Source organism: Streptomyces sp. NPDC015171 (assembly GCF_043079545.1).
In the GTDB taxonomy this organism is placed as follows: Bacteria; Actinomycetota; Actinomycetes; order Streptomycetales; family Streptomycetaceae; genus Streptomyces.
Genome location: NZ_JBIBUO010000005.1, coordinates 216996 through 328530, shown reverse-complemented (window position 1 = coordinate 328530; position 111535 = coordinate 216996). Strand labels below are relative to the sequence as shown.

Genomic DNA, 111535 nt, shown 5'->3' with positions numbered 1-111535 from the left:
GAGAGACGCCGCAGTTACCGGAGCCGGAGCAGCAGACGGCCGCTTCACTCCCGGGCCCGGACGTGGACAGCATCCTTGCGCTTGCCGCCCGCACCAGTCTCAACCCGAGCACTCTCGAAGCCTTCCGGTCCTCGATCGAGGACTACTGGCGGCGGGACGACCAGCACGGCGGGGAAGCCTTGAGGCCGGCCATCGTCGGACAGCTCCGCTATGTGGCCGGACTCCTGAAGGAGAACCGGCAGCCATCCATCCAGAACCACCTGTACGGGATCGCCGCCGAGCTGGCGCGTCTGACCGGCTGGACCTACTTCGACGCGCGCCAGTACAACCAGGCTCGCGCGTACTTCACGGAGGCCCTGAGGCTCGCGAAGGAGATCGATGACCGGCAGTTCATGGCCAACGTGCTTGCCTGCATGAGCTTGCAGGCGACCTACCAGGACAAGCCTGTTGACTCTCTGGCCCTCGTGAGCGGCGCCCAGGACCAGGCCCGCTCGTCACCGGGGACGACACCTCGCGTTCTCTCGATGCTGTCCATGCGCGAAGCCTTCGCTCATGCCACTCTCGGCGACCGGGACGCGACCCACAGGGCGATCGGCGAAGCCCATGACCACTTCGAGCAGATCGATACGAGCGACCCAGACCCGTCGTGGGTGACCTACTTCGATGAGCCGAAGCTCATCGTGGACACGGGCATTGCTCACGGCGCACTGGGCGAGGCTGCGACCGCTGAACCACTGATCGCAGACGCGCTGCGACATGAAGACCACACCAAGCAGCGAGGCCGGGCGTTCCACACCTTCTGGCTCGCTCGCACACAGTTGGACCAAGGGAAGCTCGACCAGGCGTGCCACACAGCCACACAGGCCCTGGTCCCCGCGTCGGCGGTTGCCTCAGAGCGGGTCAGCGGCCATCTGCGGGAGTTCTACGACCAGTTGGCCCCGCACAGGCAGGAGCCCGTAGCCCTGGCGTTCGAGGCGAGGCTACGGGAACTCCTCCCACCGGTCAGCGGATCCCTTCATCCATGAGCAGGTACAGCAGACCCACCAAAGAACCGCTGCTGACGACCTCACGGCGGTCGATCATGCCCCGCACCTCTGAGAGGGGAATCCACTCGATGCGGTCAGACTCGTTCTTCTCCGTGGGAGGCGCGGCGTAGGTCGCGCCGCTCACACGGAAGACGTGGTGCTGAGAGTCGGTGATCCCATTGGCCGGCTCGGCGTAGATCAGAGGCTTGATGGGGCCGGGCCGCCATCCCGTCTCTTCCAGCACTTCACGAGCCGCCGCTTCCTCCGGGGTCTCGCCCTCCTCCACCAGGCCCATGGGCAACTCCCAGGCCCAGGAGTTGGTGATGAAGCGGTGACGCCACATCATCAGAACTTCCCGGCGGTCGTTGACGACAGCCGCCACGGCCAGGTGCCGGAGGCGAACAACGTGGTACTCCCACCTGCGTCCGTCCGGCTGTTGGACGTCAACCAGACACAGGTTCACCCAGGGGTTCGTGTAGATCTGACGCTCACCGTGGGTCTTCCACTCCATACCTGCGGCCCCTCTCGCAATCGGTCTCCAGGATCTCAGACCGACGAAGCGACGAACACACGTTGGGGGTCTTTTCACGTCAGCCTGACGAGATGGCCTTACGGTACCGCGCCCGGCATCGGCACACGGGGCCGAGGCCACAGGCATGGGGCGATCGCATCAGAGACGTCAAGAGGCCCCGCCATCCAGAGCGGGGCCTCTTTGAGTGGGCTCAGTCACCCAGTTCGATACCCAAGCTGTCCGCCAGTTCGCGGAGATCTTCGGCGGGGATCGTAGGGGCTTTGGCTGCCTGTTCGGCCGCCCAGCGTTCCAAGATTTCATCCATGACGGCTCTGACCTGCACTTTCTCCAAGTGTCTTGACGCAAGTGCCTGACGCCGGACATCAGCCACTTGCGGAGCTTGGTGCCGTAGCCCTCGGCGGAGTCGCCCGCGCGCTCCATCGGCGTACCGGCCGACGCGTGCGCCGGGGCGCTCGCCTCGCCGCGCGCCGCCTTCCCCCGGACCTCCGCGATGAGTTCGGCGGGGCGGTTGATGCCGGCCTTCACGCCCACGTCGACGGTCGGCTTGCCCGCGAAGCGGTCCTTGTCGCGTACGGAGACGTCGTGCGCGAAGATCACGCCGTCCGCCGCCGCGATCACCGCCGGGTCCAGCCGGGTGAAGCCGGCCGAGCCCTGCGTCTCGACGACCAGTTCGACGCCCGCCTCGCGGCCGGCGTTCTCCAGGGACTCGGCGGCCATGTAGGTGTGGGCGATGCCGGTCGGGCAGGAGGTGACGGCGACGATACGGAAGGGGCGCTCGCCGGAGTCGGGGGCGCTCGCGCTCTCGGCGGGCGTGATCTCAGCAGGCGCGCTCTCGGCGGGCACGGTCTCGGGGCGTGCGCTCTCGGCGGTCGGGTCCGGTGTGCGTGCGGTGCTGCCCGCTGCGGCGCCGGCGGAGGCCGCCGCCGGCGCCGCAGCGGTGTCTTCGGTGGCGCCCGCCTCTGCCTGGGCGGCGCTCGCGACGGCGTCGGGCGCCTCCCCGTCCGACGGCGGCTCGTCCCCCCGGATCAGCGCCGCCGCCGTCGCCGCGTCGCTCACCGCCCGCAGCGCGGAGGTGAACTCGGCGTTCATCAGCTGACGGGCGAGTGAGGAGAGGATCGTCAGGTGGGCGTCGTCGGCGCCGGCGGGTGCCGCGATCAGGAAGATCAGGTCGGCGGGGCCGTCGGCGGCACCGAAGTCGATGCCCGCGGTGCTCCGGCCGAACGCGAGGGTCGGCTCGGTGACATGGGCGCTACGGCAGTGCGGGATGCCGACGCCGCCGTCGAGGCCGGTCGGCATCTGGGCCTCGCGGGCGGCCACGTCGGCGAGGAAGCCATCGAGGTCGGTCACCCGGCCCTGGGTCACCATGCGTTCGGCGAGGGCGCGGGCCGCCGCTTCCTTGGTGTCGGCGGACAGGTCGAGGTCGACCAGGTCCGCGGTGATCATGTCGCTCATCGCGGGCTCCTCTGCACGCGTATCGCCCGGGGGGAGGGGTGGGCGCAGGCGGGGACGGGGGTGTTGCGGGGGGCGGTGGTGATGCGGGTGCCGGCAGGGGCGGTCGTGCGTGCCATGGCGGCAGAGGCGGTCGTGCGTGCCGTGCCGGCAGAGGCGGTGGTGCGTGCCATGGCGGCAGAGGCGGTCGTGCGTGCCATGGCGGCAGAGGCGGTCGTGCGTGCCATGGCGGCAGAGGCGGTCGTGCGTGCCGTGGGGGCGGTCATGGTGCTGGTTCCGTCAGTTCGCGATCGAGCGGGATGTCGCTGGTGACGGTCACCGCCGTGGGGTTCAGGTCGGCGGGGGCCGGCATCTCGCTGCCGGGGAGTCCCACGGCGGCGGCGCCGTGGGCGACGGCGGAGGCGAGGGCCTCGGGGCCGGTGCCGCCGGCGATGAGGAAGCCGGCCAGGGAGGCGTCGCCGGCGCCGACGTTGCTGCGGACCGCGGACACGCGCGCGCTGCCGAACCAGGTGCCGGTCTCCGACACCAGGAGCTGCCCGTCGGCGCCCAGGCTGGCGAGCACGGCGCGTGCGCCCATCGCGCGCACCTCCTCGGCCGCCTTGAGCGCGTCACCCACGGTCGTCAGGGGGCGCGCGACGGCTTCCGCGAGCTCCTCGGCGTTCGGCTTCACCACATCGGGCCGTGCGCGCAGCGCCTCCAGGAGCGGTCGCCCCGAGGTATCCAGTGCGATGCGCGCGCCCCCGGCGTGCGCCTCGGTGACGACATCGGCGTACCAGGAGGGCGCGAGCCCCCGGGGCAGGCTCCCGCAGCAGGCGATCCAGTCGGCGGCGCGGGAGTGTTCGCGGACGGCGGCCAGGAGCAGGGCCTGTTCGGCGGCGGACAGTTCGGGGCCCGGCGCGTTGATCTTCGTGAGCACCCCGTCGGCCTCCGCGAGCGCGATGTTCGAACGGGTGGCGCCGGCGACCGGGACCGGCGCGACCTCGATGCCCTGCGCGTCGAGCAGCTCCGCGACGAGCGCCCCCGGCGCACCGCCCAGGGGCAGGACGGCGACCGTGTGCCGGCCGGCGGAGGCGACGGCGCGCGAGACGTTCACGCCCTTGCCCCCGGGATCCATGCGTTCGCCGGTGGCGCGGATGACCTCGCCGCGCTCCAGGGCGGGGACCTCGTAGGTGCGGTCGAGGGAGGGGTTGGGGGTGACGGTGAGGATCATGCGCGCACTACTTCCGTGCCGCCGCGCTCGATGGCGGCGGCGTCTTCCGGGTCCAGCCCGCTGTCGGTGATCAGCAGGTCCACATCGCTCAGGGCGCCGAACCGGGCGAAGTGCTCCTGGCCGTGCTTGGCGGAGTCGGCGAGGAGGACCACGCGGCGGGCGGCGGCGACCGCCGCCCGCTTGACCGCCGCCTCGGCGAGGTCGGGGGTGGTCAGCCCGTGCTCGGCGGAGAAGCCGTTGGCGGCGACGAACAGGACGTCGGCGCGGATCTCGCCGTACGCGCGGAGCGCCCAGGCGTCCACGGCGGCGCGCGTGCGGTGCCGTACGCGACCGCCGATCAGATGGAGCTGGATGCCCGGGTGGTCGGCGAGGCGGGCGGCGATCGGCAGGCTGTGCGTGACGACGGTGAGGGAGGACTCCAACGGGATCGCGGCGGCGAGGCGGGCCACCGTCGTGCCCGCGTCGAGGATCAGCGTGCCCTCGGCGGGCAGTTCGGCGAGGGCGGCCTTGGCGATGCGGTCCTTCTCGTCGGCGGCGGTGGACTCGCGCTCGGCGAGGTCCGGCTCGAAGTCCAGGCGGCCGGCCGGGATGGCACCGCCGTGCACCCGGCGCAGGAGGCCGGCGCGGTCGAGGGCCTTCAGATCGCGGCGGATCGTCTCGGCGGTGACCTGGAACTCCTCGGCCAGCGACAGCACGTCCACCCGGCCGCCGTCACGGGCGAGCCGGAGGATCTCCTGCTGCCGCTCCGGTGCGTACATGTCCGTTCGCCTCCGCGTGATGCCGTCGGGTCCGATGTCCGGATGTCCGATCACTTCCGACCGATGCCCGAACGTGTGGATTCAGCGGCAGGCTACGCCCGGATTTCCGGAAAGTAAACAGACTCGGGCTTGATGCGGGCAGGAACAGACACCCGGACGTCGGGGGGCCCGGACGTCGACGGGGCCCGGACGTCGACGGGCCCGGACGCCGGGCGGCCCGAACGCCAGCGGGCCCGGCACCGTTGCGATCCGGTGCCGGGCCCGCTGCGTCCTGCGTCCTACCTGGCCAGAGGTCCGGTCGTACCTGGTCAGGGCACCGGTCGTACCTGGTCAGTGGACGGGTCGTACCTGGTCAGGGAACCAGTACGGCTTCCTTCTCCAGTGCCGGCGCTTCGTCCGCCGCGCCCTCCACGTGCTGGGCCGGGCGCTTGGGCAGGGCGGACATCAGCAGGAAGATCGCGCCCATGATTCCGGCGACCCACCACAGCGCGTACTGGAAGGCGTGGACGAAGGCCGGGCCGACCTGGACCTGGGTCAGCCGTTCGCCGATCCGCCCGAAGAAGACCACGGACACCAGCCCGAGGCCGAGCGCGTTGCCCATCTGCTGCACGGTGTTGATCAGCCCGGACGCGGAACCGGCGTGCTCGCGCGGCACCTCCGAGAGCACCGCGTCGGTCAGCGGGGCGACGATCAGCCCCATGCCGAGACCCATCACGACCAGCGGCGCAGCCATCTGCCAGGAGGTGATGGCGAGGCCGTAGTGGCCGGCCTCCCACAGGTACAGGAGCACGCCAAGGCCCATCAGCAGCGCACCCGCCTGGAGCACCTTCCGGCCGAACCGCGGGACCAGCTGCTGCACCGAGAGCCCGGCGGCCACGGACACCGCGATCGAGAACGGCACCCCGGTCAGCCCGGCCCGCAGCGGGCTCCAGCCCAGGCCGATCTGCATGTACAGCGTCCAGACCAGGAAGAAGATGCCGAGGGCCACGCCGAAGACGGTCTGTACGGCGATGCCGGCGGCGAAGCTCTTCACGCGGAACAGCGACAGCTCGACCAGCGGGGAGCCGTCCCGGGCCGCCTTGCGCCGCTCGTACGCCACCAGCGCGGCGAAGACGCCGAGGGCGCCCACCATCGAGGCGTACCCCCACAGCGGCCAGCCCAGCTCGCGCCCGCGGGTGAGCGGGTAGAGCAGCATCAGCAGGCCGAGCGAGACCAGGGCCACGCCGACCAGGTCCAGCTTGAGCGCCTTGGGGGCCTTCGACTCGCTGATGAAGCGGCGGCCGAGTATCAGGGCCAGGATGCCGACGGGCAGGTTGATGAGGAAGATGGGCCGCCATTCGAGGCCGAACAGGTTCCACTCGGTCAGCAGGGCGCCGAGCAGCGGGCCGGAGACCGCGCCGAGGCCGACGATCGCGCCGAACAGACCGAAGACCTTGCCGCGTTCATGGGCCGGGAAGGTGGCGTGCACGATCGACAGCACCTGCGGAACCATCAGCGCGGCCATGCCGCCCTGGAGGACGCGGGAGGCGACCAGCATCTCGGGGTTCACGGCGAAGCCGCACAGGGCGGAGGCCAGGGTGAAGCCGCCGATGCCGATGAGGAACAGCCGCTTGCGCCCGTGGATGTCGCCGAGCCGGCCGCCGGTGATCAGGCCGACGGCGAAGGCGAGGGCGTAGCCGGCGGTGATCCACTGGATCTGGCTGACCGAGGCGTGTGCCGTGCGCTGGATGGACGGGATGGCGATGTTGACGATCGTCACGTCGACCAGGTCCATGAAGGCCGCGGTCATGATGATCGCCAGCGCCAGCCAGCGGGTCCGGTCGGACCTGTTGATCCTGTCGGCCCTGTCGGCCCTGTCGGTCCGGTGGGCCTTGTCGGTCCTGTCGTTCCTGTCGGCGCTGTCGGTCGTGTGTGCCTGGTCGCGCGGTTCTCCGCGGCCCTGCTCGGCGGTGCGGTCGATCGAGGTCATGGAGAGAAGATAGGACCGCATTAGGTCAGATCGTGTCCTAGATCTACGACATCCTCGTCTTATGACGACCGACACACCGGCACGGCTGCTGCAGCTCCTCTCCCTCCTCCAGACGCCCCGCGAGTGGCCCGGCGGTGAGCTCTCCGAGCGGCTCGGGGTGTCCCGGCGCACGGTGCGGCGGGACATCGACCGGCTGCGCGAGCTGGGCTATCCGGTCCAGGCGACGAAGGGCGCGGACGGCGGGTACCGGCTGGTCGCGGGCAAGGCGATGCCGCCGCTGGTGCTGGACGACGAGGAGGCGGTGGCGATCGCGGTGGGGCTGCGGGCCGGCGCCGGGCACGCCGTCGAGGGCGTGGACGAGGCGTCCGTACGGGCCCTGGCCAAGCTGGAGCAGGTGCTGCCGTCCCGGCTGCGCCACCGGGTGTCCACCCTGCAGGCCGCGACCACGCCGCTGACCAGCGGGGACGGCCCCAGCATCGCACCGGAGACGCTGACCGTGATGGCGTCCACGGTCGCGGGGCACGAGCGGCTGCGGTTCGCCTACAGCGACAAGGACGGCAGCGCGTCCCGCCGGCTGACCGAGCCGCACCGGCTGGTGTCGACCGGGCGGCGCTGGTACCTGGTGGCGTACGACCTCGACCGCGCGGACTGGCGTACGTTCCGGGTCGACCGGGTGAGCCGGCCGTTCGCGACCGGGGTCCGGTTCACGCCGCGGGAACTGCCGGCGGGCAACGCCGCCGAGTACCTGCGGCAGTCGATCAACCGGCGGCAGGAGACGTACGCGTTCGAGGTGCGGTTCGCGGCACCGGCGGACCAGGTGTCCGCGCGGATGCCGCGGGCGCTCGGGGCGCCCGAGGACGACGGCGCGGGCGGCTGCGTCCTGCGGGGCACCACCGGCGACCCCGTGGAGTGGCTGGCGGTGCGGCTCGCGATGGCGGGGTACGAGTTCGCGGTGCGCGGGCCGGGGCGACTCGTGGAGATGGTGCGGGAGTTGGGGGGACGGCTGAGCAGAGCGGCGGAGGCCGCCGGGGCGGAGGGGCAGGCGGGGCAAGCGGCTCCGGCGGGACCAGCCGGACCAGCGGGTCCGGCGGGTCCGGCGGGTCCGGCGGCTCCGGGGCACCCTGGGCGTCCGGGGGTGGAGGGAGCGGGGGCGCCGGAGGCGGTGTGACCGGCCGCACCACTCCGTCGACCTTCCGTCAGTCCCCTATCAGGCAGTACTCCGCCAGGCAGTACTCCGCCAGGCAGTGCTCCGCCAGGCAGTGCTCCGTCAGGCAATGCTCCGCCAGTCAGTGCTCCGCCAGTCAGAGCTCCGTCAGTCAGTTCTCCGTCCCCGGTCAGTCCCCCGTCACCCCTCCCCGCCCGGCCCCTCGCCCCACCCGAAGCCCCGCAGCGCACGCAGATTGCGCAGGGCGAGAGCCGCCGGGCATTCCGGGCCGGTGGGCGGGGTGGTCGTGGCGGCCCAGGACTCCACGGCGACGCGCACGGCGGCGCTCGCCACGGCCGCGGCGAAGCGGAGATCCGGGGTGAGCGCCACCGGATCCGGGGCCCCCTCCGGAACCCCCTGATCAGCCACGCTCTCCCCGCCAGGGAGAATCTCCCGTTCCGCAGGCCCCTCCCGGCCCTCCCGGCCCGCCCGACCCGCCCGGTCCGCGTCCACCCGGCCCGCTCGGCCCACCGGGTCCACCCGGCCCACCGAGCCCACCGGGTCCACCGGCCCCACCCGTCCCGCCAAGATCTCCCCGAGGGTCCCCTCCGATGCCTGGCACACCTCCGCCCAGACCTTGCGCAGGGCCGGGCTGGTGTCGGCGAGGCGGATCAGGGTGCGGAGCCATTCCCAGGACGCGGCCGAGACGCCGAGGCCGGGGGTGAGGGTGTGGTGGACGGCGTGTTCCAGTGCTTGCGGCAGGGACAGTCCGGCCGGCGCCGTACGGACCGCCTCGATCCAGCGCTGGGCGCCGGCCCCGTAGAGCGGGGCCACCGCCTCTTCCTTGGTGGCGAAGTAGCGGTAGAACGTGCGCGGCGCGATGCCGGCGGCCTGGGCGATGTCCTCGGCGCGGGTGGCCCGCAGGCCCCGCTGGACGAAGAGGGCCGCCGCCGCCCGGGCGATCTCCATCCGGGTCTCGGCCTTCCGGCGTTCGGTGAGGGAAACCGGTGCGGAGGCGGAAAACTGCTGGTGGGCGGCGCTGCGGGTGGTGCTCATCTCGGCAGGCTATGCCCGTGTGGCAGAATCTGCCATCCGGCGGTCCACCCCGGGGTTCAGGTACGGGGTGGGCCGCTGTTCCAGCTTCTCCGGCCGGAACCACAGGGAGAGGCCGGACTCCGGCGCCCGGGGGGGGATGGGCGCCGAAGCCCGGCTTCGGAAGGTCCCGGCGCCGGGGGGGGATTGCGTCGGGACGTGGCTCATGCGGGGGTGGGGCGGGGTCGGGTCGGCCGGGGCCGGCCGTCGGCCGGGAGAGGTGCGGTGTGGGGTGGGGAGTGCGGTCCTGGGGGCCCGCTCCTGGGCCCGGAAGGGTTGTTCCCTCGGGCCCAGGGGTTGAAGCGATGGGACCACGCCATGTTTGCGCCGTCTTTCGCCACCGGGCGTGCGCGCCGCGCAGTAACCCTACGAAACCCGGGGCGGCCAGCGGCCCCCGTACACCCCGTACACCCCGGACGTCACGGCGTCACGAAGGACCCCCGCCCGTTACGCCGCCGCGTCGAAGCCGGTCTGGCGGGCCAGCTTCTTCAGTTCGAGCAGCGCGTGCTTCTCGATCTGGCGGATGCGCTCGCGGGTCAGGCCGTGCTCCTTGCCGACCTCCGTCAGGGTGCGCTCGCGGCCGTCGTCGATGCCGTACCGCATCTTGATGATGGAGGCCGTGCGCTGGTCGAGGCGGCCGATCAGGTCGTCCAGTTCCTCGCTGCGCAGCAGGGTCAGGACGGACTGCTCGGGGGAGACCGCCGAGGTGTCCTCCAGCAGGTCGCCGAACTGGGTCTCGCCCTCGTCGTCCACCGCCATGTTCAGCGAGACCGGGTCGCGGGCCCAGTCGAGCACGTCCGTCACGCGCTCCGGCGTGGAACCCAGCTCCGCCGCGATCTCCGCCGGCTCCGGGTCGCGGCCGTGCTCGCGGTTGAACTCGCGCTGGACACGGCGGATGCGGCCCAGCTCCTCCACCAGGTGGACGGGGAGCCGGATCGTGCGGGACTGGTCGGCGATGGAACGGGTGATGGCCTGCCGGATCCACCAGGTGGCGTACGTCGAGAACTTGAAGCCCTTGCGGTAGTCGAACTTCTCCACGGCGCGCACCAGGCCCGCGTTGCCCTCCTGGATCAGGTCGAGGAGGGGCAGGCCCGCGCGGGGGTAGCGCCGGGCGACGGCGACGACCAGGCGGAGGTTGGAGCGGATGAAGACGTCCTTGGCCCGTTCGGCGGCGGCGACCAGCGCCTCCAGTTCCTCCCGGCTGGCGTCCGTCACGGACTCCTCCTCGCCGTCGAGGACCTGCTGCGCGAACACCCCCGCCTCGATGGTCTGGGACAGCTCGACCTCCTTGGCGGCATCGAGCAGCGGCGTGCGCGCGATCTCGTCGAGGTACATGCCGACCAGGTCGCGGTCTGCGATCTCGCCGCGATGAGCGCGAACACTGCTTGCCGAGTCGGCCGTCTGTCCCCCAGAGCCGAAAGCCTGGGAGGTGCCCCCATGGGCGGACTTACGACGGGCGACGGCACGGGTTGCCATGCGTGCTCCCTTGCGATGGTGGGCTGGCGGGTGGTCTGGCGAACGCCCGGCACTCACGGGACTGTTTCTTGGACTCTCCCTGAGTGCCCTGCATCCGAAGGAAACAACGACTGGAATCCGGACAGAATTCCCAACCCGCCCCTCGATTTTTCTGATCATGCAGTACCCTGTCGGCCGCGCAGGGAGGCGAGATGCCGCCGGAACATACCGAGGTGCAGGTCAGGCCGGGAGTCGAGAAAGACCTCGACGCTCTCACGGCGATCTACAACCACTATGTCCGTGAGACGGCCATCACATTCGACACCGTGATCTTCACTCCGGAGGAGCGCCGTCCCTGGCTGCTCTCCCACCCGGAAGACGGGCCGCACCGGCTGATGGTTGCCACGGAAACGGAATCACAGCAGATCCTGGGGTACGCCACGTCCAGTCCTTACCGGCCGAGACCCGCGTACGCGACCTCCGTGGAGGTCTCGGTGTACGTCGCCCCGGACGCCGGCTCGCGCGGCGTCGGCACGCTCCTCTACGACGCCCTCTTCACGGCACTGGCCGAGGAGGACGTGCACCGCGCCTACGCCGGGATCGCCCGGCCCAACGAGCCCTCCGAGCGGCTGCACGCCCGCTTCGGCTTCCGGCACGTCGGCACGTACCACGAGGTCGGCCGCAAGTTCGGCCGCTACTGGGACGTGGCCTGGTACGAGAAGAGCCTCGCCCCCCTCCGCTGACACCCGGGTACTCTCCGCTGACACCCGGGTACCCGGTCGGGCCCCGCCCTCACCTCAGCCGAACTGCACCGAGCGCTTCGCCATTCCCATCCAGAACCCGTCGATCACCGACTTCTGCGCGTCCAGCTCGCCGCCGGCCTCCGCCGCGCCCATGGTGACGAAGAGCGGGGCGAAGTGTTCGGTGCGCGGGTGGGCGTAGCGGCCGGCCGGGGCCTTGTCCAGGAAGTCGAGCAGGGCGTCCCAGTCGCGGGACTCCAGGGCCCGCCGGCCCCAGTCGTCGAACTCGGACGACCAGGCCGGCACACCGGGGCCGGTGTACCGCAGGGCGGCGAGGTTGTGGGTGAAGAAGCCGGAGCCGACGATCAGCACGCCCTCGTCGCGCAGGGGCGCGAGCTTGCGGCCGATGTCCATGAGGCGGACCGGGTCGAGGGTGGGCAGGGAGATCTGCAGGACGGGGATGTCGGCGGCCGGGAACATCTCGACGAGGGGGACGTAGGCGCCGTGGTCGAGGCCGCGGTCGGGAATGTCCTGGACGGGGATGCCGGGGGCGCGCAGCAGCTTGCGGACGGAGTCGGCCAGCTCGGGGGCGCCGGGGGCGGCGTACCGGACCCGGTAGTAGTGCTCGGGGAAGCCCCAGAAGTCGTAGACGAGGGGGACGGTCTCGACGGCGCCGAGGGCGAGCGGGGCCTCCTCCCAGTGGGCGGAGACCATGAGGATCGCCTTGGGGCGGGGCAGGCCGGCGGACCAGGCGGCGAGCTGGCCGGGCCAGACGGGGTCGTCGGCGAGCGGCGGGGCGCCATGGCTGAGGTACAGGGCGGGCATGCGCTCCTGGGCGGTGGCGGACATGACGGCTCCCTCGCTCCCTGCGCGGACGCATACGAGCGGACCGCACCGACATTTGCTTTAACTCTCAAGTTTTCACCGAACCCTACCCCTCACTTGTTCAAGTTTCAAGGAGCCGCCTCGTACAGTGGGGGCATGAACACGGCACCGGACTCCGCAGCACGGCACCGCTGGCTCACCGACGAGGAACAGCGCATCTGGCGTGCGTACCGGCACGCCACCACCCTGCTGGAGGACCACCTCGACCGGCAGCTGCAGCGCGACGCGGGCATGCCGCACATCTACTACGGCCTCCTGGTCGGCCTCGCCGAGGCGCCGAGGCGACGCCTGCGGATGACCGAGCTGGCGATGCAGGCGAAGATCACCCGCTCCCGGCTCTCGCACGCGATCGCCCGGCTGGAGGCGAACGGCTGGGTGCGCCGCGAGAACTGCCCCTCCGACAAGCGCGGCCAGTTCGCTGTGCTCACCGACGAGGGCCAGGAGGTGCTGCGGAGCACCGCGCCCGGCCATGTGACCGCCGTCCGGCAGGCGCTGTTCGAGCGGCTGAGCCCGGAGCAGCAGAAGGCCCTCGGCGAGATCATGGAGATCGTCGCCGAGGGCCTCCAGCCCGACGAAGCGGGTGCGGACCTGCCCTGGCTCCGCTAACTCACCGGGCACGGCTCCGGACGGGTCGCGGGTGCCGCCGTACGGCCGCTCAGTGAGCGATCACCGGCACCGGCATCTCGTCCTCGACGCCCTCGCCGGAGGCCACCACGGTGGTGTCCGGACGGCCGGCGTTGACGAAGGTGAAGGCGATCAGCGAGGCGAGGCCGAGGATGCCGACGGCGAACCAGATGGCCGCGCTGTAGCCGTGCACCATGGCCTGGAGCTGGACCAGCTGCTGCTGCGGCTTGGAGGCCGCACCGGCGATGTGGTCCTTCACGTACGACGTCGTCGCGGAGGCGGCGATCGTGTTCAGCAGGGCGGTGCCGATCGCGCCGCCCACCTGCTGCGAGGTGTTGACCATCGCGGAGGCGACACCGGCGTCCCGGGGCTCGACGCCCTGGGTGGCCAGGGACATGGCCGGCATGAACGCCGTACCCATGCCGAGGCCGAGCAGCACCATCGCGGGCAGCAGCAGGATGCCGTACGAGGAGTCGATCTCCAGCTGGGTCAGCAGCAGCATGCCGAGGCCGGCGACCAGGAAGCCGGGGCCCATCAGGAAGCGGGCCGGGATCCGGGTCATCAGCCGGGTGCCGATCTGGGTGGAGCCGGTGATCATGCCGACCACCATCGGCAGGAACGCGAAGCCGGTCTTGACCGGCGAGTAGCCCTTCACGACCTGCAGGTAGTAGGTGAGGAAGAGGAACAGGCCGAACATGCCGATGATCGCGAGGCCGAGGGAGAGGTAGATCCCGCCGCGGTTGCGGTCGGTGACCACGCGCAGCGGCAGCAGCGGCGCCTTCACCCGGCGCTCGACCAGCACGAACGCGAGCAGCAGCACGCCGGAGGCGATGAACATCGAGACGGTCACGGAGTCGCCCCAGCCGTCGGACTCGGCGCGGGTGAAGCCGTACACGAGCGCGACCAGGCCGAGGGTGGACAGGACCACGCCGGGGATGTCGAGCGGGGAGCGGTTGCGGCCGCCCTCCGGCTCACGGATGACGAACCAGGCGCCGAGCGCGGCGACGATGGCGAACGGGACGTTCACGAAGAAGGTCCAGCGCCAGTCCAGGTACTCGGTGAGGAAGCCGCCGAGGATCAGGCCGACGGCACCGCCGCCGCCGGCGATGGCGCCGTAGATGCCGAACGCCTTGGCGCGCTCCTTGGCGTCCGTGAACATCACGGCGAGCAGGGACAGCGCGGCCGGGGCGAGCAGGGCGCCGAAGACACCCTGGAGGGCGCGGGCGCCGAACATCATGGCGCCGGTGGTGGCGGCACCGCCGAGCGCGGAGGCGGCGGCGAAGCCGCCGAGGCCGAGGACGAAGGCGCGCTTGCGGCCCCACTTGTCGGCGATCCGGCCGCCGAAGAGCAGCAGACCGCCGAAGGCGAGGGCGTAGGCCGTGACGACCCACTGCCGGTTGCCGTCGGATATGCCGAGGTCGGTCTGGGCGGACGGCAGGGCGATGTTCACGATGGTGGCGTCGAGGACGACCATCAGCTGGGCGAGCGCGATGAAGACGAGCGCTTTCCAGCGGTTGGCGTCACCGCTCGGTGCGGCGGCGCCGCGAGCCTTGAGGGCTGTTTCGGACATGGAGATACCCACTTCGGGACTTCGGGACTTCGTGACGGAAGGACACGCCGGAGGACGTGATGAAAAACGATGAGAAAACGGAGTAAAGCGGAAAGGTGAAGCAAAGGAGGGGGCCGCACGAGCTGCCGTGGCGTCAGACGGTCGTACGGAGGTACGAACTGTCGTGCCGTCAGGCGGCCGTGCCGGCTGCCGTGCTGTCGGTGGACTGGGTGCGGAGGCGGAACGGATCGGTCAGGAGTCGCGCAGCTCCTTGAGGCTGACGGCCCGGCCCGGCAGGGCGGAGCGGGCGGGTGCCCGCAGTCCGTCGAGGAACAGTTGCAGATGGCGGTGGACGAAGCGGTCGCCGCGGAGGCAGTCCGTGCCGGCCGGGGGCCGGCTCAGCTGGGCCACGACGATCAGCAGATCGCCGACATCGACGTCCGGCCGGAGCTGCCCGGCCGCCTTGGCCCGGCCCATGATCTCCTCGACGAGCTGCTCGACGCGCTCGCGGGAGGCCTCCAGGTCGGGGTGGTGCTGGTCGAACGTGCTGGACACCATGGGGCACAGCGCGCTGATCCGCTCATCGGCGGCGGCGTGCACGAAGTGCTCCAGGGCGGCGAAGGCGTCCCCGGTCTCCGCGAGGGCCAGCTCGGCCGCCTCGGCCGTGCGGTCCATCACGGAGCAGACGACCTCGCGGACGAGGGCGTCGCGGTCGGGGAAGTTGCGGTACACCGTGGCGTTGCCGACGCCGGCCCGGCGGGCGATCTCGTCGAGCGGCACGTCCGGGCCGTGCTCGACGAACATCTCCCGGGCGGCGGTGACGATCCGCTCCCGGTTGCGCAGGGCGTCGGCGCGCGGCCGGGTCGCCTTGCGCACGGCGGGGGCGGTCATGGTCGGCACGGTGCACTCCTTGAGGCTTGGGGGCCGGCGAGAGCCGGCGGGGCGAGGCGGGAGCCCGCGAGGGCCCCGGGGGTGGTGGGGCGGTCCGGGGGCTGGTGGGCGATCCGGGGGGTGGTGGCGGCGGGTGGTGGCGCGATCCGGGGACCGGGTCCCCGTTTCGCTCGGACACACGACTAAACGGGGAAGACGTCCCCGGTTATTTCCCGGCGGCCGAAAGAATCCCTGTGACCTGGACCACAATCACCGCCCGCCGGGATTCACCCCCGCGCCGCGCCCCATTCCCACCATCGGTCTCCTCCAGCGCGCGCCCCCCGCCCCCTCGCCACAGGGTGAGCGCAAGGGTGCAGCCGGAGACGGCGGCTGCCGTGGCGCGAAAGGTCCCCGCATGCAGCCGCAGCCGCCACCCCGCAGCCGCATACGCCGGCGCCGGGCCGCCGCCCTGTCCTTGGTGACCGCACTGACCTTCGCGGTCAGCACCTCGGCCGGGACCGGCCACCTGACGGCGCCCACCACCGCCGGACCCATCAATCTGGCCCGCTCCTCCGCGCTCGTACCCTGCTTGATCCATGGCGGCCTGGACGTGCAGATGACCGAGGGACTGCCCACCCCGCCCGGCTACTCCCGCTCCACCGGCACGGTCCACGCCCTGACCCTGATGGTCGACTTCTCCGACGCGCCCGGCGAGGGCAGCGCGATGGACCGCTTCCACGAGTTCTTCCCGCAGACCCAGGAGTGGTTCCGCACCGCGTCCTACGGCCGTCTCGACTACCGCCCCGAGACGCCCGTCACCACCTGGCTGCGCATGCCGAAGAGCTTCCGGGACTACGGCATAGAGCGCGGCGCCCCCTTCGATCCCGGCTACCGGGACCTGGCGCAGGACATCGTGGCCGCCGCCGACCCGAAGGTGGACTTCCACGACTACGACCTGCTCAACGTGCTCGTCACCCCGAACGCCGGCCCCTCCGCCCTGGACACCGTGCTGTCCGTGACGTTCGCCGGGAACGAGGACGCCCCGGTCGCCGACGGCGTCCGCATAGCCAACGCCTCCTTCGTCTACTCCCGCCAGGACGACGGCTCCGGCTCCTACGCCCGCACCGGCTACCGGGTGCTGCCGCACGAGAACGGCCACACCTTCGGCCTGCCCGACCTCTACACCCAGGAGGGCGGGGGCGCGGTCGGGCACTGGGACATCATGAGCGAGGACTGGGGCGCCGGAAACGATCTGCTCGGCTGGCACAAGTGGAAGCTGGGCTGGCTGGACGCCGGCCAGGTCGGCTGCGCGGCGGCGAAGGGCAGCGTCGACTACTCCCTGTCCCCGCTGTACAGACCGGACGGCGGGAAGCTGATCCTGATACCGGTCACCGCGCGCACCACCTACGCGCTCGAGGTCCGCGCACAGGGCGGCAACGACGAGGCGGTGTGCCGCCCGGGCCTCCTCGTCTACAAGGTCGACGCCACGGTCGACACCGGCCGCGGCCCGATCACCGTCTACGACAGCCACCGCGGCAGCGGCGGCTGCACCCACAGCCCCAACGTCCACGCGGAACTCTCCGACGCCCCGTTCACCCCCGGCGAGAGCTTCAACGATCCGCGACACGGCATCAAGGTGCAGGTGGTGAGCGCGGACGCGGACGAGAACTACCGGGTGCGGATAACTCGGGCTTGAGGGGGCGGGCGCCCCGACCAGGAGCCCGTGAGCCCGTGAGCCCGCGGGCCCCTGAGCCTGTGAGCAGGGGCGGGCCGGAGGCGGGCCGGAGTGACCGGTGCGAGCTGGAGCGAGCCGGAGGCGGGCCGGAGGCGGGCCGGAGTGACCGGTGCGAGGTGGAGCGACCGGTGCGAGCTGGGACGGCCCGGTGCGAGCTGGGACGGCCCGGAGCCCGGACGTGGGGCGCGGCCGGGATCCACCACCCCCCGGGGTCTACCGTAGGCCTGCCCCGACGCCGTACCGGAGAGACGATGCCCGCGACGCCCCCGACGACCGCTCCGGATGCCGCTGCCCGTGCGGGGGGCGAGGCCGGGGGCGAGGCCGTGGCGGGTACGCCGGCCGAGGCGGTGGTCGGCCCGCTGGTGCGCGGGGTCGATGTGCTGCGGCGGCTGGCCGGGGCGGGCGGCACGCTGAGCCCCGGCGCGCTGGAGCGGGCGACCGGCCTCGCCCGCGCCACGGTGGACCGGATCACGGGGACCCTGGCCCGCATGGACTACGTCCGCCTCGACGGCCGGGACGTCGTCCTCGCCCCGCGGGTGATGGAGCTGGGCAACGCCTACCTGGCCGCGCTGCGCCTGCCCGCCCTCCTCGACGCCCGCGCGGACGCCCTCGCCGACGAACTGGACGAGTCGGTGTCGCTCGCGGTCGCCGACCTCGACGGCATCCGCTTCGTCCACCAGGCCACCCGCCGCCGCGCGCTGTCCGTCAGCTTCCGCGTCGGCGATCTGCTGCCGGCCGAACGGACCGCGCCGGGCGCGCTGTTCGCGGCCGAGTGGACGGAGCCGGACTGGACCCGCTGGCGCACCCGCAGAACAGCAGACCCCCAGCACACGACTTTCCCCGCCATACACTCCCCCTCCCCCTCCTCCCCCGTCTCCTCTTTCAGGGCGCGGGCCGAGCGGGCCCGCCGGGACGGCTGGGCCCTGGACGACCAGCTGATCGAGCCGGGCCTGGTCGCGGTGTCCGTCCCGGTACGGGACCCCGGCACCGGCCGCGTGGCCTGCGCGGCGAGCGTGGTCAGCCACACCAGCCGCCACTCGGCGGCGGACCTGCGGACCAGCCTGCTGCCCCGCCTGCGTACGGCGGTGGAAGCGATGGAAGCCGACCTGCGCACCGCGCCCCCGCCCGAGGCCGGCCCCCCGCCGGCCGGACTCGCGACGTGGACGACGGCGTCCAAGCACGAACTGGGCCGGGACTTCGTGGAATCGCTGGCCCGCGGTCTGACCGTCCTGACGGCGTTCGGCGAGGGCCGCGCCGCGCTGTCCCTGACGGACGTGGCCCGGGCGACCGGCCTGTCCCGGGCCACCGCACGCCGGGCGCTGCTCACCCATGAACACCTGGGCCTGCTGGCCGCGCATGACGACCGCACCTTCACCCTCACCCCGCGCGTCCTGGACCTCGGCTTCCCGCCCCTGTCCCGCCTGTCGCTCCCCCGCCTGGCGGAGCCCCACCTGCGGGCCCTCGCGGACCAGGTGCGCGAGCCGACGGCACTGGCCGTACTGACGCCGGACGGCACGGAGATCCAGTACACGGCCGGCGCGGGGGCGAGCCGCGTCCTGACCGTGCACATCCCCGTGGGCACCCGGCTCCCGGCCACAGCGACCTCACTGGGCCGCGTCCTCCTGGCGGACACCGCCACCCGCCGCTCCCCCGACCTGGCGGAGATCCGTACCCGGGGCCACGCTTTGGTCGACGAGGAACTGGAGTCGGGCCTGCGCTCCATCGCCGTACCGGTACGGGACCGCTCGGGCCGGGCGGTCGCCGCGCTGAACGTCGCCACGCACGCGGCCCGCCGCACCCTGGACGACTGCGTCCGGGACCTCCTCCCCGCCCTCCGCGAAACGGCCGACCGCATCCAGCGGGACCTCCACACCGCGTCCCGCTTCACCGAGGTCGCCGCGTCCTGACCCCGGCACCCACCCCGCCCACGCCCTGATCCGGTACCCTGTGGACCGAGCGCCCACCAGGACGCCACCTCATGCCTTCGTAGCTCAGGGGATAGAGCACCGCTCTCCTAAAGCGGGTGTCGCAGGTTCGAATCCTGCCGGGGGCACAGAAGAAAGGGCCAGCTCAGGAGGGTTTCCCTCCCAGGCTGGCCCTTCGTCGTTCCAGGGGTCGTGCCACACGCAGGGCATCTGGCTCCTCCCCGCGCAGGGCCAGTGGTTCAGGGAGCGGGGCGCTCAGGGGAGACCATGACCGGGGATCTCTGTGACGCAGCTCGGTCGTCGATCCCGCCCATGGACTCCGCAGCGAGGACAGCATCCGCGTCAGGCGCCGGTGGCGTCGCCCTGGCCCGTGCGGAGTCGCTGTTGCAGAACTAATGGGCAGGGCGACGTTGTCCAGATGTCCCGCGCCGCTGGGCTGTGCGGAATCCATCTGACTTTCCTCAGCGACGGCGACGCCGGCATGTAGCCCCGGCAGGCTGGGGCGCCGGCCGGGGCACGAGAACGGTCAGTCCTTGGGCGGGACGATAAACACCCGCGTCGGCTTGGGCTTCGGCTCAGGGGACTCAGGTTGCTGCGTACGCTTCCACGCCGCCACCAGGTCCGCGTACCGCGGGTCGATCCATTCGGACATTCGGCCTCCCTTCACCGAGGGAGGCTAGACCACCTTGTCGGGCTTGGGCTCCGGCTTGGGCTTGCGCCTGACCTCGATCGGTCCGCTGTCGTCCGAGTGCTGGCACTTCGCCGCGACCGACACGAGCGTCTCGTCGGACGGCGGCCCCCACAACGGGAGGTCGGGAGCCCACCCCAGCCCGCTGATCCTTGCGCGAGCCCGGGTGACGATCTCCGGGTCGTAGTTCGCCGGGTCGTATCCCGGGTAATGGTGGACAAACGCGCCGCCGAGCCGCTCGCACAGTTCGGCGTACATCGCCGTGTGCAGGATCAGGGCGTGCCAGCCCTCGTCCACGATCCGGCTCGGCGCGAGGCCGAGCCCGGGATTCGCGGAGCAGGCAGCCACGAACTTGAGGCCCTCTTCCACGATCCGGCCGGCCAGTTCCTCCGACATGTCGGGGTTGGCATCCAGCACGGTCTGTCGGCAGCTCGCGAACTCGCTGTCGGTGATGAGCATGCGAGCCAGCGGCGGCTTCGAGTCCGGGCCGGGGTCGGGCATGGGTCCGGGAGGTACTGTCATAGCGATCTCCTTCGCTGGTTGCGGATGGGACAGGCGCCCGGGCCGGGTCTTTGCGGGAGTCGGTCCGGGCGTCGACTGGGGCGCGTGACGGGATCGCCGTCACGACGGAGTGGCGGGGCGGTGGTCCCTGTGGCCGACCGCTCGCCTTCGCCAAGCGGTCAACCGGCGCTGCGGTCGCGCGCCGGAGCCTGAGCCGCTCTCAGCTCCCGCCGAGCGTTTCGGAGTGCTCGCACAGCGCCTTGACCACGCGCGCCAGGCGGCGGGCGTAGGCGACCGCTTCGCTGTGGCCGGCCCTGGGGTTGGCGGCGAGCTTGCGGCGAGCCTCCCCGACACACGCGTGGGCACAGAACCGGGGGATGTCATCCTCCGGGCGTCGGTCCGCCGCAGCTTCGACTTCCGGGATCAACAACTCCAAGTGCCCGCGCAGGGTGCTGATGAGAGTGGGCACCTCGTCGGCAGCAGGGGGCAGGGCGTCTGGTCCGTCGTCCGGACCGAGCAACCGGAACGCGCTGGCCTTCATGCCGGCGGTATCGAGCGGCCGGCGGGCAACGTCTACGGCTGGTGTGCCGGGGGAAGTACGGTGCGCCATGTCGACTCCTTGCGGTCGGCCAGCCCCGGGGTCGTTCGCGCGACCGCCGGGGCGTTCTGTCACCGATCACATTCGCTTCGTCACTGACAGTTGCGCGACGGCATCTGGGCTGTCAGAGCGGCGACACACAGGGCGTCATTTAGGTGTCACTCTGTGCGCCGGAGGGCTACCGTGATCTCATGACGACGCCGAACAGCACCCTTCGTGCGGCGCGAATGGCGCTGCTCATGTCCCAAGACGAGTTCGCCCGCGCCCTGCGCGAGGCAGGCCAGCGAGCGGGCACCCCGAACGACGCCAGCAAACGCCTCATTCAACGCTGGGAGTCCGGACAGATCACCGCACCCCGGGCGGTCTATGCCCGCGCACTGGAGGCGGTGACCCGCATGCCCATCGGCAGCCTCGGCTTCCAGGCCACCACGTTCGCTCGCGTCCGCGAGGACGGGCACGGCGGCCACGACTTGGAAGGTTCACCCCTCGGCGTCTCCGCCGGGCCCGCAGCAGCCGTGCAGGCAGTGCCCGCGAGCAACTACTCCGGGGTGTGGCTCAGCACGTACGAGTTCGTGTCCAGTGGGCGCGGGGGCCAGGTCTTCACCGGCCGGCACTACGTCGTGTTGCTCCAGCACGGCAACGCCCTCACGGCGCGCAGCCTGCCCAACGCCAGCCTCAACGCCGACAGTCCACTGACCCTCGACCTCCAGGTGGACGGCAACACGGTGACCGGCACGTGGACCGAACAGACCGCGCGAGACGGCTACTACCAGGGTGCTCGCTACTTCGGCGCGCTCCAGATGCTGGCCGAGCCGACCGGCCGCCGGATGGCCGGGAAGTGGGTTGGTTTCGGGCGTGAGTTCGACGTGAACACCGGGCCGTGGGAGCTGCGCCTCGTGGACGCTTCTACGGACAAGGCGACGCTGGAGCGGTACAACCGGCCCCCTGAGGCGTAGCCATCAGCCGGCCCCGGTCTACAGGTTTCTAGCGTCTGCAGCTGAGGGCACACCCACGAACGGCGGTAGGAAGCCGATATGCAGGCCGAGAAGGGCCGCCAGATCGAACTCCTGCGTTAACGCTGCTGACCTGGGGTTTCTCCCTCAGGGAGGCGTTCTGTTCGGTCTCGGCCTCCTCGTCCGGGGCCGCTTTTGTGTGAGTGATGGGTGCCGCTCACCGGCCATAGTGGCGCCCCGCCGTTCGGGCAGGTCAGCCTGCACCGTCTCCGTGGGCTCGTCGGTCGGGTGTCGGCCGACGAGGAAAGGACGTGAGCAAGAGCAGCGTGACGGACGGAAGGCCGACAGTACGCTGAGTCCAGCGGGATCGGGCCCGCGGCACAGTGCCCGGGAGGCGCTCCATGACGGCCGAGATGATGGCCCCGGCGTAGATGCATGAGCAGATCACGGCTGAGGAGTACGAGTCCTGGTCCGAGGAACAGTGCGCCGGCATCGAGGTCGTGGACGGGATGGCCGTCGTGAGTCCGGCCGCGTCCAAGCGGCACAACCGGCTGGCCCGGATTCTGGCGAACGCCCTGGACGCCGCCGCAGGCCTGGAGTGGAATGCCGACACGGACTTCGACGTCCGACTTCAGGATGTCCCGCTCACCAACTGCCGCCCGGACGTCGTCGTGTACCGCGCAGACACGATCGACATCACCCCCACCCGCCCTGAGCACGTGCTGCTGGTCGCGGAGGTCGTGTCGCCAGGCTCGGAGACCACCGACCGAATCGTGAGGGTCGACCAGTACGCCAAAGCAGGCATCGGCCTCTACTGGCGGATCGAGCAGGCCGCGACAGGCGTTCCTCTCGTGTACACCTACGCTCTCGATCCCACGACGAAGACCTACCGGGAGGGAGACGTATTCACCGGCCTCCTCAAGGTAGCGGCCCCTTACCCGGTGGAGATCGACCTCGGCCGGCTCTGACCGCAAGGCTCGGCGGCGGCCCCTGAGACGGAGCCGGCGCCGGGAAGCCATGCGCCCGGCTCCCGGAAGGGCGCCGGGCGTCCTTCGTCATCGGGGTGTCTCGAGGCGGAGTACCAACGCGCGTAGGGCGCGGAGTTCGGCGTCCAGGGCCTGTGCGCCCTCGCGGGTCAGGGTGACCCAGGTGCGGGGGCGGCGGCCGGCGTAGCCCTTCTCCACCGTGATCAACCCGGACTCTTCGAGCACCTTCAGGTGCCGGGAGAGGTTGCCGTCGGTGACGGCCAGTTGCTTCTTCAGGAAACCGAATTCGACCCGGTCGGCTTCACGGGCGACGGTGAGGACGCCCAGCCGCACGCGCTGGTGGACGGTGTCGTCCAGCGCCTGGGTGGGATGCGGTTCCTCGTGGTCGTCCTGCGCAGCGGTCGAGTCTTCGACGCTCATGAGACGACCGTACCCGCGCCAGGGGCACCCGGCGTGCCCCGGCGGCGGACGGCTGTCCACTCGCACAGCCCGGCGAGGAGCAGGATCGCGGCGAGCAGCAGGGCCTTGGCCTGCGGTCCGTCGGTCCAGCCGGGGTGGGCGGGGTGCTGCCAGGGAAGCCATCCGCTGCCCCAGGAGGCTCCCAGGTACCCCGTGAGCAGCAGGGCGTGAGCGGTGCCGGCCGCCGCGGCGATCCAACTGCGTTCGGCGATGCCGAGGGCGAGGAGTCCGACGCCGGCCAGGGACCACGGGGAGGCGTAGCTGTTCTCCAGCAGGACGGCCTCCCACGGCTGGTCCCTGCCGAACAGCAGCGCCAGCAGGGCCGCCGTGATCACCGCGGTGGCCACGAGGGTCACGCGGACCCACATGGCACGCCGGGGGACGACGCCCCGGGCCTCGCCGCGCAGGCGGTACCAGCGGGCGAAGACGAACCAGGCGAGGGGCAGGAGCGCGAACCACACGCCCCATGCCGCGAAGCGCAGGACGGCCCCGTCGAACTCCCCCTTCAGGCAGGGGGTTCCCGGTTCGTGGACGACACACAGACCGGTCAGCTCGGCGTAGGCGAAGGCCGGATAGGACATGGTGTCGCGCCCGTGGGCTCCGAAGTTGAAGGCGTACCGGGCGACCGGCACGGCCGCCAGCGCAAGGAGGCCGAGGCCGAGGACGGGAGCCCATGCTCCGTTGGTCTGTGTGCGGGTTCTCGCCCGGAGGCCCTCCGTCGCGGCCAACAGGGCCGCCGCGGTCGCCCTCGGCTCCGATCCCGCGCTGCTCTGTGCGGATGTTCCCATCTGTCCCCCTGGTCGCCGGCGCTTGGCAGCGCTCTTGAGCGGACCGCCGGCCGGCCGCCCACCCCGGATTAACTTTGCATCACAAAGTACCTGGCAATCAAGAGTTGGCAGCGGAAGCAGAGGAGGCGGAGGAGATGGAGGAGGTGGAGGAGGTGGAGGGTGACGTAGGCGGGCGGGGGCTGCGTGTGGTCAGGCCGTGAGGCCCTCGATCGCCACGGGGAGGTGGCGGGGGCCGCGCAGTACCGCGTTCGCCCGGTACGGCGGCGGGCCCTCCAGCAGTCCGGAGAACCTGACCCGGCGGAACAGTTCGGGCACGGCCATATGCAGTTCTATACGGGCGAGCGGGGCGCCGAAGCAGTAGTGGATGCCGGTGTAGAAGCCCAGGTGCTCGTTGTCCTCGCGGTCGGGATCGAACCGGTCGGGGTCCTTGAACCGCTTGGGGTCACGGTTGGCCGCTGCCACCATGAGCCAGACCGGCGAACCCTTGGGGATCGTGGTGCCGGCCAGCTCGATGTCGGCCAGGGCGGTGGTCCACGGGACGAACTGGACCGGGGGCTCGTAGCGCAGCACTTCCTCGATGAGCGGGACGGCCAGGTCCGGATGTTTCTGGAAGCGCTGGAGGATGTCGGGGTGGCGCAGCAGCGTGAGGGTCGTGTTGGTGATCGCGTTGACGGTGGTCTCGTGGCCGGCGACCAGGAGCAGCACCGCCGTGGCCTCCAGGTCCTCCGGGGTCATCTCGGGGGCGAGCGCGCTGAGGAGTCCGGGGCCGGGGTGGCGGCGTTTCGTCTCGATCAGGTCGGACAGGTAGGCGCCCAGGTCCTGGCGTGCCTGCCGCCCCTTCTCCTGGCCGCCGTCGTCGCCGGGGCGGGGATCGAGCGACGAGGCCAGGGCGTCGGCCCAGACGTGGAAGCGGGGTTCGTCCTCGCGCGGCACGCCGAGGACCTTGCAGATGGCGGTGACGGGAAGGGGGTAGGAGAAGTCCTCGACGATGTCGACCTGGTCCTTGCCCTCGAAGGCGTCGAGCAGCTCGCTGACCACCGCGGCCAGTTCCCCGCGCAGGCCGTCGAGGAACCTGGGGCTGTGCGGGGGGCCGAACGGCCGGTTGATGGTGCTGCGCAGCCGGTCGTGCAGAGGCGGGTCGGTGAAGATGAAGCTCGGCGGCATGCCGGTCTCCGCCGCGGGCTGCCCGGGGCGGGCGAAGCCCGGCAGACGGTTGCTCGTGTCGTTGCTCAGCCGCGGGTCGTTGGCCAGGCTCCGCACCTCGTAGTAGGTGCTGACCAGGTACGTGCCGTCGTCCTCCCGCAGTACCGGTGTCTTGCGCAGTTCCGCGTAGAGCGGGTACGGGTCGGCGCGGTGGGCGTAGTCGGTGATCTGCGCGGAGATGGTGTCGGGCGTCATGGCCTCTCCTGGGGGCTCCGGGCGGCTCATGGCCGGTGATCAGGCGGGCGGGCGACGGAACGAAGGCCGCCCGCAGGACACCTGCCGCGCGGCGCCGGCATCGCGCCCGCCGCCGCCTTGCCTTGGTGTCGGCACCGCACTGGGTGCTCATCCCGGCACCGGTCGAGCGCGCGTCCCCGGCACCGGTCGAGATCGACGACAAGCCTCATGGGACCGAACCCGCTCCCTGCTCGGGACGCGCTCCCCCGGAGACGATCGGCCATCGGCCGGTATACCTCTCCCTCAGGATCGGCTCCCTCCCAGCCGCCCGCAAACCGGGCACCTGCCCATGGGGATCTGTTGATCTTCGCTGGTCAGGCAGGGTTTTGCTCGGATCGGGAGACGGGACGAGAGCAGCCCCGGGCGTCCTACTCCCCCCGGTGGGTCACACCACGCCGCCCCCAGTCGCCCCCGGTCGCTCCCGCCCCCGACCGGGCGAAGATCCTCAGTCGGTCGGCGCAACGGCGGGTCGCCCGGGGTGCCGTGCCCCGGTGCCGGTGATTGCGTGGCGGCTGGATCCGCCGGGGCGCGGCCCGGCGGGACCGGGCGGCGCAGTGAAGGAGTCGGTCATCGTGAGTTCCGCCGAGGACGCACCCCAGTACGTCATCCCCGCGCACCTGCTCAAGGGCCAGAAGGCGCTGGTCACCGGGGCGAATTCCGGAATCGGCCGGGCCACCGCGGTCGCGCTGGGCCGGGCCGGGGCCGACGTGGTCGTGAACTACGTCGCCGGTGGGGAGGAAGCCGAGAAGGTGGTCGAGGAGATCACCGCCTTCGGTGTGCGTGCGGCGGCCTACGAGGCCGACGTGTCCGACGAGGACCAGGTCGTCGGCATGATGAACCGCATGGTCGAGGAGTTCGGGACGATCGACGTCCTCGTCGCCAACGCCGGGATGCAGCGCGACGCCCCGTTCACCGAGATGACCCTGGCCCAGTGGCAGAAGGTGCTGGACGTCAATCTCACCGGGCAGTTCCTCTGCGCCCGGGAGGCGACCAAGGAGTTCCTGCGGCGCGGAGTCGTGCCCGAGGTGTCGCGGGCCGCCGGGAAGATCATCTGCATGAGTTCGGTGCACCAGATCATCCCGTGGGCGGGGCATGTGAACTACGCCGCGTCCAAGGGCGGCGTCCAGATGATGATGGAGACGCTGGCCCAGGAACTCGCGCCGAAGAAGATCCGCGTGAACGCGATCGCCCCGGGCGCCATCAAGACGCCCATCAACCGCGCCGCCTGGGACACGCCGGACGCGCAGAAGGACCTTCTGCGGCTGATTCCGTACGACCGCGTCGGCGACCCGGAGGACATCGCCAACGCGGCCGTCGGGCTCGCCTCCGACCTCATGGACTACGTCGTGGGCACCACGCTCTACGTGGACGGCGGGATGACGCTCTTCCCCGGCTTCGCCACCGGCGGCTGACCCGCGCCTTCGCCGCCGGCGACTGACCCGCGTCTTCGCCGCCGGCCGCTGACCCGCGCCTTCGCCAGCGGCGGCTGAACCGCGCCGCCCCCGGCGACTGACCCGCGTCTTCGCCGCCGGCGGCTGACCCGCGCCCTCGCCACCGGCGGCTGACCCGCGCCGCCCCCGGCGCCCTCCCGCCCCGCTAACGGCGGTCCAGTGCCGCGTTCAGGGTGATCGCCGCGTCGATGAGGGCGAGATGGGTGAACGCCTGCGGGAAATTGCCCAGTTGACGGCCCGTGGGGTCGATCTCCTCGGAGAACAGGCCGAGGTGGTTGGCGTAGCCCATCATCTTCTCGAACACCAGCCTGGCCTGGTCGACGCGTCCCGCGCGGGCCAGGGCGTCGACGTACATGAAGGTGCACAGCGAGAAGGTGCCCTCGGAGCCGCGCAGGCCGTCGGGGGACGCCTCCGGGTTGTAGCGGTAGACCAGGCTGTCGCTGACCAGTTCCTCCTCCATGGCGTCGAGGGTGCGGCCCCACATCGGATCCTTCGGGGTGACGAACCCGACCGTCGCCATCCGCAGCAGCGAGGAGTCGAGGACATCGCTGCCGTAGTGCTGGACGAAGGCCCGCCGGTCCTCGCGCCACCCCTTGGCCATCACCTGCTCGTAGATCTCGTCCCGTGCGGCGCTCCAGCGCGCGACCGCCGCCGGCCAGCCGTTCGCCTCGGCGAGCCGCAGCGCCCGGTCGAAGGCCACCCAGGACATCACGCGGCCGTACGTGAAGTCCTTGCGCCCGCCGCGCGTCTCCCACAGGCCCTCCTCCGCCTGGTTCCAGTGGCCGGCGAGCCAGTCCAGGTTGTCCAGCAGCGACCGCCAGCCCTGGTACCCCGTGTCGAAACCGTGCCGGTGCGCGAAGTAGATGCTGTCCAGCGCCTCGCCGTAGATGTCCAGCTGGAGCTGGGTCGCGGCGCCGTTGCCGATCCGTACCGGCGCGGAACCGGCGTAGCCCTCCCAGTGGTCGAGGACCAGTTCGTCCAGGTCGGAGGAGCCGTCGACCTTGTACATGATGTTCAGCGGGCCGGAGTCCCCGCCGCCGGCGCGCTCCCTGACCCGGTCGCCGAGCCAGTTGATGAACGCCCTGGCCTCGTCGGTGAAGCCCAGCCCCAGCAGGGCGTACACGGAGAAGGAGGCGTCCCGGATCCAGGTGAAGCGGTAGTCCCAGTTGCGCTCGCCGCCGAGCTGCTCCGGGAGCGCCGCCGTCGGGGCGGCGACCACCGCGCCGCTGGGGGCGTACGTCATGAGTTTGAGCGCCATCGCGGAACGCTCCACCGTCTCGCGCCAGCGCCCCGTGTACTGGGACCTGTTCAGCCAGGAGCGCCAGAACACGCTGGTCTCGTCGAAGAGCCGACGGTATTCGGCCAGCCGGATCTCCCTGGGCGGACCGTCGGCGGCCGACTCCAGGACCATCCCGCGCTCCTGCCCCGCCCGCAGGGTCAGGGTGATGCGCACATCGGCGTTCCGGTCCGTGAGGCCCTCCGCCAGGCGCTCGTCCTCCGGTTCCCGGACGGGGTGCACGGTCAGTCGCTCGCCGTCCGCGGCGCGGAACACCGCGCCGTGCGGGGTGATGTCCAGCTGGTGGGCCGTGCGTCCGTAGTCGAACCGCGGGGCGATCTCGACCTCGAACGTCATGCTGCCGCGCACGCAGCGGAGCATGCGGACCAGGCGGTGGCGCGGGGTGGCCGTCGTCCCGGTCACGGGCATGAAGTCGAGGACCTCGCCGGCGCCCGCCTCGGTCATGAACCGGGTGACCAGGATCGCGGTGTCCGGCAGGTACAACTGCTTGGTGGCGTACGTCTCGTGCCGCGGGCGGACCGTGCAGTGGCCGCCCTTGTCCTTGTCCAGGAGCGCGCCGAACACGCTGGGCGAGTCGAAGCGGGGGAGGCACAGCCAGTCGACGGTCCCGTCGGTGGTGACCAGCGCCGCGGTCTGCAGATCGCCCAGGAGGCCGTGGTTCTCGATCAGTGGGTAGTGGTCCATGGGGGCGCCTCTCTCGGTGTGTGATTCGCCCGGACGCACCCCCTGGATCAGCGTAAGCCGGGGATCCGGCTTCGGCCCGGTGTGCCGGTGCGGGCGCAGGGCACCGGGGGCAGGCCCTGTCCGGGGCGTACGGCCTGAGGGAGGGGCGGGTGCCGGAACGGGGCGGCGCGCGCGGCGCCTTGCCGGGATGCCGCCTTACCGGGATGCCACCTTGCCGGGATGCGGGTGATATGGGCGCGAGCTACGCTTTTGGCGACAAGGTCATCTGCTCGGGGCGGTTGCGCGGACGCCGGCCGCCCTGGTCGCTTCGGCCGATTCCTTCTGCCGAGACCCGACGAGCGCGGGCCCCTTCCCCCCACCCCGTCTCGTGCCGTGCGTGCCGCGCCGACACCGCGTCGACACCGCGCCGGGGGGCCCGCAGCCCGCAGTCCCCGTGGAGGTCGGGATGAGAGTTGTCGTTGATCTTTCCCGATGCGAAGGGTACGCACAGTGCGCGTTCCTCGCGCCGGACGCGTTCCGGATGCACGGCGAGGAAGCGCTGATGTACGACCCCGCTCCCGACGAGGCCCAACGGGACCGGGTGCTGCGTGCCGCGGCGGCCTGTCCGGTCCAGGCGATTCTGGTCGACCAGCTGGAGGGACGCACCGCCGGGCTGGAGACGTCGCCCTCATGACCAGCGCCGACACACTGCGCGCGTTCAAGCGCGAGGGCCGCATCGTGATCGTCGGGGCGTCACTCGCGGGACTGCGGGCCGCGGAGGCGCTGCGCGGCGAGGGCTTCACCGGATCCCTGACCATGATCGGTGACGAGCTGGGCGAGCCCTACGACCGGCCGCCCCTGTCCAAGCAGGTGCTGACCGGGTGGGTGCCGGCCGACGGCACGACCCTGCCGCGGCGCCGTGAGATCGACGCGGAGTGGCTGCTGGGCGTGCCCGCCAGCGGTCTCGACCTGGCGGCCAACCAGGTGCGTCTCGCCGACGGGCGCGAGGTGCCCTTCGACCGGGTACTGATCTCCACCGGGGTACGGGCCCGCCCGTGGTTCGTCGAGAGCGAGGCGGCCCTGGACGGCGTCTTCGTCGTGCGCACCCGCGAACACGCCGCGGGCCTGCAGCGTGCCCTCGCCGCCGGCCCCTCCCGCGTCCTCGTCATCGGCTCGGGATTCACCGGCTCCGAGATCGCCTCGATCTGCCGGGAGCGGGGCATCCCGGTGACCGTCGCCGAGGTGGCGCCGGCCCCGCTGGTCGGTGCGCTCGGCGCCATGATCGGTGATGTCGCGGCGGACCTCCAGCGCGCCCACGGCGTCGACCTGCGCTGCGGTGTCAAGGTCACCCGGCTGGAGGGCGACGAGCAGGGGCGGTTCCGCCGGGCCCACTTCGAGGACGGCAGCACGCTCGACGCCGATGTGGCGGTGGTGGCGTTGGGCGGCATCCGCAACACGGAGTGGCTGCGGGACTCGGGTCTCGCGGCGGGCGTGTGGGGAATCGCCTGCGACACGGGGTGCCGGGCCCTCGACCTCAACGGCCTGATCACCGACGACATCTTCGTCGCCGGGGACGTGGCACGCTGCCCGAACCCGATCTACGAGTACCGGCTCATCTCGCTGGAGCACTGGGCCAACGCCGTGGAGCAGGCCGAGGTCGCCGCGCACAACATGGTCAGCGGCCAGGCGGACCGCTGGCCGCACCTGTCCATCCCGGTGTTCTGGTCGATCCAGTTCGGCGTCAACATCAAGACGGTCGGCGTGCCGACCTTCGCCGACGAGGTGGTCGTCACCCAGGGTTCGGTGGCCGACCACCGCTTCGTCGCCACCTACGGCTACCGGGGCCGCGTCACCGCGGCGGTCAGCTTCAACAACGCCAAGTGGCTCGACCACTACCGGCGGCTGATCGAGACGGCCGCGCCCTTCCCGCCGCCCTGTCCCACGCCCGACGAGCCCGCCGACGCGAAACCGGTGCCCGTCGACTTCCCGGGCCCGGCCCTGCTCGCGCAGGGCGCCACGGTGGTCGTCACCGGTCACGACCCGGGTGCGCGGCGCGTCACGGCCGCGTGGCAGCACCGGTAGGAGGGAGCGCGAGATGACCACGACGGAGACACCCGACACGCTGCGGCGGATCCTCGACTACTCCTCCCGGGCCGACCCCTACCCGCTCTACGCCGAGCTGCGCGAGACACCGGTGGCCCTGCAGGAGGACGGCAGTTATGTCATCAGCACGTACCGCGAGCTGACCGACATCCTGCACAACCCGCACCTCAGTTCCGACGTCCGCAATCTGGCGCGTCCGATGCCCCAGCTGGAGGGACGGACCACGCCGGCGTTCATCAACCTGGACCCGCCCGAGCACGACAGGTTGCGGCGCATGGCGATGCGCCACTTCGGGCCCCCGCACACCCCGGGCCTGGTGTCCGGCATGGAACCCGACCTGAGGGCCGTCGTCAGCGGGCTGATCGACGCCTTCGCGGGCAAGGAACAGGTCGACGTCGTCGACGACTTCGCCTACCCGTTCCCCGTCACGGTGATCTGCCATCTGCTCGGCGTGCCGCGCGAGGACGAGCCGAGGTTCCACGTGTGGGTGAACGCCATCATCGACTCGATCGACTACAACCCCGCGACCGACCCGAAGGAGAAGCTGGACAACGGCACGCAGGCCACCAAGGACCTGCGCCAGTACCTCGGCGGGCTGGTCGAGGAGCGCCACGGCCGGCCGGGGGACGACCTGCTGTCGCGGATGGCCAACGACGACGGGCCCGACGGGCGGATGACCGACGAGGAGATCGTCAGCACCGCCAACCTGCTGCTGATCGCCGGCCACGAGACCACCGTCAACCTCATCACCAACGGCATGCTGACGCTGCTGCGCCACCCGCGGGTGCTGGAGCGGCTGCGGGACGAACCGGGCCTCGTCGTCGTCCCGCTGGTGGAGGAACTGCTGCGCTACGAGCCGCCCGTGCACATCATTCCGTGGCGGGCGGCGTACAGCGACATCACCGTCGCCGACACCGTCATCCCCAAGGGCTCGCAGATCATGCTCATGCTGGCCTCGGGCAGCCGCGATCCGCGCCGCTTCCACGACGCCGACCGCTTCGACCCGGACCGGCGCGACAACCAGCACCTCGGGTTCGGCAGCGGCATCCACCTGTGCTTCGGCGGCCCGATGGCCCGGCTGGAGACCCAGATCGCGCTGACCGAGCTGGTGCGCCGCCTCGACGGGCCCCGGCTGGTCGCCGACCCGCCGCCGTACCGGCGCAGCCCCGTGCTGCGCGGCCCGATCCATCTGCACGTCGAGCAGAGCGGCGGCCGGTGAGCGTCCCGGCCGCGCCGCTCCCGCGTTTCTTTACCTTTCCCTGATGCGTCCGCCGCATCCGGCGCCCCTCCCCCCGGTGTCCTCCCGGTTGTCCGGATCGCATCGGAGAGGGGAGTGCCATGGAAGGCACTGTCGTGACAGTGGTGGTCGTCGCCGTGCTTCTGCTGCTCGTGCTGAAGAGCGGGATGCGGGTCGTGAACCAGGTGGAGCGCGGGGTGGTGTTCCGGTGGGGGAAGGCGCTGCCGGCGCACCGGCAGCCGGGCGTCACCTTCCTGATCCCGTTCGCCGACCGGATGCGCAAGGTGAACGTGCAGATCGTCACCATGCCGGTGCCCACCCAGGAGGGCATCACCCGGGACAACGTGTCGGTGAAGGTCGACGCCGTCGTCTACTTCCGGGTGACCGATCCGGTGCGGGCCGCCATCGAGGTGCAGGACTACGTCTTCGCCGTCGGGCAGGTCGCCCAGTCCTCCCTGCGGTCCATCATCGGCAAGAGCGATCTGGACGATCTGCTCAGTGACCGGGAGCGGCTGCACGAGGGGCTCGCCCTGATGATCGACAGTCCGGCCGCCGGCTGGGGCGTCCACATCGACCGGGTCGAGATCAAGGACGTCCAGCTGCCCGAGTCGCTGAAGCGGTCCATGTCCCGGCAGGCCGAGGCCGAGCGGGAGCGGCGGGCCCGGGTCATCACGGCGGACGGCGAGTTCCAGGCCGCGCAGCAGCTCGCCAACGCGTCCCGGATCATGTCGGACACCCCCGAGGCGATGCAGCTGCGGCTGCTGCAGACCGTCGTCGAGGTGGCGGCGGAGAAGAACTCCACGCTGGTGATGCCCTTCCCGGTGGAGCTGCTGCGGTACTTCGACCGGACCGTGCAGAAGATCGACTCCGACCTCGGGCAGAAGTCCGGCCTCAGCGAGCGGCAGGTGCCGGCACAGCGGCCGGCGGAGAACGCCGAGCAGCCGTAGCCAGGGCGCCGGTCACGGCCAGGGAGGCCGCCGCCGTCATCGTCATCGCCCAGGCCGGCGGGACGAGTTGGGCGAGGGCCCCGGCGAGCGTCGCGCCCACGCCCTGGAGGGTGAGCATGCCCGCCGAGTGCAGGCCCAGGGCGTGGCCGGCCAGCTCGTCGGGGGTCAGGGCCATCAGCCGCTCCTGCTGGATCAGGCTCGCGCCGAAGCCCGTGGAGGCCAGCGCCACGCACACCGCCGCCACCGGCAGCGGCGGGCGCGTGCAGAAGAGCAGGAACGGCGCGGCCAGCAGGATCAGCAGCGGGGTGGCCATGCGGCGGCGTACGGAGGCGGGCAGCAGCCGGCCCACCGTGACGTCCCCGGCGAACATGCCGAGCGCCCCGCAGGCGAACAACAGCCCCGCGGCGCCGGGCGCGTACGGCACGTACAGCGACTCGCAGCCGACGACCAGGCCATTGGGTACCCACAGGCCCAGATAGGTCAGCCGGCGGGGGCGGGAGGACCACAGCAGGGCGTTGGTGCGCCAGGTCGCCGACGGGGAGGGGCGGCCGGCGGTCCGGGGCGGCCGGGGGGCCAGGCCGAGCCGCAGGGTCAGCGCGGCCGTCAGGTACAGGGCCGCGGCGACGAGCAGGCAGGTCCGCGGGGAGAGCGCGGTCAGCAGGGCGCCGCCGGTGGCGTAGCCGGTGATCTGCAGCAGACCGCTCATCATGTTGAACAGCGAACGGCCGGGCAGATAGCCGTCCTTGCCGAGGATCTCGTTGAGCAGGCCCCAGCGGACCCCGCCGCCGAGCGCGGCGACCAGGCCGAGCAGCAGGACGGCGGCGAAGACCGCGCCGGTCGGCAGGCCGGGCAGCGCCTGGAGCGCCGTACCGGCGGCGAAGGCCAGCGCCACGGCGGTCAGTGCGGTCCGCGGCGGCAGCCGGTCGGCGCCGGAGAGCAGGAAGGTCGCGCCCAGCACCTGGGCGAGCGAGGGGCCGAACATGCTCACCGCCGACAGCAGCGGGGAGCCGGTCGCCCGGTACACGAGCGTGCCGAGGGCGAGTCCGCCGAGGGTCTGCGCGGCGGTCTGGGCGGCCGTGCCGAGGAAGAGCGGGGTGAACTCCGGGGTGCGGGTCAGGGAGCGGTAGCTGGACATGGTCCGGAGTCTCGGGCGCCCCGCGCGGCCTCCGTTACTGTTTCGCCGACGCGCGAAAGGCCGTACCGGGCGGCGCCGTGTCGTACGAGGTGGGAGCGGCCGTACGGGGAGGGTCCATGGGGTGGTGGGAGCTGAACGCGGACACGCTCGCGCGCAGCCGGTTCGTGCTCTCCCCGCTCGCCGAGACCTTCGCCTGTCTGAAGCTGCTGCACGCGGGCGAGGGCGCGCACCCCGGTGAGCAGGAGTGGCTGCGCGCCCTGCTGCCGCGCTACCGGGCGCGGCTGGCGGCCGACCCGGTGACGGCCCGGGTGGTGCGGGCGGGGCTGGGCCGGGAGTGGATCGCCGACTTCCTGACGCCCACGCCCCGCGCCGGGGAGCCGTTCGCCGCCGAGGTGGCCCGGGTGCGGTCGGTCTCCCCCGCCGCCGCCCGCGCGCAGCTGCGCGTCTCCCTGGCCGGACCGCTCCCCGCCGACCTGGACCGGGACGACCTGCCCGAGCGGGCGGCCGTCCTGCTGGAGTGGGTGTGGGAGAGCGCCGTACGGCCGTCCTGGGAGCGGCGCCGGCGGGTGCTGGAGGCGGACGTGACGGCGCGGACGGCGCGGGTGAGTCAGGGCGGCTGGGCGAGCGTGCTGGACTCGCTGCGGCCGGGCGGGACGCGCTGGCTCGGGGAGAACCGCTTCCAGGTCAACCTGCACGAGTATCCGCCCCGCGAGATCTCCGGCGCCGAGCTGCTCTTCGTGCCGGTGACCCCGCAGCGGCAGGGCTGGGTGGCCTGGGAGGAGGGGGTGCGGTACGCCGTGGTGTACCCCTGCGCCGGAGTGCTGGCCGGGGACGGCCACGCGGTGCCGGCGGGCCTCGGCGCGCTGCTCGGGCCGGCCAGGGCCGGGGTGCTGGTCCTCCTCGGCTCCCCCCTGAGCACGAGCCAGCTGACCGCGGTGACCGGGCAGGGGCTCGGCTCGGTCGGCCGGCATCTGAAGGTGCTGCGGGAGGCGGGTCTCGTGGCGCGGCGGCGGGCGGGCCGGTCGGTGCTGTACGTGCGGACCCCGGCCGGCGATGTGCTGGTGGAGGCCGGGCACGGGGGCGTCACCCGGCGGAGTTAGCATCCGCCCATGACGACTACTGACCACAACGGTTCCCCGCTGGATGTCGAGATCGAGGCGCTCCAGGGCGGCTCCGCGCAGCTGACCCGGTTCGCGGGCCAGGCCGTGCTCATCGTGAACGTGGCCTCCAAGTGCGGTCTGACCCCGCAGTACGCGGGCCTGGAGAAGCTCCAGGAGCGCTACGCCGGGCAGGGCTTCACCGTGCTGGGCGTGCCCTGCAACCAGTTCCTCGGGCAGGAGCCCGGCAGCGCCGAGGAGATCGCGGAGTTCTGCTCGGCGACGTACGGCGTGTCCTTCCCGATGACCGAGAAGGTCGAGGTCAACGGGGACGGCCGGCACGCGCTGTACGAGCGTCTGGTCGGCTTCGCCGATGCCGAGGGGCACAGCGGGGACATCCGCTGGAACTTCGAGAAGTTCCTGGTCGGCCGGGACGGCCGGGTCGTGGCGCGGTTCTCGCCGCAGACCGAGCCGGAGTCGGCGCAGGTCGTCGCCGCGATCGAGAGCCAGCTCGGCTGAGCACGGTTTGACCTTGCCCCTGGGGCAGGCACGAGCGTCGTCCTCGCCGGGCGGGAGGAAACCGCCCGGTGACGGAGGATGACGCTGTGGACGAGGAACTGCTCAGCATCGGGGCGTTCGCCGCGCGGGCCCGGCTGTCGGCCAAGGCCCTGCGGCTGTACGACCGGCTCGGCCTGCTGGCCCCGGCCCGTGTCGACGAGGCCAGCGGCTACCGCTACTACCGGGCCGGCCAGGTCGAGCACGCCCGCCTGGTGGCCCTGCTGCGGCAGCTGGACATGCCGCTCGCCCGGATCGCCGAGGTGACCGGGGCCGAGGGCGCCGAGGCCGCCGAGCGGCTCGCCGCCTACTGGGCGGGCGTGGAGGCCCGGGTGGCCGGGCAGCGGACTCTCGCCGAGTACCTCCGTGGACGACTGTCGGGGAGGAGCTCCGAGATGTACGGGAAGTTCGTGATCGAGACCGTGGACGTGCCGGCGCGGGTGGTGATCACCGAGTCGCGGCACACGCTGGCGGGCGAGCTGCCGGCCTGGATCGGCGCGTCGCTGGGCCGCCTTGAGGCCGGCGCGCGGGAGTGCGGGGGCGTGACGGCCGCGCCGTACGTCGTCTACCACTCCGAGGTGTCGATGGAGAGCGACGGTCCCGCCGAGGCGTGCGTGCCGGTCGCGGACGAGGCGGCGGCGCGGGCCTGGGCCGAGCGGCAGGGGCGGGCCTGGGAGACGAAGGTGCGGGTGGAGCCGGCGACCCGGCTCGCCTACGCCCGGATCACCAAGGCGCAGGTGGCGCATCCGCAGATCCTGGCCGCGTTCGAGGCGGTGGAGCAGTGGCTGGCCGGGCGGGGGCTGGAGCCGGCGGGGCCCTGCCGGGAGATCTACTTCGCCGACTGGGAGGCCGCGGGCGCGCAGGACCCGGTGTGCGACGTCGCGTTCCCGGTGTCGCCCTCCACGAAGACGGAGACGGAGACGGGGACGGGCTCGGCAATGGGCTCGGGAACGGCGTGACCGCGTCCTGAACAGAAGAAGCCCCCTCGGCAAGGACGGCGACTGGTCGAGAGGGCTCTTCTGGTGGTGCCTGTGCAGTTGTGCGGGGGGTCAGGTGTCAGGGAGAACCCCTCACGCCTTGACCGAGGCCACGAAGGCGTTCCACGCGTCGGTGGGGAAGGACAGGATCGGGCCCTCCAGGGTCTTGGAGTCCCGGACGGCGAGTTCGGCGGCGGTGGGCGACTTGACCTCGACGCAGGCGCCGTTGCCCGCGGAATAGGAGGACTTCATCCACGTCTCCGAAGCGCCCTGAATCAGTGCCATGTCCACTCCTGTTGCGAGTTGCGTAGTGCGGTTCACGCCAACCATGTCGTCTGACTGGCGTGATCGACGCTACCGGGCAACTGCGTCTGGCGGAGCAGTCGTTCACTCGACCGGATGGCATATTCCAGGTGGGCCTTCCACGGAGGCGGACCGACGGTGTACGATCACGCGCCCTCCGTGGCCTCACTCAGTCCGCGTACGCTTTCGCCACCTCGGCGATGTACTGCCGGGACGCCTCCACGTTGAGCGACTGGGCCCGCAGGTGCTCGTACATCACGGCGTACTTCTGCACGTCCTGGGCCTTCTCCAGGTACAGGTCGCTGGTGACGCCCTCCAGGTAGACCACGCTGGAGTCGGCGGCGTCGGCGAACTCCAGGATCGCGTACTGCCCGTTGAGCCCCGGGTGGGCGCCCACCTCGAAGGGCAGCACCTGCACGGTGATGTGCGGCAGCTGGGACATCTCGATCAGGTGCTCCAGCTGCTCGCGCATCACCAGCCTGCTGCCCACGACCCGGCGCAGCGCCGCCTCGTCCAGCACGACCCAGAGCCGGAGCGGGTTGGTCTCGGCGGTGATACGTTCCTGTCGGCGCAGCCGCACCTGTACGCGCTTCTCGATCTCGGCCGTCGACGTCTCCGGCAACGCGCCCTGCACCAGGGCCTCCGCGTAGGCGTGGGTCTGCAGCAGGCCGGTCACCAGCTGGGGTTCGTACACGCGCAGCGACTCGGCGTCCGTCTCCAGTCCGATGTAGACGCTGTACGGGATGTCCCCGAAGGTGTGCCACCAGCCTTGCTGGCGCGAATCCCTGGCCATCTCCATCAGCGAGTCGACGATCCGCTGGTCCTCGACCTCGTACACCCCGCACAGATCCCGGACGTCGCGCTGGCTGATGCTTCTGCGGCCGTTCTCGAGTCTGGAGATCTTCGACTGCGACACGAGCAGCCGCTCGGCCACCTCTTCGGCCGTCATGCCCTTGAGCTCGCGGAGCCTGCGCAGCTCCTGGCCCAGCCGGCGCCGCCTGACGGTGGGATTGACATTGGACGCCACGGGACGCGCACCTCCGGCTTACTGCCTGTTACTTAACACTTTCCGTATCTGCTGTTGAGCAGACTGCCACCTAGTGCTTCCTACCGCTGGGAAACGAGGGATATGCGGCGGCCGCTGAACTCTTGTGCCCCTGGACGCAGTCGAGCGGGGCGGCGAGACCACAGGGGTCTCACCGCCCCGCTCGGACCAGCGGCTCCCGAACCGGGTCTGCGGTGACCGGGGTTGCGGCTCAGTGGGCCACGGCGCGTGCCATGGACCCGTGGCGCGGCTGCATCGGAACCCCGCGTGCGGGCTCCGTCGCGGGCCGGGTTCCGGGCGCGGCCGGGCGGCCGGCCGGGGCCGGACCGCGGCGCGGCTGTGCCGCCGCACCGTTCTGCACGTCCATGACGGCGTGGGCGACGAGCCCGCCCATGGGGTCGTGCCGGATCAGATCCCGCAGCCGGGAGCGGGACGATCGCCCCTCGTTACCCGGATACAGGTGCTTGCCGAGCCCGACGGCGTGCGCCAGGGCGGCGAGCGCCGCGGTCCGCGGGTCCGGTGGTACGCCGGTGCGGATCGCGGAGTCCAGCCGGGATCGGATCTCCCGGCTGATGGCGGTGTCCGTCGCCTGGTAACGCGTCGTCGGCAGCACCCCGCACATCTGGCCCGCCACGGCGGCGACCATGCCGCACCGCTCCAGATGCGAGAGATAGGTCTGCCTGAGCCCCAGCCGGGGCCCGCCGATCCAATGGACGGCACGCACGGGAGCGCCACGCCTTCGCAGCAACTCCAACGCGCAGTCCAGAGTCGGATCTCCTGTCGGCCGTGGCACCACCACGGCGATACGATCCCCGTCTGGGGCTATCCGTCCGGCCAGCGCCAGCTCCACTAGCTGTGCTCCGGCCAGACCGAGGTCGAGCGACTGCGGCTGCGCAGTGGTACCCGTGGCCGGGTCCAGTGCCAGCAGCAGAAGCTCCTCCGGAATCGTTCTGCGGCTCCTGCCCATCCATGCCTCCCCGCGTGGATGAATGACAGGGTGACCCCTCTCACATTGGTCTGTCGAGGGCGCGTGACCGGTTCGTGAGGGAACCGGTAGGTATGTCGTTCTCGTCTACCGCAGGGGCCAAGCCCTCACACAGGACACTGGTACATGGTTCGGACAGGGCGCACACCTGGGCGTGCGACGCATGGAGGAGGCATCGGTGGCGGGCGAGTCCCCCGACAAGTCGAAGCAGCGTGAGTCGTCGGCGGAACCGACGTCGGGGAGCGCGGGTTCGGTTCCCGAGGCGCGCGATCCGCGTCTCGCGGTGTCCCGCGAAAAGGATTCCTCGGGCGGCGCGGACACGGCGACGAAGATCCTGAAGCTACGGCCCGGGGCCGCGGGCGAGCCGGAGGAGCCGGCCGGCTCCGCCGACGGCGACGACCAGGACGCCGCCCTGCGCGCGGCGGTCTCGTCCTGGGTCCGCGCACCGCGAACCGACGCGACTGCAAAGGATTCTGAGGCTGCCGAGCCCATAGACACGGAGGGGACCGACGCGGACGCCGGGGCCGGGGCCGGCAGGAAGGCGGAGCCCGGCTCCGAATCCGAGCCCGAGCCCGGGTCTGAGACCCCGTCCGCCGAGGCCCCGGAGCCGAAGACGTCCTCGGACGAGCCGAAGGACGAGGGCGCGAAGCCGGAGTCGGACGCGGACGCGGACACGAGCCCGGACGCTGACGCGAAGGCGCCCGCCACCGACACCGCCGCGGCCAAGAAGTCCGTCGCGGCGAAGGCCCCGACGAGCACGGACGCGAAGGCTACGGCGCCCGGTGCTGCCGCGAAGCCCGCGAAGCCCGCGACGGGCCGTCCTGACGCCAAGGCCGCGAAGCCCGCGGCGGACGACGGTGACGCGAAGGCCGCGAAGCCCGTGGCGGACCGTCCCGACGCCAAGGCCGTGAAGCCCGCGGCGGAGGACGGTGACGCGAAGGCCGCGGCCTCCGACGCCGACGCCGACGCCGACGCCAAGGACGTAGAGAACGCCACCGGCACGAAGGCCACGACGTCCGCCCGGGACAAGAAGCCGGCGAAGCCCGCGGCCTCCGACGCCGACGCCGACGCCAAGGCCGCAGAGGACGCCGCCGACGCCAAGGCCACGACGGACGGTGCCGGCGCGAAGGCAGCCGCGTCCGGTGCCGGTGCGAAGGCCGCAGTGGACGACGCCGAGGACGACGGCGAGGGCGGAGCCGCGGACGCCGAGGGCGCGGATGACCCGCAGGAGCCACCCGCGGGTGACGACGAGAGCCGCACGGGTGGTGCGGGTGAGGGCGCCGTTCGGGCCGAGGGCGGAGCCGAGGCCGGTGTCGACCAGCCCACCACCGTCTTCAAGGCGCTCGCGCCCAAGAAGCCCGTCGACCAGCCGACGACCATGCTCAAGCTCGGCGGCAAGCCCAAGCCCCCCGGGTCCCAGGCCGAGTCGGAATCCGAGCGCACCAGCAAGTTCGTCGCGCTCAAGGACGACCTGCGCAAGCCGGCCGCCGCCACCCCGGCCGCCCCGCCCGCCGACACGACCACCACCGTCCCCCAGGTCGGCCCGGAGCGCACCACCCAGCAGCCGCTCCCGCCCAAGCCCCCGCTGGACCTGCTGGCGGAGCTGACGAACACGCCCCCGCCCGCGGAGACCCCGGTCCGCACGATCGTGCGCCGGGTCAAGATCTGGACCCCCCTGGTCCTGCTCCTGGTGGTCGTCATCGCGGTCATTCAGGCGGTCCGCCCGCTGCCCGCGCCCGCCCTCGCGCTCACCGCCGAGGACAGCTACACCTTCAAGGGCAGCGGCACGAGCCTGCCGTGGCCGGGCGAGGGCCAGGGCTGGATGGAGGTCGACGGCGTCGGCACGATGGGCCGCTTCGGCAAGCAGACGCCCGTGGCCATCGGCTCGGTCGCCAAGACCATGACCGCGTACATCATCCTCCGGGAGCACCCGCTGAAGCCGGGACAGGACGGCCCGAAGATCGAGATCGACCCGAAGGCCGAGAAGGAGGGCGGCTACTTCAGGGACGGCGAGTCCACGCTCAACACGGTCAAGGCGGGCGATCACCTCACCGAGAAGGAAGCCCTGTCGGCCGTCATGATCCCCTCGGCGAACAACATCGCGCGGCTGCTCGCGCGCTGGGACGCGGGCTCGGAGGCGGCGTTCGTCAAGAAGATGAACGCCACCGCCAAGGAGCTGGGGATGACCGGCACGACGTACACCGACCCCTCGGGCCTGAAGGAGACGACCGTCTCCACGGCCGCGGACCAGGTGAAGCTCGGCCGCGCGGTCGTGAAGATCCCGGCCCTGGTCGCCATCACCAGCGCGGCCAGCTGGACGGACCCCTCCGGGCACAACTGGCCCAACTACAACGAGCTGCCGTACCGCATCGGCGCGATCGGCATCAAGACCGGCAGCACCACCGCGGCCGGCGGCAACCTGCTCTTCGCCTCCCGCAAGAAGGTCGGCGGGCAGACGGTCACGATCGTCGGCGCGATCCTCGCCCAGAACACGGCGCCCATCCTCGGCACGGTCAACAAGGTCAGCAAGACCGCGCTGCTCGCCGCGCAGGACGCGCTGATCTCGTCGAAGATCCTGAAGAAGGGCGACGTCGTCGGCTATGTGGACGACCGGCTCGGCGGCCACACCCCGATCGTGGCCACCAAGGACGTCACCGCGGCCGGCTGGGCGGGCCTGAAGGTGAAGCTGTCCTTCGCCCCCGGGACCGTGCCGCACACCGCGAAGGCCGGCACCACGGTCGGCACGCTCACCGTGGGTGACGGCTCGGCCGGCGCGGTGAAGGTGCCGGTGGCCCTGCAGAAGGATCTGGCCGAGCCCGGATTCGGGGCCAAGCTCACCCGCGTGAGCTGACCGGCACCGCGCCCGAGCCCGCCCGCGCACCCCGTCGCCGGAGCCCCCACCCGGGAGCCCCGCGGCGGGGTGCGTGCTAGCGTCACGAATCGGGGCAGGTCGCCGGTCACGGGACGGGGCCGCGAACTGGACGGGAAACGGCCGGGAACACCGAGGGAAGCGGCCGAGAACAGAAGACGGGACACGGGGAGTGCCTTCAGGTGGCCACAGCGGAGCCGACACGCGCCGACGACGCCGATCCGGGGCCGGGATCCGGCCCGCGAATACGTCTGTCCATGACTGACGTCGCGACGGAGACGGCTGCCGACCGACCGGCCGTCACCACGGCCGGAACGCCGGCCGGCAGAACGTCCGGCACCGAGACGGACACGGACGGTGACGGCGGCGCGGCGGACCGTCGCGGCGGACCTGCCCGTGCGCTCGCCCTCCTCCAGCCGCTCCGGCGGCGCCTCCTGCGGCACCCGGCACTGTCCATGACCGCGTTCGCCGGCGTCCTGCACATCATCTGGTTCTTCACGTTCGCGAACAGCGGTGGCGATCTGGCCGCGCAGGACGCCTGGGCGGAGTTCGTCGGCCGGCACCCGGACTCGGCGTACAACCTCGCCTGGTACGGCGGTATGCACCCGGTGTCGTACAGCGTGGTGTCGCCGTACCTGATGTCGGTCCTCGGCGTCCGTACGACGATGATGATCGCCGGCACGCTCTCGGCGGGCCTGCTGACGATGATCCTGATACGCAGCCGGGCCGTGAAGAACCCGCTGTGGGTCTCGCTCGCCGGGATCTTCGCGCTGATCTGCAACGCGATCTCCGGCCGGGTGACCTTCGGGCTCGGGATGATGTTCGCGCTCGGCGCGGTCGCGGCGGTGTTCTGCTGGCCGTACCGGTGGCGCTACAAGCGCTGGGCGAAGGCTCTGGTCGCCGCCCCGCTGGCCGCGCTCGCGACGATGGCCTCGCCGGTCGCGGGGCTGTTCGTGGGGCTGGTCGCGGCCGCGCTGTTCCTGCAGAAGCGGCGGCCGGGCGCATGGGCGCTGGGACTCGCGCCGTCGGCGGTGGTCGCCGTGTCGGCCTGGCTGTTCCCGTTCTCCGGCACCCAGCCGATGGGGATCGGTTCGGTGATCCTGCCGCTGCTGTACGGCCTGCTGTGCCTGTTCCTGGTGCCGAAGAAGTGGGTGACCGTCCGGCTGACGGCGGCCGTCTACAGCCTCGGTGTCGTGCTGGTGTGGCTGATCAGCTCGCAGATCGGGTCCAACATCTCGCGGCTGCCGATGCTGTTCGCGGGCGCCGCCCTGATCGCGGCGCTGCCGTACACGGTGCCGAAGTCCCGCCAGTGGTACGTGACCGTGCTGGCCTTCCTCGGCTTCGTCGGCTGGATCGGTTTCAAGTCCGTCGACGACATCATCCACACCACCCCGGCCGCCTCCTGGGCGCGGGAACTCGCACCGCTCGTCAACGAGCTGCAGAAGGCGGGCGCCGAGAAGGGCCGCGTCGAGGTGGTCCCGGCCCGCTCGCACCGCGAGGCCTCCGCGCTCGCGCCGTACGTCAACCTGGCCCGGGGCTGGAACCGGCAGGCCGACATGGAGCGCAACCCGCTCTTCTACGACGACACGCTCAACTCGGCGACCTACCACGAGTGGCTCCAGCGCTGGGCGGTGCACTACGTGGTGCTGCCCAAGGACAACGTCGACGGGGACGGCGGCGAGCGCGAGCTGCTGCAGCGCGGGATGCCGTATCTGAAGCAGATCTGGGGCGACGCCAACTGGCAGCTGTTCCAGGTGACCGATCCGGCGCCGCTCGCCGAGCCGAACGCGGTGGTGGACCGGGCCGAGCAGGGCGAGATGACCCTGCGGGTGCGCGAGGCCGGGCGGATCCTGATCCGCATCCCGTACTCGCCGTGGCTGAGCATCGTCGACGAGCACGGCAAGAGCGTGCGGCCGCCGCAGGCGTCCCACAGCACACCGAAGACGTACCGGAACGTCAACGGGTGCCTGATGCAGACGCCGGAGGACGGCAACGGGGACAAGTGGACGATGCTGCTCGCGCCGCGGGCCGGGACGTACCACCTGGCCGCGCCCTACCAGCTGCCGCGCGGTACGCCCTGCCCGGACGAGCTGAAGTGACCGTGCCCGGCCGCCCGCCCGGCCGCCCCGGCGGGCGTCACCCGGTGCCGCGCAGCTCGGCCACGTAGGTGTCCGTGCCGGGGATCGTCGGGATGAACGGCGCCACCAGTTCGACCCGGCCGAGTCCGGATCCCGCGACGTCCGCGTCCAGGCCCGTGAAGTGGTCCGCCCAGCATTCCCGCGGGTCCCGCTCCAGGAACCACAGCAGGGTGAGCCGGGTGGCCACGCCCTCCACCTGCTTGACGTAGGTCATGCGGTCGCCGGGGAGCGGGGTGGGCCGGAAGACGGTCACCAGCGCGGCCGGTGAGCCCGCCAGCCGCTTCGGCAGATGGCGGGTGCGCAGCCACTCCAGCAGCGGCGCCCGCTGCCCGGCCGAGTCCGCGTCGATCACTTCGAGCACCAGGCCCCGGTACGGATGGTCGAGGGCGTGCAGGGCGCGCGGTCCGGCGGCGCCGTCCCGGTAGACCGTGGTCTCGTGGTCCTGGAAGGCCGTGAAGACATGGGTGCGCTCGTGGTGGACGCGGGCGTCCCGGTTGAGGCGCCGGTTGATGGCGACCGTCCACCTCATGTGGTCGTCGTAGCGGCCGTCGGTGATCCAGTAGGTGGAGAGGTAGCAGCCGGCGGTGACCGGCCGGGCGACCGCCGACTCCTCCGGGGAGCGCAGGAGCTGCAGCTCGCGGGTCGCCACCCAGCGGCGGCCCGCGAACATCCAGGGCATGGCCATCGCGCCGGCGTAGTAGTGGTCGTCCTCGTACCAGCGGTTGTACGCGTACTCGTGGCCGGGGTGCGGCTCGACCATGGTGATCAGGGCGTGGCCGGGGCGGGCGCCGTACGGTCCTACGGCGGCCAGCTCGGCGTACAGCTCGCTGCGGGTGTCCTCGCTCATGCGGTTCCCCTCTACGGCCCTTCCGTCTTCCTGCGCTCGGCCATACTCTGACGCCCCGTCAGACAATGTGCCAGAGCCGGGAGGCAGCCCATGTCACTGCTCGCGGGCAAGACCGTCGTCGTCTCGGGTGTCGGGGCGGGGCTCGGCCACCAGGTCGCCGCGGCCGTCGTACGGGACGGCGGGAACGCGGTGCTGGGGGCGCGCACCGAGGCGAACCTCGCCAAGAGCGCGGCCGGGATCGATCCGGAGGGCACGCGCACGGCCTACCGGGCGACCGACATCACCGACGAGGGGCAGTGCGAGGCGCTGGCGGCGCTGGCCGGGGAGCGGTTCGGCGGGGTCGACGCCGTGGTGCAGGTGGCCGCCTGGGACTCGTATTTCGGGGGTCTGGCGGACGCCGACTTCGCGACCTGGCAGTCGGTCATGGACGTGAACCTGCTGGGGACGCTGCGGATGACCCGGGCCTGCCTGCCGGCGCTGAAGGCGGGCGGCGGCGGGTCGGTGGTGTTCATCGGGACGCAGTCGGCCGTGGCCGCGCCCTCGCAGGTGAGGCAGGCCGCGTACGCCGCGTCGAAGGGGGCGCTGACCAGCGCGATGTACTCGCTGGCCCGGGAGCTGGGGCCGCACCGGATCAGGGTCAACACCGTGCTGCCCGGCTGGATGTGGGGGCCGCCGGTGCAGGCGTTCGTCCGGTTCACGGCGGACGCGGAGGGGGTGCCGGAGGACGAGGTGCTGGCCCGGCTGAGCGAGCGGATGGCGCTGCCGGAGCTGGCCACGGACGGGGACGTGGCGGACGCGGTGGTGTTCCTGGCCTCGGACCGGGCGCGGGCGATCACGGGGCAGTCGCTGCTCGTGAACGCGGGGGAACTGATGCGGTAGGCCGCCGACCTGCACGGATCGCGGATCCGGCAGGTGCGGACACTGCCGAAGACGTTCAGGTACATGAACTGAGGTCATGACACCGAACAATTTTACTCCTTCTTGACCTTCCCCTTCCTTGCCGTGCCTCCATGTTCGAAACCAGAGTTCACATGCCTGACCCTGGCTGCGAACCCTGGAAGGGGACACATGAACGGTCTCGACTGGGCCGTGCTCATCGGCTACTTCGGTGTGATGGTCGCGATCGGCGTCTGGTCGCACAAGCGCGTGGACAACGTCTCCGACTTCTTCACGGCCGGCGGCAAGATGCCCTGGTGGCTCTCCGGCATCTCGCACCACATGTCGGGCTACAGCGCGGTGATGTTCACCGGGTACGCGGGCATCGCCTACACCTACGGCGTCACCTCCTTCATCACCTGGTCCTTCCCCATCGCGCTCGGCATCGCGATCGGCTCGAAGCTGTTCGCGCCGCGCATCAACCGGCTGCGCTCCCGGCTCCATGTGGCGTCCCCGCTGGAGTACCTGAAGAACCGCTACAACCTCCCCACGCAGCAGGCGCTCGCCTGGTCCGGCATGCTGCTGAAGATCGTGGACGTCGGCGCCAAGTGGGCGGCGATCGCGACCCTGCTGTCGGTGTTCACGGGTGTGTCCCTGAACCAGGGCATCCTCGTCACCGGCGCGATCACCGCCGTCTACTGCACGATCGGCGGCCTGTGGGCGGACGCGCTGACCGAACTCGGCCAGTTCGTCATCCAGTTGCTGGCCGGCGTCGCGATGTTCGTCGCCGTCGTGATGAAGCTGAACGACAAGGACATCGGCTTCCTCGGCGCCTGGGACGAGCCCGCGCTGCACGGCCACGGCAAGCCGCTGGTCGGCCCGTACGGCACGGTGTTCCTGCTGGCGTTCCTGTTCATCAAGCTCTTCGAGTACAACGGCGGCATGCTGAACCAGGCCCAGCGCTACATGGCCACCGGCAGCGCCCGCGAGGCCGAGCGCTCCGCCCGGCTGTCGGCGGTCCTCTGGCTGGTCTGGCCGGTGGTCCTGTTCTTCCCGATGTGGATGTCCCCGCTGCTGGTCGAGGCGCGGAAACCGGACGGCTCCGACGCCTACGCGCTGATGACCGAACAGCTGCTGCCGCACGGCCTGCTGGGACTCGTCGTCGTCGGCTTCTTCTCGCACACGATGGCCATGTGCTCCTCGGACGCGAACGCGATCGCGGCGGTCTTCACCCGGGACGTGGCGCCGGTGGTGTCGGCGAAGGCCCGCTCGTGGAGCGAGCGTTCGGGCCTGGTCGCGGCCCGGGTGACGACGGTCGTCTTCCTCGGTCTGTCGATGGCGGTGGCGACGCAGGTCGACTCCCCCGCCTTCAAGGACATCATCACCGTCGTCATCAAGTGGGTGGCCGGTCTGATGGGCCCGATCGCGATCCCGATGATGCTCGGCCTGCTCCGCACGTTCCGCCGCTCGGGGCCGACCGCGGCCCTCACCAGCTGGGCGGCGGGCCTGCTGGCCTTCTGGCTGGTCAACTACCCCATCAGCTGGAACGTCGACGGCGGGGTCCCCCTCCAGTACCAGGTCTCGATCCCGCTCGCGGTCTCCCTGGTCCTGTACGTACTGATCGGCTACCTCAAGCCGGAGGACACCCCGGAACGACTGGCGATCATCGAGAAGGTCAACACGGACGACGGCGCCACCGCGGCGACCGTGCCGGTTCCGAGGGCGGCGGGGGACGACGTGGTGGCGTCGTAGGGGGCGCTGCCGACGAGCGGGTGCGGTACGCGGGGGCTGGGCGCACGGTTCCCCGCGCCCCTACGGGGGGGGGGCTCGTCAGGCCCGTGGATACCGTGCCAGCCACCCCGGGGACGAGCCCGCTGGGCCGTGCAGGGCGGGGCCCTGGGTCATTTCCATCGCGAAGTCGTCGGCCAGTTCCAGCAGGGTGGGGCGGCCCTCCAGTTCGGCGATCCAGGCCGGCGGGAGGGCCGTCTCGCCGTGCAGGGCGCCCAGCAAGCCGCCGGTGAGGGCGCCCGCCGCCGCGGAGGGGCCGCTCTGGTTCACCGCGAGGCACAGCCCGTGCCGCACGTCCTCGCCCACCAGCGCGCAGTACACGGACGCGGCCAGCAGCCCGTCCGCCGTGCCGTCCCCGGCCAGCTCCTCCACCCGGGCCGGGGTGGGCATCCCCTGCCGTACGGCGCCGAGGGCGTGCTGGAGGGCGTCCGAGACCGGCTGGTGGCCGGGGCGGGCGGCGAGCAGCGCGAGGGCGCGCTGCACCGCGCCGTCCAGGCTCTCGCCGCGGGCCAGCGCGTGCACGATCACCGCGTACGCGCCCGCCGACAGATAGGCGATGGGGTGGCCGTGGGTCTGGGCCGCGCACTCCACGGCCAGCTGCGCGACGAGCTGCGGCTCCCAGCCGACGAGCAGTCCGAACGGCGCCGAGCGGGCGACTGCCTCCGGCCCCAGCTCCTCCGGGTTCTTCGGGGACTCCGGCGTGCCCATGGTCGTGTCGCCGAAGCCCATGAGCAGCGCGCGGGTCGGGTCCCGGCGGGCGTACAGCCACTCCTCCCGGGCCAGCCAGCCGTCGTCCTTGCGGCGCTCGTCGGGCCCCCAGTCCCGCTGGGTGGCCGCCCAGCGCAGATACGCCCGGTGCAGATCGGTCGGCGGATGCCAGGCCCCGGTGTCCCGGCGCACCTGGGCGCGTATCAGCCCGTCCACGGTGAACAGGGTCAGCTGGGTGTGATGGGTGACCGTGCCGCGCCGGCCGTGCCCGAAGGCCAGGTCCAGCAGCCCCTCGCCGCCGTACGCCGCCCGGATCTCCTCCAGGGACAGCGCGTCGGCGGGGCCGCCCAGCGCGTCACCCACCGCGACCCCGAGCAGCGAGCCGCGTACCCGGCCGCGGAAGTCCTGCTGCTCGGCGCGTCCCCAGACGGCACCGGCTGTCGCGCTCACCAGACCTCCCCACGGCACCGTCCGCCTGTACGACGTCCAGCACTGTAATCGACCGGGAACGGTCCGTTCAGCGGGACAAACCTGCCCTGACACGGCATTCCCGCCCAGCCCCCGCCCCCTCTTCGCAATCCGTTCACGGGGACGGGCCCCGGCCCGCGTTCACCGGGTCGTGGATACGCGGGACTCGGCCGCCCCGGACTCCCTACCCTGCCGTGTGAGGGATTCGACACGGAGGGTGAGCATGAAGGACGAGGAGGCCGAGGCCGTACTCAGGGCCGTCGGGCGGCAGATCAGGCTCTGGCGGGAGTCCGCCGGACTGAAGCAGGGTGAGCTGGGAGCGCGGATCGGGTACGGCGAGGATCTCGTCTCGGCGGTGGAGCGGGCGGTACGGGTGCCGCAGCCCGAGTTCCTGGACGCGGCGGACGAAGTGCTCTGCGCGGGCGGGAAGTTGTCCGCGATGAAGGAGGACGTGGAGAAGGCCCGGTACCCACAGAAGGTCCGGGACCTGAAGAGGTTGGAGGACGAGTCCTTCGAACTCGGTGCCTATGCCAACCACTACATTCACGGCCTCTTGCAGACACCCGAGTACGCGAAGGCCCTGTACACGATGCGGCGTCCGGCGTACACCGAGGAGGAGATCGACCGGCACGTCGGCGCTCGCATGGCGCGGCAGGCCGTGTTCGCGCGCGTGCCGACTCCCACAGTCACTTTCGTCCAGGAGGAGGTGACCCTGCGGCGGCCCATCGGCGGAAGGGCAGTCCTGCGTGAACAGCTGGAACACCTGCTGGAGGCCGCGAAGATGAGGCACGTCGAGATTCAGGTGATGCCGAACGACCGCGAAGACCACGCCGGCATGGGAGGTCCGTTCCGCCTGCTGAAGCTGAAGAGGGGCAAAACGGTGGGCCACGAAGAAGGGCAGACCCACAGTCGGCTGATCAGCGATCCCCAGGAGGTGCAACTTCTTGAGGTGCGCTATGGAATCATCCGGGCGCAGGCTCTCACGCCCCGGGAGTCGCTTGCCTTCATCGAAAAGGTATTGGGAGAAGAGACATGACCATCGGCACGCTGGACTGGTTCAAGAGCAGCTACAGCAGCAACGAGGGACCGGACTGCGTCGAAGTGGCCTTGACCCCCGCCGCCGTGCACGTCCGCGACTCCAAGGACAGGGACCGCGCCCACCTGCTCGTCGGCGGCGAGCCGTGGGCGCAGTTCGTGGGGTTCGCGGCCGAAAGCGGCTGACGCGGGTGGGGGATCGGGAAGAATCCCGGTCATGACCATGACCCCCACCACCCCCACCACCCCCACGCGCCACACCGGCCACAGCCTCGCCGCTGGTGTGCTCACCGGCATACTCGCCCTCTACATCGCCCTGGTCGCCCTCGGGAACATCACCGACTTCGGGACGAACCAGCAGTTCGTACGGCACGTACTGGCGATGGACACGACCTTCAAGGACGACAGCCTGATGTGGCGGGCGATCACCAGCACCGCGCTCCAGGACACCGCCTATGTGCTGATCATCGTCTGGGAGACGGTGGCGGCCCTGGTGCTGATCGGGGGGACATGGCTGTGGGCGCGGCGGGACCACGACCGCGCCCGCCGGTTCTCCACCTACGGCCTGCTGATGCTGCTGCTGCTCTTCGGCGCCGGGTTCATCGCGATCGGCGGCGAGTGGTTCGCCATGTGGCAGTCGAAGTCCTGGAACGGACTGGACGCGGCGGCCCGGGTGTTCCTGATCAGCGGTGTCGCGCTGATCGTCAACCAGCTGCCGGGGCGGCGGGAGCCGGAGCCGTCCGCTAGTTGACGACGGCCACCGGCGTGCCCTTGTCGCCGAAGGCCCACAGGGCGGCGCCGTCCTGCTTGTGCAGGCGGATGCCGCCCAGCTTCTGGCCGTTCGCCGGGGGCGGCGAGGCCCCGTCCAGGGCGTTGGAGAAGGCGACGTTCACGCCGGACGCCTTGGTGAAGTACATGATGTGCTCGATCTGCACGCCGTCCGAGCCCTTGATGGACTGCACCCGGAAGGTGACCGTGTAGCGGCCGGGACTCGGGTCCACCGTGCCCGGCCACACCGTGAAGGTGCGGGACGCGTTCCCGGTCGCGTCGACCAGCCACACCCGCCTCTCGCCGAGCGAGTAGACGATCCGGCGGCCCTCGCCCGACGCGTCCGGCAGGGCGGGCACGTGCGGCGTCTTCGGGGCGCCGGACGCGTGGGCGCCCGCCGAGGCCGAGGCGCTGGGCCTGGTCACGGCGGCCGTGGGATGCGGCCCGTGGTTCGCCTGTACGGCGAGGGCGACGACGACCGCGGTCGCCCCCGCCGTCAGACCGGTGACCCAGGCCCACGAGGGCAGTAGGGCAGCCACGGGACGCATCTCCTCCGCTACGGGGCCCCGTCCAGGATCGGGGGTCGGATCATCGTACTCAGTCCAGGACCGGCAGCAGATCCGGCAGGTGCCCGTCGGAGGCCTCGGCGGCCCGCTGCCGCTCCTCGGGAACCTCGCCGTACAGCGTGGTGCGCGGCTTCGCCGGGCGGCCGGCCGCCTCGGCCACCGCGACCAGGTCGCGGACCGACTTGTACGAGCCGTAGGAGGAGCCCGCCATGCGGGAGATCGTCTCCTCCATCAGCGTCCCGCCGAGGTCGTTCGCGCCGGAGCGGAGCATCTCCGCCGCCCCCTCGGTGCCCAGTTTGACCCAGCTTGTCTGGATGTTGGGGATCCAGGGGTGCAACAGGAGGCGGGCCATCGCCGTCACCGCCCGGTTGTCCCGCATCGTCGGACCCGGGCGCGCGATACCGGCCAGGTAGACCGGTGCGTTGGTGTGGATGAAGGGCAGCGTCACGAACTCCGTGAAGCCGCCCGTCTCCCGCTGGATCCCGGCCAGCGTGCGCAGGTGGCCGAGCCAGTGGCGGGGCTGGTCCACATGTCCGTACATCATCGTGGAGGAGGAGCGGATGCCCAGTTCGTGGGCCGTCGTGATCACTTCGATCCACGTCGCGGCCGGCAGCTTGCCCTTGGTCAGCACCCAGCGGACCTCGTCGTCCAGGATCTCCGCCGCCGTACCCGGTACGGAGTCGAGGCCCGCCTCCTTCGCCGCGGTCAGCCACTCCCGGATCGACAGACCGGTGCGGGTCGCGCCGTTGACGACCTCCATCGGCGAGAAGGCGTGGACGTGCATGCCGGGGACGCGTTCCTTGACCGCCTTCGCGATGTCGAAGTACGCGGTGCCCGGCAGGTCCGGGTGGATGCCGCCCTGCATGCACACCTCGACCGCGCCCACCTCCCACGCCTGCTGGGCGCGGTCCGCGACCTGCGTCAGCGAGAGCGTGTACGCGTCCGCGTCCGTGCGGCGCTGGGCGAAGGCGCAGAACCGGCAGCCGGTGTAGCAGACGTTGGTGAAGTTGATGTTGCGGGTGACGATGTAGGTGACGTCGTCGCCGACCGCCGAGCGGCGCACGTCGTCGGCCACCCGGCACAGCGCGTCCAGCGCCGGGCCGTCCGCGTGCAGCAGGGCCAGGGCCTCGGCGTCGGTCAGCCGGGTCGGGTCGTCGGCCGCCGTGCGCAGCGCCTGGCGCACGTCCGTGTCGATCCGCTCGGGCGCCATGCCGGGGGCGGCGGCCTCGCGCAGCGCCTCCCAGTCGCCGTAGACCTCGTCGAAGTCCTCGCGCCGGTCGGACGTACGGCCCTCGGTGTCGATGGTGCGGTGCAGTTCCGTGCGGCCGGCGGGCGTGAACGCCTCCTCCGGCTCCTGCCAGGGGCGGCCCTCGACCGGCGCGTCCGGGAGGGCCAGGCCCGTGGCCGGGTCGGCGAGGGCGGCCACGTGCGGGCGCAGCCGCGGGTCGAGCCAGGGCTCGCCGCGGCGCACGAACTCCGGGTACACGCAGAGGCGTTCGCGCAGGTCGAAGCCGGCGGCCCGGGAGCGCTCGGTGAGCTCCTCGATCTGCGGCCAGGGGCGCTCGGGGTTGACGTGGTCGATGGTCAGGGGCGACACCCCGCCCCAGTCGTCGATGCCGGCGCCGATCAGCCGCTCGTACTCGGAGTCGACCAGGTTCGGCGGGGCCTGGAGGCAGGCGCTCGGGCCCATGATGTGCCGGGCCACGGCCACCGTGGCGACCAGCTCGTCCAGTTCGGCGTCCGGCATGCCGCGCATCGCCGTGTCCGGCTTGGCGCGGAAGTTCTGGATGATCAGCTCCTGGATGCCGTGGTAGGCCCGGGAGACCTTGCGGAGGGCGAAGAGGGACTCGGCGCGCTCCTCGTAGGTCTCGCCGATGCCGATCAGCAGTCCGGAGGTGAAGGGGACCGAGGAGCGGCCCGCGTCCTCCAGCACCCTGAGCCGCACGGCCGGCTCCTTGTCCGGGGAGCCGTGGTGCGGGCCGCCGGGCTCGGACCACAGGCGGGTGGCCGTGGTCTCCAGCATCATGCCCATGCTCGGCGCCACCGGCTTGAGCCGCTGGAAGTCCGTCCAGGTCATGACGCCCGGGTTGAGGTGGGGCAGCAGGCCGGTCTCCTCCAGGATGCGGATGGAGACGGCGCGGACGTAGGCGATGGTGTCGTCGTAGCCGTGCGCGTCGAGCCACTCGCGCGCCTCCGGCCAGCGGTCCTCCGGCTTGTCCCCGAGGGTGATCAGGGCTTCCTTGCAGCCGAGCGCGGCACCCTTGCGGGCGATGTCGAGCACCTCGTCGGGGGACATGAACATCCCGTGGCCCGCCCGGCGCAGCTTGCCGGGGACCGTGACGAAGGTGCAGTAGTGGCACTTGTCCCGGCACAGCCGGGTGAGGGGGATGAAGACGCTCTTCGAGTACGTGATGACGCCGGGCCTGCCCGCCGCCTCCAGGCCCGCGTCCCGGACCCGGGCGGCGGAGGCGGTCAGGTCGGTCAGGTCCGCACCGCGGGCCTGCAGCAGCACCGCCGCCTCGGCGGCGTCGAGGGCGACGCCGTCCCGGGCGCGTTTGAGGGCGCGACGCATGGAGTTCTCGGTGGGGCCGGTTCCGGAGGTCGCGGAAGTCGTCATCTGTCGAGGATACGATCGCGCTGATCAGTGCCGGGGCGTGCCGTCCGGCAGGAGAGGGGCGTAGGCGTCGAGCGCCCGCAGCACCTCCGCCTCGCCGGCCGGCGGCAGCTGCACCACGACTTCCTCGATGCCCAACTCGGCGTAGTGGGCGAGCTTGCCGGGGGTGGGCTGGACGGCGTACGGGACGACCTGGAGGGCGTCCGCGTCCCGGCCCGCGTCCGCCCAGACCGAGCGCAGCACGGGCAGCGACTCGGTGAGCCCGCGCCCGCCGATCGGCAGCCAGCCGTCGGCGTACTCGGCGATGTGCGCGAACAGCTTGGGCCCGGCGGCGCCGCCGATGAGCGTGCGCGGGCCGACGACCGGGCCGCGCGGCTGGAGCACCGGCTTGGGGTGGGCGAGGCTGGCCCGCACGCTCCCCGACTCCCCCTCGTACGCGGTCGGCTCCGCCGCCCACAGCGCGCGCATCAGGGCCATCCGGTCCCGGACCAGTTCGCGCCGGGTCCGCCAGGCCACGCCGTGGTCGGCGGCCTCCTCCGCGTTCCATCCGTAGCCGAGGCCGAGCGTGAAGCGCCCGCCGGACAGGTGGTCGAGGGTGGCGATCTGCTTGGCGAGGGCGATCGGGTCGTGCTGGGCGACCAGGGTGATGCCGGTGCCGAGGCCGAGCCGCTCGGTGACGGCGGCGGCCTGGCCGAGCGCGACGAAGGGGTCCAGGGTGCGGCTGTACTCGCGCGGCAGGTCGCCGCCCGCGGGGTACGGGGTGGTCCGCTCGACCGGGATGTGGGTGTGCTCGGGGAGGTACAGCCCGGCGAAGCCGCGGGCTTCCAGCTCACGGGCGAGGCGGGTGGGGGTGACGGTCTCGTCGGTGAGGAAGATCGTGACGGCTATGCGCATGAGCCATCTGTACCGGGATCCGCGCGCGAAGTCCATACCGACTGGTCGGCATCGGCGATGCCCGGACGAAGTCCGCCTCCCCAGGGCTCGATACCCGCCGATTTCCTTCCCGTCCTTGCGTGTTCATGCCCATGGGGAACGCTCACCGCATGGGCGATGACGACGCAAGGCTCGGAAGACGTGCACTGATCGTGACGGGCACCGCGGCCGCGCTTACGTTGAGAAGCGTGACCTTCGCGAGAGGGGCGGACGACATGCACCACGACGAGACCCGGACGGTACGCGGCACCCTGCCGACCGGTTCGCCCGACTTCGTGTACGTACCGGTCGAAGTACCCGAAGGCACCCGGGAGATCAAGGTCTCCTACACCTACGACCGCCCGGCCGTCCCCGCCGGCACCCCAGGCAACGCCCTGGACATCGGCCTCTTCGACGAGCGCGGGACCGAGCTGGGCGGAAGCGGCTTCCGCGGCTGGTCCGGCGGGGCCCGGACGGAGTTCTACGTCCGCGCCGACGACGCCACCCCCGGCTACCTCCCCGGGACGATCAACCCGGGCACCTGGCAGATCGCCCTCGGCCCCTACACCGTCGCCCCGCAGGGCCTGGCGTACGAGCTCACGATCACCCTCTCCTACGGCGAGCAGTCCCCCGCTCCGGCCCCCGTCTACCCCCCGCGGCGGGCCAAGGGCCGCGGCCGGGCCTGGTACCGCGGCGACTGCCATCTGCACTCCTGGCACTCCGACGGCCGCCGCACCCCCGCCGAGATCGCCGCGCTCGCCCGCGCCGCCGGCCTGGACTTCATCAACAGCTCCGACCACAACACGCACTCCTCGCACCCGCACTGGGCGGACGCCGCGGGCGACGACCTGCTGGTGATGCTGGGCGAGGAGATCACCACCCGCAACGGGCACGTCGTGGCGCTCGGCACGGACCCCGGCACCTTCGTCGACTGGCGCTACCGGGCCCGCGACAACCGCTTCGGCCGGTTCGCCCGCCGCATCCGCGGGTCCGGCGGCCTGGTCGTGCCCGCCCATCCGCACGCCACCTGCGTCGGCTGCGGCTGGAAGTTCGGCTTCGGCGAGGCGGACGCCATCGAGGTGTGGAACGGCCCCTACACGCCCGACGACGAGGTGGCGCTGGCCGACTGGGACAACATGCTGGTGGCGTCCGTGCGGGACGGCCGGGCCTGGCTCCCGGCGATGGGCAACAGCGACGCGCACCGGGACCCCGACCCGGTCGGCTCGCCGCAGACGGTGGTCCTCGCCGACGACCTGACCCGGGAGGCGATCCAGGAGGGCATCAGGGCGGGGCGCAGTTACGTCGCCGAGTCGAAGAACGTCTCGCTGGCCTTCACCGCGTCCGGCGGCCGGGGCGAGCACGCGGGGATCGGCGAGCGGCTGGCCGTGCCGCTCGACACCCCGGTGACGGTCCGGCTGGAGGTCTCCGGCGCCCCGCGCTGCTCGGTCCGGCTCGTCACCGACCAGGGCGTGCTGCTCACCAGCGACCCGCTGCCGGTGTCCGGCTCGGGGGTGGTGGAGTGGCGCACGACCCCGGCGTACGCGGCCTACGTCCGCGCCGAACTCCGGCACGAGACGGCGGCGGGCCCGCTGCCGGGAGCCCTGGCCGCGTTCACCAACCCGATCTTCCTCGGACACCGGTGACATCACCCCCCGGAACATACGGCGCCGCCCTGCCACCGACCACCCCGGACCACCCGGCGGGCGGCGGGCGGCCCGGCACAACGCGCTGACCCCGGCGACCGCGCGGCCCTCCGGGTCGTGGCCCACGCGGCGCCGCCCAGCCGGTCGCACGGGTCGGGCGCGGGCTTCCGGGCGGTGCAGCGGTCGGGCGGCTCGGCCGCGCGGGGCCGATCACGACGACCGCACCGGGTGCGCGGCACCCGCCTGCCGCCGAACGGCCCGGCCCGCCCGGGCGGAGCAGCCCAGCACTCTGACCCCGACCACCGCGCCCCGCCGCCGGGAGACGCGCCCCTCGGCCCCCGGCCGGGTCGCCTCCCGCGTGGCGGTGCGCGGCAAGGGCGCGGGGAGCGGGTCGGTGGGCGTGGCCGTCGGAGTGGAGGGTGGCGGTGGCGGGGGCGGGCACGGTCACGGCGTCGCCGCGGGTCTCGGGCGGTAGGGGGCATCCGCGCCGAGCGGACGGGTCCGGGCGGGCAGCCGTTCGAAGACGCGCCCGTCGCGATCACCCGTTGCGCCGGGCCGTGGGCGCGCGGGAGGCTGGCACGGGCCGGGCGTCCGGCCGTTCACGCGTCACAGGCCCCGCAGGGGGCCGGTACACCTTCCCCGCGGGCGTCCCGTCCGTGCCGGGACGAGAGCAGGAGAGCCGCAGACATGCCAGGCAGCGACGACCGCAAGCACCGCCTCGTGACCCGCTTCCAGCGGTATGTCGCGAACCCGCTCAACCGGCGCCTGCCGTTCCAGATCCTGCTGGAGACGACCGGCCGCACCTCGGGGCTGCCCCGGCAGACGCCGGTCGGCGGGCGCCGGGTCGGCGACTGCTTCTGGCTGGTCTCGGAGTTCGGCCTCAAGTCGCAGTACGTGCGCAACATCCAGGCCGACCCGGCGGTCCGCGTCCGTATCGCGGGGCGCTGGCACCACGGCACCGCCCATCTCCTGCCCGACGACGACGCCGTGGCCCGGCTGCGCACCCTGCCCCGGTTCAACAGCGCGGCGGTACGGGCGTTCGGCACGGATCTGCTGACGGTACGGGTGGACCTGGCGGACTGAGCCGGGCCGGACGGCCGGCCGGCCGCGCTCACCCCGGCCACACGATCGCCTGGACCTCGCTGTACGCGTGCAGGGCGTAGGAGCCCACGTCCCGGCCGACGCCGCTCTTCTTGAAGCCGCCGAACGGCGCCTCCATGTTGCGGCCGACCGTGTTGACGCCGACGCCGCCGGCCCGCAGCCGCCTGGCCACCCGGAAGGCACGGGCCACGTCACCGGACCAGACGTAGTCGATGAGCCCGTAGTCGGAGTCGTTGGCGAGGGCGATCCCCTCGTCCTCGTCGTCGAACGGGATCACCGTCACCACCGGCCCGAAGATCTCCTCCCGGGCCACCCGCATGTCGTTCGCGCAGTCCGCCAGCAGGGTGGGCGCGACGTAGAAACCCCGCTCCAGGGGCGGGCGTTCACCGCCCGTGACCACCGTCGCGCCCTCCTTGCGGCCGAGTTCGACGTACGACTCCACCCGTGCCCGGTGCGCGGCGGAGACGACCGGGCCGACGACCGTGTCCGGCTCCCGCGGATCGCCCACCTTCAGCCGGCCCGCGTACGCGGCCAGCTGCCCGACCAGCCGCTCGTACACCCCCCGCTGGGCCAGCACCCGGGTCGGGGCCGTACAGATCTGCCCGCTGTAGAAGGAGAAGGTGGTCCCGATGCCAGCCACCGCGGAGCCGAGGTCCGCGTCGTCGAAGACGACCGCGGCCCCCTTCCCGCCCAGCTCCATCAGCTGGCGTTTCATGTCCCGCCCGCACACCTCGGCGATGCGCCGCCCGACCGCCGTCGAACCGGTGAAGCTCACCATGTCGACGTCGGGGGAGGCGACGGCGGCCTCGCCGACGTCCGCGGCCTGCCCGGAGACGACGTTCACCACACCGGGCGGGGCGCCCGCCTCGGCCAGCGCCTCGGCCATCCGGTACACGGACAGCGGGTCCTGCGGGGCCGGTTTCACGACCACCGTGTTGCCCATCGCCAGCGCGGGCGCCACCTTCCCCGCCGGATTCGCCCACGGGTTGTTGTACGAGGTGACGCAGGTGACGACACCGACCGGCTGGCGTACGGCCAGCGCGCCCATCACCGCCGCCGCGCCCATCGGTCCCGCCTCGTTGATCTGCGGCGGGACCGGCCACTCGGCGGGCTCCACGTCCGCGTACCGGCAAAAGCGGGCGGCGGCCACCCCGACCTGCATCGCCCGCGCCGTCCCCGTGGTCGCACCGGTCTCGGCCACCGCGAGCTCGGCGTACGGGACGAGCCGGCCGCGGATGATCTCCGCGGCCCGTCCGAGCACCGCGGCCCGCTCCCCGGGGCTGGTCCGCGACCACGCCCCGAACGCCTCCCGGGCCGCCGCGCACGCCGCCCGCGCCTGCTCCGGGGAGGCCTGGGGCGCCCGGCCCACGGTCTCCTCGGTGGCCGGGTCGGTCACCGGGTAGTGGCCGCCGTCCGGCTCGACCCACTCGCCCCCGATGAACAGCCGCTGCCCGTCGCTCACTTGGTGCTCACCGTCCGGGTGTCGCGTCCGGAGCGCAGCACCCGGCCGGGTACCGCCCCGGTCACCGTGTCGTCCCGGATCGCCGCCACGCCGTTGACCCACACGGCCCGTATCCCGAGCGCCCTGGAGTCGAGCCGGGGGCTGTCGCCCGGCAGGTCGTGCACCAGGGTGGCCTGGCCGGCGTCGATCCGCTCCGGGTCGAAGAGCACCAGGTCCGCATGGAAGCCCTCCCGGATCCGGCCGCGCTCGCGCAGCCCGAGGAGCCGGGCCGGGTCGTCGGTCAGCATCTGCACGGCCCGTTCCAGACCGACCAGCTTCCGCCCGCGCAGACAGTCCCCGATGAACCGGGTCGTGTACGGCGCCCCGCACATCCGGTCCAGGTGGGCGCCCGCGTCCGAGCCGCCGAGCAGGACGTCCTCGTGCCGCCAGGTCTCGGCGCGCAGCGCCCAGGAGGCCGGGTCGTTGTCGTTCGGCATCGGCCACAGGACCGTACGCAGCCGGTCCTCGGCGCAGATGTCGACCAGGCAGGCGAAGGGCTCCTGTCCGCGCTCGGCGGCGATGTCCCGCACCACCCGGCCGGTGAGCCCCCGGTTGGCCTCGCTGTAGGTGTCCCCGATGACGTACCGCCCGAAGTCCGCGAGGCGCCGGAACACCCCGGCCTCCTTCGACCGGGCCCGGCGCAGCAGCTCCGCCTGGACGCCCGGGTCGCGGAGCCGGGCGATCCGCTCGGGCACGGGCAGCCCGAGGACCGGCCCCCAGCCGGGGATGAGGTTCAGCGCGCAGAAGGTACCGAGGGACATGTTCATCGGGGTGAGGATCGGCATGGTGAGCGCCACCACCCGGCCGCCCGCCTCGCGGGCCCGTTCGCTCGCGCTCAGCTGCCGGGGCACCCGCTCCGGTACGGCCGCGTCGATGGTGAGGACGTTCCAGTTCAGCGGCCGTCCGGCCGTCGCGCTCATCTCCGCCAGCAGGTCGATCTCGTCGTCGCTGAACCGGTCGAGGCAGCCGGCGACGATCGCCTCGATCTGGGTGCCCTCGTGCTCGCCGACGGCCCGGGACAGGGCGAGGAGTTCGGCGGGGCGGGCGTGCCGGGAGGCGACCGGCTGCCCGTCCCCGTCGGAGTGGGTGCTGGACTGGGTCGTGGACAGCCCCCAGGCGCCCGCGTCCATGGCCTCGTGGAGCAGCCGGACCATCTGGCCGAGCTGCTCCTCGCCGGGCTGCCCGCCGATGGCCCGCGGCCCCATCACGTGCCGTCGCAGCGCGCAGTGCCCCACCATGAACCCGGCGTTGACCGCGATCCGCCCCTCCAGGGCGTCCAGGTACTCCCCGAAGGAGTGCCAGCTCCACGGCGCCCCCTCTTCGAGCGCGACCAGGGACATGCCCTCGACCTTGGACATCATCCGCCGTGTGTAGTCGGCGTCCTCGGGGCGGCCGGGGTGGAGCGGCGCGAGCGTGAACCCGCAGTTCCCGCCGGCCACGGTCGTCACCCCGTGGTTGAGGGAGGGCGTGGCGTACGGGTCCCAGAAGAGCTGGGCGTCGTAGTGGGTGTGGGGGTCGACGAAGCCGGGCGCGAGGACGAGTCCGTGCGCGTCCTCGCTGGTGCGGGCTTCCCCGGTGGCCGCGCCGACGACGGCGATCCGGCCGTCCCGGATGCCGACGTCGGCGGTGAAGGCGGGGGCGCCGGTGCCGTCCACGACGGTGACGCCCTTGATCAGGTGGTCCAACATGCCGGGAGCCCCCTCACACGGCCTGACGGAATCGGGTCGTCCGGTGCACCGGATCCGTGTCGATCTCCGGGATCACGTGCTCGCCGATGAGCCGTATCGTCTGCAGCGTCTCCTCCTTCGGCACCCCCACCGGGAGCCCGAAGCTCAGCTGGTCCGCGCCGGCCTGCTCCCACCGCTTGCACTGGCGCGTCACCTCGTCGGGATCGCCGCAGATCAGCAGCTCCTCCTCGATGAGCAGCTCCACGAACTCCGGTGTGTAGGGCGGCAGTGTCTCCGGCCACTCGGGGAAGCCCTCGGGCCGCGGGAAGGTGTCGTGGTACCGGAAGACGAGCGAGGGCAGGTAGTGCAGGCCGCCGTCGACGGCGATCCGGATGGCCTCGGCGTGCGTCGGCGCGCAGATCGCCGTGGTCGTCACCATCACGTTGTCGTTGACGAAGTCCCCGACGGGCTCGGCGTCCACGACCGCCGTCTTGTACTGCTCCAGCACCCATTCCATGTCGGAGACCTTCTGGATGCTGAAGCCGAGCACCCCGAGCCCCTTCTTCGCCGCCATGGCGTACGAGGGCGGGGACCCGGCCGCGTACCACATCGCCGGGTGCGACTTCCCGTACGGCTTCGGCAGGACCTTGCGCGGCGGCAGCTGCCAGTGCTTGCCCTGGAAGCCGGCGTACTCGTCCTGGAGCCACATCTTCGGGAACTCGGCGATCGTCTCCTCCCAGATCTCCTTGGTGTGGTTCATGTCGGTGATGCCGGGCAGGAAGCCGAGGATCTCGTGCGACCCGGCCCCGCGTCCGCTGCCGAACTCGAAGCGCCCCTCGCTGAGGTGGTCCAGCATGGCGACCTTCTCGGCCACCTTCACCGGGTGGTTGACCTGGGCGAGGGGGTTGAAGATCCCGGAGCCCAGATGGATCCGCTCGGTCGCGTGGGCGAGGTAGCCGAGGAAGACGTCGTTGGCGGAGAGGTGGGAGTACTCCTCCAGGAAGTGGTGCTCGGAGGCCCAGGCGTACTTGAAGCCGGACTTGTCCGCCTGGATGACGTACTCGGTCTCCTCCATCAGTGCCTTGTGCTCGGCCAGCGGGTCGGTCTCGGCGCGCTTGCCGACGTATCCCTGTACAAAGAGCCCGAATTCCACGGCGGTTCACCGTCCCCAGTGTTTCTGACACTCCGTCAGATCTGTTGTGTCGGCCGACTGTCGCACCGGCCGCCGTGACCGTCAATAGCTGACAACCAGTCAGATGACGCTGACGCCCGCCAGCCAGCCGCCGTCGATCACGAACGGCTGGCCAGTGATGTACGAGGAGTCGTCCGAGGTGAGGAAGAGGGCGAGCCGGGCCACCTCGGCCGGCTGCCCGACCCGCCCGAGCGGCACGAGCTTGCGGTACAGCTCGTCCAGGGCCCGGCTCATCTCCTCCGGGTCGGCGTCCGGATCCAGCCGGGCCGGGTTCGACATCGCGGTGTCGATGGCGCCCGGGCAGATGGCGTTGACCCGGATCCGGCGGCCCGCGAGCTCCAGCGCGGCCACCCGGGTCAGCCCGAGCACGGCGTGCTTGGTCGCGGCGTACGTCCCCACGGCCGCCATGCCGGTCAGCGCGGTGTAGGAGGCGGTGTTCACGATCGTGCCCCCGTCGGCGAGTTCCGGCGCCACCGTCTTCATGCCGAGGAAGCAGCCGACCTGGTTGACCTGCACGACCTGCATGAACTCCTCCAGCGGGGTGTCCACCAGGGCGTTGAAGCGCAGGATGCCCGCGTTGTTGACCAGCCCGTCGACCCGCCCGTACGCCTGTTTCGCGGCGGCCACGGCGGCCCGCCAGCCCTCCTCCGTGCCGACGTCGAGATGGACGTAGAGGGCGCCTATCTCCTTGGCGAGCGCCTCTCCCTGCTCGTCCAGCACGTCCGCGACGACGACCCGGGCGCCCTCCTCCCGGAACAGCCGCGCCTCCTGCTCGCCCTGTCCGCGGGCCGCCCCGGTGATGATGACGACCCGCTCGTCCAGCTTGCCCATGGCGTCTCCTCAGTCCAGCCGGGGCGCGACCTCGGCCCCGAACAAGCCGATCTGCTCGATGAGTTCGTCCCGGCTCCGGCTGCGGAACCGCACCTGGACCTGGTCCACGCCGAGCGCCCGGTAGCCGCGCAGCGACTCGGCGATCTCCTCCGGCGCACCGGCGAGCGTGCGCCGGCCCACGTCCCAGCCGGCCCGGCCGACGTACAGCGGCTCGGCGATGGCGCCGACGGTGTACTCCCCCGCGAGGCCCGCCTCCTCGCGCAGCCGCCGGATCCGGGCGATCTTCCCCGGCAGCCGGTCCCGCGGATCCCCCTGCGGCAGCCAGCCGTCGCCGCGGAGCGCGGCCCGGCGGACGGCGGCGGGCGAGGAGCCGCCGACCCACAGGGGGACGTGCGGCTGGGCGGGGCGGGGCCGCTGGCCGAGCCCGGCGAAGTCGTAGTGCTTGCCGTGGTGCTCGGGGAACTCCTCGGGCCCCAGGGCGGCGCGCAGCGCGTCGATCGTCTCGTCGAGCACCGCGCCCCGCCGCTCGAAGTCCGCCCCCAGCGCCTCGAACTCCTCCGGTACGTGCCCGGCCCCGACCCCGAGGACCAGCCGGCCGCCGGAGAGGTGGTCGAGGGTGGCGTACTGCTTGGCGGTCAGCAGCGGATGCCGGAGCCCGACGACGGCCACATGGCTGAGCAGCCGTACCCGCTCGGTGACGGCTGCCAGATGGGCGAGGGTGGCCACCGGGTCGTACCAGACCGTGCTCATGGCCGGGGCGAGCCGGCGCGGCACGGCGACGTGGTCGCAGCAGGCGACGTACGCGAACCCGGCGGCGTCGGCGGCGCGCGCGACGGCCACCAGGTCCGCCGGCCCCGCCCCGGCCTCCCAGGACTCGGCGTAGAGGGTGCTCTGCGACTGGACGGGCAGCTGGATGCCGTAGGCCGGGGCGCTCACCGCCACAGCCCTTCCGGTGCGAGACCGAGCAGCTCGATGGCGTTGCCCCGGACGATCCGCTCGATCACGTCCGCCGGCAGGTGGCCCATCTGCGCCTCGCCGACCTCGCGGGACTTGGGCCAGGTGGAGTCGGAGTGCGGGTAGTCGGTCTCGTACAGGACGTTGCCCACGCCGATGGCGTCCAGGTTCCGCAGCCCGAAGGCGTCGTCGAAGAAGCAGCCGTGGACATGCTCGGCGAACAGCTCGGACGGCGGCCTGCGCACCTTGTCGGCGACCCCGCCCCAGCCCCGGTTCTCCTCCCACACCACATCGGCGCGTTCCAGGATGTACGGGATCCAGCCGATCTGCCCCTCGGCGTACATGACCCTCAGGTTCGGGAACCGCTCGAACTTGCCGCTCATCAGCCAGTCGACCATCGAGAAGCAGCAGTTGGCGAAGGTGATGGTGGAGCCGACGGCGGGCGGCGCGTCCGCCGAGGTGGAGGGCATCCGGCTGCTGGAGCCGATGTGCATGGCGACGACCGTGCCGGTCTCGTCGCAGGCCGCGAGGAAGGGGTCCCAGTCGTCGGTGTGCACGGACGGCAGCCCCAGGTGCGGGGGTATCTCGGAGAAGGCGACGGCCCGCACGCCCCGCGCGGCGTTGCGCCGCACCTCGGCGGCGGCGAGCCGGGCGTCCCACAGCGGTATGAGGGTGAGCGGCACGAGCCTGCCCGCCGCCTGCGGACCGCACCACTCCTCCACCATCCAGTCGTTGTAGGCGCGCACGCAGAGCAGGGCCAGCTCCTTGTCGGCGGCCTCGGTGAAGGTCTGCCCGCAGAAGCGGGGGAAGGTCGGGAAGCACAGGGCCGACTGGACGTGGTTGACGTCCATGTCGGCGAGCCGGGCGGGCACGTCGTACGAGCCGGCCCGCATCTGCTCGTAGGTGATGACCTCGAGCCTGACCTCCTCCCGGGCGACGCCGACGGCGGTGTCGAGGCGGGTGAGCGGCCGGTGCAGGTCCTCGTAGACCCACCAGTCGCCGAGCGGTCCCTCCGTACCGCCCGGGTCGCCCATCACGGGCTTGAAGCGACCGCCGAGGAAGGTCATCTCCTTCAGCGGCGCGCGCACGATCCGCGGCCCGACGTCCCGGTACTTCCTCGGCAGCCGGTCCTGCCACACCCGGGCGGGCTCGACGGTGTGGTCGTCGACGGAGATGATCAGCGGGAACTCTGTGGTCTCCATGCCGTTCACGGTAGCGCCGATCTGACGGTCCGTCAGCTATCGTGCCGGGCGGCCGCGATGCGAAGACCGTGTGAGGGCCTTGTGCGCCACGGCCCCCGCCCTGTGATCGGCGTCTCGCACGGCTGACGCAACCGCCCGGAACAAGGCAAACTGACGGGGTTGTTCGTGATGCCGAGGGGGACGAACGCATGGACGGTGGGCCGCGAGTACCCGAGCAGCGGCGGGCCGGCTCCGTGGTCACCGCGGAGTCCGGCCCGCTGCGCTTCGGCGTGCTCGGTCCGGTACGGGCCTGGCGCGGCGAGGAGGCGCTCGGCATGGGCTCCCCCCAGCAGCGCGCCCTGCTGGCCGCCCTGCTGCTGCGGGAGGGCCGTACGGCCACGGCGGCGGAGCTGATCGACGCGCTGTGGGGGTCCGAGCCGCCGTCCCAGGCGCTGGCGGCGGTCCGCACGTACGCCTCCCGGCTCCGCAAGGTCCTGGGCCCCGGGGTCCTGGTCAGCGAGTCCGGCGGCTACGCCGTGCGCGGCCTGCGCGAGGGCGCCCTCGACGTGTCGGCGGCGCAGGACCTGACCACGGAGGCGGAGAAGACCCGGGGAGCCGGGGACCTCGGCCACGCCAGGGCGCTGCTGAACCAGGCCCTGGCGCACTGGGACGGCGAGCCCCTCGCGGGCGTCCCCGGCCCGTACGCCGAGGCCCAGCGGGCCCGCCTCGAGGAGTGGCGCCTCGGCCTGCTGGAGTCCCGTCTCGACCTGGACCTGGAACAGGGCTGCCACGCGGAGGCGGTCTCGGAGCTGACGGCACTCACCGCGGCGCACCCCCTGCGGGAGCGGCTGCGCGAACTGCTGATGCTGGCGCTGTACCGCAGCGGACGGCAGGCGGAGGCGCTGGCCGTCTACGCCGACACCCGCCGCCTGCTGGCGGAGGAGCTGGGCGTCGACCCCCGCCCCGGCCTGCGCGAACTCCAGCAGCGCATCCTCCAGGCCGACCCGGCGCTCGCGGAGCCCTCGGCGCCGGTGGCGGAGCCCGCGGTGGCGCCGGTGCGGCCGGCGCAGCTCCCGGCCTCCGTGCCCGACTTCACGGGCCGCTCCGCCTTCGTCTCGGAGCTGAGCGCGGTGCTGTCCTCGGCGTCCGAGGCGGAGGGCCGGGTGATGGCGGTCTCGGCGCTGGCCGGCATCGGGGGCGTGGGCAAGACGACGCTCGCGGTGCACGTCGCCCACCGCGCCCGGCCGTCCTTCCCGGACGGCCAGCTGTACGTGGACCTCCAGGGCGCGGGCCCCCGCCCGGCCGAACCGGAGACGGTCCTGGGCTCGTTCCTGCGGGCGCTGGGCACGGCGGACTCGGCGATCCCGGACAGCCTCGCGGAACGGGCCGCCCTGTACCGCTCGGTGCTGGACGGCCGCCGGGTCCTGGTGCTGCTGGACAACGCGAAGGACGCGGCCCAGGTACGGCCGCTGCTGCCCGGCACGGAGGGCTGCGCGGCGCTGGTCACCTCCCGCGTCCGGATGCTCGACCTGGCCGGCGCGCACCTGGTCGACCTGGACGTGATGTCCCCGGACGAGGCCCTCGCCCTGTTCACCCGGATCGTGGGCGAGGAACGGGTGGCGGCGGAGCGGGAGGCCGCGCTGGACGTCGTGGCCGCGTGCGGCTTCCTCCCGCTGGCGATCCGTATCGCCGCGTCCCGCCTCGCGGCCCGCCGCACCTGGACGGTCTCGGTCCTGGCGGCCAAGCTCGCCGACGAACGCCGCCGCCTGGACGAACTGCAGGCCGGCGATCTGGCGGTGAAGGCCACCTTCGAGCTGGGCTACGGCCAGCTGGAGCCGGCCCAGGCCCGGGCGTTCCGCCTGCTGGGCCTCGCGGACGGCCCGGACATGTCGCTGGCCGCCGCGGCGGCGGTCCTCGACGTCCCCGTGGAGGAGACCGAGGACCTCCTGGAGTCCCTGGTGGACACGTCCCTCCTGGAGTCGGCGGCGCCCGGGCGGTACCGGTTCCATGATCTGGTGCGGCTCTATGCGCGGGCCTGCGCGGAGCGCGACGAGCAGCCGCCCAGCGAGCGGGAGGCCGCGATGTCGCGGTTGCTGGACTTCTATCTGGCGACGGCGGCGCGGGTGTACGCCATGAAGCGGCCGGGTGATCGAACGATTTCCCATCTCGAACCGAGCCGGCACGCGGGACAGCCGTTCTCGGACGCTGCCGAGGCTACGGATTGGCTGCACGCGGAGGCTGAGCCGCTACTCGCATGCGTCCAGCATGCGTCGCGGCCCCCCACGCTACGGCGGGCCGTCGATCTGCTCCTCGCCGCCATAGACCTGGCGGAGTCCGGAGCCGGTTCACGCCGATATGAAACCACGGCCACGACCGCCTGCGAGGCGGCGGCAGCCTGCGGAGACCGGCACGCCGAGATGCGCGCACGGATCACCTTGGCCCAGGCCCTGAGCCAGTCGGGACGATTCGAGGAAGCGGAGCGGGAAGCCAGGCGTGCCGACCTCCTCAACGAGACCGCCCACGACCCCTGGACCAGCAGCACCGCCCCCAACCAACTGGGAATTATCGCCATTTGCAGGTCGATGTACGCTGACGCCGAGCGCTACCTACTCAGGGCGGTGGAGGCCTTTCAGGCCGATCAGAACCGGCCCGGCGAAGCAAGCGCGGTCTGCAACCTCTCCCGCACTCTGGCGTCCATGGGCCGCAGTACTCGCGCGATCGAGCTGGCGCGACAGGGCATCCAGATCTACGACGAACTCGGGATGTCCGTGCGTCTGGCGAACGCACGCTACGCCTCGGGCACCGTCCTCATGCAGGCCGGCAATCTGCCGGAGGCCCTGGAACAGCTCGACTGCGCACTGCGGATCTTCACCGAGAACCGTCAGCGCCTGTGGGAAGGCACTACCCATTTCCGCATCGCACAGGTACACCTGACCGCTCGACGCTCGACCCAGGCCGCTCAACACGCTGAACAGGCTCTGTCCATCGGGTGCATCGGCGGTGACTGGATGCGGGCCAACGCCTTGACCATCCTGGGCAAGGCACTGTCGGCTCTGGGCCAGCCTGACCGCGCTCAGGCCTGCTGGTCAGACGCTCTGAGGATCTACGAGGCGACGGAATCGCCCGAGGCGGACGAGGTCCGCGGCCTGCTCTCTCCAGTCGCTGCGGCCTGAGGGCCGACCGCAGCGACCGTTCATCGAATGTTTATGGGCAGCTGCGACTCTCGTCTAAGCGATCCGTCGCCGTAGGGGGGCAGGCGGATCTCGTGGGCCTCACGGCTAATCTGAGGCCTCCGGAACGCCCGCTCGGCTGCGCGGGGGGAATTGCCGAACGGGCGTTCCATCACGACGCTTTACCCATGCCTACCGGGGAGTACCGCCATGACCGAAGCCAAGAAGGCCGAGGAGATCACCACACTGGACCAGCACGCGCCCGCACCGCCCAAGGCGGCCGAGCACATCACCGCGAAGGACCAGCACGCGCCCGCCCCGCCGAAGGCGGCCGAGGAGATCACCACACTGGACCAGCACGCGCCCGCTCCGCCGGCCCTGGACCTCGGCAACAGGTAAGGGACACCTTTCGGGCAGGAGCTGCGGCGGCACGGAGGGGGAGCCGTCGCAGCCGAGGTACGCCCCAGGGCAAGATCCAGGCCGTTCTGCGGCGGATATTGTTCGAACCCTTCGAACAATATCCTTTGCGCATCTAGTGTCAGACGCGTCATCACAGCTCACCAACGGGAGGACGCATGACACTTACCAAGAAGGCAGCAGCCATCGCCGCTCTGATCCTGGGCATCACCGCCGCCGCAGCGAGCCCGGCGCTGGCCGAGAACCACGCGCCGGTGAGCCCGAACAACACTCATGCCACCGCTGCCGCGACGCTGGACCAGCACGCCAGCTGACGTGAGCATCAGCTGGCGATGACGGCCCGGCGCGGTGTCCGTGCCGGGCCGTCATCGCACCTTCACGCGCCCTTCGTCAGCGCCCCCGCCCCCGCAGCTCCCCCTTCACCACCTTGCCGCTCGCGTTCCGGGGGAGTTCTGCGATGAACTGCACCGTTCTCGGCACCTTGTAGTTCGCCATCTCGCGGCGGGACCAGGCGATCAGGTCGTCGGCGGTGAGGACCGAGCCGGGCCTGCGCACCACGAACGCCTTGCCGACCTCGCCCAGGCGCGCGTCCGGTACGCCGATCACCGCCGCGTCGGCCACGTCGGGGTGGGTGCCGAGGAGTTGCTCTATCTCCGCCGGGTACGCGTTGAAGCCGCCGACGATGAACATGTCCTTGATCCGGTCCGTGATCCGCAGGTTGCCGGCGGCGTCCAGGACGCCCACATCGCCCGTGCTCAGCCAGCCCTGCGCCGAGATCACCTCGGAGGTCGCCCCGGCGTCCGCGTAGTAGCCGCGCATGACGTTGAAGCCGCGGACCAGGACCTCCCCCGGCGTACCGGCGGGCAGCGGCCGGCCCGCGGCGTCCGCCACCCGGATCTCCGTGCCGGGGATGGCCCGGCCGGAGGAGGCCGCGATCACCGAGGGGGCGTCGCCGCGCCGGCACATGGTGACGATGCCGGACGCCTCCGAGAGGCCGTAGGCCGTGAGGACCGTGTCGACGCCCAGTTCGCCGCGCAGGCGCTCCACCAGGCGCAGCGGCACCACCGCCGCTCCCGTCACCACCAGGCGCAGGGTCGACAGGTCGTGGGAGTCCCGGGACGGGTGGTCCAGCAGGGACTGGTGCAGGGTCGGCGGTCCCGGCAGCACCGAGATCCGTTCCGCGGCGATGTTCGCCAGGGCGGTGTCCACGCTGAACACCGGCTGCGGGACCATCGTCGCCCCGCGCGTCAGGCAGGCGATCACCCCGGCCTTGTAGCCGAAGGTGTGGAAGAAGGGGTTGACGATGAGGTAGCGGTCCGCGGCGCGCAGGCCGGCCAGGTCCGCCCAGATGTCGTAGGCGCGCAGGGTCTGGCCGTGCGTGATCACCGCGCCCTTGGGGCGGCCCGTCGTACCCGAGGTGTAGACGATGTCCGACACCGCGGCGGCGTCCAGCTCCGCCGCGCGGCGCCGCACCTCGGCCGCGGTGGTCCCCTCGCCGCCCGCGAGGAAGTCCTTCCAGGTGCGGAAGTCCGGCGGCGCGTCCTCGGACAGCACCACCACCTGCTCCAGCTCCGGCAGACCGGGCAGCGGGCCCCGGCCGTCCGGCACGCCCTCGCCCGCCGCCCGGCGCAGCGCGGCCACGTACGAGGCGCCCAGGAAGGTCCCCGTCACGAAGAGCAGCCGGGCCCCGCTGCGGCGCAGCACGTCCGCCGCCTCGGCGCCCTTGAAGCGGGTGTTCAGGGGGACCAGCACGGCGCCCGCCGAGACCGCGCCCAGCGCCGCGACGATCCAGTCCAGGGAGTTGGGGGCCCAGACGGCCACCCGGTCGCCCGTCTCCACCCCGCAGGCCAGGCAGGCCGCCGCCGCGCGTTCGACGCGGGCGCCGAGTTCGGCGTAGCCGACGCGGGTGCGGCCGTCGACCACGGCCTCGGCGTCCGCGTACCGCCCGGCCGCCGACCACACCAGTTCCGGGATGGTTTCCCACGACGTCACGGCGGCCTCCCCGCGCAGCGGACCCAGCTAGCTGACTGTCCGTCAGATTAGCGGTAACCTGACGGCCTGTCAGGAGAGGGGGAGACATGGCAGGACCAGGGATCAAGGACGCCACCGCCATCGTCGGGATCGGGCAGACCGCCTTCGCCAAACGGCTCCCGGAGGACGAGAGGACGCTCGCCTGCCGGGCCGTGCTCGCCGCGCTCGACGACGCGGGCATCGCACCCGGCGAGGTCGACGCCGTCGCCTCCTACACGATGGAGGAGACCGACGAGGTGGAGCTGGCGAAGGCGGTCGGGTTCGGGGACCTGACCTTCTTCAGCAAGGTGGGCTACGGGGGCGGCGGTTCCTGTGCGACCGTCGCGCATCTCGCCGCCGCCATCGCCGCCGGCCAGGCCACCGTGGGCGTGGCCTGGCGGTCGCGCAAGCGGGGCAGCGGGCCGCGGCCGTGGACCAACACCACCGTGCAGCTGCCCACTCCGGCGCAGTGGACCCGGCCCTTCGGGCTGCTGCGGCCGGCCGACGAGATCGCCATGCTGACGCGGCGGTACATGCACGAGTACGGCGTCACCCGGGACCATCTGTTCAACGTCGCGCTGGCCTGCCGCAACCGGGCCAACCAGAACCCGGCGGCCGTCATGTACGAGCGCCCGCTGACCCGCGAGATGTACATGACCTCCCGGTGGATCAGCGAGCCGCTGTGCCTCTACGACAACTGCCTGGAGACGGACGGCGCGCTGGCCTGCGTGGTCGTCGCGGCGGAGCGCGCCCGGGACTGCCGGCGCCGGCCCGTCTACGTCCACGCGGCGGCGCAGGGCCTGCCCGCCCAGCACCACGGCATGGTCAACTACTGGAACGACGACCCCCTCACCGGCCCCGCCTGGACCGCGGCCCGGCATCTGTGGAAGCACGCCGACCTCACCCCGGACGACGTGGACGTCGCCCAGATCTACGACGCGTTCTCGGCCCTGATCCCGCTGTCCCTGGAGGGCTACGGCTTCTGCGCGCGCGGCGAGGGCGGCGCCTTCACCGAGCAGGGCGCCCTGGAGATCGGCGGCCGGCTGCCGGTCAACACCGGCGGGGGCGGCCTCAGCGAGGCGTACGTGCACGGCTTCAACCTCGTCAACGAAGGGGTGAAGCAGCTGCGCGGCACCAGTACCGCGCAGGTTCCCGGGGCCGCCGCCTGCCTGGTCACGGCCGGCGAGGGTGTGCCCACCTCCGCCCTTCTGCTGAGGAGCTGACCGGCATGCTGACTCCCGTCACCGACACCGACGGCGCCCCCTTCTGGGAGTACGCGGCCCATGGCGAGCTGCGCGTCCAGGCGTGCGGCGACTGCGGTGAACTCCGCTTCCCGCCCCGGCCCTGCTGCCCGCACTGCCAGTCCTTCGCGAGCGAGTGGCGGCCGGTGTCGGGGCGCGGGCGGGTGTGGTCGTACGTGGTGCCGCATCCCCCGCTGCTGCCCGAGTACGCGGCGCAGGCCCCGTACAACGTGGTCGTCGTGGAGCTGGCGGAAGCCCCGCGGATACGGCTCGTGGGGAACGTGGTCGCGCACGCCGGGGCGCCGCTGGACTCGGTCGATCCGGCGCGCTTGCGGATCGGCGCCCGGGTGCGGGCGGTGTTCCGCGACGGGCTGCCGCAGTGGGTGCTGGCGTGAACACCGTCGGCCTGGACGTCGACGAGGAGACCGGCGTCGCCGTCGTCACCCTGGACCGGCCCGCGCGGCTGAACGCCGTCGATCTGGAGATGGTGCGCGAACTCGGCGAGGTCTGGCGCGCGTTGCGGTTCGACGACACGGTACGGGCCGTCGTGCTCACCGGGGCCGGGGAGCGGGCGTTCTGCACGGGCATCGACCGGGACACCGCGGTCCCGCAGCCCTCGTCGCCGTACATGCAGGACGATCCGCTGCTGGCCGTCGGCCCGAAGGCGCGGGACCTGTGGAAGCCGGTCGTGGCGGCCGTGGAGGGGATGGCGTGCGGCGGCGCCTTCTATCTGCTCGGGGAGTGCGACTTCCTCGTCGCCGGAGCCGGCGCCGCCTTCTTCGACCCGCACACCACCTACGGCATGGTCAGCGCCTACGAGTCGATGCTGATGGCACAGCGCATGCCCTACGGCGAGGTGGCGCGGATGGCGCTGATGGGCGCCGCCGAGCGGCTCTCGGCGCGGCGGGCGTACGAGGTCGGCCTGGTCAGCGAACTGGTGGAGACCGGCGGGGCGCTGGCGGCGGCGACGGACCGCGCGGCGGTGATCGCCGGGTATCCGGCGGAGGCCGTGCAGGGGACGGTGCGGGCGCTGTGGGCGGCCCGGGAGGCCGGTCTCGCGCAGGCGTTCGCCCAGGCCCCGCAGCTGATCGCGCTGGGGAACCTGCCGGGCGCGCGGCAGGCGGAGCTGTTCGCCGCCCGCCGCGCACGGTTCCGGACGCGGTGAGATCACCAGTGGTAGGAGGCCACCGGCTCCAGGTCGCAGTGGTCGATCTGCGGGGCGCTCTCCTCGGCGTTGTCCACCCGCACCCGGACGGTCCTCGTGCCGCCCGCGGGCACGGTGACCTCCTTGATGGTGCCGCTGACCGTCAGGTCGTCCGCGTCCTCGAAGGTGATGTGGACGTCGAAAGCGCTCTTCGCGGCGTTCGGGTTGGTGACCTCGACGGTCGCGTACGGGGCCTTCACCGTCGCGCAGCTCAGCAGCCGTGCCGTCCCGTCCTCGTGGCCGGAGGGGGACGAGCCGCCGGAGCCGCCCGAGGTCCCGTCGCCGTAGTCGTCATCGTCGTCGTAGTCGTAGTCGTGGCGCGTGCCCGAGCCGTAGCCGCCGCCCGACGTCGTGGACGACGAGCTGTCGTGGTCCTGGCCCGAGCTGCTGCAGCCGCCGCCGCTGCCACCGCTGTGCCCGTGGCCGTGCCCGCGGCTCGTGAATCCGGTCAGCGCCATGCCGACCAGGACCGAAACCGCCGCCAGTCTGAGCATGTGTCCCCGTTGATGCATGCCCAGCACCCTAGGGGATGTCTGTCACGGCCATGTCACTGCTTGGCGAGCCCCGCGCACCGGGGGTAGCGTCAGCCGTGGACGGCCGCCGTCTGGAGCCCTTCCGTGTCGACCCGGTACGACGGCCGTCGCGCGCTACGCGGTCCGCGCGGTGCCCGTCCCCTTCTCCGCGTCCAGCGCGTACACACAGCGGTCCTTGCTGCACGCGTACACCACACCGTCCTTGACGACCGGGGAGCCGGTGATCTCGCCGCCCGTGGCGAGCTTCCAGCGCAGCCGTCCGTCGTCGGCCTTCAGGGTGTAGAGGAGGTGGTCGGTGGAGCCGAAGTGGATGCGGCCCTCCGCCACGGCGGGGGCGCCCACCACGTCACCGCCCGCCTGGAAGCGCCACTTGGGGGTGCCGGTGACCGCGTCCAGCGTGTACAGGCCCTTGCCGCTGCCGACGTGCACGTGCCCGGCGGCGACCAGCACCGGCTCGACCGAGGAGCGGGCCTCGGTGGCGATGCGCCAGCGGTCGCGGCCGTCGGCGGCGTCGAGGGCGTAGACGGTGCCGAGGTAGTCGGCGAGGTAGACGCCGCCGCCGGTGACGGCCGGGCCCGGGGCGAAGGCCGGCGGGCTCAGGAAGACCGCCGGTGCCTCGAAGTGCCAGCGGACCATGCCGCTCGCCGCGTCGACGGCCAGGACCCGGGTGCCGGCGGAGACGTAGACGCGGCCGTCGTCGGCCGGGGCCAGCCGGACCGGGACACCGCCGCAGGAGGCCGCGTCGCCGATCGGGTACGACCAGCGCTCCTCGCCGGTGCGGGCCTCCAGGGCGCGCAGCCGGGCGTCCTGCCAGACGTACACCGTGCCGTCGTGGACGAGCGGGCCCGCCTCGGGGGACTCGAAGTCGGTCTGGCAGCCGGTGATCTCCCACAGCTTCTGCCCGCTCACGGCCTCCCACGCCTGGACGCCGCCGCCGCGGGTGCCGGTGACGACCGTGCCCCGGTCGGCCTTGAGGGAGTACACCCAGGCGTCCGTGGACAGCCGCCACAGATCGCCGCCCTCGCGGGCGTCGAGCGCGAACAGGGTGGGGCCGTCGGAGGCGTGGATCCTGCCGTCCGCCACGGCCATGGACCAGGCGACGTCCCGGGTCTTGAAGCGCCGGCGGCCGGTGGCCACGTCCAGCGCGTGCACCTCGAAGGAGGTGACGTAGACCAGGTCACCGGCGACGGACGGGGTGCCCCACACGTCGTTGGACATCCGGAACCGCCAGGGGCGCCAGCCGGCCGCCGTCTCCGGCGGCGGGGGCGGCACGGGCGGTACGGCGGGGTCGGCGCCGGCCAGGCCGGGGCGGGGCCGGGACCAGCTGGCCACCAGGCCCGCCTCGGGCGGGGGCGCCTTGACGGCGGCGGCGCGGGCGTCGGCGACCCGGGGGCCCGGGCCGATCGGCACCGGGGCGCCGGCCAGCAGGACCGGGCCGGTGTCGGGGGCACCGACCGGGACGGGGACCGGCGCGGAGGCCGGGACCTGGGGGTCGTACGGGGGCGGCGGGGGCACGGTCGGCCGGGCGCCGCCGCGCGGGCCGCCGGCCGTGACCGGGGCGGCCTTGGGGGCGGGGCGTCCGCCGCGGCGGGTCTCGATGAGGGCGACCGCCTTCTCCGGCAGCCAGGCGGAGGCGGTGCCGCTGTCGTCCGAGCCGGAGCCGAACAGATGCGGGGCGAGCTGGGCCTGGAGGTCGGCCGGGGAGGGCCGGCCGGTCGCCTCCATCTGCATGCAGACCTCGATGAGCGGTCGCAGCTCGTCGGGCAGGCCGGTGAGGTCCGGGCCCTCGCGCAGCAGCATGAAGACGGTCTCGACCGGGTTGGCGCCGTGGAAGGGCGGGTGACCGGTGGCCGCGAAGACCAGCATGGAGCCGAGCGAGAAGACGTCGCTCGCGCCGGTGACGCTGCGGGAGTCCTTGGCCTGCTCGGGGGACATGTAGGCGGGGGTGCCGACGGCGACGTTCGTCATCGTCAGGCGGGTGTTCGAGACGCCGGAGGCGATGCCGAAGTCGATCACCCGGGGCCCGTCCTCGACCACCAGCACATTGGACGGCTTCAGGTCCCGGTGCACCAGGCCCGCGCCGTGGATGGACTGCAGGGCCTCGGCGACGCCCGCCGCGAGCCAGCGCACGGCCTGCGCCGGGAGCGGCCCGCAATCGTTCACTATCTCTTCCAGCGAGGGCGCGGGCACATAGGCCGTCGCCAGCCAGGGCACGGCGGCGCGCGGGTCGGCGTCGACCACGGCCGCGGTGTAGAAGCCGGAGACCGCGCGGGCCGCCTCCACCTCACGGGTGAAGCGGACCCGGAAGAGCTGGTCCTCGGCCAGCTCGGTGCGCACCGTCTTGATCGCCACGCGCCGGCCGGACGCCGAGCGCGCGAGATAGACCAGCCCCATGCCGCCGGCGCCCAGCCGGCCCAGCACCTCGAACGGCCCGATCCGCCGCGGATCGTGCTGTGTCAGCTGATCCACCACTGCCTGCCACCTCCCCGTACGAGCCGCGCCACCCACATATGTACGCGACCGAAGTGCAGCGTCTCACCACCGCACCGCCTCGGCGGCACGCACCCCGATTCTTCCTGGCCGGGCGGCAGGTTGCGAACCCGGTGATAAATCGGGATGTCTCCCACCAAAGTGGACCAATCACCGCTGGAGCAGTGCGAACGACGCCCCCTGATTGTCGGTGACGACGGCCACGCGTCCGTACGACGCCTCGAAGGGCGGCGCCTGCACCCGCCCGCCGAGCCGCTGGACGGCCCCGAGCGCCGCGTCCAGGTCCGTGACCCGGAAGTGGGTGACGAAGTGCGGGGGCATCTCGGCCGGGAACACGTCGGTGACGTCCGCGCGGCCGAAGTCGGGCCCGGCGTCGCCGGCGAACAGGGCGTCGTGGAAGAGGCCGCCGTAGAAGGCGTTGGCCGCCGCGGTGTCACGGGTGTACAGCTGGGCCCAGACGAAGGTGTCCGGCGCGCGCCGCCGCCCGAAGCCGGGGTGGGTGCCCGGCTGCCACAGACCGAAGACGGCGCCCTCGGGGTCGGTGGCGAGGGCGGCGGTGCCGAGGTCGCCGACCGGGAACGGGGCCATGACCATCCGCCCGCCGGCCGCCGTGATCCGCCGCCCGAGGGCCGCGGCGTCCCCGGTGGCGAAGGAGACCGTCCACACGGTGGGCATGCGCCCGTCGGTCTTGGGGGCCAGCGAGGCGACGCGGTCCTTGCCCAGCAGGGCCCATACGGAGGCGCCGTACGCCTCCTCGAAGGTCCACCCGAAAAGCTCACCGTAGAACCGCTTGCCCGCCTCGACGTCGGGCAGCTCGGCGTCCACCCAGCAGGGGACGCCCTCCCGGTATGCCTCTTCGTTCGCGGATGCCCTGTTTTCGGCCATGCCGTCAAAGTAACCGGGTCCAGTGCACCCCGCAGACCAGGCACACCACCCCCGATACCCCCGTGCACCCCATTTGCAGTCGGCCGAATCGCGCTCCGATCACCCCTCGGTAAGCTGACGGCATGACAGGACAAGTGCGTACCGTCGACGGCCGCGTGGCCGGCCGGCGTGGGCAGGCGACCCGGCAGAAGCTGCTCGACTGCCTCAGCGAGATGCTCAGCTCCTCCCCTTACCGGGACGTCAAGGTCATCGATGTCGCCCGGAAGGCGGGCACTTCGCCCGCGACCTTCTATCAGTACTTCCCGGACGTCGAGGGCGCCGTCCTGGAGATCGCCGAGCAGATGGCGGCCGAGGGCGCGGGCCTGACCGAACTCCTCGAGGGGCGCACCTGGACGGGGAAGTCGGGCTGGCAGACCGCGCAGGAACTCGTGGACGGGTTCCTGGAGTTCTGGCGTCGCAACGACGCGATCCTGCGCGTGGTCGACCTCGGCGCCGCCGAAGGGGACAAACGGTTCTACAAGATCCGCATGAAGATCCTCAACTCGGTCAACAACTCCCTCTCGGACGCCATCGCGGAACTCCAGGCCAAGGGCCGCGTCGACAAGGACGTGAACCCGGCGGCGGTGGCCGGTTCACTGGTCGCGATGCTCGCGGCCGTGGCGTCCCACCAGAAGGGCTTCACCTCCTGGGGGGTGAAGCAGGCCGAACTCAAGCCCAACCTGGCGCTGTTGGTGCATCTGGGCGTGACCGGCAAGAAGCCGGCCAAGTAGGCGCCCTTTTCTTTACCAGGTCCAAGTCCTGTCTGGCAGGCGGTGGTTCACCAGGTGAGCCACCGCCTGCCGTCTACGCGGGCAGCGGCCGGTCCCGCACCACGTGCTTCATCACCAGCGTCGACGTCAGCCGCTGCACCCCCGGCAGCGTCGCCAGCCGCTCGTCGTACAGGCGCTGGAAGGCGGCCAGGTCGGCGGTGGCGACCCGGAGCAGGTAGTCCGGCTCCCCGAACAGCCGCTGGGCGTCCAGCACGTGCTCCACCTCACCGACCGCCCGCTCGAACTCCACGACCGTGTCCCGGTCCTCCTGGCGCATGGACACGAAGACCAGCGCCTCGAAGTTCAGACCGAGCGACGCCGGGTCCACCACCGCGCGATAGCCCTGGATGGCGCCGGACCGCTCCAGCTCGCGCAGCCGCCGGTGGCAGGGCGAGACGCTGAGCCGCACCCGGGCGGCCAGCTCGGTCACGGTCAGCCGCCCGTCCTGCTGGAGCTCGGCAAGGATTTTCCGGTCCACGTCGTCCATGAAGAAGATATTTGCCCAGAACCCGCGATCATGGGCAAACTTCGGAAACACTTTCGGGCCATTCGCGCCTAATGTCCCCAGCATGGACTCGGGACTGCTCTTCTCCTTCCTCGCCGTGGACCTGCTGCTGGTGTGCGTGCCGGGTGCCGACTGGGCGTACGTCATCGCCGCCGCCCTGCGCGGCAGCCGGGTGTCGCGCGCGGTGGCGGGCCTGGTCTGCGGATACGCCCTGCACACGGCCCTGGCGACGGCGGGCCTCGCGGTGCTGGTCGCGGGCTCGCCCCGGCTGCTGACGGCGCTGACGGTGGTGGGCGCCGGCTATCTGCTCCGGCTGGGCTGGGGCGTCCTGCGCCGGCCCGCGGTGCCGGAGGCGAGCGGCACGGCGGCGGGGGACGGCCGGCCCTTCCTGCGGGGCGCCACGATCAGCGGCCTCAACCCCAAGGGCCTGCTCCTCTATCTCTCCGTGCTCCCCCAGTTCCTCACCCTGCGCGGCGCCCACCTGCCCGTGCCCGCGCAGACGGCGGCCATGGGCCTGCTGCACATGGCGTGCTGCGCGGTCGTCTACCTCACGGTCGGCGCCCTCGCCCGCGCGCTCCTGGCGGCCCGCCCCGCCGCGGCCCGCGCGGTGACCCGCACCTCGGGCGCCGCCATGCTGGGCATCGGCGCGTTCCTGCTGGTGGAGCGGCTGGCCACGCTCTAGTCCGGCGCGCGCGTCAGCCGGAACACCCGGATCTCCCGCTCCACCCGGGCCTGGTAGGCGGCGTACGGCGGCCAGAACGCCAGGAGTGCCGTCCAGGCCGCCGCCCGCTCCTCCCCCGTGAGCAGCCGGGCCGTGACCGGGAGGTCGCGGCCCCGCCAGCTGATCGACGCCTCGGGGCGGGCGAGCAGGTTGCCGGTCCAGGCCGGATGGTCCGTGCGGCCGAAGTTGGAGCCGACGAGCAGCCAGCTGGTGCCGGGCTCCTCCGGCATGCAGGCCAGCGGGGTCCGGCGGGGCAGCCCGCTGCGCGCGCCGGTCGAGGTGAGGACCACCCCGGGCAGCATCCGGGAGCTGAGCAGCACCTTTCCCCGGGTGAGGCGGTGCACGCCCCGGTCGAGGGCGGGGATCACATGCGGGGCCGTCCTCGCGAACAGCCGGGTGGCGGAGATCTTCTGCACCAGCCGCACGCCCGTCGCCGCGCCCCGCGGCGCTCCCCTCGCCGCGCCCATCAGAGGGCCGCCGCCGCGAAGAGGCCCGCCGTCTCGGCCGCCCGGTCCCGCAGCCGGTGCACCGGCCCGAACAGCAGCTCGTCCCCGGCCGCCCGCTTGAAGTACAGGTGGGCGTCGTGCTCCCAGGTGAACCCGATCCCGCCGTGCAGCTGGATCCCCTCGCCCGCGGCACACCGCAGCGCCTCCAGGCCCTGCGCGAGCGCGAGCCCGCCGGCCGGCCCGTCCGGCTCCGGTCCCCCCGCGGGCGAGGCCCGCCCGGCGCCGGCCGCCCAGGCGGCGTAGCGGGCGGCCGACCGGGCCGCCTGCACGGCGACGTAGACGTCCGCCAGCCGGTGCTTCACGGCCTGGAAGGAGCCGACGGGCCGCCCGAACTGCACCCGCTGCCCGGTGTACTCCACGGTCCGCTCCAGCACCCGGCCGGCCGCCCCCACGGCCTCGGCGGCGAGCACGGCGGCGACGGCGTCCCCGGCGCCGGCGAGGGCGGCCGGCACGTCCGCCTCCTCGTCCCCCAGCAACTCGGCCGGTACATCCCGCAGTTGGACGCGGCCCTGGGGCCGGGTGGCGTCCAGTGCGGTCTGCCGGGTGCGGACCAGCCCGGCCGCGTCCCCCGCCACCAGGAACAGCAGGGTGCGCGGCCGGGTGAACCCGCCGGTGTGCGCGGCGACGAGCAGCACCCCCGCGCTGTGCCCGTCCAGCACCTGCCCCACCTCCCCGTACAGCCGCCAGCCGTCCGCCGTCCGCCGCGCCTGCACCCCGCCGGCCCGCCCGCCGCCGGCGCTGTACCCGTCGTTCCCGCCGGTCAGGGCGAGGACCGTGGAGAGGGCCGGCCCGCGCACGGCCAGCGCGGCGGTGAGGGATCCGGCGGCGATGCGCGGCAGCAGCGCGGCGCGCTGGGCCTCGGTGCCGAGGGCGAGGACCAGCGGGGCGGCGAGCACGGAGGTGGCGAGCAGCGGCGAGGGCGCGAGGAACCGGCCCGTCTCCTCCCCGGCGAGGGCCAGCTCGGTGACCGAGCAGCCGACCCCGCCGTACGCCTCCGGGAGCGCGAGCCCGGGCAGCCCGAGCCGGCCGGCGAGGGCCGACCACAGGAGCGGGTCGTACCCGGCCGGTCCCGCCACGGCGGCCCGCAGTTCTTCCGGGCCGCAGTGTGTGCGGAGCAGCTCGCGCAGGGTCCGGCGGATCTCGTCCTGCTCTGCGGTGAGGCGGGTGTCCATGACTGATCCCTCCGCAATCTGACGGAGCGTCATATTAGGCGCCCGGGACGGGGATGCCCAGCCCCGCGACCCCTGCCCGCCCAACCGGATCTGATGTACCGTCAGATTTCATGAGGCCAGGGAACAGGAAGGTGGCCGTGGTCGGCGTGGCCCTCTCCGACTGCGGACGCGTGGACGACGCGACGCCGTACGCCCTGCACGCCCAGGCGGCCCGCCGTGCGCTGGCGGACGCCGGGCTCGACCGCGCCCGGGTGGACGGCTTCGCCTCGGCGGGGCTCGGCACGCTGGCCCCGGTGGAGGTCGCCGAGTATCTGGGCCTGCGCCCCACCTGGGTGGACTCCACCTCGGTCGGCGGCTCCACCTGGGAGGTCATGGCGGCACACGCGGCGGACGCGATAGCGGCGGGCCATGCCGACGCCGTCCTGCTGGTGTACGGCTCGACGGCACGGGCCGACATCAGGGCGGGCCGCCGCACGGGCACCCTGTCCTTCGGCGCCCGCGGCCCGCTCCAGTTCGAGGTGCCGTACGGCCACACGCTGATCGCCAAGTACGCCATGGCGGCCCGCCGGCACATGATCGAGTACGGCACGACGATCGAGCAGCTGGCCGAGGTGGCGGTCCAGGCACGGGCGAACGCGGCGCTGAACCCGGAGGCGATGTACCGCACCCCGATGACGGCCGAGGACGTGCTGTCCGGCCCGATGATCGCCGACCCCTTCACCAAGCTGCACTGCTGTCTGCGCTCGGACGGCGGCGCCGCGGTGCTCCTCGCGGCCGAGGAGTACGTGCGGGACTGCCGTACGGCCCCCGTCTGGGTCCTCGGCACCGGCGAGCACGTCTCGCACGCCGCGATGTCCGAGTGGCCGGACTTCACGGTCTCCCCGGCGGCGGTGAGCGGCCGGCTGGCCTTCGCCCGGGCCGGGGTGACCCCGGCCGAGATCGATTTCGCCGAGATCTACGACGCCTTCACCTATATGACCCTGGTGACCCTGGAGGACCTGGGCTTCTGCGCCAAGGGCGAGGGCGGGTCGTTCGTGTCGAAGGGCCGGCTGCTGGTGCGGGGCGGTGAGCTGCCGGTGAACACCGACGGCGGCGGCCTGTCGGCCCAGCACCCGGGGATGCGGGGCCTGTTCCTGCTGGTGGAGGCGGTACGGCAGCTGCGCGGCGAGGCCGGGGAGCGGCAGGTACGGGCCCGGGACGGGGCGTTGCCGCGGCTCGGGGTCGCCTCGGGGACGGGCGGCTGGTTCTGCTCGGCCGCGACGGTGGTGCTGGGACGGGACTGAGGGCCGGGCCGGCGGTGATACTCGCCCCATGGCACAGCACGATCTTCATGACATGCTCCGGTCGCTCAGGGTCTGGGACCCCGCGGCCACTCAGCTGCGGCCCTTCGACCCGGACACCGCGCCGCCCACGCCGCTCGCCCTGTTCACCACCTGGTTCGCGGAGGCGGTGGCGGCGGGGCAGCCGGAGCCGCACACGATGTCGCTGGCGACCGCGGACGCCGAGGGGAGGCCGGACGTACGGATCGTGATGCTGCACGGCGCCGACGCGGGCGGCTTCTCCTTCGCCTCGCACTCCACCAGCCGCAAGGGCCGTGCGCTGAGCGCCCGTCCGTACGCCGCGCTGGCCTTCTACTGGCCGGTGCTGGGCCGCCAGGTGCGGCTGCGCGGCCCGGTCGCCTCGGCGCCCGCCGAGGAGAGCCAGGCCGATCTGCACGCGCGGTCCACGGGCGCGCTGGCCGCCGCGCTGACCGGGCGGCAGAGCGAGGAGCTGTCCTCGGCCGCGGAGCTGCGCCGGGCCTCGCAGGCGGCCTGGGAGCGGGCCCGGGAGAACCCCGGGGAGCCGTCGCCGACCTGGACCCTGTACCGGCTGCGCCCGACGACCGTGGAGTTCTTCCAGGGCGAGGCGGAACGGCGCCATGTGCGCCTGGAGTACCGGAGCACGGAGTTCGGCTGGAGCAAGGGACTGCTGTGGCCCTGAGCCCGGCCCCCACCCGCGCCTCCGATCACACCACCAACACCCGCCCCGACCATGACACCGGGACCACCCGGCACCCGGCCCTCCGGGCCCACGCCCAGGAGCCGCATGAACCCGTGACGCGGCCCCGCCCGACCACGTCACACGGCCGCAGGGCGGTCAGGCCGACGGCCGTGTGCGCGCCGGGGCGAACACCGGGATCCCGTCCCGGAAGGTCACCTCAAGCGGCATTCCGGCCCGCAGGGTCTCCTCCGGGCAGTCCACCAGTTCCGTCATCATCCGAGGGCCCTCGGCCAGGTCGACCACCGCGGCCAGGTAGGGGGTGCGGCCGGTGAACGGGGGCAGGTCGTTGTGGTGGACCGTGGACCAGGTGTACAGGCTGGCCCGGCCGCCGGCCTGGGCCCAGGTCACCTCCTCGCTCCAGCAGTGCGGGCAGAACTCGCGCGGGTAGTGGTGGGCCCGGCCGCAGCCCCCGCAGCGGCGGAGCAGCAGGCGGCCCCGGGCTGCCGCCTCCCAGTAGGGGCGGGTGAAGGCGTCGGGCTCCGGGACGTCGTACCGCTGGCCGTCCATCAGAACCACCCCAGCCACGCGTCGAGCGACCAGCTCTGCCAGGACATGCCGAAGAAGCCGACCAGCGAGATCAGCGCCATCATCGAGTTCTGCCCCTGCTCCGCCCAGTCGTGGATCATGAGGACGAAGTAGAGGACGTTCAGCAGCAGCCCGCCCGCCAGCGCGACCGGGGTGAGGAAGCCGAGGACCAGACCGAGGCCCAGGGAGAGTTCGGCGTAGGCGACGACGTACGCCATCAGCTTCGGGTGGGGTTTCACCACGGCGTCGAAGCCCGTCCGGACCGCCGTCCACCGGTGGTCCGCCGCCACCCCCGCCGCCCAGGCGATGCCGCTCCCGCGCTCGAACCAGGCCTTCTTGTCCTTGTGCCGCCAGCTCTCCAGCCACCACAGGCCGAGGCCGATGCGCAGCACCGCCAGCCACTGAGCGCCATCCAGCCATATCGCGTCCATGGATCTGACGGTACGTCAGATTCGCCTCCTTGCCGAGGGTCCCGGCGCCGGAGGTTCCCCGTACGAACGCGCGGCACGGCGTCGGGGGGCGCGGTTTCCCCGCCGTCGCCGCACTCTTCCCGTACACACGTGATCAATCCGCAACCAATTCCGGTCTTGACCGAGACCCATCAACCCAGGGTGTGGTTACGCTCCCGCTCATGGCCGCCTCCCGTCCCACTCCCGTACACCTCTCGCCGACCCCCGCGGACCGCCCGGTCTATGTGATCGGCGCCGGTCCGGGCGGCCTCGCCGCCGCCCACGCGCTGCGGGCGCGCGGCATACGGGCGGTGGTCCTGGAGAAGTCCGACCACGTGGGCGCCTCCTGGCGCCGGCACTACGACCGGCTGCGGCTGCACACCACCCGGCGGCTGTCCGCGCTGCCCGGCCTCGGCATGCCCCGCAGGTTCGGGCGCTGGGTGTCCCGGGACAACGTGGTGCGGTACCTGGAGAAGTACGCCGAGCACCATGAGCTGGAGATAGTCACCGGGGTGGAGGTGCACCGCGTCGAGCGGACCGGGGACGGCGCCGGGTGGCTGCTGCACGCCTCCGGCGGCCGGGAGCTGACCGGCAGCGCGGTGGTCGTCGCCACCGGCTTCAACCACACCCCGCGACTGCCCGACTGGCCGGGCCGCGAGGGGTACGAGGGCGAGCTGCTGCACGCCGGCGGCTACCGTGACGCCGCGCCGTACCGCGGCCGTGACGTGCTCGTCGTCGGGATCGGCAACACGGGCGCGGAGATCGCCGTGGACCTGGTGGAGGGCGGGGCCGCACGGGTCCGGCTGGCGGTGCGCACGGCGCCGCACATCCTGCGCCGGTCGACCCTCGGCTGGGCCGCCCAGTACACGGGGGTGCTGGTCCGGCGGCTGCCGGTGCGGCTCGTGGACCGGCTCGCCGGTCCGGTGGGGCGCCTGAGCACCCCGGACCTGTCCGCGTACGGGCTGCCGCGGCCGGACACCGGCCTGTACAGCAGGGTGCGGCAGGGCGCGATCCCGGTCCAGGACGTCGGCCTGATCGACGCCGTGCGCCGGGGCAAGGTGGAGATCACCGCCGCCGTGGAGGGGTTCGACGGCGGCGAGGTGGTACTCGCCGACGGCAGCCGGATCGAGCCCGACGCGGTGATCGCGGCGACCGGATACGTCCGGGCGCTGGAGGGGCTCGTGGGGCATCTGGGGGTGCTGGACGAGCGCGGCAGACCGGTGGCGCACGGCGGCCGGACGCCGGAGCGGGCGCCGGGCCTCTACTTCACCGGGTTCACCAACCCGATCAGCGGAATGTTCCGGGAACTGGCGATCGACGCGGGCCGGATCGCACGGGCCGTGGCCCGGTCCCTTCCCGCCCGCTAGCGCCCCGGCCGGGCGCCCCTTTCGCCACCCGGCGGTAACTTTGCCGTTCCGACCAGTTCCTGACACACCGTCAGTTCAGTAATCTGACTGAGCGTCAGTTGCAGGTGACTGTCTCAGAGGAGGCGGGCGGAACGATGCTCGGATCGACCCACGGCACCCTCACCACCGACTCCCGCCGGGCCCGGGTCATCGCCTGCGGCGAGCAGCGGCCCGGACCCGTCGTGCACGACCAGGTGGACGACCTCGACGTCAGCGGGCGTCCGCTGTACGCGGACGTACCCGACCTGACCCGGTTCTTCCGCCCCGAGTCCGTCGCCGTGATCGGCGCCTCGGACGCCGAGGGCCGGCCGAACACCGGCATCACCCGGCAGCTGCTGGACTGGGCCGGCCGGGTCGGGGCGCGGGTGCACCCGGTGCATCCCACCCGGCCCGCCGTCTTCGGGCTGCCCTGCGCGGCCTCCGTAGCCGAGCTGCCCGAACAGATCGACCTGGCCGTCCTGCTGGTGGCCGACCCGCTCCCGCTGATCGAGGAACTCGCCGAGGCGAAGGTCAGGTTCGCGGTCGCCTTCGCCTCCGGGTTCGCCGAGACCGGGGAGGCGGGCGCGGCGGCCCAGGAGCGGCTCGCCGAGGCCGTACGGCGCTCGGGGCTGCGGCTGCTCGGCCCGAACACCAACCTCAACGCCTTCGAGCGGTTCCGGGAGGACCTGTCCGGGCCGGCCATCGCGCTGATCACCCAGTCCGGGCACCAGGGCAGGCCCGTCTTCGCCCTCCAGGAACTGGGCATCCGGCTCTCGCACTGGGCGCCGACCGGCAACGAGGCCGACCTGGAGACCGCCGACTTCCTCTCCTGGTTCGCCGAGCGTCCCGAGGTCGGCGCCATCGCCTGCTATGTGGAGGGGCTCAAGGACGGCCGCGCCTTTCTGCTGGCCGCCGACCGCGCCGCCCGCCGCCGGGTGCCGGTGGTCGCGGTGAAGGTGGGCCGCACGGAGGCCGGGGCGCGTACGGCCGCCTCGCACACCGGCAAGCTCACCGGCGCCGACGACGTGGTGGACGCGGCCATGCGGCAGTACGGCGTGATCCGCGTCGACGCCCTGGACGAACTCCAGGACACCGCCGCCCTGCTGGCGCGGGCCCGCGCGCCGCTCGCGGACGGGGTGGTCGTCTACTCCATCTCCGGCGGCACGGGCGCCCATGTCGCCGATCTGGCCACCGCGGCGGGGCTCCGGCTGCCGACGCTGCCCGCGGACCGGCAGAGCGAGCTGCACCAGTGGATACCGGAGTATCTGAGCGTGGCCAACCCGGTGGACAACGGCGGCCATCCGGTCGGCGACTGGCGCGGACGCAAGATCATCGACTCGATCCTGGCCGACCCCGCGGTCGGGGTGCTGATCTGCCCGGTGACCGGCCCCTTCCCGCCGCTCAGCGACCGGCTCGTACGCGATCTGGCCGACGCCGCCGAGGAGACGGACAAGCTGGTGTGCGTGGTGTGGGGCTCACCGGCCGGGACCGAGCCCGCGTACCGGGAGGTGCTGCTCGGCTCCTCCCGGGTGGCCACCTTCCGCACGGTCGGCAACTGCCTGCGGGCGGTCCGCGCCTGGCTGGACCACCACCGCTTCGCGGACGCCTACCGCTCCCCCTTCGACGAGGCCCCCCGCACCCCCTCCCCCTCCTTCCGCAAGGCCGAGGCGCTGATGCGGCCCGGCCGGCAGCTCAGCGAGCACGCGGCCAAGCAGCTGCTGCGGGCGTACGGCATCCGGGTGCCGCGCGAACAGCTGGTGACCAGCGCCGCTGCGGCCGTCCGGGCGGCCGGGCAGGTCGGCTACCCGGTGGTGATGAAGGCGTCCGGCGCGCGGCTCGCCCACAAGACCGAGCTGGGCCTGGTGAAGGTCGGGCTGACCTCGGCGAGCCAGGTCCGGGACGCGTACCGGGAACTGACCGACATCGCCCGCTACGAGGACGTCGGTCTCGACGGCGTCCTGGTGTGCCAGATGGTCGAGCAGGGCGTGGAGATGGTGGTCGGCGTCACCCACGACGACCTGTTCGGGCCGACGGTCACGGTCGGGCTCGGCGGGGTGCTGGTGGAGGTGCTGCGCGACGCGGCGGTCCGCGTCCCGCCGTTCGGCGAGGACCAGGCCCGCGCGATGCTCACCGAACTGCGCGGCCGGGCCCTGCTGGACGGGGTCCGGGGCCGACCGCCGGCCGATGTGGAGGCGCTGGTCGAGGTGGTCCTGCGGGTCCAGCGCATGTCCCTCGAACTCGGCTCGCACATCGCGGAGCTGGACATCAACCCGCTGATGGTGCTGCCGCGGGGCCAGGGCGCGGTGGCGCTGGACGCGCTGGTGGTGTGCCGATGACGGACGTCCGGCACGAGGTCCGCGACCAGGTCTGCCATCTCACCCTCGACCGCCCCGACTCCCTGAACGCGATCACCCCCGCCATGCGCGAGCGCCTCGTCGCCCTGCTGGCACAGGCGTCGGCCGACCCGGAGATCCGGGCGGTGCTCCTCACCGGCACCGGCCGCGGCTTCTGCGCGGGAGCCGATCTGCGCTCCGCCCCGGCCGCCGGGGAGCGGACCGCCGGAGACGTGGCGCGCACCCTCAGGTCCGGCGCGCAGCGGCTGATCGCGGCCGTGCTGGACTGCGAGAAGCCGGTGCTGGCCGCCGTCAACGGCACGGCGGCGGGCCTGGGCGCGCATCTGGCCTTCGCCTGCGACCTGGTCCTGGCCGCCGACTCGGCCCGCTTCATCGAGGTGTTCGTCCGCCGCGGCCTGGTCCCGGACGCCGGCGGCGCCTACCTCCTGCCCCGGCTGATCGGGCCCCAGCGGGCGAAGGAGCTGATGTTCTTCGGCGACGCGCTGCCGGCGCCGGACGCGGAGCGCCTGGGCCTGGTCAACAGGGCGGTCCCCGACGCCGATCTGGAGAAGACGGCCCGCGCCTGGGCGATCCGGCTGGCCGGCGCCCCCACCCGCGCCCTGGCCCTGGCCAAACACCTCGTGAACGGATCCCTGGACCAGGACCGCGCCACCGCCTTCGCGGCGGAGGCCTGGGCCCAGGAGATCAACATGACGACCGAGGACGCCCGGGAGGGCCTGCGGGCGTTCGCGGAACGGCGCGGACCGGAGTTCCGGGGACGGTGAGGGCCCGTCCCCGGGCGCGGCGCGGGATCCGGAGGGCGGTGCCGCCCTCCGGGGCGCCGGTGCCCTAGCGGACGGTGATCTTGAAGACGGGCGAGTGGGTCGCGCCCGCCGCCATGCGCAGCTCGTTGGTGCCCTTGAGGCCCAGCTCGGCCCACAGGGAGTAGGCGCCGGTCCTGCCGACGGGGGCCGCTGCGGGCAGCGACTTCCAGACCCCGCGCTGCTTCTGCTGCAGGGTCACCTTGGCGCCGGCCTTGATCCCGGTCGCCTTGCCGGTGACGGTGAACTTCTGCCAGGCGCGTACCGACGGCGCCGACGCCTTGGCGGTGAGGGAGGCGGCGACCGCGGCCGGGCGCTGCTTCTGGGTGCCGAGGAACGTGCCGGTCCTGGCGTCCCAGACGGCGTACGGGGTGCCGCCGCCCTGCGTCTTGCTGTACAGCCGCTTGCCGTCGGCGCTCAGGTACAGGTAGATGCCGTCGTCGACGACCTGGCCGGGCTTGAGGGCCTTGCCGGCGTAGTAGAGCTTGCCGCCCTTGAGGAGGACGGACACCCCGGCGCCGATGTCGATGCTGACCGGCTTCGCCGCGACGCGGGCCGACACGGCGGCGGGCGAGGACTGCTGCGCCATCGCGGCGGCGGCCGGGGCAAGGAGCGCGGCGGTGACGACGGCCGAGACGCTTGCGACGCGCACGACCGAGCGGCGGCGGCGAACAGGGCTCATATCAGCGATTCCCTTCAACCTTCATGGATGCGGCCTCATGCCGGACCTTGGCCCGACGACGAGGTGATATGAAGCTATTGGGCCGATATTGCGGTTTCCGTCCGACCGTGTAACAGCGGGCCATAGACGTGATTGCAGTCACGTTCATTGAATGGCGCACATCCGGCGGGACCGGCGCCGGGCTTCCCATCTGACGCTGCGTCAGTTTCAATGGAAGGCGTGATGGGACACGCAGGGGCGGCCGCCGCCGCCGTCCGGTACTTGAGGCCGAGGTCCGTGGACCCTTTGCCGCGGCCGGAGTTGCGGTGCGTGCGACAGGACGAGCGGGCCCCGGTCGACCCGGCCGGGTTCCGCCGGGTGCTGGGCGGCTTCGCGAGCGGGGTGACCGTGGTCACCGCCCCGGCCGCCGAGGGCGAGCGGCGCCCCGCCGGGTTCGCCTGCCAGTCCTTCTCCTCCCTCTCCCTCGAACCGCCCCTCGTCTGCTTCATGGTGGCCCGTACGTCCACGACCTGGCCGCGCATCGCCCGGGCCGGCGTCTTCTGCGTCAATGTGCTCGGCGCCGGACAGGAGGCGCTGTGCCGGGCCTTCGCGGTGAGCGGCGCCGACAAGTTCGCGGGGGTGGCGTACGACGCCGCGCCCGTCTCCGGGTCGCCGCGGCTGGCCGGTGCCGCGGCCTGGATCGACTGCGCCGTCCACGCCGTGCACACCGGGGGCGACCACCTGATCGTCGTGGGACGGGTGGACGCCCTCGGGGCGGACGGGCCGCAGGAGCCGCTGCTCTTCCACCGGGGCCGGTTCGCCCGGCTCGCCGGCGGCTGAGCAGCTCAGGACACGGCGGGGATCCCGGCGGGCCGCAGGGTGCGCCGGATGACCAGGGACATGAGGGCCGCCGCCGCGCACAGCGCGCCGGCCGCGTACCAGACGAGGTCGTAGCTGCCGAAGACGTCCCGGGCGACTCCGCCGAGGTAGGCGACGAGGGCCGCGCCGACCTGGTGGGAGGCGAGCACCCAGCCGAAGACGATGGCGCTGTCCTCGCCGAACCGCTCCCGGCACAGGGCCAGGGTGGGCGGCACGGTGGCCACCCAGTCGAGGCCGTAGAAGACGATGAAGAAGAGCATCGGCGGGTGGACGGCGGGGCCCAGCAGCATCGGCAGGAAGAGCAGCGAGAGGCCGCGCAGGGCGTAGTAGACCGCGAGCAGGCGGCGCGGTTCGAAGCGGTCGGTGAACCAGCCGGAGGCGATCGTGCCGACGACGTCGAACACCCCGATCACCGCGAGCAGCGAGGCCGCCGTCGTCACCGGCATGCCGTGGTCGTGCTCGGCGGGCACGAAGTGGGTCTGCACCAGCCCGTTGGTGGAGGCGCCGCAGATCGCGAAGGTGCCGGCGAGCAGCCAGAAGGTGCCCGTGCGCACCGAGGTGGCGAGCACGGCGAGCGTGCGGCGGGCGGCGCCGGTGACGGGCGGCGGCTTGGGGACGAACTCCTCGCCGCCGTACGGCCGTACGCCCACGTCGGCCGGGTGGTCGCGCAGCAGCAGCCAGACGAAGGGGACCACGGCGAGCGCGGCCAGGGCGACCGTGACCGCGGCGGGCCGCCAGCCGTGGCCCTCGACGATCCAGGACAGCAGCGGCAGGAAGACCAGCTGGCCGGAGGCGGAGGCCGCGGTGAGGATGCCGCTGACCAGGCCGCGCCGCTCGGTGAACCAGCGGTTGGTGACCGTCGCGGCGAAGGCCAGCGCCATGGCGCCGGTGCCGAGGCCCACCAGCAGGCCCCAGCACAGCAGCAGCTGCCAGGCCGCCGTCATCCACACGGTCAGGCCGGAGCCGAGCGCGATCACGGTCAGCGCGGCGGCGACCACCCGACGGATGCCGAAGCGGTCCATCAGCGCGGCGGCGAAGGGCGCGGTGAGCCCGTAGAGCGCGAGATTGACGGAGACGGCCGCGCCGATCGTGCCCCGTGACCAGCCGAACTCCTGGTGCAGCGGGTCGAGGAAGAGGCCGGGTACGGAGCGGAAGGCCGCCGCGCCGGTGATCGTCACGAAGGCGACGGCGGCGACGGACCAGGCGCGGTGCACGCGACGGCGGCGCCGGGCGGGCGGGGCCTGGACGGGGACTGCGGCTGGACTTGTCTGGGTCACGTCACCCAGCTTCGGCTGTCGATGCACGCACATCGAGTGGCCCGGAGGACAGCGTTCGGTAGGATCGGGCCATGACGAGCGCAGCGGAGTACCGGCCGCACCGGATCGCCGTCCTCGCCCTGGACGGTCTGCTCCCCTTCGAGCTGGGCATCCCGCACCGGATCTTCGGCCGGCCCCGGGACACCCTCGGCCGGCCCCTGTACGAGGTCGTGACCTGCTCGGTGCGGCCCCCGGGACCGGTGGAGACGGACGCCGACTTCGCCATCCAGGTCGCCCACGGCCCCGAGGCGCTGGCGACGGCCGACACGGTGATCGTCCCGGCCTCGTACGAGCTGGGCCCGGTCTACGAGGAGGGCCGGCTCACCGTCGAACTCGCCGCCGCCTTCGCCCGCATCCGCCCCGGCACCCGGCTCGCCGCCATCTGCACCGGCGCCTACGTCCTCGCCGCCGCCGGCCGGCTGGACGGCCGCCCCGCGACCACGCACTGGCTGGACGCCGACCGCTTCCAGCGGCTCTTCCCGAAGATCAAGGTGGACGCCGACGTGCTGTTCATCGACGACGGGGACGTGCTGACCTCGGCCGGGGTGGCCGCCGGGATCGACCTGTGCCTGCACATGGTCCGCCGCGACTTCGGCACGGCGGTGGCCAACGACGTGGCCCGCCGCACCGTCGTACCGCCGCACCGGGACGGCGGCCAGGCCCAGTACATCGAGCGTCCGGTCCCCGACCCGCAGCTGGCCACCACCACCGCCGCCCGCGCCTGGGCGCTCGGCCGGCTGCACGAGCCGATCCAGCTGCGGGACATGGCCGCGCAGGAGGCGATGTCGGTGCGCACCTTCACCCGCCGCTTCCGCGAGGAGGCCGGCGTCAGCCCCGGCCAGTGGCTCACCCAGCAGCGGGTGGAGCGCGCCCGGCACCTGCTGGAGTGCACCGCGCTGCCGATGGACCAGGTGGCCCGGGAGTCGGGCTTCGGCACGGCCCAGTCGATGCGCCAGCACCTGCAGACCGCGCTCGGCGTCACCCCCACCGCCTACCGCCGCACCTTCCGCTCCGGCGCCGCCGCCGAGCGCCCCGCCGGCCTCAGAACGTGAGCACCGCCCGTGCCACCCGGCCCGACTCCGCGTCCTGGCGGGCCTTCTCGAAGTCCTCCACCGGGTAGACCGCCGTCGCCAGCTCGTCCAGCAGGAGGCGCCCCTGGCGGTACAGCTCGGCGTACAGGGCGATGTCCCGCTGCGGGCGGGCCGAGCCGTAGCGGCAGCCGAGGATGGACTTGTCCAGGTAGAGGGAGGAGACCAGGAAGGACGCCTCGGCGGCGGCCGGGGGCACGCCGAGCAGGATCGCCTGGCCGTGCCGGTCGAGCAGGTCGACGGCCTGGCGGATCAGCTCCACCCGCCCGACGCACTCGAAGACGTGGTCGGCGCCGGTCGGCAGGATGTCCCGGACGCCCTTCGCCGAGGTCAGGAAGTCGGTCGCGCCGAACTGCCGGGCCACCGCCTCCTTGGCGGGGTTGGCGTCCACGGCCACGACGGCCAGCGCGCCGGCGAGCCGCGCCCCCTGGAGGACGTTCAGCCCGATCCCGCCCGTGCCGATGACGACCACGCTGTCGCCGCGGTCCACCCGCGCCCGGTTCAGGGCCGCGCCGACCCCGGTGAGCACCCCGCACCCGATCAGCGCGGCAGAGGTCAGCGGGATGTCCCGGGGGATCCGCACCGCCTGCACGGCCTTGACGACCGTACGTTCCGCGAAGGCCGAGTTGGCCGCGAACTGGTGCACCGGGTCGGCGCCCCGCGTGAACGGCTTCCCCGGCCGCCCGATCGCCGACCGGCACATCGTCGGCCGGCCCCGGTCGCACTCCGCGCACGTCCCGCAGTTGGCCAGCGTGGACAGGGCGACGTGGTCGCCGGGGGCGACATGGGTGACGCCCGCGCCGACCGCCTCCACCACCCCGGCGCCCTCGTGGCCCAGCACCACCGGCACCGGGAACGGGATGGTGCCGTCCACCACCGACAGATCGCTGTGGCACAGTCCGGCCGCCGCGATCGCGACCAGCACCTCGCCCGGTCCCGGCTCCCGGACCGCCAGGTCGCCGACGACCCGGACCCGCTCGCCGTCGAACACCACACCACGCATCACACGGCCCCCTTCGGCTCTCCCGGCAGGCCGAGCACGCGCTCGGCGATGATCGTGCGCTGGATCTGGTCCGAGCCGCCGTAGACGGTGTCGGCCCGGGAGAACAGGAACAGGTGCTGGTCCGCGTCGATCTCGTACGGCGCCGCCGCGGACCAGTCCACCGGCCCCACGGCCGCCTCAGCCCCCCTGACCTGGACGGCCAGCTCGCCCAGGCGCTGGTGCCAGTTCGCCCACAGCAGCTTGGCCACGCTGGGCGTGCCCGCGTCGCCCGTTCCGCCGAGGGTGCGCAGGGCGTTCCAGCGCATGGTGCGCAGCTCGGCCCACTGCCGTACCAGCCGGGCGCGCAGCACCGGGTCCCGCACGGCTCCGTTCGCCACGGCCGCGTCGACGACCGCGGCCAGTTCCGCGGCGAACCCGATCTGCTGGGCCAGCGTCGAGACCCCGCGCTCGAACCCCAGCAGGCCCATGGCCACCCGCCAGCCGTTCCCCGCTCCCCCGACGACGTGCTCCACGCGCGCGCGTGCCCCGTCGAAGAAGACCTCGTTGAAGTCGCTCGTACCGGTCAGCTGGCGGATGGGCCGCACCTCGATCCGGCCGGGCTGGTCCATCGGCACGAGCAGGAAGCTGAGGCCGTGGTGGCGCCGGGCCTCGGGGTCGGTCCTGGCCAGCACGAAACACCAGTCCGCCTCGTGCGCGAGCGAGGTCCAGATCTTCTGCCCGCTGATCCGGTAGTGCGCGCCGTCGCGCACCGCTGACGTGCGGACACCGGCCAGGTCGGACCCGGCGTCCGGTTCGCTGTACCCCTGGCACCACAGCTCCTCCCCGGCCGCGACGGGCGGCAGGAAGCGCCTCTTCTGCTCCTCGTCGCCGTGGGCGGCGAGGGTCGGGGCGAGCAGGTTCTCGCCGATGTGCCCGGAGCGCGGGGGCGCCCCCGAGCGCACGTACTCCTCGGCCCAGACGACCTGCTGGGTGAGGGTCGCGGTCCGGTTCCCGTACCCCGGCTCCGGCCAGCCGAGGCCGATCCAGCCGGCGGCGCCCAGCGTGCGTTCCCAGGCGCGCCGGCCGGTGACCGTGCCGACGTGCCCGGCGAGCCAGGACCGGGCGTCGGCCCGGAACGCCTCGTCCTCGGGGGTGAATCCGAAGTCCACACCGGTCTCCTCTCGGTGCCGGGGCGCGTCGGACGCGCTCTCAGGCGTTCGGCCGGGACCCATCCCGTGCCGCCTCCTCCATCGCCGCCAGCCGGTCGAGCATCGGCATCGGATCCACCCCGACCGACCCCGGCAGCGACTCGGCGATCGTCTCCGGCGTCCAGCCGCCGGGGGCGTACGCGGCCCGCAGTTCCCGGGGCTGCGCCCACACCGCGATCTTCGGTCCGGCGACCGTGTACACCTGCCCGGTGACGCCCTGCGCTGCGGCCCGCTCGGACAGCAGGTACACCACCAGCGCGGCCACGTCCTCCGGCTCGCCGATCTCGGCCAGCGCCGTCGGCACGTTCGCCGACATCCGGGTACGGGCCACCGGCGCCACCGCGTTCGCGGTCACCCCGTACTTGTGCAGGCCGAGCGCGGCGCTGCGCACGAGCGAGATGATCCCGCCCTTCGCCGCGCTGTAGTTGGCCTGGGAGACGGAGCCCTGGTGGTTGCCGCTGGTGAACCCGACGAGGGTGCCCGAGCGCTGCTTGCGCATGACGGCGGCGGCGGCCCGGAACACGGTGAACGTGCCCTTCAGATGGGTGGCGACGACCGGGTCCCACTCCTCCTCGGTCATGTTGAACAGCATCCGCTCGCGCAGGATGCCGGCCACGCACACCACACCGTCGATACGGCCGTACGCCGCCAGCGCCGTGTCCACGACCCGCTGTCCGCCCGCCATGGTGGAGATGTCGTCGGCGACCGCGACGGCCTCGCCGCCCGCCGCCTCGATCTCCTTGACGACGGCCTCGGCGACCTCGCTGGTGGGCGAGGCGCCGTCCATCGCCACGCCGTAGTCGTTGACCACGACCTTCGCTCCCTCGGCCGCGGCGGCCAGCGCGACCGCCCGCCCGATCCCGCGCCCGGCACCCGTCACGGCGACGGCCTTGCCTGCCAAGAAGTTCCCCACGCCCGGCCCCTTCCCGCGGTTTCTGACGGTCCGTTAGATTCTATGGCCCGTCGGACGCGCGGACACAAGCCCCGGGGAGGCACCGGATGACACTGCCCAAGGAGTTCCACGAGATCGCCGAGCGCGTGAACAACTGGGGCCGCTGGGGGGCGGACGACGAGATCGGCACCCTGAACCTGATCACCGACGCCGTGGTGCGCGAGGCGGCGGCCGAGGTGCGCTCCGGCCGCCGCGTCCCCCTCGCCCTCCCGCTCCGGCAGGACGGCGTGCAGACGGGGATGATCCCGGGCCGGGTCGACCCGCTGCACGCGATGGTCCAGCTCAACCAGGAGCTGTTCGGCCCGGGCACGGTGGCGTGCAACGACGACGTGGTGACCATGGGGCTGCAGGCCGGCACCCACTGGGACGCGCTGCCGCACGTCTCGCACTCCGGGCGGCTCTACAACGGCCGCCCGGCGCACTCCGTCACCGCGCACGGCGGCGCCGGGTTCAGCGGCATCGACAAGGTGCGGCACCTCGTCTCGCGCGGGGTGCTGCTGGACGTGGCACGCGCCCGGGGCGTCGACCGGCTGGCGGGCGGGCACGCGGTGACGCCGGAAGACCTGGCGGCGGCGGAGGAGTTCGGCGGGGTCCGGGTCCGCTCCGGGGACGTCGTGCTCGTCCGCACCGGTCAGATGCGGGTGCTGCTGGCGGGGGACAGGCACGGGTACGGGTACCCGTCACCGGGGCTCTCGGTGCGCTGCCCGGAGTGGTTCCACGCGCGCGGGACGGCGGCGGTCGCGAACGACACGCTCACTTTTGAGATCTTTCCGCCCGAGATAGAGAATCTGTGGCTGCCGGTGCACGCCCTGCACCTGGTGGAGATGGGCATGCTCCAGGGCCAGAACTGGAATCTCGAAGAGTTGTCCACAGCCTGTGGAGAAACGGGACGGTACGCGTTCCTGCTGTCGGCGATGCCCGAGCCGTTCGTCGGCGCGACGGGAACACCGGTGGCCCCGGTGGCGATCCTCTGAAGACCCGCGGCCGAACCGCGGCCGGCGGCGCGCGCCCGCCCCCGCCCTCACCCGCACACGCCGCCGGCCGATGCGACCCACACACGGCGAGGACCGCCGTGACCCGGGCCCTCGCCGTCCCCTCGCGGCGAATCGTCGCCCACCAGCCTGATCAGGTGCCCTGGAGACGTCAACGCCCGTACGGGGCGCGGGTCGCGGCACCGTGCGCGCGGCACCGGCGCACGGGCGCACTGCCCGGCGCACCCGCGCTCACGGCGGCTACACCGCTTCGAAGGCGCGACCCTCGTACGCGGACAGTCCGCCCCCGTACGCCGTCGCCGCGCTCTCCCGGGGCTGTGCACAGCGGTCCAGTTCGCACCAGATGCTCTTGCCCGCGCCCTCAGGGCTCCAGCCCCAGCGGTCGGCGAGGCAGTCCACCAGGGCAAGGCCCCGGCCGCCGGTGGCGTCCCGGCCGGCGCAGCGCGGCACGGGCGCGCGGGAGCTGGTGTCGGACACCTCCACCCGCACCGTGGCCGACGCGCACTTCTCGGCCGCCGGACCCGGCAGGCAGAGCCGCAGCACGGCCGGCCGGCCGGTGTGCACGACGGCGTTGGTCACCAGCTCGGAGACGAGCAGGATCAGGGTCTCGGCCAGCGGCTCGTCGGCCGCTATCCCCGAGCCGGCGAGCCGCGAGCGGGCCCACCGTCTGGCCCGTCCCACCTCCGCGGGGTCGGGCCGGATCTCCAGCTGCACTTGAAGCACCTGCACCGCTCACACCATCCGAACCGGCGGACACATGGCCCCGCGCCGTCCGCGCGCCACGGCGTCGGCCGCGGCGACGATCTCGACGAGGGCCACGATCGTAGCCATTTTCTGCATGGCCAGAACAACGGCCAGAGCAAGGGTCACGGTCCGTGACTCCCTTGCGAGACAGCATGGTTGACGTACAGTCACCCCAACAAGCGCTTCGGGCATATTCCCGCGTGAAGGAGTACGCGTGCGGCATACTGTGCGACGCACCCGCCGGGGAGTCGAACAGCCCGGGCCGAAGGCCCCGACCGCCCCGCGAACAGCGGCGCGCACCGCGCTGCCCGGCGCCGCCCCAGGGGGACCGCCGGCCCGGCTCGTACGCGCAGCCACTCGCATCCCACACAAGGTACCGGAGCGGGCACCCGACTCCAGGCCGTGACGAGTCACGTGAAGGACACAACCCGGTATCGACGCTCCGTGATTCCGGTGCGCCACGATCCGCGACATCGTGGGCCAAAGCTTCCCGGGCGGCGCAGCCCAGGCCGCCGCCGGCGGGTCAGGGCGCCAGTGCCGCGGCGAGCAGTTCCTCACTCTGCGTGCTCCCCCCGGTGCGCTGTGCCCGCACCCAGGCCCGCTTCAGATGCAGGTGCACGTCCGCTTCCCAGGTGAACCCCATGCCGCCGTGCACCTGGAGGCAGTCCCGGGCGCCCCGCACGGCGGCCTCGTCGGCGAGCAGCCGCGCGGCGGCGATGTCGGCCGGGTCGGCCGTGACGGCCGCGGCGTACACGGCGGCACGGGCGGTCTCGGCCCGCACCAGCAGGTCCGCGCAGAGGTGCTGGACGGCCTGGAAGGCGCCGACGGGCCGCCCGAACTGCTCGCGCGTCCGGGCGTGTTGCACGGCCAGCTCGCACACCCGTCCGGCTGTGCCCAGTTGTTCGGCGGCGGTGAGGAGCGCGGCGGCGGTGCCCGGGGCGCCGCCGCCGGTGCCGGGCACCCGGTGCAGCGGTGTCAGCGGGTCCACCGAGCGCAGCGGCAGGGCGCCGGAGGCGTCCCCGAGGACGACGTCCGCCGCGTCGAGCCACTCCGCGAGCGCTCCGTCGGCCGCCGCCACGACCGTCTCCCCGGCGGCCGCGCCGGGCACGGCGCCGGCCGCGAGATGCGTGGCCACCAGCGGTCCTGGCAGCAGGGCCCGTCCCGCCTCCTCGAAGGCCAGCACGGCCTCCGGCAGGCCGAGGCCGACCCCGCCGTCCGCCTCGGGCAGCCGCAGCGCGAAGAACCCCGCCGCCCCCAGGGTCCGCCACAGCGCCCGGTCCAGGCGGCCCGGCGCGTCGACGGCAGCGCGCAGCGCGTCCCGGCCGAAGCACCGGTCCAGCAGCTCCCGCACGCCGCCGCGCAACGCCCGTTGGTCATCGGTGAGTCGGAAGCGCACGGTCATCTCCCCCTGGGCAGGCCGAGGATCCGCTCGGCCACGATGGAGCGCTGGATCTGCGAGGTGCCGGCGGCGATGGTGTACGACAGCGAGGACAGCCGGTCGAGCACCCAGGGCCGGCCCAGATCGAGGCCGTCGGGACCGAGCACCTCGGCGGCGGCGTCGTACAGCTCCTGCCGGGCGTGCGAGTAGCGGAGTTTGAAGACGGAGCCGCCGGCGCCCGGCACCCCGCCGCCCGCCTCCGCCTCGCTCACGTTCCACTGGGTCAGCCGCCACAGTGCGCGGAACTCCGCGTCGAGCCTGCCGAGCCGCCGGCGCAGCGCCGGATCGTCCCAGCGGCCGTTCTCCCGCGCCGTGCCCGCGAGCAGGCCGAGGACGCGGCGGCAGGCGACGACCTCGCCGACGAAGGCGGTGCCGCGCTCGAAGGAGAGGGTGACCAGGGTGACGCGCCAGCCGTCGTTCTCCTCCCCCACCCGGTTGGCGACCGGCACCCGCACCTCGTCCAGGAACACCTCGGCGAACTCCGCCGACCCGGCCAGCGTGCGCAGCGGCCGTACGGTGACGCCCTCGGCGTCCATCGGCAGCGCGAGCCAGGTGATGCCCCGGTGCCGGGGCGCCGCGGGGTCGGTGCGGACCAGCAGCTCGCACCAGTCGGCGACCTCCGCGTGCGAGGTCCAGATCTTGGACCCGCTCACCACGTACGCGTCCCCGTCCCGCCGCGCGCGCGTGCGCAGCGAGGCGAGGTCGGAGCCGGCGTCCGGCTCGCTGAACCCCTGGCACCACACCTCGTCCCCGCGCAGGATCGGCGGCAGCCAGCGCGCCCGCTGTGCGGGGCTACCCTCGGCGGCGATGGTCGGCCCGGCGTGCAGCAGGCCGACGAAGTTGGCGCCCACATAGGGGGCGCCCGCCTTCTCGGTCTCCTCCAGGAAGATCAGCCGCAGGGTCGGCGAGGCGTCCCAGTGGACGTCGGCGTACCCGGCGTCGTAGAGCGTCCGCTGCCAGCCGAGGTCGTAGGCGCGGCGGGCCGGCCAGTCGTCCGGCGGGGGCTTGGCGGGCAGTGCGGGCAGCGCCTTGGCGAGCCACTCGCGCAGCCGGGCCCGGAACTCCTCCTCCTCGGGCGAGTACGAGAGGTCCATCAGTGATCGAGGTCCAGGCCGAGCATGCGGATGGCGTTGCCCCGCATCAGCTTGTACACGGTCTCGTCGTCGAGGCCGCGCACATGGTCGAGGGCGACCTCCTTGGTGTGCGGGAAGGTCGAGTCGACGTGCGGGTAGTCGGTCTCGAAGGTGGCGTTGTCGCGGCCGACGGCGTCCAGCGAGGCGACCCCGTGCTTGTCGCGGAAGAAGCAGCAGAACATCTGCCGGTAGTAGTACGTCGACGGCGGCTGCGGGATCAGGTCCCGCACCCCGCCCCAGGCGCGGTGCTCCTCCCAGACGTCGTCGGCGCGCTCCAGGGCGTACGGGATCCAGCCCATCTGGCCCTCGGAGTAGGCGAGCTTGAGGCGGGGGAAGCGCACCAGGACGCCGCTGAAGAGGTAGTCCATCATCGAGGCCATCGCGTTGTTGAAGCTGAGCGAGGCCTGGACGGCGGGCGGTGCGTCCGGGGAGGCGGCGGGCATCTGGGAACTGCTGCCGATGTGCATGTTGACGACCGTGCCGGTCTCCTGGCAGACGGCGAAGAAGGGGTCCCAGTAGCCGGAGTGGATGGAGGGGAGCCCGAGGTAGGTGGGGATCTCGGAGAAGGTCACCGCGCGCACCCCGCGGGCGGCGTTGCGCCGGATCTCCGCCACGGCGAGCTCCACGTCCCACAGCGGGATCAGGCACAGCGGGATCAGCCGGCCGCCGCTGTCCCCGCACCACTCCTCCACCATCCAGTCGTTGTAGGCGCGCACGCAGGCGAGGGCGACCTCCTTGTCGTGGGCCTCGGCGAAGGTCTGCCCGCAGAAGCGCGGGAAGGTCGGGAAGCAGAGGCTGGCCTCGACGTGGTTGAGGTCCATGTCCTCAAGACGCGCCTTCGGGTCCCAGCAGCCGCGCCGCATCTGCTCCCGGGTGATGCCCTCCAGGGTCATCTCGTCCCGGTCGAAGCCGACGGCGGCGATGTTGCGTTTGTAGGGGAACTTCAGGTCCTCGTAGATCCACCAGTCGGTCGGCTGGCCCTGGGGATCCATGGTGATCCGGTACTTCCCCGCGACGTAGGCCAGTTCCCCGATCCCGGCGGTCAGCGGCTTGGGGCCGCGGTCCCGGTACTTGGCGGGCAGCCAGGTCTCGAAGAGGTGGGCGGGCTCGATCACGTGGTCGTCGACGCTGATGATGCGGGGCAGTTCGGTCGCCATGGTCCCCTCCGCCGGACGGTGCTTATCTGATGGTCCGTCAGATAGCATGTTACCTGACGAGTCGTCAGCCAAGCAGGGGGGACCCGTGAACGAGACCCCGCACACTCTGAGTTCCGCCCGCACCCTGTGGGAGCTGGTCGTCCGCAGGGCCGACCTCACCCCGGACCGGCCCGTCCTCCTCCAGGGCGAGAGCCGGCTGACCTTCGGCGGGCTGCGCACGCGCGCCGCACGCGTGGCGGCCGGCCTGTACGGCATGGGCGTGCGCCCCGGCACGGTGGTCGCCTGGCAGCTGCCCACCCGCATCGAGACGGCCCTGCTCTCCTTCGCGCTGGCCCGCCTCGGCGCCGTGCAGTCCCCCGTCATCCCCTTCTACCGGGACCGCGAGGTCGGCTTCGCGCTACGGGAGTCCGGGGCGGAGTTCTTCGCCGTACCGGGCCGCTGGCGCGGCCACGACCACACGGAGATGGCCCGCCGCCTCGGCGCCAGGGGCGTCTTCGAGGCGTACGGCACGCTCCCCGACGGCGACCCGTCCGTACTGCCCCCGCCGCCCGCCGAGGGCACCTCGGTGCGCTGGATCTACTGGACCTCGGGCACCACCTCGGACCCCAAGGGCGTGCTGCACACGGACCGCTCCCTGATCGCGGGCGGCTCCTGCCTGGCGCACGCGCTGCGGCTGTCGGCGGCCGACGTGGGCTCGATGGCCTTCCCGTACGCCCACATAGCCGGTCCCGACTACACGGTGATGCTCCTCCTCTACGGCTTCCCGGCGGTGATGTTCGAGCACTTCGCCCTGCCGGACGCGCTGGCGGAGTACCGGCGGCACGGGGTGACGGTGGCCGGCGGCTCCACGGCCTTCTACTCCATGTTCCTGGCCGAGCAGCGCAAGCGGCCGGGCGAGCGGCTGCTGCCCGCCCTGCGCCTCCTCGCGGGCGGCGGCGCCCCCAAGCCGCCCGCGCTGTACGACGCCGTGGTCCGCGAGATGGGCGTCCAGCTCACCCACGGCTACGGCATGACCGAGGTCCCGATGATCACCATGGGGGACCCGCGGGACACCCCGGAGAACCTGGCCACGACCGAGGGCCGCCCGCCGGCCGGCATGGCGGTCCGGATCGTGGACGGCGAGATACGCCTGCGCGGCGAGGCCGTCTGCCAGGGCTATCTGGACCCCGCCCACACGGCCGCCGCCTTCGACGCCGAGGGCTTCCTGCGCACCGGCGACCTCGGGCGGCTGACGGACTCCGGGCATCTGGTCCTCACCGGCCGCCTCAAGGACGTGATCATCCGCAAGGGGGAGAACATCTCCGCCAAGGAGATCGAGGACCTGCTGGCCGCGCATCCGGCGGTCGCGGACGCGGCGGTGGTCGGCCTCCCCGACCCCGAGCGCGGCGAACTGGTCTGCGCGGTGGTCGAACAGCCCCCGGAATCGGCGGAACTGACCCTGCCGGAGGTCGTGTCCTTCCTCCGCGCGCGCGGGCTGTCCGTGCACAAGCTGCCGGAGCGGCTGGAGGTGGTGGACGCCCTGCCGCGCAACGAGACGCTGCGGAAGGTGCTGAAGTACAAGCTGCGGGAGCGCTACTCGGGGACCGTGAAGTAGCGCGCGAACGCCGGCACGATCCGCTGTTCGCCGACGCCGCCCTCGCCGTCCGCGCCGAGGGCGGCGGCGACCTGCCGGGCCGTCTCCTGCGGCACGTGGAACACCCGCAGCACGCGCACGGTGTCGTCGGCGCCGATCAGGCCGTCCCCGTCCGCGTCGGCCACCGCGAGGGCCGCGTGCAGGAAGGGGCGGGCGATCTCCGCGAAGCGGTCCGGGTTGTCCCGCAGCCGCTTGACCGCGCCGGTGACGAACTCCTCGCGGGTGATGCGCTGGTCGCCGTCCCGGTCGGCGATGCCGGCCATGCCCTGCCAGAACGCCTCGGCTCCGGCGTACAGCGCCTGCCCCCTGGCGGAGCGGGCGGGTACGGCGAACTCGGCGAGCAGCGCCTTGGCCGCCGCGTTGAAGTCCCCGCGGTCGATCCAGCCGTTGCCGTCCTGGTCGAAGGAGGCGAACCGGGCGGCGATCCTGCGTTCGTACTCGGTGCTGACCATGTCTGTAAGGGCCGCCTTACGTGAGCGTCGTACATGAGGGTCGCGCCCGTCCGCGGGGCCGACCTGGCAGGGAGCGTACGACGCGGACGGGCGCCGGGCGGTGAAAAACCGACGGTTGTGCCAAGACCGGGGGAATTCCGGGACAACAGTGTGGCCGGGTCCCGGCGCCGGGCCGGGCGGGCCGCTCAGGCGGAGAGCGGGCCGGCCTCGTCCTCCGTCGCGGACTCCAGGTCGGGGCGGACGTCGAAGAGGCGGCGCACGCCGAGCGCGCCGAGGACGCGGTTGACGTGCGAGCCGTCGTCGGCGCCCCGGTCCGGCAGGATCAGCCGCAGCCGGCCCTGGCAGGAGCGGATCAGCCGGCGGGCGGCGATGAGCACGCCGACCCCGCTGGAATCGCAGAAGAACACCTCGGAGAGGTCCACGACAAGGCTGTGGTGCCCCTCGGCGACGACGTCGTGCACCCGCTGGCGCAGCACCGGCGAGGTCATCAGGTCCAGTTCCCCGGCAACCCGGAGCACGGCCCACTCGCCCTGTTCGACGCCGGTCACGTTGAATGCCACGACCCTGCCCCTCCGCTCGCCGGATCTCCCGGAACCGCCCGGAATCCGGAAGCAGTTCCTACGCTTCTTTCCGCGCGGCTGCCCAGCGGCCGTTCCCTGAAACGTGCCCCGGCAAACGACACGTGATCAACAAGGGACTTGTTTCGGTCACTATCAATCCTGTTCGATCAGAGATGTACCCGCCTCGTGTGGAGGTTATGTGAAGGGGGCACTATCACCTGCGGCGTTCCCAGGGGCGCACATTGACACAAAGGGGCGTGCGCTGTCGGACGTGCCGACTACATTCGAGTAGGCAGGAAAGACAGGCTGGACCGGCCGTACTCGGTGAGGGGAGGAGAGCGCATGGCCAGAAAGGACGCACCGCCCCGCTGGGACCGCAAGATGCAGCAGCGGCTCGCCCGCGGCGAGGCCGCCGCCCTCGGCGAGCTGTACGACCGGTTCGCCTCCCTCGTGCACAGCCTCGCCCACCGCGTCCTCGGCGAGGAGCAGTCCGCCGACGCCGTCACCCGCGAGGTCTTCGCCCACGTCTGGGAGCACCCCGAGACCTACGACCCCAGGCAGGGACCCCTGCGCTCCTGGATCGCCGCGGTCACCCACCGGGTCGCCGTGCAGCGGCTGCGGGACCGCGAGGAGCTGGAGCGGCCGCGGGGCGAGGAACTGGAGAGCACGGTCCGCCGCGCCTCGGTCGCCGCCCGCGCCGACTACATCGTCCACTCCATGCCCGCCCCGCTGCGCGCGGCCCTGGACCTGGCCTACTTCCAGCGCCGCGACTACCGCCAGACGGCGGCCGACCTCGGCGTCACCGAGGACGAGGCCCGCCGCCGGCTCCGCCTCGGCCTCCAGCTCCTCTCCACCGCCCACGACGCCGGCGCACCGCCGGGATACCGGGGTGCGGTGTGAGCGGGGCGGACAGGTCCGGGGCGGCCGACGGCCGCGACGAGCACGGCGGGGGTTCGGGGGACGCCCCGGGCGGTGCCGGCGGGCCCGGACCGGCCCCGGTCCCGCGCATACCCACGCCCCGCGCCTCCGTGGAGGACAGCGGGCTCCCGCTGCCCGCCCCGGCCGACCCGAGAGACCTCGCACCCGTGCCGCTCGACCTGTCGCACGATGTCCTGAAGTCGCTGCTCGGCGCCTGGGCGCTGGCCGCCTGCTCGGCGGCGGAGACGGCGGCCGTCGAGGAGCACCTGGGCGACTGCGGCGGCTGCGCGGACGAGGCACGCCGGCTGCGCGAGGCGGTCGAGCTGCTGCACCAGCCGGAGAGCCTGGACCTCAGCCCCGGGCTGCGCACCCGCGTCCTGGAGGGCTGCCTGAACCGCCGGCCGCCGCGCATCCCGGTGCCCGACTGGGCGGCGCCGTACGACGCCGAGACCGCGCGGCTCGACGCGCTGCTGCAGGATTTCGGGGACGCGGAGTGGCATGCGCCGGTACGGCTGCGGTGGTTCGACGCCGACACCCCGACAAGCCGTCGTACGACCGTCGCCGGGGTGATCGCGCACCTGCTGTCGGTGGACGGCCTGATCGCCGCCGCGCTCGGCCTCGACGACCCGCTCGCCGGGGTCGCCGGCGCGGCGGAGCGGGGCGCCGGCGGCCCGGGTGACCGCACGGAGGCGTTCTGGAAGGCCGCGCACTTCCCGCCGACGCGGACGGTGCGCGGGCCGTGGCGGGAGCAGAGCCACAGCCTGGTGCGGACGGTGTCGTTCACCGGCGGCCGGGCGGGCGGTCTCGCGGTGTCGTACGGCGACTTCGCGCTGCCGCTGCACGACGCGATGCTGGACCGCGCCTTCGAGTGCTGGGTGCACGCCGAGGACATCGCGGAGGCGGTCGACTACCCGTACGCGCCCCCGGCGCCACGCCATCTGCACCGGATGATCGACCTCGCCGCCCGGATGCTGCCGGTGGCACTCGCCGAGCGCCGCCGCACGGGCCTGTCCGAGCCGGGCCACCGCACTCCGCACCTGGTCCCGGCCGGTGCGCCGGGCCGCAGCCTGCGCCTGGAGATCGAGGGCGCGGCCGGCGGCGAGTGGCTGATCCCCCTGGACTCGCCGGCGGCGGCGGGTTCGGCGGACTTCGAGGTGGCCCATGTGGCCCTGGACGGCGTGGAGTTCTGCAGGCTGGCCGCCGGTCATGTGTCGCCGGAGGACGCCGCGGCGGGCCAGCTCGGCGACCGCCAGGCCATCAGGGACGTCCTGTTCGCGACGGCGGGCCTGAGCCGGATGTGAGGCCCGGACGCCGCCGGCCGCTCAGGCGAAGCTCAGGCGAAGACGACCGTCCGCCGGCCGTTGAGCAGGATCCTGCGCTCGGCGTGCCACTTGACCGCCCGCGCCAGCGCCTGGCACTCCACGTCCCGGCCGAGGGCCACCAGCTGGTCCGGCGTGACGCCGTGCCCGACCCGCTCGACCTCCTGCTCGATGATCGGCCCCTCGTCGAGGTCGGCGGTGACGTAGTGCGCCGTCGCCCCGATCAGCTTCACGCCCCGCGCATGCGCCTGGTGGTACGGCTTCGCGCCCTTGAAGCTCGGCAGGAACGAGTGGTGGATGTTGATGATCCGGCCGCTGAGCCGCTTGCACAGGTCGTCCGAGAGGACCTGCATGTAACGGGCGAGGACGACCAGCTCGACCCGCTCCTCGCGCACCAGCTCCAGCAGCTGCGCCTCGGCGTCGGCCTTGGTGTCCTTCGTCACCGGAATGTGGTGGAAGGGAACGTTGTAGGAGCCCACCAGCTCCTCGAACTCGGTGTGGTTCGACACCACGCCGGCGATCTCCACCGGCAGCGCGCCGATCCGCGCCCGGAACAGCAGGTCGTTCAGGCAGTGCCCGAACTTGCTGACCATCAGCAGGATCCGCATCTTCTGCGCGGCCTCGTGGATCTGCCAGTCCATGCGGAACGAGTCGCCGATCGCGGCGAAGCTCGCCCGCAGCTTGTCCACCGTCACCGGCGCCTCGGCCGAGAAGTGGACGCGCATGAAGAACAGTCCCGTGTCGTGGTCGCCGAACTGCTGGCTGTCCTCGATGTTGCAGCCGGTCATGAACAGGTAGCTGGACACGGCGTGCACGATGCCCTTTTTGTCCGGGCAGGAGAGCGTGAGGACGTACTGATCGGCCGGTGCGGCGGCGGAAGAGGCGGACTGCTCAGTCATGCACCACAGGGTCCCATACCGGCCACCCGGTGCGGGCCGACGTCCGCTACGCGGACCTCGTCATGATGCGCAGCACGTCCAGGCTCTTCGGCGGTGTGTCGGGGTCGTCCCCGTCGCTCGCCGACATCCGTACGTGCGCGTCGCGGGCCGCCCGCAGCGCGTCCGGCCAGCCGGGGTGGTCCAGGTAGGCGGAGACCGGTGCGTCCGGGCCGACCTGGTGCATGATCCGCAGCACCCGCAGGACGGCGGTGTCGACGAGCGCCGCCTCCTGCGAGTCCCGGAATATCGTCCCGACGTACTTCTCGGCCGACCAGTTGTCCAGCCAGGTGTCCTCGACCAGCCGGTACACGGCGTCCGTGACGTCGCCGTAGCCGTCCGTCCCGGCCAGCCAGACGTCCCGCTGGAACCCGGGGTCGGAAAGCATGTGCAGCGCCGAGCGCACATTGCTGCGCCAGCGCCACCACGGCATGTCGTTGAGGGGCATGCCGCCCATGGTGGAGGAGCGACGGCCGCGACGGGAAGAGTTCTCCGAACCTTGCACGGTCATCGATCGTACGTTCCTCGTCCCGCCCGCCACACCGGCCCCCGCAATTCACCTTCCCGTCACCTTTGGTTGACCGGGGATCACTCCCCGGTTAGTCGTGTGAGGGAATCGTGCATGTCCATGACCGGCAGGCGACGCACCCGTACCACCCTTTCCGCACTCCCCCGCCCCGTCAGAGCCACCGCCCTCGCGGCCGGTGCCGTGGCCCTCTGTGCGTCGCTCACCGCCGCATGCGGGGTCGTCCCCGGTGCCACGGGGGGCTCCGGGGACGACTCCGTCAAGGTGATGACCTGGGCCCCGCAGGACACCGACGCGACGAACAAGCCCGGCATGCCCGCGATGGCCCTCGCCTATGCGAAGTGGATCAACGCCCAGGGCGGCATCAACGGCCGCAAGCTGGAAGTGCTGACCTGCAACGACCACAACGACAGCGTGGGCGCCGCCAAGTGCGCCCGGCGCGCGGCGGCCGAGAAGGTGGTCGCGGTGGTCGGCTCCTACAGCCAGTTCGGCGACTCCTACCTGGCCCCGCTGGAAGGCGCCGGCATCCCCTACATAGGCGGCTACGGCGTCACCAACGACGAGTTCACCGGCTCCATGTCCTACCCGGTCAACGGCGGTCAGCCCGCCCTGCTGGCCGGCCTCGGCAAGGCGCTCGCGGCCACCTGCGGCACCATCTCCCTGGTCCGCCCCGACAGCATCGCCGGCGACGAGCTGCCCGCGATGCTCGACTCGGGGCTGCGGGCCGGCGGGCACGCGGACGCCGGCGACCAGCTCGCCGCCGAGGACGCCACGGCCTACGGCGACCAGGCCGAGCAGGCGCTGCGCCACGCGACCAAGGACGTGACCCGCAAGGGCTGTGTGGTGCCCGCCCTCGGGGACCGCACGGACACCTTCATGGACTCCTTCCGCCGGGCCCGCGAGGACTTCCCCGCCGTGCGCACGGCGACCGTGCTCGGCAGCGTCGACCAGACCGTGATCAACGCCACGGGCGGGGCCGGCGGCCCGTACGAGGGCTCGTACATCACCGGCTGGTACCCGGTCGCCTCGGACCCGCGCTGGGATCCGATGAAGAAGGTGATCAACCAGGAGGCCTTCGGCGACAACCGCATCGACCCGGCGGACGCCGGCGTGCAGACCACGTGGATCGCCTACACCGTCCTCAAGGCCGTCCTGGAGAAGATCGGCGACGGCGAGGTCGGCTCCGACACCGTGCGGCGCACCCTCAACGACGGCCTGCGCGTCTCCACCGGCGGCCTCACCCCGACCCTGCACTGGCCCTACGAGAGCAAGCTCGCCGGTGTCGGCTTCCCGCGGCTGGTCAACGCCGACGTCACCCTCCAGATGGTCGAGGGCGGCAGGCTGGTCGCCCGCAAGGGCATCGGCGGCGCCGACGGCATCGCCGACATGACCTCCGTCCTGGAGAGCGCGGAGGTGCCGTGACGGACCCGGCGCCGGGGCCCGTCAGGCTCCCGGCGCCGTGACCGCGGTCACAGCTGGGTGGGCTGGCGCTGGGTCAGGCCGTACTTCCGGGCGATCGCGTTCCACAGCGCGGCGGCCTTCGCCTTCTGCGCGCTGGCGGTGCCGCTCTCCCGGTTGCCCGCCTGGGTCTCGCTGGTGGTGCGGGCGTGGCCCTTGCGGCAGATCTTGTGGTTCTTGGCCTGGCCGGCCCAGGCCGCGTAGTGGTTGTCCGCCGCGGCGGACGCCCGCCAGGCCGCGGACAGCGCGGCCGTCAGATCGGCGTTGCCCGGCAGCTTGTCCACGGACAGCTTGCCGAGCCGGGTGACCAGCTGGCCGCGCTGCCGGGCCGCGCCCCGCAGATCGGAGGCGGCCTGGTCGAGGTTGTCGCACTGCTTGACGTCGGCCACCGCCTGGATCACCGAGGCCCGGCTGCTGCCGCTGTCGGCGAGCAGCTTGTCCAGTTCGACCGCCTGCGCCCGGGCCGGGTCGGCGGCCGGGGACGCGGAGTCCTGGGTGGCCGGGGAGGTGGCGGCGACCTTCTGGCCGTCATCGCCCTTGTCCTTGCCGCTCCCGGTGCTGAGCAGCGCGCCGGCGCCCACACCGAGCACGGCGATGCCCACACCGATGGCGGCGATCAGCGGCACCCGCGACCGCCCGGAGCGCCGCCCGCCGTCGCCCGGACCCTCGTCGTACGAGGGCTGTGCCGGGCGGTACGACGACTGCGCCGGGCCGGGGTAGGCGTCCGGCTGCTGGACCCGCGGGAGCTGCTGGGTGGAGCCGGCCGGGCCGTCCCCGCCCGCCGGGCCGCGGAAGAGGTTGTCGAACTCGGCGGGCGGCTGCCGGTCCGCCCCCGCCCCCTGGGACTGGGCGGCGTAGGGCGGGATGTACTGCGTGGCCTCCGCGTCGGAGTGCGCGGGCGCCGCCTGCCGGGGCGCCCGGCCGAGGTAGCGGGTCTCCTCGGCCCCGGACTCCGGCGGCAGCGCGCCGGCCGCCACCGGCGGGATGTACTGGGTGGCCGCCTCGGCCGCGGGAGCGGCGGGACCGCCGGGGACCGGGGGGATGTACTGCGTGGCACCGTCGGCCGGCACGGGCGGCAGGTACTGGGTCGCGCCGTCCGCCGCACCGGCGGGGCCGCCGGGGACCGGGGGTATGTACTGGGTCGCGCCGTCCGCCGCCGGGGGCAGCGGGCCGCCGGCGGCGCCCTGGTACGCGTCCGGCAGGGCGGGCGGCAGCGGCGCCGCGGGGCCGGGCTGCGCCGGGTACTGCTGATAGGGGTCGGCGGTGCCGTACCCGGGCTGCCGGGCGGCGCCGTAGGCATCGGGGCCGGGGCCGCCGTACTGCGCCTCCTGGCCGCCGGGGCCGTACCCGGCGGGCCGGTCGCCGTAGGAGGACGCCGGACCGCCGTAGCCGGGCGCCTGGCCGCCGTACGCCGGGGCGCCCTCCGGGGGCAGCGGGCCCGGGCTCGCGCCGTGCGGGTGCTGCTCGCCGGCCCACTGCGGGGCAGCCGCCGGGGGCCAGCCCTCGTCCTGCCGGGGCGTCTGCCCGCCGGGGCCCCAGGAACCGCCCCAGGACTGCCCGCCGGCCGGGCCGGCGGGCGGCGCGGGTGTCGCGGTCATGCCCGGGAGCAGGGGCTCGCCTCCGTCGGAGGGCAGCACGATGCCTTCGCGCGCGGGCCGCGCCGAGGGCTCATCGCCCTGTCCACTCTGCGTCACCGGGACTCCTACCAATGGGGGACCTTGTGAATCGTCGGCTCACGCTACCGGGTACCCCGAGCCGCGTGCCACGCAGCTCAGAACGCGACCTCCCTTCCTGTGACAGCGGTAACAAAACCGTGCCGCGATGCGCTGTTCCCGGCACCCGGCGCACGCCCGGGTGCCGTTCCCCGCGCGTTCACGGGCGCGCGGGGACGGTGTTCACGCGGCCTGCTGGAGATCGAGGCGTGCCCCGAACTCCCTTACCACCGCTTCGTCCCGGAAAGGCGCCAGGCGCTGCTGGAGGTCCTCCAGGTACTCGGCGCCCCGGTTGGAGCGGAGCGTCTCCAGCAACTCCACCGCCTTCAGGCCGGAGTTGCAGGCCTGTTCGATCTCGCGCTGCTGCACCTGGGCCGTGGCGAGCAGCACATAGCCGATGGCACGCCGGCGGGCCCGGGACCTGGCGTGCCCGGCCAGCGCCTGCTCGGCGTAGCGCGCCGCCTGCTCGGGCTGTCCGAGGTCGCGGTGGCAGTGCGCCAACTCGTCGGCCAGATAGGCCTCGTCGAAGTGCGCGATCCACACCGGGTCGGATCCGGAGGAGCCGTCCGCCCGTTCCATCGCCTCGACCGCCCGCCCGCCGGCCGCCTGGGCCGCGCGTACGTCGCCGAGCAGGGCGTGCCCGCGCGCCTCGGCCGCGTGGAACATCGCCTCCGCGCGCGGGGTCACCTGCCCGCGCGCCCCCTCCTGCGCCGCCCGCGCCAACTGGGCGATCTCGCGCGGGTTTCCGAGTTGCGCGGCGAGGTGGCTCATGGAGGCGGCGAGGACGTACCCGCCGTATCCGCGGTCCCCGGCGGCCTGCGCGAGCCGGAGCGACTGGATGTAGTACCGCTGGGCGAGGCCCGGCTGGCCGGTGTCCACGGCCATGTAGCCGGCCAGCTCGGTCAGCCGGGCGACGGCGGCGAAGAGCTCCCGGCCGACCGCCTCCCGGTACGAGCCCGCCAGCAGCCCGGAGACGACGCTGTTGAGGTAGTGCACGACGACCGGGCGCACATGCCCGCTGCCGTACTGGTGGTCGAGGTCCACCAGCGCCTGGGTCATGGACCGTACGGCGGCCACGTCGGCCTGGCCCACGCGCGGGCCCGCCTGCCGGGCGACCTGGGAGTCCGGCGCCGAGATCAGCCAGTCGCGGCTGGGCTCGACCAGCGCGGACGCGGCGACGGAGGAGCCGGACAGGAAGTCCCGTCGGCCCACGTCGCTGCGCCACAGCTCGCAGACCTGCTCGATGGCGCCCAGGACCGTCGGCGAGAACTGGAGGCCGACCCCCGAGGCCAGGTTCTTGCCGTTGGCCATGCCGATCTCGTCGATCGTGACCGTACGGCCCAGCTTGCGCCCGAGCGCCTCGGCAATGATCGCCGGGGCCCGGCCCCGGGGCTGCTGCCCCCGCAGCCAGCGGGCCACGGACGTCTTGT

The 111535-nt window shown here is 72.8% G+C and carries 100 protein-coding genes, 1 tRNA gene and 2 pseudogenes (2 of these 103 only partly in view); 47 read left to right on the top strand and 56 right to left on the bottom strand.

What is annotated here, in order from left to right; translation table 11 throughout:
• On the top strand, positions 1-1025 hold the 3' portion of the coding sequence (locus ACF073_RS16730) for a helix-turn-helix domain-containing protein (RefSeq protein ID WP_392070552.1). Its footprint begins 316 nt before the window's first position; the window shows 1025 of its 1341 coding nt (coding positions 317-1341); its start codon lies beyond the left edge, outside the window; it ends in the stop codon at positions 1023-1025.
• On the opposite strand, the gene ACF073_RS16725 is transcribed toward ACF073_RS16730, so the two are convergent.
• From ACF073_RS16725 to ACF073_RS16705, 5 genes and pseudogenes are all read right to left on the bottom strand, one after another.
• Positions 1003-1536, bottom strand: coding sequence for an NUDIX hydrolase (locus ACF073_RS16725; RefSeq protein ID WP_392070550.1), 534 nt, complete (start codon positions 1534-1536; stop codon positions 1003-1005). The genes ACF073_RS16730 and ACF073_RS16725 overlap by 23 nt on opposite strands.
• Positions 1537-1899: 363 nt before the next feature.
• Positions 1900-3009: pseudogene (locus ACF073_RS16720) on the bottom strand (fructose PTS transporter subunit IIA); the annotation flags it as partial.
• A 259-nt stretch (positions 3010-3268) separates the two neighbouring features.
• Positions 3269-4216, bottom strand: coding sequence for a 1-phosphofructokinase (gene pfkB, locus ACF073_RS16715; RefSeq protein ID WP_392070548.1), 948 nt, complete (start codon positions 4214-4216; stop codon positions 3269-3271).
• Positions 4213-4974: a DeoR/GlpR family DNA-binding transcription regulator gene (locus ACF073_RS16710; protein ID WP_392070546.1), complete on the bottom strand. Its 762-nt coding sequence runs from the start codon at positions 4972-4974 to the stop codon at positions 4213-4215. The genes pfkB and ACF073_RS16710 overlap by 4 nt, the downstream gene beginning before the upstream one ends.
• Positions 4975-5326: 352 nt before the next feature.
• The gene (locus ACF073_RS16705) at positions 5327-6763 is read right to left on the bottom strand and encodes an MFS transporter (protein ID WP_392070975.1); all 1437 of its coding nucleotides are present in this window, start codon (positions 6761-6763) and stop codon (positions 5327-5329) included.
• A gap of 241 nt (positions 6764-7004) precedes the next feature.
• Here ACF073_RS16705 and ACF073_RS16700 point away from each other — a divergent pair, with 241 nt between their 5' ends.
• Positions 7005-8111, top strand: coding sequence for a helix-turn-helix transcriptional regulator (locus ACF073_RS16700; protein WP_392070545.1), 1107 nt, complete (start codon positions 7005-7007; stop codon positions 8109-8111).
• Positions 8065-8256 (top strand): annotated as a pseudogene (locus ACF073_RS16695) (pentapeptide repeat-containing protein); the annotation flags it as partial. The gene ACF073_RS16700 and the pseudogene ACF073_RS16695, both read left to right, overlap by 47 nt.
• Before the next feature lie 32 nt (positions 8257-8288).
• Here ACF073_RS16695 and ACF073_RS16690 read toward each other — a convergent pair.
• Together ACF073_RS16690 and ACF073_RS16685 are read right to left on the bottom strand one after the other, a co-directional pair.
• Complete coding sequence (locus tag ACF073_RS16690; RefSeq protein ID WP_392070973.1) at positions 8289-9056, bottom strand: TetR/AcrR family transcriptional regulator; 768 nt, start codon at positions 9054-9056, stop codon at positions 8289-8291.
• 570 nt (positions 9057-9626) lie between these two features.
• Complete coding sequence (locus tag ACF073_RS16685; RefSeq protein ID WP_392070543.1) at positions 9627-10655, bottom strand: RNA polymerase sigma factor RpoD/SigA; 1029 nt, start codon at positions 10653-10655, stop codon at positions 9627-9629.
• A 191-nt stretch (positions 10656-10846) separates the two neighbouring features.
• Between ACF073_RS16685 and ACF073_RS16680 the strand changes: the two genes are divergently transcribed.
• Positions 10847-11377, top strand: coding sequence for a GNAT family N-acetyltransferase (locus ACF073_RS16680; RefSeq protein ID WP_392070541.1), 531 nt, complete (start codon positions 10847-10849; stop codon positions 11375-11377).
• Positions 11378-11431: 54 nt separating this feature from the next.
• On the opposite strand, the gene ACF073_RS16675 is transcribed toward ACF073_RS16680, so the two are convergent.
• A complete protein-coding gene (locus ACF073_RS16675) occupies positions 11432-12223 on the bottom strand; it encodes a dioxygenase (RefSeq protein ID WP_392070539.1) in 792 nt (263 codons plus the stop codon).
• 132 nt (positions 12224-12355) lie between these two features.
• Between ACF073_RS16675 and ACF073_RS16670 the strand changes: the two genes are divergently transcribed.
• A complete protein-coding gene (locus tag ACF073_RS16670) occupies positions 12356-12865 on the top strand; it encodes a MarR family winged helix-turn-helix transcriptional regulator (RefSeq protein ID WP_392070538.1) in 510 nt (169 codons plus the stop codon).
• Between the two features lie 49 nt (positions 12866-12914).
• Here ACF073_RS16670 and ACF073_RS16665 read toward each other — a convergent pair whose 3' ends face one another.
• Together ACF073_RS16665 and ACF073_RS16660 are read right to left on the bottom strand one after the other, a co-directional pair.
• Positions 12915-14453 (bottom strand): MFS transporter, encoded by a 1539-nt coding sequence (locus tag ACF073_RS16665; RefSeq protein ID WP_392070536.1) that lies wholly within the window; start codon positions 14451-14453, stop codon positions 12915-12917.
• A 231-nt stretch (positions 14454-14684) separates the two neighbouring features.
• Positions 14685-15323, bottom strand: a complete 639-nt coding sequence (locus tag ACF073_RS16660; protein ID WP_392070972.1) for a TetR/AcrR family transcriptional regulator — start codon at positions 15321-15323, stop codon at positions 14685-14687.
• 394 nt (positions 15324-15717) lie between these two features.
• On the opposite strand from ACF073_RS16660, the gene ACF073_RS16655 reads away from it, so the two are divergent.
• The 3 genes from ACF073_RS16655 to ACF073_RS16645 all read left to right on the top strand — a co-directional run bounded on the left by ACF073_RS16655 (position 15718) and on the right by ACF073_RS16645 (position 19090).
• Positions 15718-16998, top strand: coding sequence for a M6 family metalloprotease domain-containing protein (locus ACF073_RS16655; protein WP_392070534.1), 1281 nt, complete (start codon positions 15718-15720; stop codon positions 16996-16998).
• A gap of 290 nt (positions 16999-17288) precedes the next feature.
• Positions 17289-18944: an IclR family transcriptional regulator C-terminal domain-containing protein gene (locus ACF073_RS16650; RefSeq protein WP_392070532.1), complete on the top strand. Its 1656-nt coding sequence runs from the start codon at positions 17289-17291 to the stop codon at positions 18942-18944.
• 73 nt (positions 18945-19017) lie between these two features.
• Positions 19018-19090: transfer RNA gene (locus tag ACF073_RS16645), tRNA-Arg, on the top strand.
• A 548-nt stretch (positions 19091-19638) separates the two neighbouring features.
• Here ACF073_RS16645 and ACF073_RS16640 read toward each other — a convergent pair.
• Together ACF073_RS16640 and ACF073_RS16635 are read right to left on the bottom strand one after the other, a co-directional pair.
• Positions 19639-20172: a glycine-rich domain-containing protein gene (locus ACF073_RS16640; RefSeq protein ID WP_392070530.1), complete on the bottom strand. Its 534-nt coding sequence runs from the start codon at positions 20170-20172 to the stop codon at positions 19639-19641.
• A gap of 199 nt (positions 20173-20371) precedes the next feature.
• Positions 20372-20761, bottom strand: a complete 390-nt coding sequence (locus ACF073_RS16635) for a DUF6415 family natural product biosynthesis protein (RefSeq protein WP_392070528.1) — start codon at positions 20759-20761, stop codon at positions 20372-20374.
• Positions 20762-20940: 179 nt separating this feature from the next.
• On the opposite strand from ACF073_RS16635, the gene ACF073_RS16630 reads away from it, so the two are divergent.
• Complete coding sequence (locus tag ACF073_RS16630) at positions 20941-21705, top strand: helix-turn-helix domain-containing protein (protein WP_392070526.1); 765 nt, start codon at positions 20941-20943, stop codon at positions 21703-21705.
• 428 nt (positions 21706-22133) lie between these two features.
• A complete protein-coding gene (locus ACF073_RS16625) occupies positions 22134-22670 on the top strand; it encodes a Uma2 family endonuclease (RefSeq protein ID WP_392070524.1) in 537 nt (178 codons plus the stop codon).
• A gap of 87 nt (positions 22671-22757) precedes the next feature.
• Here the strand turns inward: ACF073_RS16625 and ACF073_RS16620 are convergent, their stop codons facing one another.
• The 3 genes from ACF073_RS16620 to ACF073_RS16610 all read right to left on the bottom strand — a co-directional run bounded on the left by ACF073_RS16620 (position 22758) and on the right by ACF073_RS16610 (position 25333).
• On the bottom strand, positions 22758-23108 hold the full coding sequence (locus ACF073_RS16620) for a winged helix-turn-helix domain-containing protein (protein WP_392070522.1): 351 nt from the start codon (positions 23106-23108) through the stop codon (positions 22758-22760).
• Positions 23105-23935: a hypothetical protein gene (locus tag ACF073_RS16615; RefSeq protein WP_392070520.1), complete on the bottom strand. Its 831-nt coding sequence runs from the start codon at positions 23933-23935 to the stop codon at positions 23105-23107. Before ACF073_RS16615 ends, ACF073_RS16620 begins: the two co-directional genes overlap by 4 nt.
• Before the next feature lie 189 nt (positions 23936-24124).
• Complete coding sequence (locus ACF073_RS16610) at positions 24125-25333, bottom strand: cytochrome P450 (protein ID WP_392070518.1); 1209 nt, start codon at positions 25331-25333, stop codon at positions 24125-24127.
• 656 nt (positions 25334-25989) lie between these two features.
• Here ACF073_RS16610 and ACF073_RS16605 point away from each other — a divergent pair.
• Positions 25990-26784 (top strand): SDR family oxidoreductase, encoded by a 795-nt coding sequence (locus ACF073_RS16605; protein ID WP_392070970.1) that lies wholly within the window; start codon positions 25990-25992, stop codon positions 26782-26784.
• A 184-nt stretch (positions 26785-26968) separates the two neighbouring features.
• Here the strand turns inward: ACF073_RS16605 and ACF073_RS16600 are convergent, their stop codons facing one another.
• The gene (locus tag ACF073_RS16600) at positions 26969-28804 is read right to left on the bottom strand and encodes a glycoside hydrolase family 15 protein (RefSeq protein WP_392070516.1); all 1836 of its coding nucleotides are present in this window, start codon (positions 28802-28804) and stop codon (positions 26969-26971) included.
• Between the two features lie 445 nt (positions 28805-29249).
• Here ACF073_RS16600 and ACF073_RS16595 point away from each other — a divergent pair, with 445 nt between their 5' ends.
• The 4 genes from ACF073_RS16595 (at position 29250) to ACF073_RS16580 (ending at position 33070) form a co-directional block, all read left to right on the top strand.
• On the top strand, positions 29250-29477 hold the full coding sequence (locus tag ACF073_RS16595) for a ferredoxin (protein ID WP_392070514.1): 228 nt from the start codon (positions 29250-29252) through the stop codon (positions 29475-29477).
• Complete coding sequence (locus ACF073_RS16590) at positions 29474-30865, top strand: NAD(P)/FAD-dependent oxidoreductase (protein WP_392070513.1); 1392 nt, start codon at positions 29474-29476, stop codon at positions 30863-30865. The genes ACF073_RS16595 and ACF073_RS16590 overlap by 4 nt, the downstream gene beginning before the upstream one ends.
• Positions 30866-30878: 13 nt before the next feature.
• Complete coding sequence (locus ACF073_RS16585; RefSeq protein ID WP_392070511.1) at positions 30879-32105, top strand: cytochrome P450; 1227 nt, start codon at positions 30879-30881, stop codon at positions 32103-32105.
• A gap of 119 nt (positions 32106-32224) precedes the next feature.
• Positions 32225-33070 (top strand): slipin family protein, encoded by an 846-nt coding sequence (locus ACF073_RS16580; protein ID WP_392070509.1) that lies wholly within the window; start codon positions 32225-32227, stop codon positions 33068-33070.
• On the opposite strand, the gene ACF073_RS16575 is transcribed toward ACF073_RS16580, so the two are convergent.
• A complete protein-coding gene (locus tag ACF073_RS16575) occupies positions 33015-34205 on the bottom strand; it encodes an MFS transporter (protein WP_392070507.1) in 1191 nt (396 codons plus the stop codon). The two genes, ACF073_RS16580 and ACF073_RS16575, sit on opposite strands and share 56 nt — an antisense overlap.
• A 116-nt stretch (positions 34206-34321) precedes the next feature.
• Between ACF073_RS16575 and ACF073_RS16570 the strand changes: the two genes are divergently transcribed.
• From ACF073_RS16570 to ACF073_RS16560, 3 genes are all read left to right on the top strand, one after another.
• Complete coding sequence (locus ACF073_RS16570) at positions 34322-35305, top strand: ArsR family transcriptional regulator (RefSeq protein ID WP_392070505.1); 984 nt, start codon at positions 34322-34324, stop codon at positions 35303-35305.
• Between the two features lie 9 nt (positions 35306-35314).
• Positions 35315-35821, top strand: coding sequence for a glutathione peroxidase (locus tag ACF073_RS16565; RefSeq protein ID WP_392070503.1), 507 nt, complete (start codon positions 35315-35317; stop codon positions 35819-35821).
• 68 nt (positions 35822-35889) lie between these two features.
• Positions 35890-36816, top strand: a complete 927-nt coding sequence (locus ACF073_RS16560; RefSeq protein WP_392070501.1) for a MerR family transcriptional regulator — start codon at positions 35890-35892, stop codon at positions 36814-36816.
• 111 nt (positions 36817-36927) lie between these two features.
• On the opposite strand, the gene ACF073_RS16555 is transcribed toward ACF073_RS16560, so the two are convergent.
• The 3 genes from ACF073_RS16555 to ACF073_RS16545 all read right to left on the bottom strand — a co-directional run bounded on the left by ACF073_RS16555 (position 36928) and on the right by ACF073_RS16545 (position 39149).
• Positions 36928-37119 (bottom strand): DUF397 domain-containing protein, encoded by a 192-nt coding sequence (locus ACF073_RS16555; protein ID WP_392070499.1) that lies wholly within the window; start codon positions 37117-37119, stop codon positions 36928-36930.
• A gap of 187 nt (positions 37120-37306) precedes the next feature.
• The gene (locus ACF073_RS16550; protein ID WP_392070497.1) at positions 37307-38164 is read right to left on the bottom strand and encodes a helix-turn-helix domain-containing protein; all 858 of its coding nucleotides are present in this window, start codon (positions 38162-38164) and stop codon (positions 37307-37309) included.
• 229 nt (positions 38165-38393) lie between these two features.
• Positions 38394-39149: a GPP34 family phosphoprotein gene (locus ACF073_RS16545; RefSeq protein WP_392070495.1), complete on the bottom strand. Its 756-nt coding sequence runs from the start codon at positions 39147-39149 to the stop codon at positions 38394-38396.
• A gap of 181 nt (positions 39150-39330) precedes the next feature.
• Between ACF073_RS16545 and ACF073_RS16540 the strand changes: the two genes are divergently transcribed.
• Both ACF073_RS16540 and ACF073_RS16535 read left to right on the top strand, forming a co-directional pair.
• On the top strand, positions 39331-42018 hold the full coding sequence (locus ACF073_RS16540) for a D-alanyl-D-alanine carboxypeptidase (protein WP_392070493.1): 2688 nt from the start codon (positions 39331-39333) through the stop codon (positions 42016-42018).
• A 200-nt stretch (positions 42019-42218) separates the two neighbouring features.
• Positions 42219-44135 (top strand): MFS transporter, encoded by a 1917-nt coding sequence (locus tag ACF073_RS16535; RefSeq protein WP_392070492.1) that lies wholly within the window; start codon positions 42219-42221, stop codon positions 44133-44135.
• 37 nt (positions 44136-44172) lie between these two features.
• On the opposite strand, the gene ACF073_RS16530 is transcribed toward ACF073_RS16535, so the two are convergent.
• Positions 44173-45021 (bottom strand): hypothetical protein, encoded by an 849-nt coding sequence (locus tag ACF073_RS16530; protein ID WP_392070491.1) that lies wholly within the window; start codon positions 45019-45021, stop codon positions 44173-44175.
• 90 nt (positions 45022-45111) lie between these two features.
• Between ACF073_RS16530 and ACF073_RS16525 the strand changes: the two genes are divergently transcribed.
• Both ACF073_RS16525 and ACF073_RS16520 read left to right on the top strand, forming a co-directional pair.
• Positions 45112-45900 (top strand): SDR family oxidoreductase, encoded by a 789-nt coding sequence (locus tag ACF073_RS16525; RefSeq protein WP_392070490.1) that lies wholly within the window; start codon positions 45112-45114, stop codon positions 45898-45900.
• Between the two features lie 189 nt (positions 45901-46089).
• The gene (locus ACF073_RS16520; protein WP_392070489.1) at positions 46090-47649 is read left to right on the top strand and encodes a sodium:solute symporter family protein; all 1560 of its coding nucleotides are present in this window, start codon (positions 46090-46092) and stop codon (positions 47647-47649) included.
• Positions 47650-47727: 78 nt separating this feature from the next.
• Here ACF073_RS16520 and ACF073_RS16515 read toward each other — a convergent pair whose 3' ends face one another.
• On the bottom strand, positions 47728-48843 hold the full coding sequence (locus ACF073_RS16515) for an ADP-ribosylglycohydrolase family protein (RefSeq protein ID WP_392070487.1): 1116 nt from the start codon (positions 48841-48843) through the stop codon (positions 47728-47730).
• A 241-nt stretch (positions 48844-49084) separates the two neighbouring features.
• Here ACF073_RS16515 and ACF073_RS16510 point away from each other — a divergent pair, with 241 nt between their 5' ends.
• The 3 genes from ACF073_RS16510 to ACF073_RS16500 are packed head-to-tail and all read left to right on the top strand — an operon-like array spanning position 49085 to position 50647.
• A complete protein-coding gene (locus ACF073_RS16510; RefSeq protein ID WP_392070485.1) occupies positions 49085-49897 on the top strand; it encodes a Scr1 family TA system antitoxin-like transcriptional regulator in 813 nt (270 codons plus the stop codon).
• The gene (locus ACF073_RS16505) at positions 49894-50082 is read left to right on the top strand and encodes a DUF397 domain-containing protein (protein WP_392070483.1); all 189 of its coding nucleotides are present in this window, start codon (positions 49894-49896) and stop codon (positions 50080-50082) included. The genes ACF073_RS16510 and ACF073_RS16505 overlap by 4 nt, the downstream gene beginning before the upstream one ends.
• Before the next feature lie 31 nt (positions 50083-50113).
• Entirely contained in the window at positions 50114-50647 is a 534-nt protein-coding gene (locus ACF073_RS16500) for a DUF2165 domain-containing protein (RefSeq protein ID WP_392070482.1), read from the top strand.
• Here ACF073_RS16500 and ACF073_RS16495 read toward each other — a convergent pair.
• The 3 genes from ACF073_RS16495 to ACF073_RS16485 are packed head-to-tail and all read right to left on the bottom strand — an operon-like array spanning position 50640 to position 54738.
• Positions 50640-51203, bottom strand: a complete 564-nt coding sequence (locus tag ACF073_RS16495) for a hypothetical protein (protein ID WP_392070480.1) — start codon at positions 51201-51203, stop codon at positions 50640-50642. The genes ACF073_RS16500 and ACF073_RS16495 overlap by 8 nt on opposite strands.
• 58 nt (positions 51204-51261) lie before the next feature.
• Positions 51262-53847: a bifunctional FO biosynthesis protein CofGH gene (locus tag ACF073_RS16490; RefSeq protein WP_392070478.1), complete on the bottom strand. Its 2586-nt coding sequence runs from the start codon at positions 53845-53847 to the stop codon at positions 51262-51264.
• 24 nt (positions 53848-53871) lie between these two features.
• Positions 53872-54738, bottom strand: a complete 867-nt coding sequence (locus ACF073_RS16485; protein WP_392070477.1) for a TIGR03619 family F420-dependent LLM class oxidoreductase — start codon at positions 54736-54738, stop codon at positions 53872-53874.
• Positions 54739-54887: 149 nt separating this feature from the next.
• Between ACF073_RS16485 and ACF073_RS16480 the strand changes: the two genes are divergently transcribed.
• Entirely contained in the window at positions 54888-56399 is a 1512-nt protein-coding gene (locus ACF073_RS16480; protein WP_392070475.1) for a CehA/McbA family metallohydrolase, read from the top strand.
• Positions 56400-57086: 687 nt separating this feature from the next.
• Positions 57087-57482 (top strand): nitroreductase/quinone reductase family protein, encoded by a 396-nt coding sequence (locus ACF073_RS16475; protein ID WP_392070473.1) that lies wholly within the window; start codon positions 57087-57089, stop codon positions 57480-57482.
• 28 nt (positions 57483-57510) lie between these two features.
• Here the strand turns inward: ACF073_RS16475 and ACF073_RS16470 are convergent, their stop codons facing one another.
• The 6 genes from ACF073_RS16470 to ACF073_RS16445 form a co-directional block, all read right to left on the bottom strand.
• Complete coding sequence (locus ACF073_RS16470; RefSeq protein WP_392070471.1) at positions 57511-58962, bottom strand: aldehyde dehydrogenase family protein; 1452 nt, start codon at positions 58960-58962, stop codon at positions 57511-57513.
• Positions 58959-60689 (bottom strand): amidohydrolase family protein, encoded by a 1731-nt coding sequence (locus ACF073_RS16465; protein ID WP_392070469.1) that lies wholly within the window; start codon positions 60687-60689, stop codon positions 58959-58961. The genes ACF073_RS16470 and ACF073_RS16465 overlap by 4 nt, the downstream gene beginning before the upstream one ends.
• 13 nt (positions 60690-60702) lie before the next feature.
• Positions 60703-61821: an LLM class flavin-dependent oxidoreductase gene (locus ACF073_RS16460; protein WP_392070468.1), complete on the bottom strand. Its 1119-nt coding sequence runs from the start codon at positions 61819-61821 to the stop codon at positions 60703-60705.
• 99 nt (positions 61822-61920) lie between these two features.
• Positions 61921-62691 (bottom strand): SDR family NAD(P)-dependent oxidoreductase, encoded by a 771-nt coding sequence (locus ACF073_RS16455; RefSeq protein WP_392070466.1) that lies wholly within the window; start codon positions 62689-62691, stop codon positions 61921-61923.
• 9 nt (positions 62692-62700) lie between these two features.
• Complete coding sequence (locus ACF073_RS16450; RefSeq protein WP_392070464.1) at positions 62701-63627, bottom strand: LLM class F420-dependent oxidoreductase; 927 nt, start codon at positions 63625-63627, stop codon at positions 62701-62703.
• Entirely contained in the window at positions 63624-64847 is a 1224-nt protein-coding gene (locus ACF073_RS16445) for an amidohydrolase family protein (protein WP_392070462.1), read from the bottom strand. The genes ACF073_RS16450 and ACF073_RS16445 overlap by 4 nt, the downstream gene beginning before the upstream one ends.
• 188 nt (positions 64848-65035) lie before the next feature.
• Between ACF073_RS16445 and ACF073_RS16440 the strand changes: the two genes are divergently transcribed.
• From ACF073_RS16440 to ACF073_RS16430, 3 genes are all read left to right on the top strand, one after another.
• Positions 65036-67999 carry a BTAD domain-containing putative transcriptional regulator gene (locus tag ACF073_RS16440; protein ID WP_392070460.1) on the top strand — a complete coding sequence of 988 codons (2964 nt, stop codon included), beginning with the start codon at positions 65036-65038 and terminating at the stop codon, positions 67997-67999.
• A gap of 207 nt (positions 68000-68206) precedes the next feature.
• The gene (locus tag ACF073_RS16435; RefSeq protein ID WP_392070458.1) at positions 68207-68395 is read left to right on the top strand and encodes a sigma-like protein; all 189 of its coding nucleotides are present in this window, start codon (positions 68207-68209) and stop codon (positions 68393-68395) included.
• 176 nt (positions 68396-68571) lie between these two features.
• The gene (locus ACF073_RS16430) at positions 68572-68727 is read left to right on the top strand and encodes a hypothetical protein (RefSeq protein ID WP_392070456.1); all 156 of its coding nucleotides are present in this window, start codon (positions 68572-68574) and stop codon (positions 68725-68727) included.
• Positions 68728-68803: 76 nt separating this feature from the next.
• Here the strand turns inward: ACF073_RS16430 and ACF073_RS16425 are convergent, their stop codons facing one another.
• Positions 68804-70405, bottom strand: coding sequence for a FadD3 family acyl-CoA ligase (locus tag ACF073_RS16425; RefSeq protein ID WP_392070454.1), 1602 nt, complete (start codon positions 70403-70405; stop codon positions 68804-68806).
• Positions 70406-70491: 86 nt separating this feature from the next.
• On the opposite strand from ACF073_RS16425, the gene ACF073_RS16420 reads away from it, so the two are divergent.
• The 3 genes from ACF073_RS16420 to ACF073_RS16410 are packed head-to-tail and all read left to right on the top strand — an operon-like array spanning position 70492 to position 72829.
• Complete coding sequence (locus tag ACF073_RS16420) at positions 70492-71646, top strand: lipid-transfer protein (protein WP_392070452.1); 1155 nt, start codon at positions 70492-70494, stop codon at positions 71644-71646.
• A gap of 5 nt (positions 71647-71651) precedes the next feature.
• Entirely contained in the window at positions 71652-72059 is a 408-nt protein-coding gene (locus ACF073_RS16415; RefSeq protein WP_392070450.1) for a Zn-ribbon domain-containing OB-fold protein, read from the top strand.
• Entirely contained in the window at positions 72044-72829 is a 786-nt protein-coding gene (locus ACF073_RS16410; protein ID WP_392070448.1) for an enoyl-CoA hydratase/isomerase family protein, read from the top strand. Before ACF073_RS16415 ends, ACF073_RS16410 begins: the two co-directional genes overlap by 16 nt.
• A gap of 2 nt (positions 72830-72831) precedes the next feature.
• Here the strand turns inward: ACF073_RS16410 and ACF073_RS16405 are convergent, their stop codons facing one another.
• From ACF073_RS16405 to ACF073_RS16395, 3 genes are all read right to left on the bottom strand, one after another.
• Positions 72832-73380 carry a hypothetical protein gene (locus ACF073_RS16405; RefSeq protein WP_392070446.1) on the bottom strand — a complete coding sequence of 183 codons (549 nt, stop codon included), beginning with the start codon at positions 73378-73380 and terminating at the stop codon, positions 72832-72834.
• Between the two features lie 135 nt (positions 73381-73515).
• Positions 73516-75873 carry a PQQ-binding-like beta-propeller repeat protein gene (locus ACF073_RS16400; RefSeq protein ID WP_392070444.1) on the bottom strand — a complete coding sequence of 786 codons (2358 nt, stop codon included), beginning with the start codon at positions 75871-75873 and terminating at the stop codon, positions 73516-73518.
• 168 nt (positions 75874-76041) lie between these two features.
• The gene (locus ACF073_RS16395) at positions 76042-76776 is read right to left on the bottom strand and encodes a VOC family protein (RefSeq protein WP_392070442.1); all 735 of its coding nucleotides are present in this window, start codon (positions 76774-76776) and stop codon (positions 76042-76044) included.
• Positions 76777-76910: 134 nt separating this feature from the next.
• Here ACF073_RS16395 and ACF073_RS16390 point away from each other — a divergent pair, with 134 nt between their 5' ends.
• Complete coding sequence (locus ACF073_RS16390; RefSeq protein WP_392070968.1) at positions 76911-77546, top strand: TetR family transcriptional regulator; 636 nt, start codon at positions 76911-76913, stop codon at positions 77544-77546.
• A 73-nt stretch (positions 77547-77619) separates the two neighbouring features.
• On the opposite strand, the gene ACF073_RS16385 is transcribed toward ACF073_RS16390, so the two are convergent.
• The gene (locus ACF073_RS16385; RefSeq protein WP_392070440.1) at positions 77620-78072 is read right to left on the bottom strand and encodes an Lrp/AsnC family transcriptional regulator; all 453 of its coding nucleotides are present in this window, start codon (positions 78070-78072) and stop codon (positions 77620-77622) included.
• Between the two features lie 82 nt (positions 78073-78154).
• Here ACF073_RS16385 and ACF073_RS16380 point away from each other — a divergent pair, with 82 nt between their 5' ends.
• On the top strand, positions 78155-78772 hold the full coding sequence (locus tag ACF073_RS16380; protein WP_392070437.1) for a LysE family translocator: 618 nt from the start codon (positions 78155-78157) through the stop codon (positions 78770-78772).
• On the opposite strand, the gene ACF073_RS16375 is transcribed toward ACF073_RS16380, so the two are convergent.
• Entirely contained in the window at positions 78769-79278 is a 510-nt protein-coding gene (locus tag ACF073_RS16375) for a nitroreductase family deazaflavin-dependent oxidoreductase (RefSeq protein WP_392070435.1), read from the bottom strand. The genes ACF073_RS16380 and ACF073_RS16375 overlap by 4 nt on opposite strands.
• Positions 79278-80489 (bottom strand): acyl-CoA dehydrogenase family protein, encoded by a 1212-nt coding sequence (locus ACF073_RS16370; protein WP_392070433.1) that lies wholly within the window; start codon positions 80487-80489, stop codon positions 79278-79280. Before ACF073_RS16370 ends, ACF073_RS16375 begins: the two co-directional genes overlap by 1 nt.
• Positions 80490-80599: 110 nt before the next feature.
• On the opposite strand from ACF073_RS16370, the gene ACF073_RS16365 reads away from it, so the two are divergent.
• Positions 80600-81772, top strand: coding sequence for an acetyl-CoA acetyltransferase (locus tag ACF073_RS16365; protein WP_392070431.1), 1173 nt, complete (start codon positions 80600-80602; stop codon positions 81770-81772).
• Positions 81773-81800: 28 nt separating this feature from the next.
• Positions 81801-82469, top strand: coding sequence for a pyridoxal 5'-phosphate synthase (locus ACF073_RS16360; RefSeq protein ID WP_392070429.1), 669 nt, complete (start codon positions 81801-81803; stop codon positions 82467-82469).
• A 156-nt stretch (positions 82470-82625) separates the two neighbouring features.
• Here the strand turns inward: ACF073_RS16360 and ACF073_RS16355 are convergent, their stop codons facing one another.
• Both ACF073_RS16355 and ACF073_RS16350 read right to left on the bottom strand, forming a co-directional pair.
• Positions 82626-83036 carry a Zn-ribbon domain-containing OB-fold protein gene (locus tag ACF073_RS16355; RefSeq protein ID WP_392070427.1) on the bottom strand — a complete coding sequence of 137 codons (411 nt, stop codon included), beginning with the start codon at positions 83034-83036 and terminating at the stop codon, positions 82626-82628.
• Positions 83036-83485, bottom strand: a complete 450-nt coding sequence (locus ACF073_RS16350) for a DoxX family membrane protein (protein WP_392070426.1) — start codon at positions 83483-83485, stop codon at positions 83036-83038. The genes ACF073_RS16355 and ACF073_RS16350 overlap by 1 nt, the downstream gene beginning before the upstream one ends.
• 200 nt (positions 83486-83685) lie before the next feature.
• Between ACF073_RS16350 and ACF073_RS16345 the strand changes: the two genes are divergently transcribed.
• The 3 genes from ACF073_RS16345 to ACF073_RS16335 all read left to right on the top strand — a co-directional run bounded on the left by ACF073_RS16345 (position 83686) and on the right by ACF073_RS16335 (position 88006).
• Positions 83686-84870 (top strand): flavin-containing monooxygenase, encoded by a 1185-nt coding sequence (locus ACF073_RS16345; RefSeq protein ID WP_392070424.1) that lies wholly within the window; start codon positions 83686-83688, stop codon positions 84868-84870.
• Positions 84871-85004: 134 nt separating this feature from the next.
• Positions 85005-87224, top strand: coding sequence for an acetate--CoA ligase family protein (locus ACF073_RS16340; protein WP_392070422.1), 2220 nt, complete (start codon positions 85005-85007; stop codon positions 87222-87224).
• A complete protein-coding gene (locus tag ACF073_RS16335; RefSeq protein WP_392070421.1) occupies positions 87221-88006 on the top strand; it encodes an enoyl-CoA hydratase/isomerase family protein in 786 nt (261 codons plus the stop codon). The genes ACF073_RS16340 and ACF073_RS16335 overlap by 4 nt, the downstream gene beginning before the upstream one ends.
• 64 nt (positions 88007-88070) lie before the next feature.
• Here the strand turns inward: ACF073_RS16335 and ACF073_RS16330 are convergent, their stop codons facing one another.
• Complete coding sequence (locus ACF073_RS16330; protein ID WP_392070419.1) at positions 88071-88724, bottom strand: hypothetical protein; 654 nt, start codon at positions 88722-88724, stop codon at positions 88071-88073.
• Between the two features lie 222 nt (positions 88725-88946).
• Here ACF073_RS16330 and ACF073_RS16325 point away from each other — a divergent pair, with 222 nt between their 5' ends.
• Positions 88947-89543, top strand: coding sequence for a flavin reductase family protein (locus ACF073_RS16325; protein ID WP_392070417.1), 597 nt, complete (start codon positions 88947-88949; stop codon positions 89541-89543).
• A 5-nt stretch (positions 89544-89548) separates the two neighbouring features.
• Here ACF073_RS16325 and ACF073_RS16320 read toward each other — a convergent pair whose 3' ends face one another.
• Positions 89549-90859, bottom strand: a complete 1311-nt coding sequence (locus ACF073_RS16320) for an MFS transporter (protein ID WP_392070416.1) — start codon at positions 90857-90859, stop codon at positions 89549-89551.
• Positions 90860-90930: 71 nt separating this feature from the next.
• On the opposite strand from ACF073_RS16320, the gene ACF073_RS16315 reads away from it, so the two are divergent.
• Entirely contained in the window at positions 90931-91950 is a 1020-nt protein-coding gene (locus ACF073_RS16315; protein WP_392070414.1) for a GlxA family transcriptional regulator, read from the top strand.
• On the opposite strand, the gene ACF073_RS16310 is transcribed toward ACF073_RS16315, so the two are convergent.
• The 3 genes from ACF073_RS16310 to ACF073_RS16300 are packed head-to-tail and all read right to left on the bottom strand — an operon-like array spanning position 91940 to position 95089.
• The gene (locus ACF073_RS16310) at positions 91940-92989 is read right to left on the bottom strand and encodes a Zn-dependent alcohol dehydrogenase (protein WP_392070412.1); all 1050 of its coding nucleotides are present in this window, start codon (positions 92987-92989) and stop codon (positions 91940-91942) included. The genes ACF073_RS16315 and ACF073_RS16310 overlap by 11 nt on opposite strands.
• On the bottom strand, positions 92989-94137 hold the full coding sequence (locus ACF073_RS16305) for an acyl-CoA dehydrogenase family protein (RefSeq protein ID WP_392070411.1): 1149 nt from the start codon (positions 94135-94137) through the stop codon (positions 92989-92991). The genes ACF073_RS16310 and ACF073_RS16305 overlap by 1 nt, the downstream gene beginning before the upstream one ends.
• A 40-nt stretch (positions 94138-94177) precedes the next feature.
• Positions 94178-95089 (bottom strand): SDR family NAD(P)-dependent oxidoreductase, encoded by a 912-nt coding sequence (locus ACF073_RS16300; protein ID WP_392070409.1) that lies wholly within the window; start codon positions 95087-95089, stop codon positions 94178-94180.
• Between the two features lie 86 nt (positions 95090-95175).
• Here ACF073_RS16300 and ACF073_RS16295 point away from each other — a divergent pair, with 86 nt between their 5' ends.
• Positions 95176-96102, top strand: a complete 927-nt coding sequence (locus ACF073_RS16295) for a cyclase family protein (protein WP_392070408.1) — start codon at positions 95176-95178, stop codon at positions 96100-96102.
• A 258-nt stretch (positions 96103-96360) separates the two neighbouring features.
• Here the strand turns inward: ACF073_RS16295 and ACF073_RS16290 are convergent, their stop codons facing one another.
• The 5 genes from ACF073_RS16290 to ACF073_RS16270 form a co-directional block, all read right to left on the bottom strand.
• Complete coding sequence (locus ACF073_RS16290) at positions 96361-96834, bottom strand: ATP-binding protein (RefSeq protein WP_392070966.1); 474 nt, start codon at positions 96832-96834, stop codon at positions 96361-96363.
• A gap of 18 nt (positions 96835-96852) precedes the next feature.
• Positions 96853-96990: a hypothetical protein gene (locus ACF073_RS16285; RefSeq protein ID WP_392070406.1), complete on the bottom strand. Its 138-nt coding sequence runs from the start codon at positions 96988-96990 to the stop codon at positions 96853-96855.
• 397 nt (positions 96991-97387) lie between these two features.
• The gene (locus ACF073_RS16280; RefSeq protein ID WP_392070404.1) at positions 97388-98260 is read right to left on the bottom strand and encodes an acyl-CoA dehydrogenase family protein; all 873 of its coding nucleotides are present in this window, start codon (positions 98258-98260) and stop codon (positions 97388-97390) included.
• Positions 98261-98262: 2 nt separating this feature from the next.
• Positions 98263-99396, bottom strand: a complete 1134-nt coding sequence (locus ACF073_RS16275) for an acyl-CoA dehydrogenase family protein (protein WP_392070402.1) — start codon at positions 99394-99396, stop codon at positions 98263-98265.
• Positions 99396-100592 carry an amidohydrolase family protein gene (locus ACF073_RS16270; RefSeq protein ID WP_392070400.1) on the bottom strand — a complete coding sequence of 399 codons (1197 nt, stop codon included), beginning with the start codon at positions 100590-100592 and terminating at the stop codon, positions 99396-99398. The genes ACF073_RS16275 and ACF073_RS16270 overlap by 1 nt, the downstream gene beginning before the upstream one ends.
• A gap of 85 nt (positions 100593-100677) precedes the next feature.
• On the opposite strand from ACF073_RS16270, the gene ACF073_RS16265 reads away from it, so the two are divergent.
• Positions 100678-102186, top strand: coding sequence for a class I adenylate-forming enzyme family protein (locus ACF073_RS16265; protein WP_392070399.1), 1509 nt, complete (start codon positions 100678-100680; stop codon positions 102184-102186).
• Here ACF073_RS16265 and ACF073_RS16260 read toward each other — a convergent pair.
• Together ACF073_RS16260 and ACF073_RS16255 are read right to left on the bottom strand one after the other, a co-directional pair.
• Positions 102165-102677 (bottom strand): EF-hand domain-containing protein, encoded by a 513-nt coding sequence (locus ACF073_RS16260; RefSeq protein WP_392070397.1) that lies wholly within the window; start codon positions 102675-102677, stop codon positions 102165-102167. The genes ACF073_RS16265 and ACF073_RS16260 overlap by 22 nt on opposite strands.
• Before the next feature lie 185 nt (positions 102678-102862).
• Positions 102863-103237 (bottom strand): STAS domain-containing protein, encoded by a 375-nt coding sequence (locus tag ACF073_RS16255; RefSeq protein WP_392070395.1) that lies wholly within the window; start codon positions 103235-103237, stop codon positions 102863-102865.
• A gap of 342 nt (positions 103238-103579) precedes the next feature.
• Here ACF073_RS16255 and ACF073_RS16250 point away from each other — a divergent pair, with 342 nt between their 5' ends.
• The gene (locus ACF073_RS16250) at positions 103580-104137 is read left to right on the top strand and encodes a sigma-70 family RNA polymerase sigma factor (RefSeq protein WP_392070393.1); all 558 of its coding nucleotides are present in this window, start codon (positions 103580-103582) and stop codon (positions 104135-104137) included.
• Positions 104134-105456, top strand: a complete 1323-nt coding sequence (locus tag ACF073_RS16245) for a maleylpyruvate isomerase N-terminal domain-containing protein (protein ID WP_392070391.1) — start codon at positions 104134-104136, stop codon at positions 105454-105456. Before ACF073_RS16250 ends, ACF073_RS16245 begins: the two co-directional genes overlap by 4 nt.
• A gap of 32 nt (positions 105457-105488) precedes the next feature.
• Here ACF073_RS16245 and purU read toward each other — a convergent pair whose 3' ends face one another.
• Positions 105489-106373 carry a formyltetrahydrofolate deformylase gene (gene purU, locus ACF073_RS16240; RefSeq protein ID WP_392070389.1) on the bottom strand — a complete coding sequence of 295 codons (885 nt, stop codon included), beginning with the start codon at positions 106371-106373 and terminating at the stop codon, positions 105489-105491.
• A gap of 46 nt (positions 106374-106419) precedes the next feature.
• Entirely contained in the window at positions 106420-106920 is a 501-nt protein-coding gene (locus ACF073_RS16235) for a hypothetical protein (RefSeq protein WP_392070387.1), read from the bottom strand.
• Between the two features lie 117 nt (positions 106921-107037).
• On the opposite strand from ACF073_RS16235, the gene ACF073_RS16230 reads away from it, so the two are divergent.
• A complete protein-coding gene (locus ACF073_RS16230) occupies positions 107038-108357 on the top strand; it encodes an ABC transporter substrate-binding protein (RefSeq protein WP_392070385.1) in 1320 nt (439 codons plus the stop codon).
• A gap of 47 nt (positions 108358-108404) precedes the next feature.
• Here ACF073_RS16230 and ACF073_RS16225 read toward each other — a convergent pair whose 3' ends face one another.
• A complete protein-coding gene (locus ACF073_RS16225) occupies positions 108405-110087 on the bottom strand; it encodes a hypothetical protein (RefSeq protein WP_392070384.1) in 1683 nt (560 codons plus the stop codon).
• 201 nt (positions 110088-110288) lie between these two features.
• Positions 110289-111535: the 3' portion of a transcriptional regulator gene (locus tag ACF073_RS16220; protein ID WP_392070381.1), read on the bottom strand. Its footprint extends 139 nt past the window's final position; the window shows 1247 of its 1386 coding nt (coding positions 140-1386); its start codon lies off the right edge, out of view — the gene reads right to left on this strand; the stop codon is at positions 110289-110291.

Bases quoted from the DNA above. Each gene is read 5' to 3' on its own strand.
- ACF073_RS16725 (WP_392070550.1), bottom strand. From the start codon at position 1,536: ATGGAGTGGAAGACCCACGGTGAGCGTCAGATCTACACGAACCCCTGG.
- pfkB (WP_392070548.1), bottom strand. From the start codon at position 4,216: ATGATCCTCACCGTCACCCCCAACCCCTCCCTCGACCGCACCTACGAG.
- ACF073_RS16710 (WP_392070546.1), bottom strand. From the start codon at position 4,974: ATGTACGCACCGGAGCGGCAGCAGGAGATCCTCCGGCTCGCCCGTGAC.
- ACF073_RS16705 (WP_392070975.1), bottom strand. From the start codon at position 6,763: ATGACCGCGGCCTTCATGGACCTGGTCGACGTGACGATCGTCAACATC.
- ACF073_RS16700 (WP_392070545.1), top strand. From the start codon at position 7,005: ATGACGACCGACACACCGGCACGGCTGCTGCAGCTCCTCTCCCTCCTC.
- ACF073_RS16690 (WP_392070973.1), bottom strand. From the start codon at position 9,056: ATGGAGATCGCCCGGGCGGCGGCGGCCCTCTTCGTCCAGCGGGGCCTG.
- ACF073_RS16685 (WP_392070543.1), bottom strand. From the start codon at position 10,655: ATGGCAACCCGTGCCGTCGCCCGTCGTAAGTCCGCCCATGGGGGCACC.
- ACF073_RS16680 (WP_392070541.1), top strand. From the start codon at position 10,847: ATGCCGCCGGAACATACCGAGGTGCAGGTCAGGCCGGGAGTCGAGAAA.
- ACF073_RS16675 (WP_392070539.1), bottom strand. From the start codon at position 12,223: ATGTCCGCCACCGCCCAGGAGCGCATGCCCGCCCTGTACCTCAGCCAT.
- ACF073_RS16670 (WP_392070538.1), top strand. From the start codon at position 12,356: ATGAACACGGCACCGGACTCCGCAGCACGGCACCGCTGGCTCACCGAC.
- ACF073_RS16665 (WP_392070536.1), bottom strand. From the start codon at position 14,453: ATGTCCGAAACAGCCCTCAAGGCTCGCGGCGCCGCCGCACCGAGCGGT.
- ACF073_RS16660 (WP_392070972.1), bottom strand. From the start codon at position 15,323: ATGACCGCCCCCGCCGTGCGCAAGGCGACCCGGCCGCGCGCCGACGCC.
- ACF073_RS16655 (WP_392070534.1), top strand. From the start codon at position 15,718: ATGCAGCCGCAGCCGCCACCCCGCAGCCGCATACGCCGGCGCCGGGCC.
- ACF073_RS16650 (WP_392070532.1), top strand. From the start codon at position 17,289: ATGCCCGCGACGCCCCCGACGACCGCTCCGGATGCCGCTGCCCGTGCG.
- ACF073_RS16640 (WP_392070530.1), bottom strand. From the start codon at position 20,172: ATGACAGTACCTCCCGGACCCATGCCCGACCCCGGCCCGGACTCGAAG.
- ACF073_RS16635 (WP_392070528.1), bottom strand. From the start codon at position 20,761: ATGGCGCACCGTACTTCCCCCGGCACACCAGCCGTAGACGTTGCCCGC.
- ACF073_RS16630 (WP_392070526.1), top strand. From the start codon at position 20,941: ATGACGACGCCGAACAGCACCCTTCGTGCGGCGCGAATGGCGCTGCTC.
- ACF073_RS16625 (WP_392070524.1), top strand. From the start codon at position 22,134: ATGCATGAGCAGATCACGGCTGAGGAGTACGAGTCCTGGTCCGAGGAA.
- ACF073_RS16620 (WP_392070522.1), bottom strand. From the start codon at position 23,108: ATGAGCGTCGAAGACTCGACCGCTGCGCAGGACGACCACGAGGAACCG.
- ACF073_RS16615 (WP_392070520.1), bottom strand. From the start codon at position 23,935: ATGGGAACATCCGCACAGAGCAGCGCGGGATCGGAGCCGAGGGCGACC.
- ACF073_RS16610 (WP_392070518.1), bottom strand. From the start codon at position 25,333: ATGACGCCCGACACCATCTCCGCGCAGATCACCGACTACGCCCACCGC.
- ACF073_RS16600 (WP_392070516.1), bottom strand. From the start codon at position 28,804: ATGGACCACTACCCACTGATCGAGAACCACGGCCTCCTGGGCGATCTG.
- ACF073_RS16595 (WP_392070514.1), top strand. From the start codon at position 29,250: ATGAGAGTTGTCGTTGATCTTTCCCGATGCGAAGGGTACGCACAGTGC.
- ACF073_RS16590 (WP_392070513.1), top strand. From the start codon at position 29,474: ATGACCAGCGCCGACACACTGCGCGCGTTCAAGCGCGAGGGCCGCATC.
- ACF073_RS16585 (WP_392070511.1), top strand. From the start codon at position 30,879: ATGACCACGACGGAGACACCCGACACGCTGCGGCGGATCCTCGACTAC.
- ACF073_RS16580 (WP_392070509.1), top strand. From the start codon at position 32,225: ATGGAAGGCACTGTCGTGACAGTGGTGGTCGTCGCCGTGCTTCTGCTG.
- ACF073_RS16575 (WP_392070507.1), bottom strand. From the start codon at position 34,205: ATGTCCAGCTACCGCTCCCTGACCCGCACCCCGGAGTTCACCCCGCTC.
- ACF073_RS16570 (WP_392070505.1), top strand. From the start codon at position 34,322: ATGGGGTGGTGGGAGCTGAACGCGGACACGCTCGCGCGCAGCCGGTTC.
- ACF073_RS16565 (WP_392070503.1), top strand. From the start codon at position 35,315: ATGACGACTACTGACCACAACGGTTCCCCGCTGGATGTCGAGATCGAG.
- ACF073_RS16555 (WP_392070499.1), bottom strand. From the start codon at position 37,119: ATGGCACTGATTCAGGGCGCTTCGGAGACGTGGATGAAGTCCTCCTAT.
- ACF073_RS16545 (WP_392070495.1), bottom strand. From the start codon at position 39,149: ATGGGCAGGAGCCGCAGAACGATTCCGGAGGAGCTTCTGCTGCTGGCA.
- ACF073_RS16540 (WP_392070493.1), top strand. From the start codon at position 39,331: ATGGAGGAGGCATCGGTGGCGGGCGAGTCCCCCGACAAGTCGAAGCAG.
- ACF073_RS16530 (WP_392070491.1), bottom strand. From the start codon at position 45,021: ATGAGCGAGGACACCCGCAGCGAGCTGTACGCCGAGCTGGCCGCCGTA.
- ACF073_RS16525 (WP_392070490.1), top strand. From the start codon at position 45,112: ATGTCACTGCTCGCGGGCAAGACCGTCGTCGTCTCGGGTGTCGGGGCG.
- ACF073_RS16520 (WP_392070489.1), top strand. From the start codon at position 46,090: ATGAACGGTCTCGACTGGGCCGTGCTCATCGGCTACTTCGGTGTGATG.
- ACF073_RS16510 (WP_392070485.1), top strand. From the start codon at position 49,085: ATGAAGGACGAGGAGGCCGAGGCCGTACTCAGGGCCGTCGGGCGGCAG.
- ACF073_RS16505 (WP_392070483.1), top strand. From the start codon at position 49,894: ATGACCATCGGCACGCTGGACTGGTTCAAGAGCAGCTACAGCAGCAAC.
- ACF073_RS16500 (WP_392070482.1), top strand. From the start codon at position 50,114: ATGACCATGACCCCCACCACCCCCACCACCCCCACGCGCCACACCGGC.
- ACF073_RS16490 (WP_392070478.1), bottom strand. From the start codon at position 53,847: ATGACGACTTCCGCGACCTCCGGAACCGGCCCCACCGAGAACTCCATG.
- ACF073_RS16485 (WP_392070477.1), bottom strand. From the start codon at position 54,738: ATGCGCATAGCCGTCACGATCTTCCTCACCGACGAGACCGTCACCCCC.
- ACF073_RS16480 (WP_392070475.1), top strand. From the start codon at position 54,888: ATGGGCGATGACGACGCAAGGCTCGGAAGACGTGCACTGATCGTGACG.
- ACF073_RS16475 (WP_392070473.1), top strand. From the start codon at position 57,087: ATGCCAGGCAGCGACGACCGCAAGCACCGCCTCGTGACCCGCTTCCAG.
- ACF073_RS16465 (WP_392070469.1), bottom strand. From the start codon at position 60,689: ATGTTGGACCACCTGATCAAGGGCGTCACCGTCGTGGACGGCACCGGC.
- ACF073_RS16455 (WP_392070466.1), bottom strand. From the start codon at position 62,691: ATGGGCAAGCTGGACGAGCGGGTCGTCATCATCACCGGGGCGGCCCGC.
- ACF073_RS16445 (WP_392070462.1), bottom strand. From the start codon at position 64,847: ATGGAGACCACAGAGTTCCCGCTGATCATCTCCGTCGACGACCACACC.
- ACF073_RS16440 (WP_392070460.1), top strand. From the start codon at position 65,036: ATGGACGGTGGGCCGCGAGTACCCGAGCAGCGGCGGGCCGGCTCCGTG.
- ACF073_RS16435 (WP_392070458.1), top strand. From the start codon at position 68,207: ATGACCGAAGCCAAGAAGGCCGAGGAGATCACCACACTGGACCAGCAC.
- ACF073_RS16430 (WP_392070456.1), top strand. From the start codon at position 68,572: ATGACACTTACCAAGAAGGCAGCAGCCATCGCCGCTCTGATCCTGGGC.
- ACF073_RS16420 (WP_392070452.1), top strand. From the start codon at position 70,492: ATGGCAGGACCAGGGATCAAGGACGCCACCGCCATCGTCGGGATCGGG.
- ACF073_RS16415 (WP_392070450.1), top strand. From the start codon at position 71,652: ATGCTGACTCCCGTCACCGACACCGACGGCGCCCCCTTCTGGGAGTAC.
- ACF073_RS16405 (WP_392070446.1), bottom strand. From the start codon at position 73,380: ATGCATCAACGGGGACACATGCTCAGACTGGCGGCGGTTTCGGTCCTG.
- ACF073_RS16395 (WP_392070442.1), bottom strand. From the start codon at position 76,776: ATGGCCGAAAACAGGGCATCCGCGAACGAAGAGGCATACCGGGAGGGC.
- ACF073_RS16385 (WP_392070440.1), bottom strand. From the start codon at position 78,072: ATGGACGACGTGGACCGGAAAATCCTTGCCGAGCTCCAGCAGGACGGG.
- ACF073_RS16380 (WP_392070437.1), top strand. From the start codon at position 78,155: ATGGACTCGGGACTGCTCTTCTCCTTCCTCGCCGTGGACCTGCTGCTG.
- ACF073_RS16375 (WP_392070435.1), bottom strand. From the start codon at position 79,278: ATGGGCGCGGCGAGGGGAGCGCCGCGGGGCGCGGCGACGGGCGTGCGG.
- ACF073_RS16370 (WP_392070433.1), bottom strand. From the start codon at position 80,489: ATGGACACCCGCCTCACCGCAGAGCAGGACGAGATCCGCCGGACCCTG.
- ACF073_RS16365 (WP_392070431.1), top strand. From the start codon at position 80,600: ATGAGGCCAGGGAACAGGAAGGTGGCCGTGGTCGGCGTGGCCCTCTCC.
- ACF073_RS16360 (WP_392070429.1), top strand. From the start codon at position 81,801: ATGGCACAGCACGATCTTCATGACATGCTCCGGTCGCTCAGGGTCTGG.
- ACF073_RS16355 (WP_392070427.1), bottom strand. From the start codon at position 83,036: ATGGACGGCCAGCGGTACGACGTCCCGGAGCCCGACGCCTTCACCCGC.
- ACF073_RS16350 (WP_392070426.1), bottom strand. From the start codon at position 83,485: ATGGACGCGATATGGCTGGATGGCGCTCAGTGGCTGGCGGTGCTGCGC.
- ACF073_RS16345 (WP_392070424.1), top strand. From the start codon at position 83,686: ATGGCCGCCTCCCGTCCCACTCCCGTACACCTCTCGCCGACCCCCGCG.
- ACF073_RS16340 (WP_392070422.1), top strand. From the start codon at position 85,005: ATGCTCGGATCGACCCACGGCACCCTCACCACCGACTCCCGCCGGGCC.
- ACF073_RS16335 (WP_392070421.1), top strand. From the start codon at position 87,221: ATGACGGACGTCCGGCACGAGGTCCGCGACCAGGTCTGCCATCTCACC.
- ACF073_RS16330 (WP_392070419.1), bottom strand. From the start codon at position 88,724: ATGAGCCCTGTTCGCCGCCGCCGCTCGGTCGTGCGCGTCGCAAGCGTC.
- ACF073_RS16325 (WP_392070417.1), top strand. From the start codon at position 88,947: ATGGGACACGCAGGGGCGGCCGCCGCCGCCGTCCGGTACTTGAGGCCG.
- ACF073_RS16315 (WP_392070414.1), top strand. From the start codon at position 90,931: ATGACGAGCGCAGCGGAGTACCGGCCGCACCGGATCGCCGTCCTCGCC.
- ACF073_RS16310 (WP_392070412.1), bottom strand. From the start codon at position 92,989: ATGCGTGGTGTGGTGTTCGACGGCGAGCGGGTCCGGGTCGTCGGCGAC.
- ACF073_RS16295 (WP_392070408.1), top strand. From the start codon at position 95,176: ATGACACTGCCCAAGGAGTTCCACGAGATCGCCGAGCGCGTGAACAAC.
- ACF073_RS16275 (WP_392070402.1), bottom strand. From the start codon at position 99,396: ATGGACCTCTCGTACTCGCCCGAGGAGGAGGAGTTCCGGGCCCGGCTG.
- ACF073_RS16270 (WP_392070400.1), bottom strand. From the start codon at position 100,592: ATGGCGACCGAACTGCCCCGCATCATCAGCGTCGACGACCACGTGATC.
- ACF073_RS16260 (WP_392070397.1), bottom strand. From the start codon at position 102,677: ATGGTCAGCACCGAGTACGAACGCAGGATCGCCGCCCGGTTCGCCTCC.
- ACF073_RS16250 (WP_392070393.1), top strand. From the start codon at position 103,580: ATGGCCAGAAAGGACGCACCGCCCCGCTGGGACCGCAAGATGCAGCAG.
- purU (WP_392070389.1), bottom strand. From the start codon at position 106,373: ATGACTGAGCAGTCCGCCTCTTCCGCCGCCGCACCGGCCGATCAGTAC.
- ACF073_RS16235 (WP_392070387.1), bottom strand. From the start codon at position 106,920: ATGACCGTGCAAGGTTCGGAGAACTCTTCCCGTCGCGGCCGTCGCTCC.
- ACF073_RS16230 (WP_392070385.1), top strand. From the start codon at position 107,038: ATGACCGGCAGGCGACGCACCCGTACCACCCTTTCCGCACTCCCCCGC.